Annotated in this window: 78 protein-coding genes, 2 pseudogenes and 1 riboswitch (1 of these 81 running past the window's edge); of the genes and pseudogenes, 46 read left to right on the forward strand and 34 right to left on the reverse strand. The window is 70.9% G+C overall.

All coding sequences use genetic code 11. The features are described 5' to 3' along the window. Both ACJ6WD_RS25895 and ACJ6WD_RS25900 read left to right on the forward strand, forming a co-directional pair. A protein-coding gene (locus tag ACJ6WD_RS25895) for a helicase-associated domain-containing protein (RefSeq protein ID WP_407616594.1) crosses the window boundary here: on the forward strand, positions 1-2,134 show its 3' portion. Its footprint begins 428 nt before the window's first position; only the last 2,134 of its 2,562 coding nucleotides appear in the window; its start codon lies off the left edge, out of view; it ends in the stop codon at positions 2,132-2,134. 137 nt (positions 2,135-2,271) lie between these two features. Beyond that, positions 2,272-3,954 (forward strand): DNA repair helicase XPB, encoded by a 1,683-nt coding sequence (locus ACJ6WD_RS25900; RefSeq protein ID WP_233658590.1) that lies wholly within the window; start codon positions 2,272-2,274, stop codon positions 3,952-3,954. Between the two features lie 51 nt (positions 3,955-4,005). Here the strand turns inward: ACJ6WD_RS25900 and ACJ6WD_RS25905 are convergent, their stop codons facing one another. After that, positions 4,006-5,304: a glycosyltransferase 87 family protein gene (locus ACJ6WD_RS25905; RefSeq protein ID WP_233658591.1), complete on the reverse strand. Its 1,299-nt coding sequence runs from the start codon at positions 5,302-5,304 to the stop codon at positions 4,006-4,008. A gap of 317 nt (positions 5,305-5,621) precedes the next feature. Beyond that, positions 5,622-5,831 carry a hypothetical protein gene (locus ACJ6WD_RS25910; RefSeq protein WP_038521042.1) on the reverse strand — a complete coding sequence of 70 codons (210 nt, stop codon included), beginning with the start codon at positions 5,829-5,831 and terminating at the stop codon, positions 5,622-5,624. Between the two features lie 378 nt (positions 5,832-6,209). Here ACJ6WD_RS25910 and ACJ6WD_RS25915 point away from each other — a divergent pair, with 378 nt between their 5' ends. After that, positions 6,210-8,306 (forward strand): HelD family protein, encoded by a 2,097-nt coding sequence (locus tag ACJ6WD_RS25915; RefSeq protein ID WP_407616595.1) that lies wholly within the window; start codon positions 6,210-6,212, stop codon positions 8,304-8,306. 113 nt (positions 8,307-8,419) lie between these two features. Here ACJ6WD_RS25915 and ACJ6WD_RS25920 read toward each other — a convergent pair whose 3' ends face one another. Both ACJ6WD_RS25920 and ACJ6WD_RS25925 read right to left on the reverse strand, forming a co-directional pair. Then, positions 8,420-10,696 (reverse strand): FG-GAP repeat domain-containing protein, encoded by a 2,277-nt coding sequence (locus ACJ6WD_RS25920; RefSeq protein WP_407616596.1) that lies wholly within the window; start codon positions 10,694-10,696, stop codon positions 8,420-8,422. 236 nt (positions 10,697-10,932) lie between these two features. Next, positions 10,933-11,655, reverse strand: coding sequence for a copper homeostasis protein CutC (locus ACJ6WD_RS25925; RefSeq protein WP_407616597.1), 723 nt, complete (start codon positions 11,653-11,655; stop codon positions 10,933-10,935). A gap of 329 nt (positions 11,656-11,984) precedes the next feature. Between ACJ6WD_RS25925 and ACJ6WD_RS25930 the strand changes: the two genes are divergently transcribed. From ACJ6WD_RS25930 to ACJ6WD_RS25950, 5 genes are all read left to right on the forward strand, one after another. Next, positions 11,985-12,464, forward strand: coding sequence for a hypothetical protein (locus ACJ6WD_RS25930; RefSeq protein WP_331249875.1), 480 nt, complete (start codon positions 11,985-11,987; stop codon positions 12,462-12,464). After that, a complete protein-coding gene (locus tag ACJ6WD_RS25935; RefSeq protein WP_407616598.1) occupies positions 12,461-13,204 on the forward strand; it encodes a hypothetical protein in 744 nt (247 codons plus the stop codon). The genes ACJ6WD_RS25930 and ACJ6WD_RS25935 overlap by 4 nt, the downstream gene beginning before the upstream one ends. A 25-nt stretch (positions 13,205-13,229) precedes the next feature. After that, complete coding sequence (locus ACJ6WD_RS25940; protein WP_233658598.1) at positions 13,230-14,096, forward strand: transporter substrate-binding domain-containing protein; 867 nt, start codon at positions 13,230-13,232, stop codon at positions 14,094-14,096. A 19-nt stretch (positions 14,097-14,115) separates the two neighbouring features. Continuing rightward, positions 14,116-14,826, forward strand: a complete 711-nt coding sequence (locus ACJ6WD_RS25945; RefSeq protein ID WP_376444566.1) for a hypothetical protein — start codon at positions 14,116-14,118, stop codon at positions 14,824-14,826. A gap of 178 nt (positions 14,827-15,004) precedes the next feature. Next, on the forward strand, positions 15,005-16,291 hold the full coding sequence (locus tag ACJ6WD_RS25950; RefSeq protein ID WP_233658600.1) for a Cmx/CmrA family chloramphenicol efflux MFS transporter: 1,287 nt from the start codon (positions 15,005-15,007) through the stop codon (positions 16,289-16,291). A gap of 234 nt (positions 16,292-16,525) precedes the next feature. Here the strand turns inward: ACJ6WD_RS25950 and ACJ6WD_RS25955 are convergent, their stop codons facing one another. Both ACJ6WD_RS25955 and ACJ6WD_RS25960 read right to left on the reverse strand, forming a co-directional pair. Further along, positions 16,526-16,807 carry a DUF4031 domain-containing protein gene (locus ACJ6WD_RS25955; protein WP_233658601.1) on the reverse strand — a complete coding sequence of 94 codons (282 nt, stop codon included), beginning with the start codon at positions 16,805-16,807 and terminating at the stop codon, positions 16,526-16,528. 1 nt (position 16,808) lies between these two features. Beyond that, positions 16,809-17,171 carry a hypothetical protein gene (locus ACJ6WD_RS25960; protein WP_037637098.1) on the reverse strand — a complete coding sequence of 121 codons (363 nt, stop codon included), beginning with the start codon at positions 17,169-17,171 and terminating at the stop codon, positions 16,809-16,811. A gap of 130 nt (positions 17,172-17,301) precedes the next feature. Here ACJ6WD_RS25960 and ACJ6WD_RS25965 point away from each other — a divergent pair, with 130 nt between their 5' ends. The 3 genes from ACJ6WD_RS25965 to ACJ6WD_RS25975 all read left to right on the forward strand — a co-directional run bounded on the left by ACJ6WD_RS25965 (position 17,302) and on the right by ACJ6WD_RS25975 (position 21,312). Continuing rightward, positions 17,302-18,222: a MurR/RpiR family transcriptional regulator gene (locus ACJ6WD_RS25965; protein ID WP_078487528.1), complete on the forward strand. Its 921-nt coding sequence runs from the start codon at positions 17,302-17,304 to the stop codon at positions 18,220-18,222. A 358-nt stretch (positions 18,223-18,580) separates the two neighbouring features. After that, positions 18,581-19,534, forward strand: coding sequence for an N-acetylmuramic acid 6-phosphate etherase (murQ, locus tag ACJ6WD_RS25970; protein WP_407616599.1), 954 nt, complete (start codon positions 18,581-18,583; stop codon positions 19,532-19,534). Positions 19,535-19,569: 35 nt separating this feature from the next. Further along, complete coding sequence (locus tag ACJ6WD_RS25975; protein ID WP_407616600.1) at positions 19,570-21,312, forward strand: PTS transporter subunit EIIC; 1,743 nt, start codon at positions 19,570-19,572, stop codon at positions 21,310-21,312. A 521-nt stretch (positions 21,313-21,833) separates the two neighbouring features. Here the strand turns inward: ACJ6WD_RS25975 and ACJ6WD_RS25980 are convergent. After that, positions 21,834-22,814, reverse strand: coding sequence for a DUF998 domain-containing protein (locus ACJ6WD_RS25980; RefSeq protein WP_376444574.1), 981 nt, complete (start codon positions 22,812-22,814; stop codon positions 21,834-21,836). A gap of 594 nt (positions 22,815-23,408) precedes the next feature. On the opposite strand from ACJ6WD_RS25980, the gene ACJ6WD_RS25985 reads away from it, so the two are divergent. After that, complete coding sequence (locus ACJ6WD_RS25985; protein WP_407616601.1) at positions 23,409-23,786, forward strand: hypothetical protein; 378 nt, start codon at positions 23,409-23,411, stop codon at positions 23,784-23,786. A gap of 133 nt (positions 23,787-23,919) precedes the next feature. Further along, a complete protein-coding gene (locus tag ACJ6WD_RS25990) occupies positions 23,920-25,149 on the forward strand; it encodes a hypothetical protein (RefSeq protein ID WP_407616602.1) in 1,230 nt (409 codons plus the stop codon). Positions 25,150-25,264: 115 nt separating this feature from the next. Here the strand turns inward: ACJ6WD_RS25990 and groL are convergent, their stop codons facing one another. The 4 genes from groL to thrC form a co-directional block, all read right to left on the reverse strand. Further along, a complete protein-coding gene (gene groL, locus ACJ6WD_RS25995; protein WP_020929769.1) occupies positions 25,265-26,890 on the reverse strand; it encodes a chaperonin GroEL in 1,626 nt (541 codons plus the stop codon). 411 nt (positions 26,891-27,301) lie between these two features. Next, entirely contained in the window at positions 27,302-27,505 is a 204-nt protein-coding gene (locus ACJ6WD_RS26000) for a cold-shock protein (RefSeq protein ID WP_003949956.1), read from the reverse strand. Positions 27,506-27,985: 480 nt separating this feature from the next. Then, the gene (locus ACJ6WD_RS26005) at positions 27,986-28,264 is read right to left on the reverse strand and encodes a MoaD/ThiS family protein (RefSeq protein ID WP_043265631.1); all 279 of its coding nucleotides are present in this window, start codon (positions 28,262-28,264) and stop codon (positions 27,986-27,988) included. Positions 28,265-28,319: 55 nt separating this feature from the next. Beyond that, positions 28,320-29,597: a threonine synthase gene (thrC, locus tag ACJ6WD_RS26010; protein WP_407616603.1), complete on the reverse strand. Its 1,278-nt coding sequence runs from the start codon at positions 29,595-29,597 to the stop codon at positions 28,320-28,322. A gap of 17 nt (positions 29,598-29,614) precedes the next feature. Next, a riboswitch (SAM riboswitch) is annotated at positions 29,615-29,772 on the reverse strand. Between the two features lie 175 nt (positions 29,773-29,947). Here thrC and ACJ6WD_RS26015 point away from each other — a divergent pair. From ACJ6WD_RS26015 to ACJ6WD_RS26030, 4 genes are all read left to right on the forward strand, one after another. Continuing rightward, positions 29,948-30,922 (forward strand): glucosyl-3-phosphoglycerate synthase, encoded by a 975-nt coding sequence (locus ACJ6WD_RS26015; RefSeq protein WP_407616604.1) that lies wholly within the window; start codon positions 29,948-29,950, stop codon positions 30,920-30,922. A 48-nt stretch (positions 30,923-30,970) separates the two neighbouring features. Then, positions 30,971-32,467: a trehalose-6-phosphate synthase gene (locus ACJ6WD_RS26020; RefSeq protein ID WP_407616605.1), complete on the forward strand. Its 1,497-nt coding sequence runs from the start codon at positions 30,971-30,973 to the stop codon at positions 32,465-32,467. Positions 32,468-32,528: 61 nt separating this feature from the next. Next, on the forward strand, positions 32,529-33,569 hold the full coding sequence (locus ACJ6WD_RS26025; RefSeq protein ID WP_407616606.1) for a cytochrome c oxidase assembly protein: 1,041 nt from the start codon (positions 32,529-32,531) through the stop codon (positions 33,567-33,569). 103 nt (positions 33,570-33,672) lie between these two features. Then, a complete protein-coding gene (locus ACJ6WD_RS26030) occupies positions 33,673-34,359 on the forward strand; it encodes a hypothetical protein (RefSeq protein WP_233658609.1) in 687 nt (228 codons plus the stop codon). A gap of 25 nt (positions 34,360-34,384) precedes the next feature. On the opposite strand, the gene otsB is transcribed toward ACJ6WD_RS26030, so the two are convergent. The 3 genes from otsB to ACJ6WD_RS26045 form a co-directional block, all read right to left on the reverse strand. Beyond that, complete coding sequence (otsB, locus tag ACJ6WD_RS26035) at positions 34,385-35,362, reverse strand: trehalose-phosphatase (protein WP_233658610.1); 978 nt, start codon at positions 35,360-35,362, stop codon at positions 34,385-34,387. 117 nt (positions 35,363-35,479) lie between these two features. Next, positions 35,480-35,731, reverse strand: coding sequence for a DUF3263 domain-containing protein (locus ACJ6WD_RS26040; RefSeq protein ID WP_016572191.1), 252 nt, complete (start codon positions 35,729-35,731; stop codon positions 35,480-35,482). A 97-nt stretch (positions 35,732-35,828) separates the two neighbouring features. Then, positions 35,829-37,049 carry an extracellular solute-binding protein gene (locus tag ACJ6WD_RS26045; protein WP_233658611.1) on the reverse strand — a complete coding sequence of 407 codons (1,221 nt, stop codon included), beginning with the start codon at positions 37,047-37,049 and terminating at the stop codon, positions 35,829-35,831. 371 nt (positions 37,050-37,420) lie between these two features. Here ACJ6WD_RS26045 and ACJ6WD_RS26050 point away from each other — a divergent pair, with 371 nt between their 5' ends. The 3 genes from ACJ6WD_RS26050 to ACJ6WD_RS26060 all read left to right on the forward strand — a co-directional run bounded on the left by ACJ6WD_RS26050 (position 37,421) and on the right by ACJ6WD_RS26060 (position 40,736). Next, on the forward strand, positions 37,421-38,353 hold the full coding sequence (locus ACJ6WD_RS26050; RefSeq protein ID WP_407616607.1) for an ROK family protein: 933 nt from the start codon (positions 37,421-37,423) through the stop codon (positions 38,351-38,353). Then, positions 38,353-39,597, forward strand: a complete 1,245-nt coding sequence (gene nagA / locus ACJ6WD_RS26055) for an N-acetylglucosamine-6-phosphate deacetylase (protein ID WP_407616608.1) — start codon at positions 38,353-38,355, stop codon at positions 39,595-39,597. Before ACJ6WD_RS26050 ends, nagA begins: the two co-directional genes overlap by 1 nt. A gap of 209 nt (positions 39,598-39,806) precedes the next feature. After that, complete coding sequence (locus tag ACJ6WD_RS26060) at positions 39,807-40,736, forward strand: 1-phosphofructokinase family hexose kinase (RefSeq protein WP_233658614.1); 930 nt, start codon at positions 39,807-39,809, stop codon at positions 40,734-40,736. 35 nt (positions 40,737-40,771) lie between these two features. Here ACJ6WD_RS26060 and ACJ6WD_RS26065 read toward each other — a convergent pair whose 3' ends face one another. Next, positions 40,772-41,668 carry a CBM35 domain-containing protein gene (locus ACJ6WD_RS26065; RefSeq protein WP_016572196.1) on the reverse strand — a complete coding sequence of 299 codons (897 nt, stop codon included), beginning with the start codon at positions 41,666-41,668 and terminating at the stop codon, positions 40,772-40,774. 258 nt (positions 41,669-41,926) lie between these two features. Further along, entirely contained in the window at positions 41,927-43,618 is a 1,692-nt protein-coding gene (gene cdgB, locus ACJ6WD_RS26070) for a diguanylate cyclase CdgB (protein WP_233658615.1), read from the reverse strand. A gap of 365 nt (positions 43,619-43,983) precedes the next feature. Between cdgB and ACJ6WD_RS26075 the strand changes: the two genes are divergently transcribed. Then, entirely contained in the window at positions 43,984-44,598 is a 615-nt protein-coding gene (locus ACJ6WD_RS26075; RefSeq protein WP_407616609.1) for a flavin reductase family protein, read from the forward strand. Between the two features lie 37 nt (positions 44,599-44,635). Here the strand turns inward: ACJ6WD_RS26075 and arfB are convergent, their stop codons facing one another. Further along, positions 44,636-45,064, reverse strand: a complete 429-nt coding sequence (gene arfB, locus ACJ6WD_RS26080; protein WP_376441980.1) for an alternative ribosome rescue aminoacyl-tRNA hydrolase ArfB — start codon at positions 45,062-45,064, stop codon at positions 44,636-44,638. Between the two features lie 275 nt (positions 45,065-45,339). Here arfB and ACJ6WD_RS26085 point away from each other — a divergent pair, with 275 nt between their 5' ends. Further along, positions 45,340-45,915 carry a TerD family protein gene (locus ACJ6WD_RS26085; protein WP_233658617.1) on the forward strand — a complete coding sequence of 192 codons (576 nt, stop codon included), beginning with the start codon at positions 45,340-45,342 and terminating at the stop codon, positions 45,913-45,915. 93 nt (positions 45,916-46,008) lie between these two features. Here ACJ6WD_RS26085 and ACJ6WD_RS26090 read toward each other — a convergent pair whose 3' ends face one another. Further along, the gene (locus ACJ6WD_RS26090; RefSeq protein WP_016572201.1) at positions 46,009-46,296 is read right to left on the reverse strand and encodes a helix-turn-helix domain-containing protein; all 288 of its coding nucleotides are present in this window, start codon (positions 46,294-46,296) and stop codon (positions 46,009-46,011) included. Between the two features lie 141 nt (positions 46,297-46,437). Here ACJ6WD_RS26090 and map point away from each other — a divergent pair, with 141 nt between their 5' ends. After that, positions 46,438-47,205: a type I methionyl aminopeptidase gene (gene map / locus ACJ6WD_RS26095; protein ID WP_233658618.1), complete on the forward strand. Its 768-nt coding sequence runs from the start codon at positions 46,438-46,440 to the stop codon at positions 47,203-47,205. Between the two features lie 54 nt (positions 47,206-47,259). On the opposite strand, the gene ACJ6WD_RS26100 is transcribed toward map, so the two are convergent. Beyond that, the gene (locus tag ACJ6WD_RS26100; RefSeq protein WP_407616610.1) at positions 47,260-48,591 is read right to left on the reverse strand and encodes an SGNH/GDSL hydrolase family protein; all 1,332 of its coding nucleotides are present in this window, start codon (positions 48,589-48,591) and stop codon (positions 47,260-47,262) included. A 193-nt stretch (positions 48,592-48,784) separates the two neighbouring features. On the opposite strand from ACJ6WD_RS26100, the gene ACJ6WD_RS26105 reads away from it, so the two are divergent. After that, entirely contained in the window at positions 48,785-49,282 is a 498-nt protein-coding gene (locus ACJ6WD_RS26105) for a hypothetical protein (RefSeq protein ID WP_233658620.1), read from the forward strand. A gap of 12 nt (positions 49,283-49,294) precedes the next feature. On the opposite strand, the gene ACJ6WD_RS26110 is transcribed toward ACJ6WD_RS26105, so the two are convergent. Further along, positions 49,295-49,939: a pentapeptide repeat-containing protein gene (locus ACJ6WD_RS26110; RefSeq protein WP_233658678.1), complete on the reverse strand. Its 645-nt coding sequence runs from the start codon at positions 49,937-49,939 to the stop codon at positions 49,295-49,297. 470 nt (positions 49,940-50,409) lie between these two features. On the opposite strand from ACJ6WD_RS26110, the gene ACJ6WD_RS26115 reads away from it, so the two are divergent. Further along, on the forward strand, positions 50,410-51,423 hold the full coding sequence (locus ACJ6WD_RS26115; protein WP_407616611.1) for a zinc-binding dehydrogenase: 1,014 nt from the start codon (positions 50,410-50,412) through the stop codon (positions 51,421-51,423). A 68-nt stretch (positions 51,424-51,491) separates the two neighbouring features. On the opposite strand, the gene ACJ6WD_RS26120 is transcribed toward ACJ6WD_RS26115, so the two are convergent. The 5 genes from ACJ6WD_RS26120 to ACJ6WD_RS26140 all read right to left on the reverse strand — a co-directional run bounded on the left by ACJ6WD_RS26120 (position 51,492) and on the right by ACJ6WD_RS26140 (position 58,661). Then, the gene (locus tag ACJ6WD_RS26120; protein WP_267952808.1) at positions 51,492-51,731 is read right to left on the reverse strand and encodes a hypothetical protein; all 240 of its coding nucleotides are present in this window, start codon (positions 51,729-51,731) and stop codon (positions 51,492-51,494) included. Positions 51,732-52,160: 429 nt separating this feature from the next. Next, entirely contained in the window at positions 52,161-53,264 is a 1,104-nt protein-coding gene (locus ACJ6WD_RS26125) for an aminopeptidase P family protein (protein ID WP_233658679.1), read from the reverse strand. Positions 53,265-53,782: 518 nt separating this feature from the next. After that, on the reverse strand, positions 53,783-56,881 hold the full coding sequence (locus ACJ6WD_RS26130) for an NACHT domain-containing protein (protein ID WP_407616612.1): 3,099 nt from the start codon (positions 56,879-56,881) through the stop codon (positions 53,783-53,785). Positions 56,882-57,019: 138 nt separating this feature from the next. Then, positions 57,020-58,153, reverse strand: coding sequence for a hypothetical protein (locus tag ACJ6WD_RS26135; protein WP_407616613.1), 1,134 nt, complete (start codon positions 58,151-58,153; stop codon positions 57,020-57,022). Positions 58,154-58,157: 4 nt separating this feature from the next. Then, complete coding sequence (locus ACJ6WD_RS26140; protein ID WP_407616614.1) at positions 58,158-58,661, reverse strand: DUF4365 domain-containing protein; 504 nt, start codon at positions 58,659-58,661, stop codon at positions 58,158-58,160. 565 nt (positions 58,662-59,226) lie between these two features. Here ACJ6WD_RS26140 and ACJ6WD_RS26145 point away from each other — a divergent pair. The 3 genes from ACJ6WD_RS26145 to ACJ6WD_RS26155 all read left to right on the forward strand — a co-directional run bounded on the left by ACJ6WD_RS26145 (position 59,227) and on the right by ACJ6WD_RS26155 (position 61,280). Then, entirely contained in the window at positions 59,227-60,540 is a 1,314-nt protein-coding gene (locus ACJ6WD_RS26145) for a helix-turn-helix domain-containing protein (RefSeq protein WP_407616615.1), read from the forward strand. Between the two features lie 157 nt (positions 60,541-60,697). Further along, positions 60,698-61,081: a DUF6415 family natural product biosynthesis protein gene (locus tag ACJ6WD_RS26150; protein ID WP_407616616.1), complete on the forward strand. Its 384-nt coding sequence runs from the start codon at positions 60,698-60,700 to the stop codon at positions 61,079-61,081. Between the two features lies 1 nt (position 61,082). Further along, entirely contained in the window at positions 61,083-61,280 is a 198-nt protein-coding gene (locus ACJ6WD_RS26155; protein ID WP_407616617.1) for a hypothetical protein, read from the forward strand. A 529-nt stretch (positions 61,281-61,809) separates the two neighbouring features. Here the strand turns inward: ACJ6WD_RS26155 and ACJ6WD_RS26160 are convergent. From ACJ6WD_RS26160 to ACJ6WD_RS26170, 3 genes and pseudogenes are all read right to left on the reverse strand, one after another. Further along, positions 61,810-62,574: a DUF2637 domain-containing protein gene (locus tag ACJ6WD_RS26160; RefSeq protein WP_407616631.1), complete on the reverse strand. Its 765-nt coding sequence runs from the start codon at positions 62,572-62,574 to the stop codon at positions 61,810-61,812. A 224-nt stretch (positions 62,575-62,798) separates the two neighbouring features. After that, a pseudogene (locus ACJ6WD_RS26165) lies at positions 62,799-64,036 on the reverse strand (DUF3631 domain-containing protein). A 233-nt stretch (positions 64,037-64,269) separates the two neighbouring features. After that, positions 64,270-64,500 carry a hypothetical protein gene (locus tag ACJ6WD_RS26170; RefSeq protein ID WP_407616618.1) on the reverse strand — a complete coding sequence of 77 codons (231 nt, stop codon included), beginning with the start codon at positions 64,498-64,500 and terminating at the stop codon, positions 64,270-64,272. A 196-nt stretch (positions 64,501-64,696) separates the two neighbouring features. Here ACJ6WD_RS26170 and ACJ6WD_RS26175 point away from each other — a divergent pair, with 196 nt between their 5' ends. The 3 genes from ACJ6WD_RS26175 to ACJ6WD_RS26185 all read left to right on the forward strand — a co-directional run bounded on the left by ACJ6WD_RS26175 (position 64,697) and on the right by ACJ6WD_RS26185 (position 70,675). Continuing rightward, positions 64,697-65,275 carry a transcriptional regulator gene (locus ACJ6WD_RS26175; protein WP_407616619.1) on the forward strand — a complete coding sequence of 193 codons (579 nt, stop codon included), beginning with the start codon at positions 64,697-64,699 and terminating at the stop codon, positions 65,273-65,275. Further along, positions 65,272-66,945 (forward strand): tyrosine-type recombinase/integrase, encoded by a 1,674-nt coding sequence (locus ACJ6WD_RS26180; protein WP_407616620.1) that lies wholly within the window; start codon positions 65,272-65,274, stop codon positions 66,943-66,945. The genes ACJ6WD_RS26175 and ACJ6WD_RS26180 overlap by 4 nt, the downstream gene beginning before the upstream one ends. A 1,126-nt stretch (positions 66,946-68,071) precedes the next feature. After that, entirely contained in the window at positions 68,072-70,675 is a 2,604-nt protein-coding gene (locus ACJ6WD_RS26185) for an ATP-binding protein (RefSeq protein ID WP_407616621.1), read from the forward strand. Positions 70,676-71,062: 387 nt separating this feature from the next. Here the strand turns inward: ACJ6WD_RS26185 and ACJ6WD_RS26190 are convergent, their stop codons facing one another. Together ACJ6WD_RS26190 and ACJ6WD_RS26195 are read right to left on the reverse strand one after the other, a co-directional pair. Then, on the reverse strand, positions 71,063-71,467 hold the full coding sequence (locus ACJ6WD_RS26190; RefSeq protein ID WP_407616622.1) for a hypothetical protein: 405 nt from the start codon (positions 71,465-71,467) through the stop codon (positions 71,063-71,065). A gap of 471 nt (positions 71,468-71,938) precedes the next feature. Next, entirely contained in the window at positions 71,939-72,346 is a 408-nt protein-coding gene (locus ACJ6WD_RS26195) for an NUDIX hydrolase (RefSeq protein WP_275467720.1), read from the reverse strand. Between the two features lie 109 nt (positions 72,347-72,455). Between ACJ6WD_RS26195 and ACJ6WD_RS26200 the strand changes: the two genes are divergently transcribed. The 11 genes and pseudogenes from ACJ6WD_RS26200 (at position 72,456) to ACJ6WD_RS26250 (ending at position 79,399) form a co-directional block, all read left to right on the forward strand. Next, positions 72,456-73,244: a GntR family transcriptional regulator gene (locus ACJ6WD_RS26200; RefSeq protein WP_100606018.1), complete on the forward strand. Its 789-nt coding sequence runs from the start codon at positions 72,456-72,458 to the stop codon at positions 73,242-73,244. A 184-nt stretch (positions 73,245-73,428) separates the two neighbouring features. Further along, complete coding sequence (locus tag ACJ6WD_RS26205; protein ID WP_407616623.1) at positions 73,429-73,785, forward strand: hypothetical protein; 357 nt, start codon at positions 73,429-73,431, stop codon at positions 73,783-73,785. A 5-nt stretch (positions 73,786-73,790) separates the two neighbouring features. After that, positions 73,791-75,167 (forward strand): FtsK/SpoIIIE domain-containing protein, encoded by a 1,377-nt coding sequence (locus ACJ6WD_RS26210; protein WP_407616624.1) that lies wholly within the window; start codon positions 73,791-73,793, stop codon positions 75,165-75,167. An 82-nt stretch (positions 75,168-75,249) separates the two neighbouring features. After that, a complete protein-coding gene (locus tag ACJ6WD_RS26215) occupies positions 75,250-75,435 on the forward strand; it encodes a hypothetical protein (RefSeq protein WP_376170692.1) in 186 nt (61 codons plus the stop codon). Between the two features lie 4 nt (positions 75,436-75,439). Next, positions 75,440-76,075, forward strand: coding sequence for a DUF2637 domain-containing protein (locus ACJ6WD_RS26220; protein ID WP_407616625.1), 636 nt, complete (start codon positions 75,440-75,442; stop codon positions 76,073-76,075). Positions 76,076-76,089: 14 nt separating this feature from the next. Beyond that, positions 76,090-76,275, forward strand: coding sequence for a hypothetical protein (locus ACJ6WD_RS26225; protein WP_407616626.1), 186 nt, complete (start codon positions 76,090-76,092; stop codon positions 76,273-76,275). Beyond that, positions 76,275-76,465: pseudogene (locus ACJ6WD_RS26230) on the forward strand (mobile element transfer protein). The gene ACJ6WD_RS26225 and the pseudogene ACJ6WD_RS26230 overlap by 1 nt, the downstream one beginning before the upstream one ends. 11 nt (positions 76,466-76,476) lie before the next feature. Further along, the gene (locus tag ACJ6WD_RS26235; protein ID WP_100606025.1) at positions 76,477-76,671 is read left to right on the forward strand and encodes a hypothetical protein; all 195 of its coding nucleotides are present in this window, start codon (positions 76,477-76,479) and stop codon (positions 76,669-76,671) included. A 30-nt stretch (positions 76,672-76,701) separates the two neighbouring features. Beyond that, positions 76,702-78,063, forward strand: a complete 1,362-nt coding sequence (locus ACJ6WD_RS26240) for a replication initiator (RefSeq protein ID WP_407616627.1) — start codon at positions 76,702-76,704, stop codon at positions 78,061-78,063. Next, on the forward strand, positions 78,060-78,248 hold the full coding sequence (locus ACJ6WD_RS26245; protein WP_233658733.1) for a helix-turn-helix domain-containing protein: 189 nt from the start codon (positions 78,060-78,062) through the stop codon (positions 78,246-78,248). The genes ACJ6WD_RS26240 and ACJ6WD_RS26245 overlap by 4 nt, the downstream gene beginning before the upstream one ends. Beyond that, positions 78,248-79,399, forward strand: coding sequence for a tyrosine-type recombinase/integrase (locus ACJ6WD_RS26250; protein ID WP_407616628.1), 1,152 nt, complete (start codon positions 78,248-78,250; stop codon positions 79,397-79,399). The genes ACJ6WD_RS26245 and ACJ6WD_RS26250 overlap by 1 nt, the downstream gene beginning before the upstream one ends. 964 nt (positions 79,400-80,363) lie before the next feature. On the opposite strand, the gene ACJ6WD_RS26255 is transcribed toward ACJ6WD_RS26250, so the two are convergent. The 3 genes from ACJ6WD_RS26255 to ACJ6WD_RS26265 form a co-directional block, all read right to left on the reverse strand. Continuing rightward, entirely contained in the window at positions 80,364-80,636 is a 273-nt protein-coding gene (locus ACJ6WD_RS26255; protein WP_016575893.1) for a hypothetical protein, read from the reverse strand. Positions 80,637-80,727: 91 nt separating this feature from the next. Then, positions 80,728-80,988: a hypothetical protein gene (locus tag ACJ6WD_RS26260; RefSeq protein WP_038520978.1), complete on the reverse strand. Its 261-nt coding sequence runs from the start codon at positions 80,986-80,988 to the stop codon at positions 80,728-80,730. A 96-nt stretch (positions 80,989-81,084) separates the two neighbouring features. Next, the gene (locus tag ACJ6WD_RS26265) at positions 81,085-81,618 is read right to left on the reverse strand and encodes a DUF5994 family protein (RefSeq protein ID WP_376171139.1); all 534 of its coding nucleotides are present in this window, start codon (positions 81,616-81,618) and stop codon (positions 81,085-81,087) included. A 279-nt stretch (positions 81,619-81,897) separates the two neighbouring features. Between ACJ6WD_RS26265 and ACJ6WD_RS26270 the strand changes: the two genes are divergently transcribed. Both ACJ6WD_RS26270 and ACJ6WD_RS26275 read left to right on the forward strand, forming a co-directional pair. After that, positions 81,898-82,422, forward strand: a complete 525-nt coding sequence (locus ACJ6WD_RS26270; protein WP_016575890.1) for a DUF5994 family protein — start codon at positions 81,898-81,900, stop codon at positions 82,420-82,422. A gap of 215 nt (positions 82,423-82,637) precedes the next feature. Beyond that, on the forward strand, positions 82,638-83,171 hold the full coding sequence (locus ACJ6WD_RS26275; RefSeq protein ID WP_376441965.1) for an NUDIX hydrolase: 534 nt from the start codon (positions 82,638-82,640) through the stop codon (positions 83,169-83,171). Position 83,172: 1 nt separating this feature from the next. Here ACJ6WD_RS26275 and ACJ6WD_RS26280 read toward each other — a convergent pair whose 3' ends face one another. Further along, complete coding sequence (locus ACJ6WD_RS26280; protein ID WP_376441962.1) at positions 83,173-84,501, reverse strand: hypothetical protein; 1,329 nt, start codon at positions 84,499-84,501, stop codon at positions 83,173-83,175. Positions 84,502-84,758: 257 nt separating this feature from the next. Between ACJ6WD_RS26280 and ACJ6WD_RS26285 the strand changes: the two genes are divergently transcribed. Next, positions 84,759-85,064: a hypothetical protein gene (locus ACJ6WD_RS26285; RefSeq protein WP_233660378.1), complete on the forward strand. Its 306-nt coding sequence runs from the start codon at positions 84,759-84,761 to the stop codon at positions 85,062-85,064. 466 nt (positions 85,065-85,530) lie between these two features. Then, positions 85,531-85,722: a hypothetical protein gene (locus ACJ6WD_RS26290; RefSeq protein ID WP_407616629.1), complete on the forward strand. Its 192-nt coding sequence runs from the start codon at positions 85,531-85,533 to the stop codon at positions 85,720-85,722. Positions 85,723-85,795: the final 73 nt, after the last annotated feature.

The following is an 85,795-nucleotide window of genomic DNA, read 5'->3' on the forward strand; positions in this document are numbered from 1 at the left end:
CACCGTCACCGAGGCCACCGCCGGCATGTCACCGGGCCGGCTCCAGGAGATCCTCGCCGCGGTCGACCTGCCCGCCACCCACGACCCGGTGTCCGCGGTCGCCGCCCTCACCGCCCTCTTCAGCGACCGGGCCAGGATGGCCGCCCTCCTGGACACCGCGCCCGCCGAGGCCGTCGCCGTCCTGGACAAGCTGCTGTGGGGCCCGCCCTACGGCGCGGTCACCGACCGGCCGGCCGCCCACCTGCAATGGCTGCTGGACCGCGGGCTGCTGCTGCCGGCCGGCGCCCGCAACGTCGCCCTGCCCCGGGAGGCCGCGCTGCACCTGCGCGCCGGGCGGGCGCACCGCGTCCCCGAGCCGGCCCCGCCCGCCCTCGCCCCGACCACCGCACGCGATCCACAGCTTGTGGACAACGCCGCCGCGGGCCAGGCGTTCACCGCGCTGGCCACCGTCGAGGAACTCCTCAAGGAGTGGGACCTCGGCGGCCCGCCCGTGCTGCGCGCCGGCGGCCTGAGCGTCCGCGACCTCAAGCGGACCGCGACCGCCCTGGACACCACCGAACAGCTCGCCGCGTTCTGGCTCGAACTCGCCTACGCGGCCGGGTTGATCGCCTCCGACGGCGAGGCCGACGAACGCTACGCCGCCACCCCGGCCGCCGAGGAGTGGCTCCAACTGCCCGACCACGAGCGCTGGGCGGTCCTGGTCGCCGCCTGGCTGCCCGCCACCCGCACCCCGGGCGTGGTCGGCACCGCCGACGCCAAGGGCCGCACCCTGGCCGCCCTCGGCCCGCACCTCGACCGCTCCCCGGCGCCCGAGGTCCGCCACCGCGTGCTGACCCTGCTGGCCACCTTGGCGCCCGGCACGTCCGTCCCGGAGGCGACGCTGCTGTCCCGCCTGCGCTGGGAACGTCCGCTGCGCGCCGCCGCACCGGCCGCCCAACCCCCGGCCGCCACCGCGCCCGCCGCGCCGGACGGCCCGGCCGGCCCCGCCCCCGCCGAGGACCTGCGCTCCCGACTCGCCCAAGGGGCGCTCGCCGAGGCCGAGTTGCTGGGCGTGACGGGGCGCGGCGCCCTCGCCACCCACGGCCGCACCCTGCTCGGCACCGCCCCGCCCGCCGCCGAAGCGGCACCGGCCCCGGAGCCGGGCGCCACCGCGACACCCCTCACCCCCGCCGAGGCGACCACCACCGCGGCCCGCGCCGCCGTCCTGCTCGCCCCGCTGCTGCCCGAACCGCTCGACCACGTCCTGCTCCAGGCCGACCTGACCGCGGTCGCCCCCGGCCCACTGCACCGCCCGCTCGCCGAGGCGCTCGGCGTACTGGCCGACGTCGAGTCCAAGGGCGGCGCCACGGTCTACCGCTTCACCCCGGCGTCGGTGCGCCGGGCCCTGGACAGCGGCCGGTCCGCCGCCGAGCTCCAGGAGTTCCTGACCGCCCACTCCCGCACCCCGGTCCCGCAGCCCCTCGCCTACCTCGTCGACGACGTGGCCCGCAGACACGGCCAGTTGCGGGTCGGCGCGGCCACCGCCTACGTCCGCTGCGACGACGACGCACTGCTCGCCGAGATCCTCGCCGACCGCCGCGCCGCCGCGCTGCGACTGCGCCGGCTCGCCCCGACCGTGCTCGCCGCCCAGTGCGCCCCCGAACACCTCCTCGACGGCCTGCGGGCGATGGGCTACGCCCCGGCCGCCGAATCCGCCGCCGGCGACGTCCTGGTGGCCCGCGCCGACTCCTACCGCACCCCGCCCCGGACGGCCCCGGCCCCGGTCCCGGACGGCCCGCCGCCGCCCGACCGCACCCTGCTGGAGGCGGCCGTCCGCGCCATCCGCGCCGGCGACCTGGCCGCCACCGCCGAACGCAAGCCCGCCGCCGCCCCCACCGGCAGCCCGGCACCGGGCGCGCTGCCCCGCACCACCTCCGCCGAGACCCTGGCCACCATGCAGGCCGCGGTCCTCACCAGCTCGCCCGTCTGGATCGGCTACGTCAACGCGGACGGCGCCGCCAGCCAACGCGTGATCGCCCCCGTCCGCGTCGAGGGCGGCTACGTCACGGCCTACGACCACACCTCCGACGAGGTCCGCACCTACCCCCTGCACCGCATCACCGGCGTCTCGGAACTGGCCGACGACGCGGTCTGACCCACCCGGGAACCACCCGCCGAACGGACCGGGCGGCCTCGTCGGTGCGATGCGGCACACTGGACGTTTGGCACGTCGGGCCGCCGCCCGACGGCCCCGGCCGGCGGTTCAGCCCCGGAATGCGAAAGGCGAGGCGCGTGAACGGACCTCTCATCGTCCAGAGCGACAAGACGCTGCTGCTGGAGGTGGACCACGAACTGGCGGACGCCTGCCGGCGGGCCATCGCGCCGTTCGCCGAGCTGGAGCGGGCGCCGGAGCACATCCACACCTACCGGGTGACCCCGCTGGGGCTGTGGAACGCGCGGGCCGCCGGCCACGACGCCGAGCAGGTCGTGGACGCGCTGGTGCAGTACTCGCGGTACCCGGTGCCGCACGCGCTGCTCGTCGACATCGCCGAGACCATGTCGCGCTACGGCCGGCTGACGCTCACCAAGCACCCCGCGCACGGCCTGGTGCTGTCCACCACCGACCGTCCCGTGCTGGAGGAGATCCTCCGCTCGAAGAAGGTGCAGCCGCTGGTCGGCGCGCGGATCGACCCGGACAGCGTCGTGGTGCACCCCTCCGAGCGCGGGCAGATCAAGCAGACCCTGCTCAAGCTGGGCTGGCCCGCCGAGGACCTGGCCGGCTACGTGGACGGCGAGGCGCATCCGATCGAGCTGGCCGAGGACGGCTGGTCGCTGCGCCCGTACCAGGCGCAGGCCGTGGAGGGCTTCTGGCACGGCGGTTCCGGCGTCGTGGTGCTGCCCTGCGGCGCGGGCAAGACGCTGGTGGGCGCGGGGGCGATGGCGCAGGCCAAGGCGACCACGCTGATCCTCGTCACCAACACCGTCTCGGCCCGGCAGTGGAAGCACGAGCTGGTCAAGCGCACCTCGCTGACCGAGGACGAGATCGGCGAGTACAGCGGGACGAGGAAGGAGATCCGCCCGGTCACCATCGCCACGTACCAGGTGCTGACGACCAAGCGGAAGGGCGTCTACCCGCACCTGGAGCTGTTCGACTCGCGGGACTGGGGCCTGATCGTCTACGACGAGGTGCACCTGCTGCCGGCGCCGGTCTTCAAGTTCACCGCCGACCTCCAGGCGCGCCGCCGGCTGGGGCTCACCGCGACCCTGGTGCGCGAGGACGGGCGGGAGTCGGACGTCTTCTCGCTGATCGGCCCCAAGCGGTTCGACGCGCCGTGGAAGGAGATCGAGGCGCAGGGGTACATCGCGCCGGCCGACTGCGTCGAGGTGCGGGTCGACCTGACCGAGTCGGAGCGGTTGGCGTACGCCACCGCCGAGACGGAGGAGAAGTACCGCTTCTGCGCGACCACCGGCAGCAAGCAGCGGGTGACCGAGGCGCTGGTGCGGCGGCACGCCGGCGAGCAGACGCTGGTCATCGGGCAGTACATCGACCAGCTGGACGAGTTGGGCGAGCACCTCGACGCCCCGGTGATCAAGGGCGAGACGTCCAACGCGCAGCGCGAGAGGCTCTTCGACGCGTTCCGGCAGGGCGAGATCTCGGTGCTGGTGGTGTCGAAGGTCGCGAACTTCTCCGTCGACCTGCCGGAGGCCACGGTCGCCATCCAGGTGTCCGGCACCTTCGGCTCCCGCCAGGAGGAGGCCCAGCGGCTGGGCCGGGTGCTGCGCCCGAAGGCGGACGGTCACGAGGCCCGGTTCTACTCGGTGGTCGCCCGCGACACCGTCGACCAGGACTTCGCCGCGCACCGCCAGCGCTTCCTGGCCGAACAGGGCTACGCGTACCGGATCGTGGACGCGCACGAGCTGCTGACGGCGGGCGACGACGTCGCGGCCGGCGAGGACGATCCCACCCCGGCGTGAGCGCGGGCGGTGGCGGAGGCCGTCGCCACGGCCGGGCTCCGGTGGCGGCCGTCAGCCCGTCGGGGCCTCGGTGGGCCGGCGGGCGTCGGTGCGCGGTGTGGGGACCCGGCGGGCGGCCAGCAGGCCGGGGGCGCCGGGACGGCCCGGGGGCCGCAGCGTCCACCAGGCCAGGGCGGCCAGCAGCGCCAGGCCCAGCATCGGGTAGGGGGAGGCCAGCGGCTGCTGCCACCAGGGGAAGTGCAGGGCCAGGGTGCCGCGGTGGTTGAGCGCCCACATCGAGCGGGCGGCGAAGACGAGGGTGATCGCGGCCACCAGCGCCCAGCGCCGGCGGTCCCGCCGGGCGTGCGCGATCAGCGCGACGAGCAGGGGCACACACCAGACCCAGTGGTGCGACCAGCTGATCGGCGACACCAGCAGCGCGGTGACGGCCGTGGCCAGGACGCCCCAGAGGTCGAGGCCGCGGTTGCGGTGGCAGCGGCGGGCGATCCAGAGCCCCGCCGCGCCGGTGACCACGGCCGCGGCCAGCCACCACAGGCCCGGTTCGGTGGTGCGCAGCAGGCGCGCGACGAGCCCTTGGAGTGACTGGTTGTCGACGATCCACACCTTGCCGACCCGCTGGGTCTCGAACATCCGCCGGGTCCAGAAGTCCACGCTCGCGCCCGGCAGCACCAGCGCGCCGAGCAGCACCGACACCACGAATCCGGCGAGGGCGGTGAAGGCGGCCTTCACCCGCCCGGTGATCAGCAGGTAGACCGCGAAGATCGCCGGGGTCAGCTTGATGCCCGCGGCGAGGCCGATGGCGAAGCCCTTGAAGCGGGCACCGTCCGGACGCGAGAGGTCCCACAGGACCAGGCAGGTCAGGGCGAGGTTGACCTGCCCGAAGACCAGGGTCTGGAAGACCGGTTCGAGCCAGAGGCCGAGGGCGGTGGTGCCGAGGAGCAGCGGCGCGGAGTAGGCGTACCGGCGCAGACCGGCGGCCTTGCAGGAGAGGTGGATCAGCAACGCCAGGAGGGCGGCGTTGGCCATGACGCAGGTGATCTTGAGGGTGGTGAGCGAGATCCAGGTGGTGGGGATGAACAGCAGGGCGGCGAACGGCGGGTACGTCGCCGGCAGCGCCCACTTGGTGACCGTGAAGCCGTAGAGGTCACCGCCGGTCGCGGCGGCCTGGCCCTCGGCGCGGTAGACCTCTATGTCGGACATCGGCAGCTGCACGGCCAGGGAGAGCGCGTACAGCCCGGCGCAGGACAGGACGAGCAGCGCCGCGCCTATCGCCAGTCGGCCCGGGCTGGCGATGCTCTGCGCCCAGGTGCGTCTCCACGTCCACGTCCCCGTCCCGTCGGCGGCAGACACCCGTTGACCCCTCCTCGTCGCCCTGAGCGCGCTCCTTGCGGCGACGCTAGTGGATCGAGACCGACCGTCCGTAACGCTTTCCGGTCAACCGGATGTCCATGCGGAAACGACTCTCACACGCACGAAAGGTGCGCGATCCGGCCGAACCACGCACCAGCGCCGACGAGCGCCGCGCCTGCGGTGCTGCGGAACGACGCTGCGCGGACCTGCTCGGACCCACTCAGAGTTGGTTGTACTCGTACAGAGTTGCCGGAACCGGGGACCGTGCTCGGGCGCGGTCCGGCAGTGCCCGGTGCGCGCTCGCCGCGCGCCCGGCCTCAGCCCTCGGCGTACTCGCCCATCACGACCACGCTGAACGCGGCCGCGGCGAAGACCTTCACCGCGCGGACGGCGTTGCCCAGCAGGTGGCGGTGGTCGTCGGTGGGTGGTGAGCCGGTGGTCGGGTCGGTGCCGAGGGCCGTGGCGCCGTTGGCCGAGCGGCGGGGGAGGGCGTGGACGGAGGCGGTGTGGATCGTTGCGCTGCTCATGCCTCCATCATCGTTTTCACGCGAATGGCGCACATCGCCCCACAGTTCCATCTCTGCGCGCCGCGGCATCGGCCTGTGGGCCCATGCCGACCCCTACGGGAGACCTACGGTTCTCGCGGGGCCGTCCCTCCAAAGGACGGCGTCGCCGCCGGGCCGGACGGGTACCGGGCGATGCCGTGCCGGCCCCGCGCGCCGCCGGCGCCGGAAATTCCGTTGGCGTCCCTGATACGTGCTGACTACAATCGCGCGGTTGCCTGCCTCCCGTCAGGGGAGCGCCGCCGACCGGTCGGAAACCGGCCGGCCCTTCGCATCATGCCGTCGCACGCCGTCGCGCCGTCGCGCCGCAGACCGAGGATTGACCGTCACCGGAGGCAAGCCGTGCCCTCGCACGCCCACCCGACACCCGACCAGCACACCGCACCGCCGGCGCCGCCCGCCGACCCGCTCCAACGGGAGCGCGCGCACCTCGCCGCGTCCCGTTCCGCCCTCCGCGCCATGCGCGAGGACGCCGAGAACCTCAACATCGCGGACGTCACCGCGAACTGGGTCAACGCCGAGGTCCTCCAGGGCGAGATCGACGCCCGCATCAAGGCCCTCGCCGACCTCGCCCACACGCCGCTCTTCTTCGGCCGCCTCGACTACCTCCACGCCCCCGGAATGGACCTCGCCGAGGGCGCCACCGGCGAGAACTTCTACGTCGGCCGCCGGCACGTCCACGACGCCGACGGCGACCCCATGGTCATCGACTGGCGCGCGCCGGTCTCCCAGCCGTTCTACCGGGCCTCCAAGAAGGACCCGCTGGACCTGAAGCTGCGCCGCCGCTTCGGCTACACCGCCGGCGAGCTGACCGCCTACGAGGACGAGCACCTCACCGACCCGGCCGAGGCCGAGACCACCAGCGCCCTGCTCCAGGCGGAGATCGAGCGCCCGCGCGTCGGCCCGATGCGGGACATCGTCGCCACCATCCAGCCCGAACAGGACGAGATCGTCCGGGCCGGCATCGGCGGCACGGTCTGCGTCCAGGGGGCGCCCGGTACGGGCAAGACGGCGGTGGGCCTGCACCGGGTCGCGTACCTGCTGTACGCCCACCGGGAGCGGCTGGCCCGTTCCGGCACCCTGGTCATCGGTCCGAACCGCTCCTTCCTCCAGTACATCGAGCAGGTGCTGCCCGCCCTGGGGGAGTTGGAGGTCAAGCAGGCCACGATCGACGACCTGGTCGGCCACGTGGAGGTGCGCGGCGCGGACGACGCGGCCGCGGCCATGGTCAAGGGCGATGCGCGGATGGCGGAGGTGCTGCGGCGGGCGGTGCGCTCGCACGTGACGATGCCGCAGGAGCCCTGCGTGGTGGTCCGCGGCTCCCGTCGCTGGCGCATCCCGGCGTACGAGCTCGAAGAGATCGTGCGGGAGTTGCAGGACCGCGACATCCGCTACGGCGCGGCCCGGGAGGCGCTGCCGCAGCGGATCGCGCACGCCGTGCTGGTGCGGATGGAGCAGGCGGGCGAGGCGCCCGACGACCGGGTGCAGGACGCGGTGGCCCGCAACGCGGCGGTGAAGGCCGCGGTCAAGGCGATCTGGCCGCCGGTCGACCCGGCGAAGCTGGTGCTGCGGCTGCTGGGCGACGCCGAGTTCCTCGCGGCGCACGCGGACGGGCTGCTCAGCGAGGAGGAACAGAAGACGATCCTGTGGGCGAAGCCGCCGCGCGGCGCGAAGAGCGCCGCATGGTCGTCGGCGGACGCGGTGCTGATCGACGAGGCGATGGACCTGGTGGCGCGGACGCACTCGCTCGGCCACGTGGTGCTGGACGAGGCGCAGGACCTCTCGCCCATGCAGTACCGGGCGGTGGGCCGGCGCTGCACCACCGGGTCGGCGACGGTGCTGGGCGACATCGCCCAGGGCACCACCCCGTGGGCGACCGACACCTGGCAGCAGGCGCTGGCCCATCTGGGCAAGCCCGGTTCGGTCGTCGAGGAACTGACCCAGGGCTTCCGCGTGCCGCGGGAGGTCATCGCCTACGCGTCCCGTCTGCTGCCGGCGATCGCGCCCGACCTGAAGGAGGCCACCTCCATCCGTGAGTCGGCGGGTGACTTCGAGGTCCGTGCGGTGGAGCCCGCGGACCTGGACGCGACCGTGCTGGCGGCCTGCCACGACGCGCTCGCCAAGGAGGGGTCGATCGGCCTGATCGCCGCGGACGCCCGTATTCCGGTGCTGCGCGCGGCCCTTGAGGAGGCCGGCATCAGCGCTCTGTCCCCGGGTGCGGAGACCTCGGCCGACGCCCGCCTGACGCTGGTGCCGGCGACCCTGGCCAAGGGTCTGGAGTACGACTACGTGGTGCTGGACGAGCCGGCGGCGGTGGTGGACGGCGAACCGGACGAGCGCACCGGCCTGCGCCGCCTGTACGTGTGCCTGACCCGGCCGGTCTCCGGCCTGACGATCGTCCACGCGGCGGGGCTGCCGGAGCAGCTCGGGGCCGCCTGACGGTGCGCGGGCGGGGTGCGCCCGGGCCGGCCGGCGACCCGGGCGGCCTGCGCCGCCCCGCCCGCCTCCGCCGACCCCGCCCGCGCCCGGCCCGCACGCCCCAACTCCCTTGCTCAGGACAGCGTCTGGCCCGAGTAGACCGAGAACTCCGTCTTCTCCCGCGGGGCGAACGGCGCCTTCCAGCTGCCGGTGCCGTGGTAGACGTACGAGGCGCCGTCCGGCGACGTGACCAGGAGGTCGGCCTTGCCGTCGGTGTTCGCGTCGCCGATGCCGATCATCTGGGAGTACGCGCCCCAGCCGGCGCCGATCTTCACCGGGCGGTCGAAGGTGCCGTCCCCCTTGCCCAGGTACGACCAGAGCGCCCCGTCCTTGTCGCGCGCGACCACGTCGCCCGCGGGCCCTCCGGCCACGTCGCCGACCGAAGTGATCCGGTCGTAGGCGTTCCAGCCGGCGCCGATCCGCACCCGGGGGGCGAACGGCGCCTGCCAACTGCCCGTGCCCTTGTAGAGCCAGAGCACCCCGGCGGAATCACGGGCCAGCAGGTCGCCACGGCCGTCGCCGGTGACGTCGCCGCCGCCGGTGAGCTGGGTGTAGTCGCCCCAACCGGCGCCGATCCGCACCCGGCGGTCGAAGGTGCCGTCCCCCTTGCCCAGGTACAGCCACAGCACCCCGTCCTTGTCCCGCGCGACCACGTCGCCGTGGGCCGCGCCGGCGACGTTGCCGACGGCCGTGACCTGGTTGTAGACGCCCCAGCCCGGGCCGATCTTCTCCGCGTCGCGGGTCTTCAGCCGCCCGTTCCCCGGGTCGCGGTAGGTGTCGGTGCGCGTCAGGTCGCCCCCGTCCCTGATGAGCAGGTCCGGCGAGCCGTTGTCGGTGTAGTCGTGCGGCGCGGGCTTGCGCGCGACCTGGAAGGTGCCGCTCGCGGCGAGGTCCGGGCCGACGCCGTTGGTGGGCTTGGCGGCCAGCCTCCAGGTGTAGTCGCCGTTGGGGGCGGCGCGGTCGGGGCCGTAGGAGGGGCCGAGCAGGCCGTCCCAGTCCAGTTCGATCCAGGTGGGCTTCCCGGACGTCGACACCTCGGTGTCGATCGGGATCTCGACCTCGCGCTCGACACCGGAGGCGGTGTGGCGCAGGGTGACGGCCACCTCCTGGACGTTGGGGCGGGAGAGCCGCCAGCGCGCCTTCCAGCGGCCCTTGTCCAACTCGGTGACGGCCGGGATCTCGGAGTCGAGCACGGTGACCTTGGTGGGTTCGCCGGTGCTGGCGATCAGCTTGGCGACCGGCTCGGCGAAGGCCCCGATGGAGATCCGGTAGAGACCTTCGCCGTGCTCGGTCGTGCCGCCCATGACCAGCAGGTCGCCGTCGGGTGTGGGGGTGACGGAGGTGGCGTGGTCCATGACCGGGTGGGCGACGTACCCGTCGGCCGGCATCGCGTAGAGCCCCTGGGGAAAGCCGGCCCAGCCCTCGTTGACCGTGCGCTTGGTGCCGTACAGCACCCAGTTGCCGACCAGACCCACCATCGGGTCGTACATGCGGCCGGGCGAGTGGGTCGTCCGCTGCTGGTTGTCGCCGCGCTTCTCCACTTCCAGCTTCATGTCGTCGCGGTTGTTGTTCTCGTGCCCCATGACGGCCACATGGGTGCCGGACAGTGCGACGCGCGAGAAGTCGGCGCCCAGGGTGTGGTGCGTGACCTTGGCCGAGGCCAGGTCGACCACGACGTACTCGCTGAACAGTGAGCCGATGACGTCGTCGGGCTCGTACCGCAACACGACGGCGCCCGGTTCGCCCGCCACCGCCTTGATGTCCCGGGCCGCGAAGCGCAGGCCGGTGACGGCCCGGTCGGTCACCTTTCCGTCCACGTTCTCCAGGATGTGGGCTTCGCGGGTCTTTCCGGTGTCCTTCAGCGCGATCACCGACGTGCCGACGGCGCCCGCGTACGTGTAGCCGTACGGCGTGAGGTCGATGACGGTGGACGTCCCCGTGGCCATGTCGCGCAGCGTGATCTTCTGGGAGCTGGGCAGGTACGGCGCGTCGCCCAGCGCCACGACGTCGGACGCGGCGCCGTGCATCACGGAGTCCCTGAACAAGCCGTCGTCGGTGGCGAGTTCGCTCGTCCCGCCGTCCGCGTAGCGCGTCCACGACATGGTCTTGTCGGTCGCGACGGAGAGGAATCCGGTGCGTCCCGCGCTCACGATCTCGGAGCCGGGAGCGATCTTCAGCTTCTGCGCGGGGGCGGCGGTGGCCCCGGCGGCGGCCGGGGTGGCGGCGGCGGGCGCGACGAGCGGGCCGGCGGTGACCGCGAGGGCCAGTGCGACGGCTCCGGTCAGCAGTCGTCGCGAACGGGCGGAGCGGCCCGGCGTCCGCGGCGGCCGGGATATGACGGAACGGGTCATCTGCCCTCCAGGCAATGGTTCGTGCAGGCCGGAGGGTGCCGAGAGGAAGCGAATCCCCCCAAGCCGATGGAATTCACTCCCTCTTGCCCATTCACGCAAATCCTAACAAGGGCAGGTCTGACCGGTTTCGACCGGTTGGGCGAGGGCCGAGCGGCCGGCCACCGGACGGGCCGCCAGGCCGCCCGACCTGGCGACGCCCGGTAACAGCCCGGCACCACCCCTCGCTTGACGCCCCCTCAGACCCGCGACACCACCGGCGCGTCCAGAGCGGCCCGCCATTCCCGCACGGCCGTCGCGTCGACCGGTGCGGCCCATCCGCCGGGCCGGGCGGCGCCGCCGATGTGGAACGCGTCGAGCCCGGCCGCCCGCAGCTCCGCCAGGTGGTCCAGGCGGAGCCCGCCGCCCACCAGGATCCGCGGCGCGTAGCCGGGCTCGCGCGCCGCCCTGTGCGCCTGTTCGGCGACGAGCGTCCCCAGCCCCGCGTCCACGCCCTCAGCGGCGCCGGCGGTCAGGTACGTGTCGAGGCCGCCCGTGCCGGCGAGGTCCGCCAGGTCCCTGCGGAGCGCGGCCCGGTCGGCGGCCCGGTCGAGGGCCCGGTGGAACGTCCACCGGCAGCCGCCGATCACCTCGACCAGCGCCCGCACGGCCGCCAGGTCCGACCGGCCCGCCGGCGTCAGGAACCCCAGGACGAACTCGTCGGCGCCCTCCGCCCGCAGCGCCGCGGCCGTGGCGCACAGCGCGTCCACGTCGCCCGCCGCGAAGCCGTCGGCGGCGCGCAGCATCACCCGCAGCGGGATGTCGACGGCCGCCCGGATCGCGGCGAACGTGGCGCGCGGCGGCGTCAGCCCGTCCGCGGCCATGTCCGCGACGAGTTCCAGGCGGTCGGCACCGCCGGCCTGCGCGGCCACCGCGTCCTCGGGACCGAGCGCGATCACCTCCAGGAGCGCGCGCTGATTCATACGACCCAACCTTCCGATGGCGAACGACGTGGCCAGAGCGTGCGGGGCGGGCGGCCGGGGCGACGCCGCACGCGCGTGCCGCGGCCCGTCACCCCGCCCCCACTCCCACACAGGTCTAGTCCAATACCCAGCCTAAGCGCTCGCCGACCACGGCGCCGTCATCCGGTCCGCGACGCGGCCGAAATCCACCCGTGGCCCCTGCCGTACCGCCACCCCGAAACCACCCGATGACGCGAGTGTGGATCAGCCCTCACATGGGTAACACGCCTTTCTCATAAGGGCGTTGCGCCAGCACCTCGCTCGCCCCGGCCACGAGCACGGAGAACCGAATGTCCGACCTTGCCACCGTATCCGCAGAAATAGCCCCCTATCTCGCCTTAGCGGCCAACAGCCTGGGCACCTCCGTCCTCACCGCCGCCCAGGACCGACTCGCCGACCGCACCGTGACCGCCGGCGAGGGCTTCTTCCGCCGCCTGCTGCACCGCCGCGACGACTCCCTGGGCGACGGGGCCGCCGACCGCCCGCACCTCGACACCGACCGCGCCGACGCCCTCGACCGACTGCTGGCCACCCTCGACGACCACGACCGCCGGCTGCTCGCCGACGCCCTCACCGCCTGGCTCCGCTCCCCCGCCGGCGACCGCGACGCCGCCGGCTTCCGGCACCACGTCGACCGGCTCACCGCGCCCACCGGCGCGCGGATCGTCCACAACACCCCCACCGCGACCGGTCAGGGCTCCATCGCCGCCGGCGAGATCCACGGCAACATCACCATGGGAGGCAGCCCCCAGTCCCGGGACGACGCATGACGCCCCCGAGACCCTCCCCTCCGGACCCGGGGCACCTCCACAACGAGGCCACCGCACACGGCAACCACGCCATCGCCGCCGGCAACATCCGCAACGTCTTCATCCGCTGGGCCCTGCAACACCCCAGCGCCCGCTGGCTGCCCCTGCTCCTGGCCTGCGCCGCCCTGATCATCGCCGGCACGACCTGGCCCGACGGCCCGGCCTCCCAGTACGCCCTGTGGGGCACCCTGATCACCGTCTCCCTCGCCACCGCGACCGGCCGCGTCCTCGTCCAGCGCCCCGCCGACGCCCGCATCGTCGCCGCGCTGTCCCTCGTCTCCGTCCTGACCACCGTCGGCGGCTACCTGGCCTTCCGCAACGTCGTCACCCACGGCGAGGTCGACGTGACGGGGAAGGTCACCACCCGCGGCGGGCAGCCGCTCGACGCCACCACCCACCGCAGCATCACCCTCAGCCTGGACGCCCCCGCCCTCCGGGAGAGCCGCAACGCCCTCCGCCTCACCCTGGCCGTCGACGACCACGACCAGGCCGGCCCGACCTGCGTCCCGGACTCCTACGTCACCGCCTCACTGCTCACCTCCGGCGTTCCCACCCAGGCACAGCGCGTCAACCCGGGCGGCACTGCCGACTTCTCCCTGGGCGCGCAGGCCAGCACCGTGCGGATCGACGTCACGCTGACCACGGGCCGCGGCTGCCGGATGGCCGTGCGACCCACGCGGGCCACGCTGTACGACCAGTGAGCCACCGCACACGAAACGGGGACCCATGACCGCTCGCGCCACCTCACTCGCGGCCCTGCTCACGCTCGCCGGGCTCGCCGCCACCGCCACCGCCTGCGGCACCGCCGAACCGCCGTCCCTGCTCGCCTCCGGGAAGGTCCTGGTGGGCGTGAAGAGCGACCAGCCCGGCACCGGCTACACCCTCGACGGCTACAACCCCTCCGGCTTCGACATCACCCTCGCCCGCCACGTGCTCGCCTCCCTCCACGTGGAACCGGACTTCGGAGCCGTCCCCTCCGAGGACCGGATGACCGTCCTCACCGAGAAGAAGAAGGACCTCATCGTCGCGACCTTCTCCATCACCCCGGACCGCATGGCGAAACTCGACTTCGCGGGCCCCTACGCCAACACCTTCCAAGGCGTCCTGGTCCGCAAGGCCGACCACCGCATCGCCAAGCCCTCCGACGTCATCGGCAAGCGCGTCTGCACCTGGCCCGGCACCACCTCGTACAACTCCTTCAACGGCCCGGAGGGCAAAGGCATCCGCGTCTACCAGTCGCAGACCGCCCAGGGCTGCATCGCGGACCTGAGACGGAACGACGCCGACGCCGTCTCCACCGACCAGATGATCCTCTACGGCTTCGCCAAGAAGTACCCCGACCTGAAGGTCGTCCCCAACATCACCTACGGCCCCGTCAACCAGTACGGCATCGCCATGGCCAAGGGCCACCGCGCCGACTGCCTGAAGATCCGCGACGCGCTGAAGGAGTACGTCACCAGCAGCGACTGGAGCCAGGACTTCGCCAACTCCCTCCCGGCCATCCCCGCCACGGACCCCGACTGGGAGGGCAACTACAAGCCCCGCCCCACGAACATCGACGCCCTCTCCTGCCGCGACAAGCCCAGCTTCTGAAGCGGGCACAATGACCGCCATGACCGACCCCCGCCCCGACCTGGCCGCCCGCTGGGCCGCCACCGTGGCCCAGGCCCGCGGCCCCCACACACCCCACCCCGCACCCGCGAAAGCCCCCGACCCCGCCCCGTACGCGGCCAACCTGCTGCGCCGCTGGGCCGAACCGCAGCGCCGCTACCACACCACCGACCACCTCACCGCGGTCCTCGACCGGATCGACGAACTCGCCCCGCACGCCGACGACGTGCCCGCCGTCCAGTTGGCAGCCTGGTTCCACGACGCCGTGTACCGGCCGGACCGCTCCGAGAACGAGGAACGCAGCGCCGCCCTCGCCGAGCGCGCCCTGCCCGAACTCGGCATCGACCCGGCCCGCACCTCCGAGGTCGCCCGGCTCGTCCGCCTGACCGTCACCCACGACCCGGCCCCCGACGACCGCAACGGCGCCGTCCTGTGCGACGCCGACCTGGCCGTCCTGGCCGGCTCCCCCGACGCCTACGCCGCCTACGCCGCCGCGGTCCGCGCCGAGTACGCCTTCGTCCCCGACCCGGACTTCCGAACCGGCCGCGCCACCGTCCTGCGCCAACTCCTCGCCCTCCCCCACCTGTTCAGGACCCCCCACGGCCACGACCGCTGGGAGCGCCCGGCCCGCCACAACCTGTCGACCGAACTGGCCCTCCTGGAGAGCGGCGCCGGCAACGCCGACGGCGCGCACCACGACACCAGCGACTGACCCCGACCGGGCACCGGCGGCCGCACCACCGACCCACCCGCCCCACCCGCCGCGCCCGGCCCGAGCCCGCGACGACCGGGCGCCCCGCCCCGGACGGCACCGCCGACGCCGCTCCCACGTGGCGAACACCACCCTCCGCACGGGAATGCCGCCCCCCGCTCCCCCGTTGTCACCTGTCATGCCAGCACCAGCCGCCTCCCCTGCCCGTGCCCGCCTCCCACTCGCCGTCTACGTCCTCGGCCTGTCCGTATTCGCCCTGGGCACCAGCGAGTTCATGCTGTCCGGCATCCTCCAGCCGCTCGCCCGCGACCTCGGGGTGTCCATCCCGCAGGCCGGACTGCTGGTCTCCGCCTTCGCCATCGGCATGGTGGTCGGCGCTCCCGTACTGGCCGCCGCAACGCTCCGCCTCCCCCGCCGCACCACCCTCATCGCGCTGCTCGCGATCTTCGGCCTCGGCCAGGCCGCGGGCGCCCTGGCCCCCTCCTACTCCGTCCTCTTCGCCTCCCGCGTCATCAGCGCACTGGCCTGCGCCGGCTTCTGGGCGGTGGGCGCGGCCGTGGCCGTCTCCCTCGTCCCGGTCAACGCCCGAGCCCGCGCCATGGCCGTCATGGTCGGCGGGCTGAGCATCGCCAACATCGCCGGCGTGCCGGCCGGTGCGCTGCTCGGCCAGCACGCCGGCTGGCGCTCCGCCTTCTGGGCCGTGGCGGGGCTCTCCGTGGTCGGCCTCGTCGGCGTCGTCGCCCTCGTACCGCGCACGAAGGTGCCGACCGGCGACGACCGCCCCCAGCTCCGCCGCGAGCTGACCATCTACAAGGACAAGCAGGTCTGGCTGGCACTGATCGCCACCGCCATGAACGGCGCCGCGGTCTTCGCCCTCTTCTCGTACCTCTCGCCGCTGCTGACCGACACCGCCGGACTCGCCGAGAGCTGGGTCCCGACGGTGCTGGCGCTGTTCGGCGTCGGTGCGCTGATCGGTACGTTCATCGGCGGCCGGATAGCCGACGCCCACCTCTTCGGCACCCTCTTCGGCGGCATCGCCGCCTCCACCGCCGTCCTCACCCTCCTGGCGCTGACCGCGCACAGCCCGGTCGCCGCCGTGGCCCTCTCCCTCATGCTCGGCGTCACGGCCTTCACCACCGCCCCGGCCCTCAACGCCCGGATGTTCAACGTGGCGAACGCGGCACCGACCCTCGCCGGCGCCACCACCACCGCCGCCTTCAACATCGGCAACACCCTCGGCCCCTGGCTGGGCGGCCTGGCCATCAGCGCCGGCTGGGGCTACCCGTCCGTCGCCTGGACCGGCGCGGCCCTCGCCGCCGTCGCCGTCCTCACCACCGCCCTCGCCTTCCGCCTCCACCGCGCCTCGGCCCACTCCCGCGTGGTCGCCTCCTCGGCCCCCGCGGCCGACTCCCCGGCCGACACGGCATCCGCCCTCCACTCCCCGCAATCCGCGGACCGTCACTGACCGCCGCCCCCTCGCCCCGACCGGCGCACCCGGACCCGTTCCGGCCCTGCACCCGGCCCGTTCCCCCGCGCCCCGCCTGGGGGGGGCGGGGGTCGGCTCGCGCCGGCCGCCGCCTCCCCCAGGGCCGCACCCCGTAGCCGGACGCCACCCGTCAACGGACTCCGACACTGGCACTGGCAAGGGCACCCACGCCGGCACCGGCACCGGCACCCACACCGACCGCAGGGTCCGCCCTCAAGGCGTGGGTCGCTCACCCCTACGGTGCTTCGGCCGCCGCAGCCCCGCCTCCGTGAGCCGACGCACCAGCTCCTTGGAACCGATCTCCACCGCCCCGGCCCGCACGGCATCGTCATACCGCTCGGCCGGCCAGTCGTAGTGATCGCGCTCGAAGGCGCGGCTGGGCGCGCCCAACGCGGCCGCGAAGCGGTGCAGTTCCTCGAACGACCGGTCGCTGACCACGTGCGACCACATCCGACCATGCCCGGGCCAATGGGGCGGGTCTATGTAGATCGCCACCTCAGCCCTCCGCCGGCCCGCGCAACCGCCCGACCGGGGCGACGGCGACCGCCGTCTTCGGGCACACCCAGTGCGGATCCGGCCCCAACTCCGGCTCCACGTCGAGCGCGTGCGGATCTCCGGTCTCCGTGCACACCGGGCACAACGGCCAGCGGCCATACCGCTCCAGCAACGCGTCCTGCACGTCCTGCGCTATCAGCCCCGCGACGAACGCGGCGCCGTCAGGCCACTGCTCCACCCACCATCGACGGTGCGTGACCGCGTCCTCGACCAGCGAGACGATCTCGGCGTCCGCTACGTCGTCCGCCATCAGGTCGGCGAGCACCAGTGCCCGCGCGGCGTGCAATGCCTGTTCCAGCTCCATGACCTCATTCTCGCGCGAAGCCGCCGACCGGCCGAAGTTATCCACAGGTAGCCGGGACGCCGTCCACGGCCCGTCCACAGGCTTCACGGAGGGTATTGACGCACCACCGCGCTGAAAATACCTTTCAGACATGAGTAGCGGAGTGAAGGAAACTTTCAGCCGGCCGGCCCCGGCACCACCGGCGCCCGCGGCCCTGGCCGCCAAGGTCCGCACGCTCGCGCCGACGATGACCCGCTCCATGCAGCGGGTTGCGGAGACCGTGGCGAGCGACCCGGCGGGCTGCGCCGCCCTCACCGTCACCGGCCTGGCCGAACGCACCGGCACCAGCGAAGCCACCGTCGTCCGCACCTCCCGCCTGCTCGGCTATCCGGGCTACCGCGACCTGCGCCTCGCCCTCGCCGCCCTCGCCGCACAGCAGGCCACCGGCAGCGCCCCGGCCGTCACCGCCGACATAGCGGTCGACGACTCGCTGGTCGACGTCGTCACCAAGCTCGCCCAGGAAGAGCAGCAGTGCCTCGCCGACACCGCCGCCGCACTGGACGTCACCCAGTTGGAAGCAGCCGTCGCCGCCCTCGCCGCCGCCCGCCGCATCGACGTCTACGGCATCGGCGCCTCCAACCTCGTCGCCCAGGACCTGGTGCAGAAACTGCTGCGCATCGGCCTGATCGCCCACGCCCACTCCGACCCGCACCTCGCCGTGACCAACGCCGTGCAGATGCGCGGCCGGGACGTCGCCATCGCGATCACCCATTCGGGTCGCACGACGGACGTCATAGAGCCACTGCGGGTCGCCTTCGACCACGGCGCGACGACGATCGCGATCACCGGCCGCCCGGACGGCGAGATCGCCGCCTACGCCGACCACATCCTGACGACCTCCACGGCCCGCGAGAGCGAGCTGCGCCCCGCGGCGATGTCCTCCCGCACCAGTCAACTCCTCGTCGTCGACTGCCTCTTCATAGGCGTCGCCCAGCGCACCTACGAAACCGCCGCCCCCGCCCTGTCCGCCTCCTACGAAGCCCTCGCCCACCGCCACAACCCCCGGCACTGACGGGCCACGGGCCGCGCCCCCTGGGCACACCGCACCCCACCTGGGTCCACCGCGCCAGGCCCGAACACCGACGGACACCGCACCCCTGCGTCCACCGCCAAGGGCAGCCACCACCGCACCGCCGCACCACGAAGCGGCACAGACGACCTCCGCGGCACCCGCACCCCACCCCGCCCCACGGCGACGCAACCGCACCCAGCACGACACCACCACCAGCACCTCGCCACCCCACCACTCACCGAGACCCCGGCCCACCGCCCCATCGGCCGACCGACGCTCAGCCGGAACCCGGCACCACGCGCCCCGACCGGCAGCGGCGACCACACGCCACCCCCCGCACCTCAAGGAGCCCCGCCCCATGCCACCCACCGACCCCAACTACACGGTGCTCCGGAGGCAGTTGGCCTCCCTGACCACCGAGGAACACCGCCCCGACCTCGCCGACATCGACCGCCGCCCCACCCTCGACGTCGCCCGCCTGATGAACGACGAGGACGCCACCGTCCCCGCCGCCGTCGCCGAACGCCTCCCCGAGATCGCCGCGGCCATCGACGCCGTCGCCGCCCGCATGGCCCGAGGCGGCCGCCTGGTCTACGCCGGCGCCGGCACGGCCGGCCGACTCGGCGTCCTGGACGCCAGCGAGTGCCCACCGACTTTCAACACCGACCCCTCCGAAGTGCTCGGCCTGATCGCGGGCGGCCCGTCCGCGATGGTCACCGCCGTCGAGGGCGCCGAGGACAGCAAGGAGTTGGCCGCGGCCGACCTGACCGCGCTCGCCGTCGCCGACCGGGACGTCGTCGTCGGCATCTCCGCCTCCGGCCGCACTCCGTACGCCGTCGGCGCGGTCGAGCACGCCCGCGCCATCGGCGCCCTGACCATCGGCCTGTCCTGCAACGCCGATTCCGCCCTCGCCGCGGCCGCCGAGCACGGCATCGAGATCATCGTCGGCCCCGAGCTGATCACCGGCTCCACCCGCCTCAAAGCGGGCACCGCCCAGAAGCTCGTCCTCAACATGATCTCGACGCTCACCATGATCCGCCTGGGCAAGACCTACGGGAACCTGATGGTCGACGTCCGGGCCTCCAACGACAAGCTGCGGGCCCGCTCGCGCCGCATCGTCGCGCTCGCCACCGGCGCCTCCGACCTGGAGATCGAGGCCGCCCTGACCGAGACCGGCGGCGAGGTGAAGCACGCCATCCTCGTCCTGCTCGGCGGCGTGGACGGGCACGAGGCCGCCCGCCTCCTCGCCGCCTCCAAAGGCCACCTCCGCGCCGCCCTCCAGTCCGCCACCGCCCACGCCAGCACGACCTGACCCACCGTCAGTCACTCGACAGCAAGGCGCCCCACATGACCGAAGACAAGAACCGCGCCACCGCCGCCGCGCTGCTCCCCCTCGTCGGCGGCGCCGACAACGTCACCTCCGTCGCCCACTGCATGACCCGGCTCCGCCTGGGCGTCCGCGACCGCACCCTCGTGCAGGACGACGCCCTCAAGGCACTCCCCGCCGTCCTGGGCGTGGTGAAGGACGACACGTACCAGATCGTCCTGGGCCCGGGCGTCGTCGCCCGGGTCACCCCGGAGTTCGAACGCCTACTGTCCGAGGCCGACGCCGCCCCCGAAACCACCCATCGAAGTAACTCTCCGCAGGAACAAATCACTCTCCGTAATCGTTGCCGTAAAAAGGAAGAAAGCGGCCCCCCAGCGGCGGCCCCCGCACCACCCACCCCCACCCCGACAGCCGCCCCCGCACCACCCAACTACACCAACAGCGCCACCAGTTCCCCTAGCGCCACCGACCTAGCCGCCCAAGGCTCCGCCCTCAAGGCCCGCCAAAAGGCCCGCAACGCCACCCCGGTGAAACTCTTCCTCCGCCGGATCGCCAACATCTTCGTCCCGCTCATCCCCGCCCTGATCGGCTGCGGCATCATCGCCGGCCTGAACGGCCTGCTCACCAACGCAGGTTGGCTGCCCGCCCTCGCCCCGGCCCTGACCGCCATCGCCTCCGGCTTCATGTCCCTGATCGCGGTCTTCGTCGGCTACAACACCGCGAAGGAGTTCGGCGGCACCCCGGTCCTGGGCGGCGCGGTAGCCGCGGTGATCGTCTTTCCGGGCGTCGCCAACGTCACCGCCTTCGGCCAGAAGCTCGCCCCCGGCCAAGGCGGCGTCCTGGGCGCCCTCGGCGCCGCCCTCCTCGCCGCCCAACTGGAGAAGCAACTCCGCAGGCGCGTCCCCGAGTCCCTGGACGTGCTCCTCACCCCCACCCTCACCGTCCTCCTCACCGGCCTGGTCACCGTCTTCGGCCTGATGTACGTCGCGGGTGAGGTCTCCACCGCCATCGGCACGGCCGCCGACTGGCTGCTCGCCCACGGCGGCGCCGTCGCCGGGTTCCTCCTCGGCGCTCTCTTCCTCCCCCTCGTCATGCTGGGCCTGCACCAGGCCCTCATCCCCATCCACACCACCCTGATCGAACAGCAGGGCTACACGACCCTCCTCCCGATCCTCGCCATGGCCGGCGCGGGCCAGGTCGGCGCCGCCATGGCCGTCTACGTCCGTCTCCGCCGCAACCACTCGATCCGCGCGACGATCCGTTCCGCCCTCCCCGCCGGCTTCCTCGGCGTCGGCGAGCCCCTGATCTACGGCGTCTCGCTCCCCCTCGGCCGACCGTTCATCACCGCCTGCCTCGGCGGCGCGTTCGGCGGTGGCTTCGTCGGCCTCTTCAACCAACTCGGCGACGCCGTCGGCTCCACCGCCATCGGCCCCTCCGGTTGGGCCCTCTTCCCCCTGGTCAAGGGCAACCAGTCGTTCGGCACGACGCTCGCCGTCTACACCCTCGGCCTACTCATCGGCTACGCGGTCGGCTTCGCCGCCACCTACTTCTTCGGCCTCAGCCGTCAGCAACGAACAGACCTCAACCGACAACACCCCGACCCCGCCGCACCCGACACCGCGGCCACCTCACCCGGAGCCGACGCCGACGCGCCCAAGACCGGAACCAAAAGGGCCCGACCCCAGGCCCAAACGGACACCGCCGCGGCCCGAGCACACACACACCCGACGGACACCACACCGGCCGACGCCACACCGGCCTGACGTCGGCCGTCGTCGGCCGACGACGGGCGACGACGGGCGACGACGGGCGACGGGCGCGCGCGCCAGGGGACAACTACCAAGGAAGCCCAACCCGGCGACCTCCGCCGCCCCATCCCCCATCGGGGACGTCTCCTCATCGGGGACGTCTACGCACCCCGCGCGTGAACGCCCCCGATGCGTCACCAATGGGTCCCCGATGCGTCCCTTGAGCCATCAGGGACGCATCGATGGCTCACGGAAGTCGAGCCGTGCGGACGGTTCCGCTCCCACAGCCCCACCTCGGCCCGCCCCCGCACACGCACCGACCGCACCGACCGCACCGACCGCACCGACCGCACCGACCGCACCGCAAACGAGCCCAGCGGCTCCCGGGCCCCCGGGCCCCCACAGCCCCGCCCAAGCGCCCTCAGGCAGCCCTCAACCGAAGCCCTTCACACCGGAACCACACCGAGGCAGCCCACCCACGCCAAACCCACCCCCACTCCCCCGCCCACCCCCACTCCCACTCCCACCCCCACGAATCAGCCACTCCCCCCAGAACCAGCCGCTCCCCCGGCATCAGCCACGCCCCCGGAGCCAGCTCCGCCCGCGGAACCGCCCGCTCCCCCGGATTCAGCCGCCCCGCCGGAGTCAGCCCCGCGCCCAGCACCCCCAGCGCCACCAGCTCCCCCAGCCCCATCCCCGTCGCCGGAGTCAACCGCCTGCGCCCGTCCCGCGGGTTCGGTGCGCCAGACGCGGCGGAGGCCCTCCACGTAGCGCTCCCAGGGGCCGTCCCAGTGGCCGGCCCAGCGTCGTCGGCGGCGGGCCGAGCGGCCCAATTCCCAGGCCAGGAGGGCGAACCAGACGCCCACCAGCACCAGGTGGACGCGTTGCGGGATGCCGTGCCAGCCGGGGTGGCCGATGAGCGGGCCGACGGTCAGGATCGCGGCGGGCATGGCCACGGCCAGGACGCGCGGGCCCCAGCGGCGGACGAGCGGCATCGGGGGACGTTGCACGGCGGCGGCCCGGCTGAGGGTCGCCATCGAGGCGAAGAGGAAGAAGTGGGCGAAGGCGCTGGTGGCGGTGTGCCAGGGGTGGACCGGCACGCAGCCGCGTTCCACCGAGGGGGCGCAGGCCATGGGCAGGACCACGTCGGCCAGTGAGGAGAGGCCGAGGCCGACCAGGGCGAGCCAGCCGGTGCGGGCCCAGCGGCCGTGGCCGGCGGGCGTGCTGCGGGCCAGGAGGGCGCCGGCGATGACCACGAGTGCGCAGCCGCTCTCCAGCCCGCCGAAGAGGTGGCGCAGCGGCTGGTCGGCGGCGTAGAGCTCGCTGACGTAGGAGTGGCGTGGGTCGAGGCCGGTGCGGAGGCGGAATTCCAGTAGCCACCAGTTGTAGAGCAGGGCGGCGACGGCGAAGAGGAAGGCCGCCGTCGCCTCGCGGCCGGCGTAGCGGGTGGTGGGGGCGACCACGGGCTCGTAGACGGTGCGGGCACCGGTCCGCGTGGGGTTCGGGACGTTCGGCACGGGCGGGTCCTGTTCCGGTGGGGGGCGGGGGCCTGGGGCGTGTCCGATGGGTCGGGGCCGGGGCCGGGGCCGCGGCGCCTGGCGCGGCACCTCGCAGCGTTGCCGAAACGTCCCAATAGCTCCGCTATCGCGCTATCGGACCGCTCCGGCGCCTTGCGATGCACCGCACGCGACGCCGCGGCCCATCCGGCCCTGACCCATCGGACACGCCCTAGTGCGAAGGGTCTCCCCGGCGAGGCCCGCTCCGTTGGCGCGCCGGGTGCAGGCGCGCCGAGTTGTCACCCGACAGGCGGAGCCAATCCCCTGAACGCGTGATCCGGCCAATTGCGGCATCGGGTTTGAAGGGTCGTGCGGTGGCCGGACGATCGCGGTTCGGCCGGTTGCCGCCGGTTCTTGGTCATCGGGTCGTGCGTTCGCGTGAGCAATGCGTCATTGCCGATCGGTCGGTGATCATGCTTCCGCATAGCGGTGATCGTGTCTGTCCACATGTGGGCTGGTGCGGAGGGTGACGGACCGGCTGTCATTGCCTCGCCGGGATCACCGACGCTCCGCAACGGGGCGCCCCGGCAGGTGACCCAGGGGGGAACGGCAGTGATGGCCGAGTCGTGCAGCACCGTCCGTGAGCGCGCGGGGAGCGGCTCGGTCGTCCCCCGCGAGGACGGCGACGGCGCCCCGCCGCAGGGCCTGCGGTGGGCGGGCCGGGGCGACGGCGGCCACGCGGTCCGCACGGCGCACCACGGCGGCACCGGCGTCGCGCGGGGTCCGGTCGTCCGGGCCGGCGCGGAACGGGCCCGTCCGGGCTCCCCAGGGACGGTCGGCGGCCACGGCCATGGCGCCGGCGACGGTTCCGCTCTCTCCGTCGGCCCGACCGTCAGTGGGGTGGACGTCCCCGCCCGCGTCCCCGCCCGCGCCGCCGCCGCGGTCCGGGACGGCAGGCCCGTCGCCACCCCGAACTCCGGTTCCTCCGGCTGAGCTTCCTCTCCTCGCGCTCTCCCCCCGCGGTCACCGGCGGGTGCGGCCGACGCACGGCCGTCACGGTCCGCGTCGTCGCACCCGCGAAGTGCCCCGTCCGCACCGGCTCTCCCCGTACGAAGGGAACACGTTCATGAACGACCTCACCGAAGAGCAAGCCGCCGAGGCATTACAGGCCGCGGCCGCGGTCCTGCTCACCACCGGCGCCAAGACCGCCGCCGCGGCGGCCCCGGCCCCCGACGAGACCTGGCCGTTGCCCGGCGGCACGGCCTGGGTCTACTACGGCGAGGGCAACCAGGGCCTGGTCCGTCCGGTCCTGATGGCCGACGGCTTCAACACCGGCCCCAGCGACCTCGACCTGTCCTGGGAGCACCTCAACCGGCGCGGCTACCCGCTGTTGGACGAGCTCCGCCGTCGGCGCCGGGACGTCGTCCTCATCGGCTACGACGAGCGCAGCGCCTCCCTCCTGGACAACGCCCGGGTCGCCACGGCCGCCGTCCATCGGGCGCTCGCCGAGCGTCTGGGCGGTGAGCGGCTCGTCGTCGGCGGCTTCAGCATGGGCGGTCTGGTCACGCGTTACGCCTTGGCCCGGTTGGAGACCGAGCGCATCGACCACCAGACGGGGGTGTACTTCTCCTGGGACAGTCCGCACACCGGCGCCTGGATCCCGCTCGCGCTCCAGGCGTTCGCGCACTACATCAGGAAGTTGGACGACCGGTTCTCCCGTCAGATCAACAGTCCGGCCGCCCAGCAGTTGCTGTGGCGCCACCTCTCCCACTGGGAGGACAAGCCGGGGCCCAGCCCGTTGCGCACGGACTTCCTCGACCGGCTTGGGGAGGTGGGCAATTGGCCCCAGTTGCCGCGTCTGCTCGCGCTGGCCAACGGGCCGGGGAACGGCTGCGGCAACGGCATCCGGCCGGGCGTCAAGGCCGTCGTCGGCAAGGGCCTCGCCGTCTCGGGGACGGATCTGCGCACCCAGTCCGAGGGCGACGAGCGGCTGGTGGCGAAGCTCCGGGTGGTGACCGTGCCCACCCGGGAGGTCCGCACGAGCGGGCTGCCGGACATCGACGGTGCGCCCGGCGGCACCCTGGAGGGCTTCGGCGTCCTCGCCGACGCGCTCAACAAGCTGGCGCCCGTCCTGGGCTTCGCGGTGGTGAACCCGATCCGTGAGCACTGCTTCGTCCCGGCGGTGAGTGCGGTGGCCGTCCGGGAGCCGAGCAGCCACGGCGACCTCTATCTGCCGATCGACGAACTGGCGCCGGAGGAGAGCGCGTTGGACGATTTCGTGCTCGCCTCGCGCAACGAGCAGCACACCCTGATCACGGAAGAGCTCTCCGGCTGGCTGCTGGATCGCCTGCCGTAGTGGTGGGCGCCGCGGGGCGCCGGTTCGTGGACGAAACGCCGCCGGGGCGGCACCCCCTGGGAGAGGGGGTGCCGCCCCGGCGCACGAAGCGGGACGTCGATCAACCAGAGGTCGATCAGAAGTCCATGTCACCGCCCGGCATGCCGCCCGGAGCGCCCGCGGCAGCGGCCTTCTCCGGCTTGTCGGCGATGACGGCCTCGGTGGTGAGGAACAGCGCGGCGATCGACGCGGCGTTCTGGAGCGCGGAGCGCGTCACCTTGGCCGGGTCGAGGATGCCCTCGGCGATCATGTCGACGTACTCGCCGGTGGCGGCGTTCAGACCGTGGCCGACGGCCAGGTTGCGCACCTTCTCCACGACGACGCCGCCTTCGAGACCACCGTTGACGGCGATCTGCTTGAGCGGGGCCTCCAGGGCGAGCTTCACGGCGTTGGCGCCGGTCGCCTCGTCACCCTCGAGCTCCAGCTTCTCGAAGACCGAGGAGGCCTGCAGCAGGGCCACGCCACCGCCGGCGACGATGCCCTCCTCGACGGCCGCCTTCGCGTTGCGAACGGCGTCCTCGATGCGGTGCTTGCGCTCCTTGAGCTCGACCTCGGTCGCGGCACCGGCCTTGATGACGGCCACGCCGCCGGCCAGCTTCGCGAGGCGCTCCTGGAGCTTCTCGCGGTCGTAGTCCGAGTCGCTGTTCTCGATCTCGGCGCGGATCTGGTTGACCCGGCCCTGGACCTGCTCGCTGTCGCCGGCACCGTCGACGATGGTGGTCTCGTCCTTGGTGATGACGACCTTGCGGGCGCGGCCGAGCAGGTCGAGACCGGCGTTCTCCAGCTTGAGGCCGACCTCCTCGGAGATGACGGTGCCACCGGTGAGGATGGCGATGTCGCCGAGCATGGCCTTGCGGCGGTCACCGAAGCCGGGCGCCTTGACCGCGACGGACTTGAAGGTGCCGCGGATCTTGTTGACGACCAGGGTCGACAGGGCCTCGCCCTCGACGTCCTCGGCGATGATCAGCAGCGGCTTGCCGGACTGCATGACCTTCTCCAGGAGAGGCAGCAGGTCCTTCACGTTGCCGATCTTGGAGTTGACGATGAGGATGTAGGGGTCCTCGAGCGCCGCCTCCATGCGCTCCATGTCGGTCGCGAAGTACGCCGAGATGTAGCCCTTGTCGAAGCGCATGCCCTCGGTGAGTTCCAGCTCCAGACCGAAGGTCTGGGACTCCTCGACGGTGATGACGCCTTCCTTGCCGACCTTGTCCATGGCCTCGGCGATGAGCTCGCCGATCTGCGGGTCGGCGGCGGAGATGGAGGCGGTGGAGGCGATCTGCTCCTTGGTCTCGATCTCCTTGGCCTGGTCGAGCAGCGCACCGGAGACGGCCTCGACGGCCTTCTCGATGCCGCGCTTCAGGGCCATCGGGTTGGCGCCGGCGGCGACGTTGCGCAGGCCCTCGCGGACCAGCGCCTGGGCCAGGACGGTCGCGGTCGTCGTGCCGTCACCGGCGACGTCGTCCGTCTTCTTCGCGACCTCCTTGACCAGCTCGGCGCCGATCTTCTCGTACGGGTCCTCCAGCTCGATCTCCTTGGCGATGGAGACACCATCGTTGGTGATCGTGGGGGCGCCCCACTTCTTTTCAAGGACGACGTTGCGGCCCTTGGGGCCGAGGGTGACCTTGACGGCGTCGGCGAGCTGGTTCATACCGCGCTCAAGGCCGCGCCGCGCCTCCTCGTCGAACGCGATGATCTTGGCCATGTGAAGTGGTCCCTCCGGACTGATGGGGTACCCCCCGCTTCCAACCGGGTTGAGAGCTGGGGGAGGAAACCTCGGACCGTGCTGGCGCCCGCGACGGACGGCCTGCATGCCGTGTGGTTCCTTGCCCCACCTGGCGTGCCGACCTCACCGACCCGATCCATTTTCAGCACTCTCACGGGGAGAGTGCTAACGCAATGATTAGCACTCGCACCAGTCGAGTGCAAGCGCTTGACCGGGGGACCCCCCGTCCGTGAGACGATCGGCGGCCCCGTCGGGACCGCTTCCTACCCGCCCGCGCGCGCCCGCGTACCACTCCCTCGGGACGCCGGTGACCTCCGGGAACAGCAGAAGGCTCGCAACCCCGTGCCGGGGGCTGCGAGCCTTCTTCCAACGATGCAGTCGGCCGCCGCCTCAGGCGGCGACCCGGACCATATCCGCCTGTGGCCCCTTCTGGCCCTGCGAGATCTCGAACTCGACTCGCTGACCCTCCTCAAGGGTGCGGTACCCGTCCATCTGGATCGCGCTGTAGTGGACGAAAACATCCGCACCACCGTCGACCGCGATGAAGCCGTACCCCTTCTCCGCGTTGAACCACTTGACGGTGCCCTGAGCCATGCCTAACTCCCCTATTACTGGCCCTTGCGCAGGACCGCACTCCGCGGACCCGGGTCAGACCTCACCCCCCGAAATGGTCCGCGGGGTGTGCGCCGGAACGCGTCGACCGCCGCTGAATGTATCTGGACCAATGCCCAGCGCAACAGGTCAATCGGACGAGAATTCTGGCGTCGGGGAAACGGCCGTATGCGCTCAAATCCCGTTATCCCAGGCGAAGTCGGGCCGGGTATATGCCACACGGGCGACAAATCGCGCACACAACTTGCGCACAAGTCACTGCGATCTCATATGCGTTCGGCATGCGCTTCGGCATGCACGCGGAGATAACCGGAGGGGGATCACCCCAATGGTATCCCCTTTCACAACACGGAATTGCCCCGTCCGTTTCGTACGGACGGGGCAATTTCCGGTCACTACCGGCAAAGAGTTGGCGCAAATTCGCTCGGCGCTTGTGCGCCGACGGCGACGGGCGCCGCGGCGTCAGCAGCCGCCGGCGACCGCCGGGATGATCGAGACGCCGGCGCCGTCCGGCGTCGGGGTCTCCAGGCCCTGCTCGAAGCGGACGTCGTCGTCGTTGACGTAGACGTTCACGAAGCGGCGCAGCTTGCCCGCGTCGTCGAGCACCCGGGCCGCGATGCCCTGGTGGTTCTTCTCCAGGTCGGCGATCACCTCGGAGAGGGTCGCGCCCTCGGCGGCCACCTCGGCCTCGCCTCCGGTGTACGTGCGCAGGATGGTGGGGATGCGGACCTTGACGCTCATGGTTCTGCCTTCCAGGGAAGTACGGGGGTGCGGGAGGGACGGGCGGAGGGCCGGCTCAGCCGGCCAGGCCGGCCTCGCGGAACGCGTCCAGGTCCGGCCGGATGGTGGCGGTGGGCCCGGCGGCGACGGCGTCGAGGGTCTTCAGGCCGTCACCGGTGTTCAGCACGACGGTGGTCAGCGACGGGTCCAGGAGGCCGTTCTCGATCAGCTTCCTGGTCACGCCGACGGTCACGCCGCCCGCGGTCTCCGCGAAGATCCCTTCGGTCCGGGCCAGCAGCTTGATCGCGTCCACGATCTGCGGGTCGGTGACGTCCTCGACGGCCCCGCCGGTGCGGCGCGCGATGTCGAGCACGTACGGGCCGTCGGCGGGGTTGCCGATCGCCAGCGACTTGGCGATGGTGTTCGGCTTCTGCGGCTTGACGACCTCGTGGCCGGCCTTGAAGGCCGCGGAGACCGGCGAGCAGCCCTCGGCCTGGGCGCCGAAGATCTTGTACGGCTTGTCCTCGACCAGACCGAGGGCGATCAGCTCCTTCAGCCCCTTGTCGATCTTGGTGAGCTGGGAGCCGGACGCGATCGGGATGACCAGCTGGTCCGGGAGCTGCCAGCCGAGCTGCTCGCAGATCTCGTAGGCCAGCGTCTTGGAGCCCTCGCCGTAGTAGGGGCGCAGGTTGACGTTGACGAAGCCCCAGCCCTCGCCCAGCGGGTCGCCGATGAGCTCGGAGCAGAAGCGGTTCACGTCGTCGTAGTTGCCCTCGATGGCGACCAGGTCGCCGCCGTAGACCGCGGCCATCACGACCTTGCCGGGCTCCAGGTCGTGCGGGATGAAGACGCAGGACTTGAAGCCGGCGCGGCGCGCCGCGGCGCCGACCGCACCGGCCAGGTTGCCGGTGGAGGAGCAGGACAGGGTGGTGAAGCCGAAGGCGCGGGCGGCCTCGACGGCGATCGCGACGACCCGGTCCTTGAAGGAGTGGGTGGGGTTGCCGGAGTCGTCCTTGACGTACAGGGCGCCGGTGACGCCGAGCTCGGCGGCGAGTCGGTCGGCCTTGACGAGCTTGGTGAAGCCGGGGTTGAGGTTGGGCTTGTCGGCCACGTCGGCGGGGACGGGCAGCAGCGGGGCGTAGCGCCAGATGTTGGCGGGACCGGCCTCGATCCGCTTCCTCAGCTCTTCGGGGTCGCTGGCGGGCAGCTCGTAGGCGACTTCCAGCGGGCCGAAACACTCCTGGCACGCGAAGATCGGGCCGAGCGGGAAGCGCTGTCCGCACTCGCGACAGGAGAGTGCGACGGCGGGACCGAGGGCGACGGAGGGAGCGGATTCGGTGACTTGCACAGCCATGGAGGCGAGGCCCTTTCTCCTCATCTTCCTCACGACGCATCTCGTCGTGAGACGGATTTGGCACCTTCCCTAGCCGGGAGCCTCGCGCGCGCACCGTGTGGTCGTGCGGCGGAGACCGGCTGGAGGGTTGCCGGGGCTTCAACGGGCCGTATCCCTCTGCCCCTCTGGATGAGCGGTATGGCGCTGGGATGGAACCCAGGCGTTTGTGGCGCGGTGACCCCGACATGCGACGGTCATCCGCGTTGTTCAAGACTGTAACCGAAGGCACTCACCGTTGAGATAGTCGTCCGGTCCGCGAGATGGATCACATAACGGGTTCCCGTTCGGGGCCACCGAGGAGAGTCGTAGACGTGCTGGAAGAAGTGGAGCGCTGGCTGGCGGCTCGCTCCTGGTCCGCCGCGGACCGCCCGCTGGAGCGTCTGGTGGAGGCCAAGCGGCAGACGGGTCGGACGGTCAGCGTGGTGCTGCCCGCGCTCGACGAGGAGGCGACGGTCGGCGCGATCGTGGCGGCGATCCGTGCCGACCTGATGACCGGGGAGGTGCCGCTGGTCGACGAGCTGGTGGTGCTGGACTCGGGCTCCACCGACCGCACCGCCGAGGTCGCCGCGGCGGCCGGTGCGCGGGTCGTGCACCGGGATGCCGTGCTGCCGCGGATCCCTGCGCTGCCCGGCAAGGGCGAGGTGCTGTGGCGTTCGCTGTTGGTGACCGGTGGCGACATCGTCTGTTTCGTCGACGCCGACCTGCGGGAGTTCTCGTCCACCTTCGTCTCGGGGATCGTCGGGCCGCTGCTGACCGATCCGGAGGTCGAGTTCGTCAAGGCGATGTACGACCGGCCGCTGGAGACGGGTGCGGGCCGCGCCGCGGCGGGGGCCGGCGGCGAGCAGGGCGGTCGGGTCACCGAGCTGGTCGCCCGGCCGCTGCTGAACCTCCACTGGCCGCAGCTGGCCGGGTTCGTGCAGCCGCTGGGCGGGGAGTACGCGGCCCGTCGCTCGCTACTGGAGCGGCTGCCGTTCCCGGTCGGTTACGGGGTGGAGCTGGGGCTGCTGGTGGACGCGCTGCACACGGTGGGGCTGGATGCGCTGGCCCAGGTGGACGTGGGGGTGCGCAGGCACCGGCATCAGGACGGCCAGGCGCTCGGCCGGATGGCCGCCGCCATCTACCGCACCGCCCAACTCCGTTTGGCGCGGGGGCATTTGGTGCGGCCCCGGCTGACCCAGTTCGAGCGCGGGGAGGACGGCTTCGTGCCGCGGACGACGGTGGTGGACACCGAGGAGCGGCCGCCGATGGCCGGAATACCGGAGTACGCGGAACGGCGGGCGGCCTGAGGGGCGGTCGTACGTTTGCGCGGATCGGTGACGGGTTAATGTCGCGACATGGTCTCCGAGACGGTCACCGAGCGCAGTGCGGTCCAGTCAGGTGCCGAGGTCCTCGTCGCGTCGAACCGCGGGCCCGTGTCGTACGCCCTGCAAGAGGGCGGTGAGCTGAGCGCCAAGCGGGGCGGCGGGGGGCTGGTGTCGGGGCTCTCGGCCATCGGGCCCGAGGCGGGTGCGGTGTGGGTGTGCGCGGCGCTCGGGGACGGCGACCGGGAGGCGGTGCGGCGGTCCGGGGGGCTGCTGGACACCGCGGACACCGGCGGGCAGCGCGTGCGGATGTTGGACATCCCGGCGGAGGTGCACGCCGCGGCCTACAACGGCGTCGCCAACTCGGTGCTGTGGTTCGTCCACCACATGCTCTACCAGACGCCGGTGGAGCCGGTCTTCGACGCGGACTTCCGGGAGCAGTGGGCGGCGTACGAGGCGTACAACGCGGCGTTCGCCGGGGCGCTGGCGGAGGCGGCGGGCCCGGGCGCGGCGGTGCTGGTGCAGGACTACCACCTGGCGCTGGTGCCGGGGATGCTGCGCGAGGTGCGGCCGGACGTGCGGATCGCGCACTTCTCGCACACGCCGTGGGCGCCGCCGGAGTACTTCGCGCTGCTGCCCGACGACGTCCAGCGGCAGCTGCTGTTGGGGATCCTCGGCGCCGATCGGGCGAACTTCCTGACCGAGCGGTGGGCGCGGGCGTTCGCGGCGTGCTGCGAGCGGGCGCTGGGGCCGGACTGCACGGCGCACTGGCCGCGGCACGAGCCGCCGAGCGTCGTCGCGGGCCCGGCGGCGCACCGGACCCGGATCGGGGTGCACGGGCTGGGGGCGGACGCGGAGTTCCTGCGGGAGCGGTCGCGGCGGCCCGACGTCGAGGAGCGGATGGCGGGGCTGCGCGAGCAGATCGGCGGTGCCGGGCGGAAGACCGTCGTGCGGGTGGACCGCACGGAGCTGTCCAAGAACATCGTGCGCGGGCTGTTGGCCTTCCGGCGGCTGCTGGCCGACCGGCCGGAGTGGCGCGAGCAGGTGGTGCACCTGGCGTTCGCCTATCCGTCGCGGCAGGACCTGGCCGTCTACCGCGACTACACCGCGCGGGTCGGTGCGCTCGCCGAGGAGATCAACGCGGAGTACGGCACGGCCACCTGGCAGCCGGTGGTGCTGCACGTCAGGGACGATTTCGCGCGGTCGTTGGCGGCGTACAGGCTGGCCGACGTGGCGCTGGTCAATCCGATCCGGGACGGGATGAACCTGGTCGCCAAGGAGGTGCCGGTGGTCTCCGACGCCGGGTGCGCGCTGGTGCTGTCCCGGGAGGCCGGGGCGTGGGTGGAGCTGGGGGCGGACGCGCTGACGGTCAACCCCTACGACGTGGGGCAGACCGCCGAGGCGCTGCACGCCGCGCTGACCATGCCGGTCGAGGAGCGGGCCGCGCGCACCGCCCGGCTGGCGGCGGCGGCGACGGCGCTGCCGCCCGAGCGGTGGTTCCTGGAGCAGTTGCGGGCCCTGGAGGAGTGACCGGCCCGGTGCGGGTGCCCCGCCGGTAGATCGTTAGCGGGCGGGGCTAGCGTGGTGGGCCGTGACAGTGACTACGCATGCGCCGACGGCGGTGGCGTCCGGTCTGCCGGAGCTGACCGCCGGGCGGCTGCTCGACAGCTGGCGGCTCGACCCCTACGCGCTGGTGCTGATTCTGGTCCTGGGCGGGCTGTACGCCTGGGGCGTGGTGCGGTTGGCGCGGCGCGGGCAGCGGTGGCCGGTGGCCCGGTCGGTGGCGTTCGCGGGCCTGGGGCTGGGTGCGGTCGCGGTGGCGACCATGTCGGGGCTGGCGGTCTACGACCACGAGCTGTTCTGGCCGGCCGCGGTGCAGAACATCGTGTTGGACCTGATCGCGCCGCTGGGGCTGGCGCTGGGCGACCCGTTGTCGTTGGCGCTGAAGGTGCTGCCGCCCGAGCGGCGGACGGCCCGCTGGTTGCGGGCGCGGCTCTCCGGCCGGCTCCTGCGGTTCCTGACGTTCCCGCTGGTCAGCACGGTGCTGGTGCTCTCCTCCGAGTTGGCGATCTACTTCACGCCGTACTTTCCGACGGCGCTGCGGCACGGTCCGCTGCACGAGCTGATGTACCTGCAACTGCTGGTCGTGGGCAGCCTCTTCGTGTTGCCGATGCTCAGCCGCGAGGAGTTGCTGCCGTCCTGGTGCAGCCATCCGGTGCGGGCCCTGCTGGTCCTGTTGGACGGGTTGGTGGACGCGGTGCCCGGCATCGTGGTGATGACCAGCGGGACGCTGATCGCGGGGGGTTGGTACGCGTCCCAGCACCGGCCGTGGGATCCGAGCCTGCAGCAGGACCAGATGATCGGCGGCGGGTTGATGCTGACGATCGCCGAACTGGTCGGACTGCCCTTCATGATCGCGGTGTTCGCGGAGTGGGTGCGCGACGAGCGGCGCAGGACGCGGGCCCTGGACGCCCGGCTGGACCGGGAGTTGGCGGTCGCCGCACCGGCACCGGCAGCCACCGCGGCCGCCGCGGCCCCCGCAGCACCGGCCGTCGCGCAGCCGGAGGTGACCAGGCCCTGGTGGGAGACCGATCAGGGGGAGGTCGGCGAGCGGTTCAGGCGGGGACGCTAGGCGCCGGCCGCGCGGTGGTGCGGCCGCCCCTCGTGTGCTCCCGGTGCGCCCCCGCGCTCCGGTGCGGGGGCTGCGGCGGTCCCGGGCGGGGTAGTCCTCTGCCATGCCCCTCAACGCTCGGTCACGTTCCGCACGGTGGGCCGCGGTCGCGGCCGCCACCGTCCTGGCGACCACGGTCGCCGGCTGCTCCTCGGGGAAGGGCGGCGCCGACCCGAAGGGTGGTGCGTCGCGCTCCGGGACGGCGTCCCCTTCCGCGTCCGCCCCGTCCGGGGCGATACCCGTCGGCCCCGGGCCCCAGTCGGCGTACACGGTGCAGCGCCAGCCCGCCCCCGGTTCCTGCCACTTCCGCTACACCGCGGACAAACAGCCGCTGCCCGACCCGAAGTGCACCCCGGGCGCGACCAACCCCAAGGTCACCCCGCAGACGCTGGGGACCACGATCTGCCGGAGCGGCTACACCAAGGGCATCCGGCCGCCGGTGAGCATCACCGGCCGCGAGAAGACCGCCAACGCCGCGTCGTACGGCTACACCGGCCCGCTGCACGACGCCGAGTACGACCACCTCATCAGCCTCCAGTTGGGCGGCGACCCCAACGACCCGCGCAACATCTGGGTCGAGCCGCCGTCCCCGGGACACCGGCCGGGTGCCGGTCCCAACAACCCCAAGGACGGCGTGGAGAACAAGCTCAAGGCCGCCGTCTGCGCCGGCAAGACGGATCTGGCGAAGGCGCAGCAGGCCATCGCGCACGACTGGACGACGGCGCTGTCCACGTTGGGCCTCAAGGAGTAGCCCGGCCGTCACCGGCCGGGCCCGGCTATCCCTCCTGCGGCTCCTGCGTCCCGTGCGTCGCCTCCGGCTCGGGTGTGCCGGGCGGGGGCGGCGGCGGGTGCTCGATCCGGTCGGCGAGGGCGTTGAGCAGGGCGACCAGGCCCTTCGGCCCGTCGACGACCAGGTCGGCGCGGTCGGCGAGTTCGGTGACCTCGCTGCTGCCGCTGCACACCAGGACGCCGCCGGTGCCCTCGGAGCGCAGCTTCTCGACGGCGGCGAAGGCGGCCAGGTCGCCGAGGTCGTCGCCGGCGTAGAGGACGGCGGCGGCCCCGGTCTCCTCGACCCACTCGGCGAGCGCGACGCCCTTGTCCATGCCGGGCGGGCGCAGTTCCAGCACCAGTCGGCCCGGTTCGACGATCAGGCCGTGGCGCTCGGCGAGCGCGGTGAGCGGTTCCCGCAGCTGCTCGAAGGCGCCCTGCGGGTCGGCGGCGCGTCGGGTGTGCACGGCGATGGCGCGGCCGCCCTTGCGCTCGATGGCGGTCTCCACCCAGGTGCCGTGCCAGACCCCGGAGCGGTCCAGTACGCCGGGGAGTTCGGCCTGTATGGCGGCGATGCCCGGGTGCGGGGCGGGGGCGTGCAGGGCGCCGGTGGCGGCGTCCCAGCGTTCGGCGCCGTAGTGGCCGAGGACGACGAGGTGGGGCAGGCCCGGGGCCGCGTCGAGGCCGCCGAGGCGGACCGCGACGCCGGCCGGGCGGCCGGTGATCACCGCGAGTGCGCGCAGGTGCGGGGCGAGTCGGGCCAGGGCCGCGCGGGCGCCGGGGTGGGCCCGGGCCTTGGTGGGGTCGGGGACGATGTCGGCGAGCGTGCCGTCGAAGTCGAGGGCGACGACGGCGCGTTCGGGGTGGGCCAGCAGGGCGGCGAGGCCCTCCTGGCCGGCGGCGGTGTCCGGATGCGGGACGGCGGGCGGGGCCGGCACGGGGTCCGGCGCCGGTTCGGGAGGTGGTGCGGCGTTCGGGGTGCCCATGTCGCCGACCCTACCGGCGGGACACGGGCGCACGCCGGGTGTACGGGCGCATCCAACAGGCGGGCCGGCGCGCAAGCGCCGTCATCGGGGGGCGGAGGTCGGGTGACGGGCGGGCGGTCAGCGCCGTGCGCGGCGCGCGTCCCGCACTCGGCGCAGCCGGTTGACGGTCACCGGGTCGTGCGCGAGGGCGCGGGGGTCGTCGAGGAGTGCGTTGAGGAGTTGGTAGTAGCGGGTCGGGGAGATGCCGAGCCGTTCGCGGATGGCGCGTTCCTTGGCGCCGGGGCCGGGCCAGGGGCGGCGTTCGACGGCGAGCACCGCCTCGTCGCGGGCGGAGAGCCCGTGCGCGGTGTCGTCGGTGTCGTCCGTCATGCCGCTCCGCCGTCCGTCGTCTCGTTCCCACGATAAGCCCACCGCCGGGGGCGTTGCCGGGGCGGGCCCGGGGTGTGCGCCGGGCCCGCGGGCGGCGCTATTCGGCGGTGTTGTCGGCGGTGTCCGCGAGGTTCTGGATGTCGGTGAGGGTCGCGGAGGGGTTGCCGTGCGGGCCGACGGTGGCGCCCATCCGGGACTTGATGGTCTTGGAGACCAGCGGCCAGGACGTCTTGTCGGACGGGTAGAAGTGGGCGTTGGGCAGTTGGGTGAGGAAGCCGTGCAGCTTGCTGAACTTGTCGTCGGCGAGCATCGCCTGGGAGGCGGAGCTGGTGACCGGCAGCAGGTTGTAGTCGGCGGAGAACTTCAGGACGTTCTTCTGGCTGTAGACGAAGTTCAGGAACGTGCCGACCTCGGTGCGGTGGCCGTTCTGCTTGAACGCCATCATCCAGTCGGCGACGCCCATGGTGGCCTTGGCCTTGCCGGTGGCGCCGGGGAGTTCGACGGTGCCGTAGTCGACGCCCTTGGCCTCGGCCTGCTTCATCAGGGTGGGGTGGCCGTTGAGCATGCCGACGTCGCCGTCGGCGAAGGCGGCGAAGGCGTCCTCGCGGTTGAGCTTCGCGGGGTCGACGCCGGTCAGGTCCTTGCCGACGAGGTTCTTCTGGAGCCACTCGAAGGTCTTGACGTTCTCGGGCGCGTTGAGGGTGTACTTGCCGATGTTGTCGGTGTAGTCGCCGCCGCCGGCGAGCAGCCACTCCAGCGTCTCGGCCTGGGTCTCCTCCGGGCCGAGCGGCAGCGCGAAGGGGATCTTCACGCCGTGCGCCTTGAGGGCCTGGGCGTCGCTGACGATGTCGGCCCAGTTCTGCGGCGGGGAGGTGATGCCGGCCGCGGCGAACAGCTTCTTGTTGTAGAAGAGGCGGCGGGTGCTGGCCCCGAAGGGCATGCCGTACTGCTTGCGCTGGTATTCGCCGGCCTCCGCGAGGGAGGGCGTGAAGTCGGCCTGGACGGGGATGGAGAGCAGGTCGTCGGCGCCGTAGAGCTTGCCGCGGGCGGCGTAGTCGGCGTAGGCGCCGACCTGGGCCATGTCGGGGGCCTTGCCGGCGTTGACCAGGTCCTCGACCTTCTTGTCGACGACGGTCCAGTTGTAGACCTTGACGTCGACCTTGATGCCCGGGTTCTGCTCCTGGAAGTCGCGGACCAGGTCGTCCCAGTAGTGCTGGGAGCTGTTGGCCTTGCTGTCGCCGTAGTCGGCGGCGATCAGCGTGAGGGCGACGTCGTTGCCCCCGGAGTCGCTGCCGCAGCCGGTGAGAGTCACTGTCATGGTGGCGGCCAGTCCCGCCGCTGCCAGGCTCACGTACCGCCGTCGCACCGCTGTTACCGCCCCTTTGTCCCGAAAATTCTGTGCTTGCGGGTGTTCCCTCCGTCGTCGTGGGGATCGCCCGCGATCGACGCAGAACAGCGAGTCTCACCCACTGTCCCCCACAAGGTCTACACCACCTTCCCCGCGGTTCCCCTATCGGCCTGCCTCTCGTGCAGGTCAGGGGCGTTGCGAGGGGGCCGGCCGGGTCGGCTACCGGCGCGTACGCGCGGCCCCGGTACGCGGGCGGCGGCGCCGGCACGCGGCCGGCGCGTGGCGATCAGCACGGTGAGTGGACTAGACCTTTATTGGCCCGTCGCGCGACACTGTCCCCCGTGAAACACGTCATCGCCCTTGATGTGGGCGGCACCGGAATGAAGGCCGCCCTCGCCGGGGCGGACGGCACCCTCCTGTACGAGGCGCGGCGCCCCACCGGGCGCGACCGCGGACCCGAGGCGGTCGTCGAGACGATCCTCGACTTCGCCGCCGAACTGCGCGACATCGGTCGCGAGCGGCTCGGCAGCACCGCACTGGCCGCCGGCGTCGCCGTCCCCGGCATCGTCGACGAGGACACCGGCACCGCCGTCTACGCCGCCAACCTCGGCTGGCGCGACGTCCCGCTGCGGACCCTGCTCTCGGCACGGCTCGACGGGGTACCGGTCGCGCTCGGCCACGACGTCCGCACCGGCGGGCTGGCCGAGGGGCGGATCGGCGCGGGTCGGGACGCCGACCGGTTCCTGTTCGTGCCGCTGGGCACCGGCATCGCCGGCGCCATCGGCATTGCCGGCCGCATCGAGGCCGGTGCCCACGGCAGCGCCGGAGAAATCGGCCACATCGTCGTGCGGCCGGACGGTCCGGAGTGCGGCTGCGGACAGCGCGGTTGCCTGGAGGCGCTGGCCTCGGCCGCCGCGGTGGGCCGCGACTGGGCGGCGGTCTGCGGCGATCCGCGGGCCGGCGCCGCCGACTGCGCCAAGGCCGTGGAGTCCGGCGATCCGCGCGCCCGGGAGGTCTGGCAGGGCGCCGTGGACGCGCTCGCCGATGGCCTGGTCACCGGGCTGACCCTACTCGACCCGCGGATGCTGATCATCGGCGGCGGACTGGCGGAGGCCGGCGACACGCTGTTCGCACCGCTGCGGGAGGCGGTCCGCCGGCGCGTTACCTTCCAGCAGCTCCCCTCGATCGTCCCGGCGGCCCTCGGGGACGCCGCCGGCTGCCTGGGCGCAGGACTGCTCGCCTGGGATCTTCTCTCCACGGAGGTAACCGCCTGATGGCACAGCAACAGTCCGCGGGACGCCCCTCGGACGCCGGGCGCACCGTCCTGGCCGGCGCCCGGATCGCCCGGCCCTCCGGCGTCACCGACAACGGCCGGCTCACGATCGAGGGCACCCGGATCGCCGCGGTCCGCAGCCGGGACAGGGACCGCGGCCGGGCGCCGGACACCGCGGACGCCCAGGACCGCGTCGAAGACCCGGCGAGCGTCGTCGACCTGACCGGGTATCTGATCGTCCCCGGTTTCATCGACATGCACGTGCACGGCGGTGGCGGTGGCTCCTTCTCCTCCGCCGACCCCGAGGAGTGCCTGACGGTCATCGACACCCACCGCCGGCGCGGCACCACCTCGATGGTGGCCTCCACCGTCACCGGCGACCTGGCCGACCTGGCCCGGCAGGCCGGCGTGCTGGCCGAGTTGGTGCAGCAGGGCGACCTGGCCGGCATCCACTTCGAGGGCCCGTTCATCTCCCCGCACCGCTGCGGCGCCCACCAGCCCGAGTTGCTGCGCGACCCCGACCCCGCCGAGGTCCGCCGGCTCGTCGACGCCGCCCGCGGCACCGCCGCGATGATGACCGTCGCGCCCGAACTGCCCGGCGGCCTGGACTCCGTGCGGCTGCTCGCCGACGCCGGGGTGATCGCCGCGATCGGTCACACCGACTCCACCTACGACGCCACCCGGCAGGCCATCGACGCCGGCGCCACCGTCGCCACCCACCTCTTCAACGCGATGCCGGCGCTCGGCCACCGCACCCCCGGCCCGGTCGCCGCGCTCCTGGAGGACGAGCGGATCACCGTCGAGCTGATCAACGACGGCACCCATCTGCACCCGGCGGTCCTCCAGATGGCGTTCCGCGAGGCCGGCGCCGAACGGGTCGCGTTCATCACCGACGCGATGGGCGCGGCCGGGATGAACGACGGGATGTACCCGCTCGGGCCCATGCGGGTCGAGGTCAAGGACGGTGTCGCCCGGATCAGCGACGGCCCCACCGCCGGCTCCATCGCCGGCTCCACCCTCACCCTGGACCGGGCCTTCAAGCGGGCCGTCACCCTCGACGGCCTCACCGTCGAGCAGGCCGTGCAGGCCCTCTCCGCGAACCCGGCCCGACTGCTGGGCATCGCCGACCGCACCGGCTCGCTGGAGCCCGGCAAGGACGCCGACCTGGTCGTCCTGGACGCCGGGTACGACGTCGTGGGCGTCCTGCGACAGGGTGCCTGGCTGCTGCGCCCGCCGGGCGTCTGACCACCCGGCGGGGATCTCCGGCCGCCACCGGTCGGCACCCCGGTCCGGCCGCCCCACCGGCGGCCGGGCCCCGCGGGGTGGCCGACCCGGGTCTGGGCCTACGGGCGTCCGCGATGGCATGATCGCTCGCGCACTTGTCCGTATGCCACCGCGGAACGCGGTGCCTTGACCCACGGCCGTCCGGCCGGCCTCCTCCTGGAGGGGAGACCATGATCCTCACGGTCACGCTGAACGCCGCCCTGGACATCACCTACCGCGTCCCCCGGCTCCGCCCGCACAGCACCCACCGCGTCACCGAGGTCACCGAACGCCCCGGCGGCAAGGGCCTGAACGTCGCCCGGGTACTGGCCGCGCTCGGCCACCGCACGGTCGCCACCGGCTTCGCGGGCGGCGGCACCGGCGAGGCGCTGCGCGCGCTGCTCGCCCAGGAGACGCTCGTCACCGACGCCCTGGTCCCGGTCGGCGGCGTCACCCGCCGCACCGTCGCCGTCGTGGACGCCGGCACCGGCGACACCACCCAGCTCAACGAGCCCGGCCCGACCGTCTCCCCCGCCGAATGGGCCGCCTTCCTCGGCACGTACCGCGAACTGCTGGGCGAGGCACGGGCGGTGGCGCTCTGCGGCAGCCTGCCGCCTGGCGTCCCGGTGGACGTCTACGCCCGGCTCACCCGCGCCGCCCGCACGGCCGGCGTCCCGGTCCTGCTGGACACCAGCGGCGAACCGCTGCGCCGCGGCCTGGCCGCCCGCCCCGACCTCGCCAAGCCCAACGCCGACGAACTGGCCGCCCTCACCGGCAGCACCGAGCCGCTGCGCGCCGCCCGCGACGCCCGGCGCCGCGGCGCCCACGCGGTGGCCGCCTCGCTCGGCGCGGACGGGATGCTCGCGGTGACCGCCGACGGCGCCTGGCAGGCCACCCCGCCCCGCCGGTACGCCGGCAACCCCACCGGGGCCGGTGACTCGGCGGTGGCCGGCCTGCTGTCCGGACTGGTCGAGGAGCTGCCCTGGCCGGACCGGCTGAGCCGGGCGGTGGCGCTCTCCGCGGCGACCGTACGGGCCACCGCCGCCGGCGAGTTCGACGCCGCGACCTACGAAGAGCTACTGCCCCACGTGGTGGTGACGGACCGTCTTACGGCGGCCTGATCGCCCCTCGGGGCGCGGCCGGCGCGGCCCCGCCGTCAGGGCTGGGCGAGCCAGACCTGGTCGAGGTTGACCTCGCACTGGTTGCCGTTCTCGCACGACAACTTGATGGTGTTGGTGCCCTTGTTGAGCTGGATGTACGACCAGGACTTGGTCCAGCCCTTGTCCCAGGCGCCTTCGGGGGCGCCGGCGAAGTTCTTGAGGTTTATCGGCCGGCTCAGTGCCTGGCCGTTGATGTTGAGCGTGAGGTTGGCGTCCTTGCCGGGCACGCCGTAACCGACCCAGAGCTTGTACTTGCCGGCCGCGTCGACGTCGAGCGTCCAGGTGGCGGAAGCGCCCTGGTTGTTCAGGTTGGTGACGTACGAGCCGCTGGCGGTGCGGGCGCCGGGGATGTCCTTGGCGGTGGTGGCGCCGCCGTCGAGGCGCAGCGTGCCCGCGTCGTCCTTGGGGAGCTTGGCCGCGGGGGGCTTGCTGGAGGGCTGGTCACTGGGCTGGACCGAGTCCGCGGCCGTGGGGCCGGGGTCGGCGCCGGCGTCGTTCTTGCTGCTGTCGGAGTTGGTCAGCATGGCCGCGCCGATGCCTATGCAGACCACCGCCACCACGGCGACCGCGCCGATCAGCAGGCCGTTGCGGCCCTTGCGGGGCTCCGGGGCCTGCGGGACCGGGCGGGTGCCGCCGGCGCTGCCGCCCGGCAGCGTCTCGGGGGCGGCGTAGTGCGCGTTCTGCCGACCGTACGGCGGCTGGGCCGGCTGGTTGCCGTACTGCCGCTGGCCGACCGTGCGCACCTGGTTGTACGAGGTCCGCGGGACGCCCGGCTGCCGTGCGGCGCCGACACTCGACGTGCCCGACCCGCCCTCGCCGCCCTCCGAGCGGTACAGGTGGGCGAAGGGGTCGTCGTTCTCCGGCGTGTCCGCGCCGTTGTTGCCGGCCGTCATTCCGTGTCACTCCCAAGCGGTCTCTACGCGCCAGTGCGCGTCCGTACGCGTTCGCGGGGCTGCGTGCGAACTGCCTCTTCCGGGCCACTCGACGCCACCGCGCCGCATCGGCGCAGCCTACCCCGAAGGGGCCCGGCCACGCCGGTCCCCGAGGTTCACAAGATCACTACGGATCGATGAACGGGCGGTGCCCAGGCAGGACACCGCCGATGTGAGATGCGCGGCACCGGACCGGGGTCCGGCGCCGCCGCGGACGGCTCAGCCGGCCGCGCGCCGGTTGCCCTTCGAGCGGCGCTTCTCGACGTACATCCGCTGGTCGGCCGATTCCAGCACCTCTTCGGCGGTCATTCCGCAGCTCGCCCAGCCGATGCCGAAACTGGCGCCGACCCGGACGGCCCGGCCCTCGACCCGGATGGGCGGGATGATCGCGTTCCGCAGCCGGACCGCGAGGTCCTGGGCGTCGGCGGTGCCCAGCCCGTCGGCGAGCACCACGAACTCGTCGCCGCCGAGCCGGGCGACGGTGTCGCCGTCCCGCACGCCGCTGGTCAGCCGGCGGGCGACCTCGATCAGCACCGCGTCGCCGGTGTTGTGCCCGAAGCGGTCGTTGATCGACTTGAAGCCGTCCAGGTCGCAGAAGAGCACCGCGAGCCCCTTGGCGCCGTCGTCCTCGGCCCCCTCGGCGGGCGCCGAGAGGTGAACGTGGTGGTCGAAGGGCAGGCCGCCGCCGGGCGCCGGCCGGGGCTTCTCGCCCTCGAAGCCGGCGAGTCCGTCGAACGGCTCCGCGCCGTCCGCCCCGAAGCCGTGCGGGGCGCGCGGATCGGCGCCGGCGCCCGAGGAGGCGTAGGCGTCGGCGAGCGCGCTCGGCGGGCGGGAGCAGAGCCGGGCGGAGAGCCGGGCCCGCAGCTCGGCACTGTTGGGCAGGCCGGTCAGCGAGTCGTGGCTGGCCCGGTGGGCGAGCTGGAGCTCGTGCCGCTTGCGCTCCTCGATGTCCTCGACGTGGGTGAGCAGGAAGCGCGGGCCGTCGGCGGTGTCGGCCACCACCGAGTTGCGCAGCGAGACCCACACGTAGGTGCCGTCCCGGCGCAGCAGCCGCAGTTCGGCCCGGCCGCCCTCCGCGGAGGTCCGCAGCAGCGTGCCGATGTCCTCGGGGTGGCAGATGTCGGAGAACGACAGCCGGCGCATCCCGGAGGCCGGGCGGCCCAGCAGCCGGCACAGCGCGTCGTTGGTGCGCAGCAGCCGGCCGTGCTGGTCACCGCCCATCTCGGCGACGGCCATCCCGCTCGGCGCGTACTCGAACGCCTGCCGGAAGCTCTCCTCGCTCGCCCGCAGCGCCTGCTGCTCGCGCTCCAGGCGGACCAGCGCCCGCTGCATGTTGGCCCGCAGCCGGGCGTTGCTGATGGCGATGGCGGACTGGAACGCGTACATCTGGAGCGCCTCCTGGCCCCAGGGGCCGGGGCGCCGGCCGTTGCGCGGTCGGTCCACGGAGAGCACGCCGAGGAGTTCGCCCTTGCCGCCGGCCGCGGTGTACATGGGCGCGAAGAGGCGGTCCATCGGGTGCCACTCGTCGGGGAAGCGCGGTGCGGGCCCGGCGGTGTGCCACTGCGGCACGTCGTCGTCGTCCAGCACCCAGCCCTCGGTGTACGGGATGAAGCACAGCTCGCCCCAGCGTTCGCCCATGGCCAGCCGGCGCTCCCACGAGGCGCGCGAGCCCACCCGTCCGGCCATCAGCGCCTCCGCGCCCGCGCTGCCGGCCACCGCGGCGACCACGAGGTCGCCGTCCTGCCGCACGAGGTTGACCGCGGCGAGCTCGTAGCCGAGCCCGACGATCGCGCCGTCGGCGACGGACTGCAAGGTGTCCGCGAGGCTGCGCGCGGTGTTCAGTTCGGCGACCACTCGGTGCAGCTGCCGCAGGGTCGCAAGACGGACATAGGGCTCCGACTCGGTCTCCATCGCTCGCTCTCCCTGAGACCTCGACAGCAACTCCACCGATTTCTTTGTCGTCCGATTCCACGCTCACTGAATCACAGTGAGCTGTTCACTCGGTACACAGGGTCAACAATTAGCGGCCCATGTGACTCAAGTCACAATCAGTGACGGGCGGTTACGGACCGCCGACCAGGCACTCGTCCGCACGGCCGAACGCCGGCAGGACGGTGCCTGAAAACTTCCTGAACGCAAATTCCAGCCATTTACGGCGACAGGTACGGACCATTGCCGCACCGTGTACCGGTCACGGCCTCCGCCGCGGGACCTAGGACGCGGGTGGTCCCGGGGCCCGATGCGTGCCGGGACCGGACGACGTTAGCGTTCGTGGCGTGTTCACGAAGACTCCTGCCACCGCCCCGGCCGCCGACCCCACCGCCTCCGCCACGCCCGCCGTCACCCTCGCCTCCGTGCCGGGTGACGGGCCGATCGCGCATGCTGTTGGGGTGAGTGACGACGAGTTCCGTGCCGCGCTGTCCCGTCTCGCCGCCGGGGTGGTGCTGGTCACCGCCCACGACGAGGACGCCGGACCGCGCGGTGAGGACGTCGGCATGACCGCCACGGCGTTCCTCTCCGTGTCCCTCGACCCACCCTTGGTGATGGTGAGCGTTCGCAACGACTCCCGGATGGACGACCTGCTCGCGCAACAGCCGCTGTGGGCGGTTTCGGTGCTGTCGGGCGACCAACGGCACGTAGCGGCACGATTCGCGATGAAGGGCCGGATCAGCGACCGACTGCTCTTCCAGGACATCCCCTCCGTACGGGGCGAAGCATCCGGTGCGCCGCTCGTCGGGGGCGCGCTGGCGGCGCTGGAGTGCCGGACCGAGCAGCGGGTGGTGGCCGGCGACCACACCCTCGTGATCGGCCGCGTGCTGGCCTCGACCACCTCGGACGAGCAGGACGGGCCGCTGACGTACTTCCGGGGGAAGTACCGGCAGCTGGGGTGAGCCGGGGCCGGGCGCACGGCCGGGCCGGGGCAGGGGGTCAGCCCCAATCGCGCCCGGTGCGGCCCCGCTTGGTCTCGCCGCGCTGCTTCTTCTCGCGCAGCCGCCGCTCGTTGATGCCGCGCGGGATGCGGGACTTCTTGCGCGGCTTGGGCGGCGGTGCGGTGGCCTCGGCGAGCAGCGCCGCGAGCCGGACGGTCGCGGCCTCGCGGTTGCGCCACTGGGAACGGTGCTCGGAGGCCCGGACGGTGACGACGCCGTCGACCAGCCGGCCGGCCAGCCGCTCCAGGGCGCGCTCCTGCCACACCGGGGGCAGCGCCTTCGTCCGCGCCAGGTCGAAGCGCAACTCGACCTGGCTGTCGCTGGTGTTGACGTGCTGGCCGCCCGGGCCGGAGGAGCGCGAGAACCGCCAGACCAGCTCGGCCTCCGGGAGGACGACCGCACCGCGGATGACGTGGGGTCCGGACATGCCCCCCATGATCCCGCGCCCACGGCCGCCCGTCACCTCCGTTTCCCCGCCCGGAACGGCCCGTCGCCTTCGCGACCGCGCCCGGACGGGCATCAGGATTCGGCAAAGAAAGTAAAGCGGGTTGGAACCACCCGGCGGCCCGGCCACGTTGAGGTGGATGACGGCGGCTCCGCTCCCGGGCGGGACCGCCGTGGTATCACCGACCCACACCGCGGCCACACCGGCGGCACCACCGACCTCAGGTCGGCGCGACTCGACGAGGAAAGGGACTTCCCATGGCTGTAAGCCTGTCCAAGGGCGGCAACGTCTCGCTCACCAAGGAGGCCCCGGGCCTGACCGCCGTCACGGTCGGCCTCGGCTGGGACGTCCGCACCACCACCGGCACCGACTTCGACCTCGACGCCAGCGCCATCGCGGTCAACGCGACCGGCAAGGTCCACTCCGACCAGCACTTCATCTTCTTCAACAACAAGTCGACGCCGGACCAGACCATCGTCCACACCGGCGACAACACCACCGGTCAGGGCGAGGGCGACGACGAGTCGATCAACGTCAACCTCAGCGGGCTGCCGGCCGAGATCGACAAGATCGTCTTCCCGGTCTCGATCTACGACGCCGAGAACCGCAGCCAGAACTTCGGCCAGGTGCGGAACGCCTTCATCCGCATCATCAACCAGGCCGGCGGCGCCGAGATCGCGCGCTACGACCTGAGCGAGGACGCCGCCACCGAGACCGCCATGGTCTTCGGCGAGCTGTACCGCAACGGCGCGGAGTGGAAGTTCCGCGCGGTGGGCCAGGGTTACGCCTCCGGCCTGCGCGGCATCGCCCAGGACTTCGGCGTCAGCGTCTGAGTCACGGCACCGCCCGCGGCGCGACACCGCCGGACGCACACCGGCAGCGAGGGCCGGCTCCCGAGGAGGGGGCCGGCCCTCGGCGCGTCCGCGCTACGCCGCCGCGCCGCCGGACGCGCCGGCGGCGGGCTGCGCCGCGGGCGGCGCGGCCAGCGCGGCCACCTCGTCCAGCGACAGTCCGAGCGTTCCGACCAGCGCGGCGACCGTGAAGAACGCCGGGGTCGGCGCCCGACCGGTCTCGATCTTCCGCAGCGTCTCCGCGGACAGTCCGGCCGCCGCGGCGACCTCGACCATGCTCCGCTCGCCGCGCGCCGCGCGCAGCAGCGCGCCCAGCCGCTCACCGCGCTCGCGTTCCCAGGGGGTCAGTGGAGTTCGCACCATGCCCGTGATACTAATACCGGTAAATAAATACCGGTAAACAAATACCGGCCGGGTTGGTGGAGCACCGCCCGCGCGCCGGTGACGACGTGCCGCCCGCACCCCGCGCACCGCGCCGGCCGGCGGCGGATCGGAGGGACCTCAATGGTGGAGCTCAAGACGGACACGGCCCTGGACGGGATGCGGGTCGCCGGCCGGGTGGTCGCGGACGCGCTGGCCGCCGCCCGGAGCGCGGCCGCCCCCGGCGTGCGCCTGACCGACCTGGACGAGGCGGCCCACGCCGTGTTGCGCGAGGCCGGCGCCACCTCCCCCTTCCTCGGCTACCGCCCCTCCTTCGCCCCCACCCCCTTCCCCGCGGTGCTCTGCACGTCCGTCAACGACGCGATCGTGCACGGCATCCCGAACGGCTACCGGCTGCGCGACGGCGACCTGGTGAGCATCGACTGCGGCGCGGTCGTCGACGGCTGGGCCGGCGACGCGGCCACCAGCTTCACCGTCGGCACCGCACGCCCCGCGGACCGCGACCTGATGGACACCACCCGGCGGGCCCTGGAAGCGGGCATCGCGGCCGCCGTGGCCGGCGCCCGCATCGGCGACATCGCGCACGCCATCGGCAGCATCGGCCGCGCGGCCGGCTACGGCATCCCCGAGGACTTCGGCGGCCACGGCATCGGCCGGGCGATGCACGAGGACCCGCCGGTGCCCAACGACGGGCGGCCGGGCCGCGGCCTCGTGCTCCGCCCCGGCCTGGTCATCGCCATCGAGCCGATGTTCCTGGCCGGCGGCAGCAACCACTACGCCACCGACCCCGACGGCTGGACCCTGCGCACCAGCGACGGCAGCCGCGCGGCCCACTTCGAGCACACCGTCGCGGTGACGGACGAGGGGCCGCGCGTCCTGACCCTGCCGTAGCCGGCGCGGGACGGACGGGGCGGGCCCGCGGGGGCGCCGCCCGTCCGCCGCGGCTCAGAGCGCGTCGAGGTCGAGGGCCCCGGCCATCGCGCGGTAACCGGCGTCGCTCGGGTGCAGATGGTCCCCGCTGTCGTACGCCGCGGCCAACCGCGTCCGGTCCGCGGGGTCGGCCACCACCCGGTCCAGGTCGACCACCCCGTCGAACGCGCCGGAGGTGCGCAGCCAGCGGTTGAGCGCCACCCGTGTGGCCTCGCCGCGTTCGGTGTAGTAGGCCGCCCCCTTGAACGGCGTCAGCGTCGCCCCGATCACCTTGACGCCCCTGCGGTGCGCCTGCCGGATCAACTCCCGCTGGGCAGAGATGAGTTGCCGCACCGACACCTCGGGGGTCGGTGCGCCGGCACGGGCCGCCGGCCCGTTCATCCCGATGTCGTTGATGCCCTCCAGCAGGATCACGGTGCCCACGTGCGGTGCGTTCAACGCGTCCTTCGGGAAGCGGGCCACCGCCTTCTCGCCGAAGTCGGCGGTGGTCCGGGTCAGTTGGTTGCCGCTGATGCCCGCGTTGAGGACGCTGCGCGGCCGCCCCGCGGCGACGCACCGCTCGGCCAGGACGTCCGGATAGCGGTGGTCGGCGTCGACCGTGGAGCCGTAGCCGTCGGTTATGGAGTCCCCGAAGGTGACGACGGCGTCCCGCCGGGCACCCGCACCGCCGGCCACCTCGACGCCCGAGAGGTAGTACCAGGACGTCGTGGTCGCGGTGAACGCCGTCGCGGCGACGTCGGCCCGGTGGTCACCGGTCGCGCGGTAGCTGGTGGCGGTCGCCTTCGCGTGGAAGGTGGTGGGGCCGGTCGGCGCGGCGAAGTACAGCGTCACGGTGACCGACTCCAGGGGACGCACCGGGAGCCCCGCCGCGTCGCTGAACAGCTCGCCACCGGCCCCGACGGTCGCCGACGCCCGGTGTCCGAAGGTGAGTTGGCGCACCGAGCCGGACCGCACCGCGGCGCCCCGGTCGGTCCGTGCGACGGTCGCCCCGGCGACCTTCAGCGGCGCCGTGCCGTAGCGGTTCGACAGCGTGATCCGGACCTGCTCGCCGCCCGTGCTGAGCCGGACGACCTGCCGGACGGTCTGCCGCGCGAACCCGCCGCCGGACCAGTTCTTCCCGAACACCTCGGTCGGCCGCTGCGGCGCGGCGGCCCACCCGCCGCGCCACGACCCGCCGTCCGGTGCGGCGGCCGTGCGCGGCGCGCCGTCCGCCCCGTGCGCCGCGTCCGCCGCGTGGGCCGTGCCGGCCACGCCCACCGGGCCCGTCGCCGCCGGCCCTGCCGGCAGCACCGACAACGCTCCCAGCAGGGCCGCCGTCACCAGCGCGACCTTCGAACGTCTCACCAAGGAACCAGACACGATCACTACCCACCCTCTGGCTGTCCGCCGTTGCGTATGACCGCTGTGCCGTCGTGCGTGAGCGCCGTGCGTGAGCGCCGTGCCGTTGCGCGTGACCGCGCCCTGACCGGCCGCCGCGTACGGCCGGCCGTCGGGCCCATCCGCCGCGCCGGCGGATCGGGGCGCGTGACACCATCAAGAGGTGATCGACCTCGGCTACTCCCTCTCCCGTCGCTTCCCGGATCCTCCGCAGACCGACTACCGGACCGCGGACGTGCACGCGCTGCGCCACGACCTCTTCTGCGGCGACGTCTACCTCGCGGACACCGACTCCGACCGCGAGCTGTCCACCGCCTGGGGCTGGGTGCCGGTGCTCGACTTCGCCTGGGCGCTGTGCGACATCATCGAGCAGCTCGACACCGACCCCCGCGGGAGCCGCTCGGCCCGCCCCGTCCACGCCGAGCTGGACTTCACCGAATCCACCGACCGGATGCTCTTCGAGCGGCGCTTCGGCTGGGTCGACATCGTCGCCGACTGGATGCCCGTTGAGGAAGCCCCCCTCACCTTCAACCACGCCGCGCTGCGCCGTGAGGCCCGCGACTTCCTGCACGACCTGATCGCCGACCTCGCCGACATGCACGAGGGGCTCGCCGACAACCCGGCCGTCTGGGCGCTCCAGGCCCGCTTCCCCCGCGCCTGACCCCCGCCCGGCTCACTCCACCCGCACACCCAACTGGGCCGCGAACGCCGGTGCCAGGTCCATCAGTTGGGCCGTGCTGATCACCGCGCCGCCGAGGCAGTCGATCCCCCGCGCGATGTCCAGCCGGGCCACCCCGCGCAGGTCGACGTCGGTCATCCGCGCCGCGGAGAAGTCCACCCGGGTCAGGGTGCAGTCGTCGAACGAGACCCGCTCCAGCACCGCACCCCCGAAGTCCGCCTCCACCAGCACGCACCCCTCGAAGGCGACGTCCCGCAGCTTGGCCCGGCGCAGATTGGCAAAGTCGATCTTCCCGCCGCGCACCACCACCCGCTCCAGCACCGCCCCGTGGAGCTGGAGCCCGCCGAGCCGGCCGTCCACCACCTCCACGTCGCGCAACGACGCCTGGGACAGGTCGGTGCCCACCCCGCGCACGCCGCTCCACACGCTGTCGATGATCCGCGCCCGGCTCAGCACCGTCTCGTCCAGCGCGCACCGGCGCACCGCGCAGTCCATGAACCGGGCGCCGCGCGCCGACTGCCCCGCGCAGTCCACGTCGGTGAACTCCAGCCCGTCGTAGTCCCCTTCGGGCTCCCACGCGCCGCCGTCGTACGCCCGCAGCTCCGGCAACCGGACCTCCGGCCGCCGTACCGCCCGCACCCTCTCCTCGCCGCGCCCTGCCACGCGCCACCGCCTCCGTCCGTCCGGCCCCAGGGCCGGTGCCTCGCTCTGCCGCGGGCCGGCGCGGCCCGCATCCGGCAGACCGCTCCACACCCACCTCCCATGCTGGACCACACCACTGACAATCCGCGCCGACCTGCGTGAACCCTCGCCCCGCGGCCGCATGCCACATCCCGGACGCCCTCGTCCGTCCCGCAGACGAGCACCCGCCGCCCCGCGGACGCCACCGCCCGCCCCCGCTCGGCCTGCCGCGGCTGCACGCCCACCACACCGGCGACACCGTCACCGCGCCCCGGCCACCCCACCCTTGACCTCAACCCAACTTGAGGTACGAGAGTGACGGCAGTTGACCACCCGCCCGACGGCAGCGCTCGCCCTCACTCACGACCGCTGCCGCCCGCCCACCCACTCGCCACCCACCACCCACCCCACAAGGAGACGACCCCGCCATGCGCGCAATACGGCTGCACACCTTCGGCCCCGCGGAAAACCTCGTCCACGAGACCGTCGACGACCCCTCGCCGGGCCCCGGCGAGGTCCGCATCGCCGTGGCCGCCGCCGGCGTCCACCTCTTGGACACCGCCCTGCGCGCGGGCCAGGAGGGCGGCCCCGCCCCGCTTCCCACGCTCCCCACCGTGCCGGGGCGGGAGGTGGCCGGCACCGTGGACGCCGTCGGCGCGGGCACCGACCCCAGCTGGCTCGGCCGGCCGGTCGTCGCCCACCTCGGCATGGTCCCGGGCGGCTACGCCGAACGGGCCGTCACCGCCGCCGACCGGCTGCACGCCATCCCGGACGGCCTGGACCCGGCCCAGGCCGTCGCCATGATCGGCACCGGCCGCACCACCATGGGCATCCTGCTCTGCGCCGGCCTCACCGCCGACGACCTCGCGATCGTCCCGGCGGCCGCCGGCGGCATCGGCTCGCTGCTCGTCCAGTACGCCCGCAACGTCGGCGCCACGGTCATCGGCCTGGCCGGCGGCCCGACCAAGGTGGCCCACGTCCGCGCACTGGGCGCCGACCTGGCCGTCGACTACACCGTCGCCGAATGGCCGCACCACGTCCGGGAGTTCCTCACCGAACGCGGCGCGGCCGGGGCCACCGTCGTCTTCGACTCGGTCGGCGGCGCCCCGGGCCGCGCGGCGGTGGACCTCCTCGCCCGCGGCGGCCGCCACCTGGTCTTCGGCTGGTCCTCCGGCGGCCCCCTCACCGGCGGTCCGCTGGAGTTCACGGACGCCGAACGCGCGGCGCGCGGCATCACCTCGGAATCCGTCCTCGGCCCGACGATGCTGGCCCGGGTCGGCGGCCTCGATCCGCTCCGCACCCTGGAGACCGCCGCCCTGGCCGAGGCCGCCGCCGGCCGCCTCGTCCCCACCGTGCAGCGCTTCCCCCTCGCCGAGGCGGCGGCCGCCCACCGCGCCCTGGAAACCCGCGGCACGATGGGCAAGGTCGTCCTGGTGCCGTAGCCCGGCCGCGCCGACCGGCCGCCCGGCCGGTCAGGCGCCCCGCCCGCGGCGGCCCGGGCGCGCCGGCGTCACCCCCGGTCCGGCCGCCGCCGCCCGGACACCAACGCCCCGCCCACCAGCGCCAGGGCAGCGCCCGCCCCGCCGACCACGACCACCGGGTCGCCGTCCTTCGCCCGCTCCGCGGCCACGCCGCCGCCGGCACCCGCCACCACCGTCACCCGCCCCTCCGCGTGGGCGGGCACCCCGCCCACCACCGCGACGGTCACCGCGCCCAGCACGGCGGCGGCACTCACGGCCAGCGAACTCACCACCCCGCACCGCGCGGCGGCCCCCGCCGCCCCCCGGAGCCGGACGACGACCGGACCACGGCCCCCCGACCCTCCGACGCTCGGCGGAAACATGCGCGACCACACCATCCGACTCACTCCCTCCCTCACTCCATCACTCCCGTTCCGGTCCGTCGCGGCCGGCGGCACCGCCCTACCACGACCGGTGGCGCCGGGCCACGCCGGTCCGCGTCCACCGAGCCGGACCCGCGACGCCCCGCGCCGTCCACGGCGGCCGTCCGACCCGACACCCTCACGCTACGCACCGGACCACCCGCCCGCGTCGGCCCAACGGCCACCCTCACCCCGGCAAAAAGGAGGAGCCCCGCACCACCCCCCACCGGACCGACGGCCCCCCGCCCGGGGACCAAAGTCACTCCCGCGCCGGCCCTCCCCCAGCTCCCACTCCCGCTACGCCACCACCGCCAGCTCCCGCGCGGTCACGTTCAACCGCCGCCCGCCGCTCTCCGTGCAGACCACGATGTCCTCGATCCGCACTCCGAACCGCCCCGGCAGGTAGATCCCCGGCTCGATCGAGAAGCACATCCCCGGCACCAGCGGCAGGTGCTCGCCCTCGACCAGGTAGGGCGGCTCGTGCGTGGTGACCCCGATGCCGTGCCCCGTCCGGTGGATGAAGTACTCGCCGTAGCCCGCCGACTTGATCACCCGTCGGGCCACCCGGTCCACGTCCTGGCACGCGATCCCGGGCCGCACCGCCTCGAACGCCGCCTGCTGGGCCTCGCGCACGACCTCGTGCACCGTCCGCTCCTCCGCGCCCGGCTCCCCCACGTGCACGGTCCGCGAGATGTCCGAGCCGTACCCGTCCTTCAACCCGCCGAAGTCCAGCACCACCATGTCGCCGTCCTGGATGACCCGCTCACCCGCCTCGTGGTGCGGGTTGGCCCCGTTGGGCCCGGAACCGACGACCGTGAAGTCCACCTGACTGTGCCCGTGTTCGGTCAGCAACCGCGCCAGGTCCCCGGCCACGTCGCACTCCCGCCGCCCGGCGAACCGCACCCCCAGCACGTCCTGGTACGCGGCGTCCGCCGCCGCCCCCGCCGCCGCCAGCCGCTCCACCTCGTACGCGTCCTTGACCGCCCGCAGCATCGGCAGCACCTCGGTCAAAGCCGCGTACCCACCCCCCGGCACCGACCGCTGCAAGCCGAGCAGGTGCAGCGCCCACATCCCGTCCGACACCCCGTAACGCCCCTGCGGCGCAAGCCACTTGCCCAGCTCGACGTACGGGTCCGCCCCATCGGTCCACCCCGCGACCGTCAACGCACCGGCCCCCGCCGCCCGCTCCGCGTCCGGCCGCTCCAGTACGGGCACCAGCAGCCGCGGCGCCCGCCCCGGCTCGATCACCAGGGCCGTCAGCCGCTCGGTGACGGCCGTCGGCCGGTACCCGCACAGCCACACCAGATCCGGCCCCGGCGTGACGATCAGCCCGGCCAGCCCGGCCTCCGCGGCGGCCCGCCCCGCCCGCACCATCCGCCGCTCGTACTCATCCCGCCCCATCGAAGTCACCATGCCGCGAATCTACGCCGCCCCCTCCCCCGAACCCCCCGAAAACCCACCTCTCCCAGCCGCCAGACCCACCCACACAACGCCACCACACCTGCGCCCCACAAACGCCAGAAGCCCCAGGCCACGACCGGCCTGGGGCTTCTGCGCTGTTCAGAACAAGAGCCCCCTGTCGGATTCGAACCGACGACCTTCGCTTTACAAGTGGAGTTGAATACCTGATCGGATGTGGTGGGCCATGCCGGGTGGTGCTGTCCTTGCAGGTCAGCGCCACCCGGCCTGACGCTGGGTCCGGCTCTTGGCGCCTTATGTTCCGCAATCCGCTCACGCACCGTTCACGCACGAGGCACCACTCAGGCACCGCGAGAAGATCTGCTCCCAGCGCCCCTCTGGCAGCCCCACTCCCAGGCGGCTGAACAGACACTCTCTTGTGCACGGCCTACTTTGGCTTCACCGGGTGAGGCATTCGCTGTGTACGGCCCGTCCCTTTCGGGGCCGAGGCTGCCACGCTGTCAGCTGATGCACGTGGCCACCCCTGGAATGCCGAGGGTGGTGACGCGCTTACCGTCGGGAGTGTGGCAGTCGGAGAGAGAGACATGCCTAAGGCTTTCGAACCGCGTCAAGGCGTGACGATCGTGGGGCACGACGCAATTGTGCAGATGCAGTTGCGTCAACGAGGGTGGGGCACTCTTGAGTGTCGTGAGCCAGTCGTTCAAGTCATGGTTGTAGAAGTACAGGCTCGCAAGACCGGTCATTCCCGCAAGCTCCTCAAAACCTAGCCCCGAGCACTTGTCCATCCCGACCAGGTGCAATGCACTCAGGCCGGGGAGGGTGGTCAGCGGGCTCAGGTCGTTCTTCGCCTCGATCTGGGAGAGGCTGAGGAACTTCAGCTTGGGCATCAGATGCAAGGTGTTCAGGTCCAGGTCCTCAGGGAGAGGAAGTGCCAGCCAGCCCAGTTCCGTGAGGTCCGTGAGAGCTGATGCCCCTCTCACCGGCCCATTGCCGAACAGCAGGAGTTCCTTGAGACCAGGATGGACCCGCAGGACGGACAGGTCGGCACCTTGGCGGAGCTTGCTCACCCACAACCACTGCAGGGGTGGAAACTCGGCGAGAAGCCCGAGTCCATGTACGGGGTGATCTATTCGGACGTCTGTCAGCGAACGCAACCGACTTGCCGTGTGCAGCTGGCCGGAATGAGTGAGACCCACCCGGCGTTCCGCCAGCGGTAGCCGTGACAGAACATCGTCGGCGTAGGTATCGGCGTCGAAGTAGTCCCACGCGCTGATGAGTTCACGGACAACGTCATTGCGCTCGTCGCCCACGTATGCCGTTAGCAGTTCCAGACACTCCTCACCGCCGATCAGTGCCACGGTCCGTACCGTCTGTGCCGCGGCCTTCTCGGTCAGCTGCCCCAATGACCGCGGCAACCACCGCAGCAGGCTGGTCCCCACCGCTGCCAACGCGGGCGGATCAGTCTTCCGCCTTGCTGGAAGCAGCTTGGTCATGGCCTGGTCCAGGCGGTCCGCGAGCTCGTCGGACACGGAAGGTAGCGTCTCCTGACAGGCTGCCGCCAGCAGCCGTAGCGTGCGCGCGTGCCGGGGCTCCTCCTCGGCGCGGTCGAGAATGCCGCCGAGCAGTTCTTCCCGTTGACGGGTGTTGGCATGGCCCGCCACCATGATGATCGTCTCCCGCCACAGATCCAGATGTGCTCGGCCGACCAGGTTGCCGATGCGGTCCTCCTCTGTGGCCTCCTTAGCGGCGAGGTATTCCTGGAAGGTTCGGTGTACGAAGTCCATGCGGCCCTGGGCGGGGGACCGGAGGATCCCGGAGCGGTGTCGTAACTGCTCCAGGACCTCGTCGCCATCCAGAACGTCCAGGTGGCGCATCGCCCTCAGCTTTGATGCGACGTATCCGGCCGCCCTCTCCAGGCCAATCTCGCTGCGGTTGTTGTCCGACAGCCGCCACGCGAGGTCTCTCAGGATGATGAGTTTGTCGCCGAGGCTGAGATTGCTGTCCGCCGCACTCGGCACATTCCGATCCGCGTCCCGGTCATGGACCAGGGTGTGCAGGGCATTCCGATACAGCTCCATACGGTCCCGCGGCAGTTGGCGGCCCCTGTTCAGGTGCATCGCGCACAGCATGGCCGCCAACAACGGTGTACCAGCCAGCGATTGGAGATGAGCCTTGTCTTTGAGGCTGGTGAGCAGGGACTGCTCATACCGGGGAAGATCATCTACCGAGCAGGGCAGTTCGCCGCCCAGTTCCCGTACGGCCTGGTGCCACTGCCGTACGAATGCCGCCAGGTCCGGTGGCGTCATCCGGTCGAGGTGGAGGGCTTTGAAGTCCTCACGCCTCAGCCAGTCCGCGCCGGCCGCAGCGGGGCGTGAGGTGACGACCACCCGTATGCCGTCGTACTGCCCCAGCAGCTTGCGCAGCCAGTCCCGTACCGCTCGGCGTTCCCGGTCAAGCAGCTCGTCCACGCCGTCGATCAGGAGTAGTGCCTTGCCGCCGTCGAGCTGGCGCTCCACCCACCCTCTGGGCATGACCCCGGTAATAGGCCCGGCGATTCCGTCGAGCATCGCCTCCGGGTTGGGCGGCGTGCGGCCGCTGTACTCACGCAGTTTGATGAAGATGGGCGTGAGTCCGTTCCAGTCTGCCAGCTCACCCTTGAAAGCCCCACGCGCCGCCATGATGGCCAGCCAGCGCAGCAAGGTCGTTTTGCCCGAGCCGGCCTCGCCGCGCAGCAGCGCCCTGGACGCACCGCTCAACGCGGCCTCGACCCGCTTGCCAGAGCTCTCTACTCCGGATTCTTCCCAATAGCTCATGTCAGGCCTGATCGGTGGCAAGGAGCGGGTGATGCTTCGGCGTTTCCCATCAACCCCGGTGGTTCGTGGGCTGACGTACGCGACGGACAGCCGTACGCGGGGTGCGGCCGCCCGGTCAGACGTGCTCCGGAACAGCTCCACTTCGTCCAGGTCCCTGCTGACCAGTTCCAGGTATGTACGACGGAATGCCGTGTCGTGGTCCGTGCCATCCGGCGCGAACAGTGAGCGGTCCGGCAGGCGTTCCAGGATTCGCGCCACCTCGCTACCCAACGTTGCCGTCCGCGCCAGCAACTCCCCTGCTGCCCGCTCCTCGAAGACCGGCAGACTACGCACGATACGGACGTAGTATTCGACGCACTCCGCGAAGAGCACCTCATACAACCGGGTTTCCGCCTCGTTCAGGCCGACCGGCGCGCTCACGGAGCCGGTGATGTGGCGGATGAGCTCGGCCGGGTGGGCGTTCGCCGCGAGAAGTGCTTCATCTGAAAGGTCCGCCCGCGTGAAGGTATCGGACACGGCATCGATCACGGCCTGGCGACCGCCCTCCTCCAACCGTTGGAAAGCGTGCTTCAGAAACGGCTCCAGCCGGTCGAACACCGCATTGGTGATCTGCTCGAACTGCTGCCTGACCTCGCGCTGGAAGCGTACGCCGGGCACCCGTACCCGGACTAGTTCCTCCATCGGCAGCAAACGCTCCTGCTCCCGTTGCTTGCCGCTCAGCCACAACCGCCCCGCCGCATTCGCCACGGTCGTCCCCAGCCGTAACGCCGCCGTCTCCGCAAGCATTGGCACCCCTCCTTCACGCGAACCCAGGCATTGTGGCACCAGACAACGACGAAAGGTGCCCCTATGGGTTTCATTAAGCTGCTGTCGTGATCAGTGATTCGTAGAAGGTGTCGGCGAAGTCGCCCGCTGTCCAGGTCTTCACTCGTTCGTGCCCAGCGACGGGTCTGGGCCGAAGTCACTGACTTCCATGGTGGCGTGCCCGCCTGGTGGGCTGCTGAGTACGCCCCGGACGCGCACCGGGACGCCTAGGTCATGGCAGCGGACCGCTTGGTGGTAATTCCTGTCAGGGAGGTCGATCCAGACCGTCCTGCGGCGCCGTTTAATTAGCGTTTCAATGCCTACACGGCCTGTCTCGTCCTCTGGACGTCGGCTGAGGTCGGTGATGACGCCGTAGATGACGTGCTCGTGGGTGTAGAGCTGGGTCTTCAGGTGGTCTGAGACACGGTTCACAATGTTGATTGCGGCCGCGTTGAACTCGACGCGAGGCGAGGAACCGGGCGGTGGTGCGGCCACTTGAGACCAATTGAAGGTGATATCCAGAGCATCGACGGAGTCGGACTTGACCACTTTGCTGAGCGCCTGGCACAGCTCGTACGAGACGCCCTCGCCGACCGAGTCGGCGATCTCGCTGGGCGTGGGTGCCCTTTCGGCGCCGGCCATCTCCTCCAGCACACCGAGGGCGCGGGACATGGTGGCGGTGACACGCCGGTCGAAGAGCGTCTCCTCGACTTGGATGTCGATGTGCTCCTGCTGGGGTGCGTACACATCTTCTGGAGAACGGGCCTGGCTGATGATGGGAACGATGTACGAGCCGCGGCGAGTCTGGCCCAGTCGAACCTCGCGGGCCTGATCGCGGGCCCGAGTGGGGAAGTTACGGAAGTGACCCTGACGACGGATCGCCGCCGCTGCCGAAGCCACGCGCAGGCGCCTGGCGGAGAGGAACAGCTCGTACCCAGCCTCTAGCGGAATGGAGCCGTCGCTCAGGGACGGGTGAGAGGCCCTGAGGTCGGTGACATCGTGGTAGACGGTCGCGATGGCGGAGTGCACGGCGTGCACCGTCCGAGATTCGATCCGGGCCAGGTCCTCCACGAGGATGCGGGTCCGCTTGTCGAAGTCTGGGGCGCCGGGTTTCATCGGGACCAGAACGACTTCTTCGGCTGGTCCGGGCAGGCTCCACAGTTCGGCGAGGGCCCCGCCGGACACAGGGGACCAGCCGGTGACCTTGAGGTAGCTGCGGATCTCCTTGGGAGCGAAGTCGAGCTTGCTGTGCATCACGTCAGTTCACCCCCCAACCAGCGGCGTTGGTCATTCGGCGCGCCGCGTCGAACATGGTGCCCATGGCCTTCACCGTGAGCGACTGGTGTTCGGGCAAATGGATTGCCGTGGTGACAGTGCTATTAGCCTCGGCCATATCCTGAAGGGAGGCCCAGTAGCCGTGGCAGGCCAGAACGATCGATTCCGGCTGGTGGGTCACCCAGCGGCCGATGTCCGGCGGGACGATCAGCAACGCGAGGTGGCCGGGGGCAGAGCGTTCTGGGTCGCGTAATTTGTTGTACGTTTCCACGTCGAGCGCAAAGCTGTAGCCGCCGCGGACGGCACGCGGGCTCTGCGTGCACTTGAGCTGGATGTCCACCATCAGACCGCGCGAGCGAAGAGTAACGTCGACGCCATCCTTGTCGACATTCCAATCGCAGATCGTGTAGCCACCCTGCGTGGCGAGCGCGTGCACGTAAGCACGGCTGACTTGCTCTTTCTGCCAGCTCGTCGCCTCTGCCGCCACTGGCGCCCCTCCCCATCGCGTGATCGTGAGGATAAGGGGACGAGACCGAGGGGGGAATAGTGCCTGCGGAACGTGCATGTTAGTGCCGACTAGGACCTGAGGGTTGTACATGAGCCACCCCTTGAATCGAACGCATGACCCTATTTCTTTTCTATCAGCGAGGTCTGACAGTGGACTTCACTGCAGCTGACTGCCCGACGCTGACGGGATGGGACGCAGTACCGTCGGTTTCGGTGAGGACTTCCAGGCGCCTCATGGAGTAGTCCCACAACAGGGCTACTGATCCGTTGGCTCGCTACCGGCGGTAAGGGGGCTGGTGTGACGCTAGCCGCGGAATCACTGCCGAAGGCGGCCGCTCGAGAGCATCGTTGTCGTCTGGCCGCTGGTTCAGCTCACCATTGGCGGCTGACGTACTGGTGGGGCGTGATCACCTCTCGGGCCACGGCGGTACGCCGCGCCGGAGTTGGCCTACTCTCGCTGCCTTGTCCTCTACAGCCGTGCCCCTTCCGCCAGTACCGTTGCATGCTCACTCGATGCGGATACGGGACCTCGGGGGGCGTGCCCAATGGCGGGGAGCGAACTGACACTCGGTAAGACGATCGCCAAGGCGCGCAGACGCAAGGGATGGCCCCAGCGGGACCTGGCTGCGATGATCGACCGGTCGGAGAGTTGGGTGTCTCAGGTCGAGCGGGACGTAATCCCGGTCAACAGCCTGGACGCCCTGCGTCAGGTCTCTGATGCCTTGGACATTCCCCTGGCCGATCTTCTCGCTGTCGCGCCTCCAGGGCCAGCGTCGACATCGACCCGGCGTCGGCCCACCTCGGCTAGGGTTGATCGCAATCTTGGTCCAGAGGAGGGGGACGACCCCGTGCGACGCCGCGAACTTCTGGCCGCTGCGGCGGTGGTCTTCACCACCCCCCTGGCCGGTGCCTCTCCAGCCGAGGCCAGCACCCTCGCGCCCTTGGAAGACCACCTGCTCTACGGCACTGCCACCGTGTCGAAGCGCGGTGAGGTGTCACCGGCCGGCGTCGCTGCCGAAGTGAGGGCGTCCCGAGAGGAATTCCGAGCCGCCCGCTACGACACGCTGGCCCGGAACCTGCCCGGCAGGATCGCGCAAGCTCAGGGCCTGGAGCCGGCGGAGCTGTCGGCCACCGCCGTCGCCGACCTCTACAACATCGCCACTCGGCTGTGCATCAAGCTCGGCGAGGACGGTCTGGTGGCGATCACTGCGGACCGTGCGCTGGCCTCTGCGCGGATCGGCGGCGATGCCCTGACGACCGCTGAGGCGCACCGGATGGTGTCCAGTGCCTGGCGCCGCCAAGGCCACCTCGCACGCGCCACCGATATCGCCGTCAGGGCCGCGCAGGACGTGCGGGCGGATCGCAGCACTCCCGAGGCCGCCCGGCTGTCCGCGGGTGTCTCGCTGCTGGCCACTGCCGCGTACACGGCGGCCAAGATGGGCGATCGGCCCACCGCGCACGGGCTGATCGGCGAGGCCGCCGAAGCCGCCGAGATCGGCCGGACGAGCCCCGAGGCCCGCACGGACACCGGTACCCAGCAGGTGCTGCTGCACCAGCTGTCGGTCCACTACCTGCTCGGTGATGCCGGGCAGGCGATCGATCTGGCCAGGACCATCAACCCTGCGGCCCTGCCGACCGCCGAGCGGCAGGGGCGCTTCTTCACTGACGTGGCCCGGTGCTTTGACCAGTGGGGCAAGCCCGAGCAGTGCTACCGGGCGCTGCTGGCGGCCGAACGGGCCGCACCTCAGGAGATCCGGCGCGGGTCGGTCAAGAACCTGGCCAGCGGCCTGCTCCGGCATGACCGGACCCTCCCGGGTGTGCGGGCGTTCGCCGGCCGCGCGGGCGTGGCCGTCAACTGACCCACCTGCAAAGGGATTACTACCTCGCAACCCGGTTGCGGATCTGCCTGTTGCTCCGGCGGTTGACTCGTACTCAGCCGCCAGGGGCCGTGTAAGGCCGGCCTCTCCTCGCCCCTGGCGGCGGTGACTACCACCACCGTCTTCGAGGAGTTGCACCATGGATGCCACCCGTGCCGATCAGCAGCCGCTGCCGGGTCAGTTGAGCCCGACGGGCACCGATGGCATCGACCAGATCCAGGCGGACATCGCCGCAGCTCTGCGCTCCACCATCGTTCTTCCTCCCTATGACGAGGTCCTCGGCTTGATCGACACCCTCAAGGGGCATCTCGGCCCGTTGATCGAGCAGGCCGAAGAGCACGTCCAGGAGCACCGGCCGGGCGAGGTCGCCTGGTACCGGGAACACGCCCAGGTCGACAACGCCCAGTTCCAGCTGGGGGCCGGGCCTGGCGATGGGCTGGTGTCGGCCGCGCGTCGCCTTCAGTCGCTGGCCCGCTCCGTTCAGCAGTTGCTCCGCCAGATCCACCACGAGCAGGGGGCGTGAGGTGACGTGGTCCGAGCACGGAGCCAGGGGCCGCCACCGCAGCGGGGAGCCGCGGCTGGACGTCTGGCTGGGGCGCCTGTGGCTGCTGGGTGCGTCGACCACCCTCACGCTCCTGGCCGTCACCGTGCAGCAGGACGCGGACCGCACCCTGACAGCCCCGGTCTCTGCACCCGACACCGACCCGGCGCCGCCTGTCTAGGCGCCCACAGACTTCCCACCGGAACCCCGGTGGGAGAACCGAAGAGAAAGGAACATGCGATGAACGACCTGATCGTCTCGAAGCGCTCCGTGCAGGCCGCCCGCAGCCAGGACCGGCTGAGCGACGGCGGCGGCACCGGCAAGGGCGACGGCAACGACTGATCGGAGCCGTAAATGACCGCCATCTCCTCGGCGGTCCGGAGCCTCGGCGGGGACTTCCCCGCCGAGGCGTTCGGCCGCACCTATCGCCTCTGGCCGCGCGTCGGCGACTTCTCGGACCTATTCACCTGGGACGGCCTCAACCAGATCATCGCCCGGCACCGCCTCGAACCCCCACGGCTGCGGCTCTTCAACGACGGCAACCAGATCCCGCAACACAGCTACACCGTCCACTGCTGGGACGAGGGGAGTTCGAGTTCGTCATTTGCGTCATGCATGTGGGCTCCTGCGAGTGGTGGTGCGTGTGAGGGCCCGCCCCTCTCGTGTTGCTGTGCGGGAGAGGCGGGCAGGGGTGACGTGGGATATGGGGTTCAGCCGGTACCTGCGGCGGCCTGGTCGAGTTCGGCCTGCAGCAGGTTCTTGACGTCATCCAGGCGGCTGCGGGAGATGCCGAATCCCTTGTCGCGGATCGCCTTTTCGATGTTGCGGCGCGAGACGCGCCCGGCCCGGCCGAGGGGGGCTGTGCGGCCGATGTCGATGGCCTCTTCCAGAGAGAGGCTTGGCTGGTTGCCTCCGGGCCTGGCGTGCTGGTGCGCGGCTTCCGCCACGTGCTCGGTGGCCGGTTCATCCACGGTCTTGGGATTCGTAGCGGGGAGCGGTGCTGTGGCGCTGGCCGTGTTTCCCCTGGTGTGTGTCTGGCTGTTGTTGTGGCGGTGGCCCTCGATGTCGGGGGCGGTCGGGCGCCGGGCGACGAGAAGGTAGAAGTGAACGGCTCCGGCCAGGGCGAGTGGGGCGATGGCGGAGATGACGCCGACGGTGATGTCGTCGAGGGCAAGTCCTGTGTGGCGGGCCTGCTCGTTGAGGCGGATGGCATGCAGGACGTTGGCCCAGATGCTTGTGGCGGTCGCGATGCCGACCAGCGCCGAGACGTAGAGGCGGGCGGACAGAGGCGCTTCCCGCAGGGTGAGCAAGGCACCGATCCCGATGGCGATGAACCCGTCGATGACGAGCGGGAAGGCATAGGTGAGCGCCGGGTGGATGTGGCTGGCGGCGGCCATCTGACGCAGGGCGTCGTAGGAGAGCGCGAAGGCCGCCACGGCCAGTAGCGCCACACCTATGCGGATCGCGGCGGCCAGCGGCACCGGGGAAGCGGATGGGGCGGTGTGCGATGCAGGCAAGCGTGGTGCTCCAGAATGCGGGGGCTGACGTGGCCGTGGTCTGGGGGACTCGTCGCGACTCGTTGCACGCCTGGTCAGAACAGGTACGGGTGCAGCGGTGATGTCGAGTCGACTCGTTGTCGGTCTCCGACTCGTCCCTGCGCTGACCTGCGTGGAGACGAGTCGCGACGAGTCGTGCCGGGTCAGGCGCCGGTCGTGGAATCCGGCGTGGACTCGGGGCAGTAGCGCGCCCAGGAGTCGGCGAACTGCAGTCGAGTGAAGCCCTTGGCCTGGACGCCGCCGTGGAAGCGACGGGTGGCCGAGCTGATCCCGTACTCCTTGAGCAGGATCTGCAGGCCGCGAGGGGTGAGGCCGTTGGCGGTGTGCTCCGGCCAGGGCGTCTCGTCGTCCTGGTTGAGGATGTCGAGGAGACGGCTGGTGCGGATAGCCGGTGGATTCCCTTCGGTGGCGAAGGCCCGGCGGATGTCGGCCAGAAGGCGGATGCCCAGGCTGCTGCTGTCCTGGTCGTGCTCGGCCTCGTGCTTGGCCATGACCCGGCAGGCGGTGCGGGCGAGGTCGGGCCACTGGCCTCCCGCGAGGTCGGCGACGCACACCAGCGGCTGCCAGGTATCAGCCGCGCGGTCTTCGACCGGCATGACCGGTGTCAGCTCCATCGCCTCGGCGTGGAGCGGTGCCAACCATGCGGCGAGCCGGTCGCGGAGTGCGTGGAGGGCCGGGGTGTCGCGGAAGGTGCGGAAATCCGCCACCTTCTCGCCCGGCCTGCGGCGGCGCATGCGGATGACGATCGACCTGTCCATGATCGTGTCGGGCAGGTCGCCGATGCCCGCGAGGGCTGCCATCGCGAAGGTGGGAAACTTCGCGACCTCATGGTTGGGGCCGGAGGGTCGGGCGGTTGCGCTGGTGTCCCGCGTTGAGCAGGCCGCGCATCTCTTCGTTCTTCTCCGCGACCTTCACGGAGCCGAAGAGCGTGTCGGCCTCGTCGACCAACAGAGTCGGTGGGGTATCGGTGATCGACCGGAACACCGCTGCGGCCGAGGCGTTGACCGTGATCAGCGGGTCATGGACGGTCTCGGTGATCACGTCCAGGAGCCGCGACTTGCCGCACCGCTTGGCCGGGCCGACGATGGCCAGCCGCGGAGCGTGCTGCCACGCGGTCTGCAGGTGGGTCGCCGCCACCCACAGGGTGACCGCCGTGAAGGCTTCCTCGCTCGGCAGCACGACGTACCGACGAATCTGCTCCCGCAACTCCGTCAGCACCTGCTCTCCCTCAGAGACCGGGGGCGGGGTCGGGTATGACGGTGGGCGGCTCTTCCGGTGACGGCAGAGAATGGGCGTTCGGCTGGCCGGGGACGGCAACAGGCGGCCATACCGGCTTGTCGGAGTCGGGGTCGGAATAGGGCTCGGCTCCCGCGTGTTCCACGGGGCAGCTCCTCGTCTGGCGGTGGCAGGCTTGCACGCCCTTACCGCCGGGTTGGTTCTTGACGGGCCGTTCGGGGTTGCTGGGGCCTCCGGCGTTGCACCGCCGGGGGCCCCGTCCCGTCTCGCGGGCACCAGGCCATCGCGAGGGAACACGGACCGTACGGCCACACCCGCCAACAGTCCAGCGATTCTGTGTCAGCTCAACGCAGAACCGCCTGCTACGCTGCCGCCCCTTCACGCCGCCAGTCCGAGCAGATCCAGAAGATCCGCGGTGACGACCCGGTAGGCATTGCCGAGCCGCAGGACCTTGCACGGGTAGTCACCCCGCTTCGCCAGGTCGTAGCCCTTGCTCCGGCCGAGCCCCAAGGCGCGATTACTGGTCTCCAGGTCAACGGCGACAGGAAGCGCAAGCAGATCTTCCCAGCTCATCCCGTTCATTCGTCCGGCAGCGGCGTTTTCGCGCATGCGGCATCCCTTTCGGTACAGCCCTCGGCGAACGTGGCCCTCACGTCCGGCTCCAGGCGTCTACCAATCAGGATCCACAAGCTAATGTGTCAATGTGACACAACATGATCGCGATGATGAAGAGGACGGCTTCCCTGAGTGGGAGCACCGGATCAAGACCAACGTGGCTGGCGAAGTCCGGCGGAGAAGGAAGGAGATGGGATGGAGCGCTCAGGATCTGGCCGACCGGTGCGAGAGCCTCGGGCATCCCATCCCGCGCAACGTGATCGCCAACATGGAATCCGGACGCCGGGCCAGCCTCCCGCTGGTGGACGTCATGGTCCTGGCCGCCGCCCTGGAGACCTACCCGGGCTGCCTGATCTTTCCGGTCGGATACGTCGACCGGGCCCAGGAACTCCCGTTCCAGGACCTCGTACCCACTTGGGACGCCCTGCGGCGCTTCACCGGCGAGCAGGACGTGCCCGGGCACGACGCGGGCCTGGTGCCTGACTTCAAGGCTCACGCCAAGCTCGTCAGCACCGCCCTGGCCGCCCTCGAAGAGGAGGAACGGGCGAGGTTCACAGCCGAAGCGGCAACCAGCCACGCGCAGCAGGAAGAAGCCGAACGCAGACGGGCCAAGTTCGCCGACCAGGCCCTGTCTGCCAAGTACCACCTCCGGTATCTCCGCCGGGACCTCCGCGGCGACGGAGCCACCCCACCTGACCTGCCATCCGCACTGGCCGACGTCGACCCGTCCGAGGGCGACTCCCACACCACATTGGAGGAACGCCTTTGAAGGGCTCCACGCACCGCCGTTGCTACTGCCGCGATCCCCAGACCGGCAAGCCGCTCGGCAAGAACTGCCCCAAGCTCACCAGCCGCAAGCACGGCTCGTACTCCATACGCCAGGAACTCCCGCCTCGCGAGGACGGCACCCGGCGCTCCTTCAGCCGCGCCGGCTACGAGTCCCTCAAAGCCGCACAGGCCGACCTCGACCACATACGCGCCCTGCTCGGGCTCTCCGACGCCGACGAACCCGAGGGCATGGCCCAGATCGCCGAGCTGCTGGAGAAGGTGGCGGACGAGAAGGCGCCCCTGCCGAACGTCGAAGAGACCCGGCGGCGCCTCAGCCACGGCCTGGACCTGACCAGCCGCCTCACTGTCGGCGACTGGCTGGACATGTGGCTGGCGGGCAAGAAGAGGCGACCGAGCGCCATCAGCCGCGATGAGGGCAACATCCGCCTCCACCTCAAACCGCGGATCGGGCACCTCCGCCTGGACCGTCTTCGCGTCAGCCACCTGTCGGAGATGTTCGAGGCCATCGCCGAGGCCAACGTCGGCATCACCGAGGGAAATGCCACCCGCTGCAGGGCGATTGAGGACCTGGCCGAGATTCCCTGGAAGGGTCGCGTCCACCGCGCCCGCCGCCAGGTGTTGAAGGCTGCCATCGCTGAGATGGATCCCTTCCGCCGCGTCGCCACTCCAGCCACGCGTCAGCGCATCCGCTCCACGCTGCGAGCCGCGTTGAACGCTGCGATCGCCCAGCAGCTGATTACCTTCAACCCGGCCTCCCACGTCGAGTTGGAGGCCGGCAAGCGCCCCAAGGCTCTGGTGTGGACAGAGGAGCGCATCCTCCACTGGAAGCGCACCGGCGAGAAGCCCTCGCCCGTGATGGTCTGGACGCCGGAGCACACCGGCCTCTTCCTCGACCACGTCGCCGAGGACCGTCTCTACGCGCTGTGGCACCTGATCGTCTTCCGTGGACTGCGGCGAGGCGAGGCGTGCGGGCAGAGGTGGACCGACACGCACCTCGACGACGGCCGCATCACCGTCGCCAAGCAACTCGTCGTGAGCGGCTGGGAGGTGTACGAGGACGACCCCAAGACCGACGCGGGCGCTCGGACGATCGCGCTCGACTCAGACCCGGTCCGGGCCCTCAAGCGGCACCGCATCCAGCAGGACAAGGACCGCGAGGAGTGGGGAAGCGCCTGGGCGGAGACCGGACGCGTCTTCACCAAGGAGAACGGCGAGATACTCCACCCCGCCAACGTCACCCGCCGCTTCATCGAGCTGTGCGAGGAGATCGGCCTCCAGCCGATCCGGCTCCACGACCTGCGCCATGGGGCGGCGACTCTCGCCCACGCGGCCGGGGCCGACTTGAAGGACATCCAGGAAATGCTCGGCCACTCCTCGATCGCCATCACGGCGGACACCTACACGAGCTTGCTGCCCGAGACCGACCGGGCAATCGCCGAAGCCGCCGCCCGCCTCGTCCCCCGCGCACGCCCGACGACGCCGACCACCACGACCGAGGTGGACGTCGAAGCGAACGAAGCACCCGGAACCGACCCCGAAGCCGTGGCGGACGGTGCCGGAGAATCCGCGGCTGAGCGCGGCTCTGGTGCCCCATCCGCTCACGCACCGCGCACGCAAACGGCCCCGGACGCGGAGTCCGAGGCCGAATAAGACGCCTCCCTGGGGAGAAATCCCAGGTCAGCGCGGTGTGCTCAGAGCCCCCTGTCGGATTCGAACCGACGACCTTCGCTTTACAAGTTCGCTTCGAAGAGTAGAGATGGCGCCTTGTCCGGCGGGAGGACAGCTGCCGCTGCACCCCTGGGTCCGTCGCTGTTCGCAGCCGTTGATGTCAACGACGGATGTCAGCCTGAACGGTCCGCGTAGCTGCTGCGGCCTACCTGCACCACAGTACGAGCAGCGGGCGGGCGACGGCATAGGCTGTCCAGTGCTACCCGTCGCGGCCTCAGCCAACGACAGTCAGCCAAGACGGCGGGTGCGACGACCGATCAGGCGCGCGTATGCCTCGCTGCACCCACCACTAGCCTCAACCACTCTGTCAGGTACTTCCCGTCGGCCAGAGTAAGCCACGACGGCTGGCCCATGGCGTCGGACCGCAGTGCCTTTCTCCTGGTCGCCAAGTGCAACAGGGCCGATCCGCCTCTTGTAGCTAGGCGTTGTAAGAGCCTTCCGCAGGAGGCTGGGACTGGAAGACGAGGTGGCGCCCTCGGCTGAGTGCGCTTCCCAGGGGGGATGGTGCCCGTGGGACAGTGCGGGTTCGCTAGGGCGGGCGCGGCGCATCCCTTCCGGTAACCGAGCCAGAAAACGTCTCCGTCCTCCTTGGAACTCCTGTAGAACTCATACGTAGTTGGTGTTCAACAGCAAGGAGGGGGAGGCCAGTGTCCTCAAGGGCTAAACGTGTGGTGGCAGTAGTCCTGGCGGGGATGATCGCCACTGCAACCGGGATCGTGACGAACGTGGCGACAAACAGCTCGTCAGGTGCGTGGTGGACGGCTCTCATCGTGCTGGTCTTGGCCGGTGCAGTGCCTCAGATCTACCTGAACGGTGAAGCCTCGTCCGATGAGCAGCCCCCGGTTGTTCGAGCTACAGGGGCCGGCGCAGTCGCGGTCGGGGGCTCCTCGCACGGGCGCATCTCCACCAAGGTCATTGGTGACACTGGTGCCGCAGGAGAAGTCGCTGGCCAGGGAATCACCGCAGCCGGAGCAGGTGCTGTCGCGGTGGGAAAAGAAGCGCGGGGCCCGGTTGAGACGGATGTCGCCTGCGGCTCAGGTGAGGTGTCATGAAGCTGGAGCGGACAGGCGTTGAGGCGAGTGGTGAAGCTGCAGTGGCCGTGGGAGGCAACGCCACCGGGCCGATCCTGACGAATTCGTCGGTCCACATCACACTCACGAGCAATTCGGAAGAGCGCATCCCCACGGCGCGCCCTCGAATCTTGCCGCCTGAGGTGTCTGATTTTACGGGTCGTGAATCTGACATCGAGGCCATTGAACGTGACGCTTTCGAGAGCTTGGAAAGACCGCATTCGATGACTGCGGTCGTATCGGGAAAACCCGGGGTTGGGAAGACCTGCCTTGCCGTGCACATCGCTCATCGAGTGGGCAGAACCTACGCGGACGGGGAACTGTACGCCGATCTTCGCGGCGTCGACGAGCGACCAGCGGCACCTGAGGAGGTCATGGCTCGTTTTATGCAGGCACTGGGGGTTCCAGAAGAGGAGATCCCTGGTGACCCGCATGCCCGTTTGGACGCCTACCGGCGAACGGTCACTGGTCGCTCCCTGTTGATCATTCTCGATAACGTTGCTGACGAAAAGCAGGTCCGCCCCCTTCTCCCACCTGGGGCTGGGTCTCTGGTGGTGGTGACAAGCAGGAATAAATTGCTGGGTCTGGAGTCTGTAAGCCGCTTTGATCTGGAGACTTTCCCTGCCGCGACTTCAATGGATTTTATCCGGAAAGTGGTCGGCCACGAGGTCGTGGACAGGGAGCCTGAGGAGGCGAAGAGTGTCGCGCAGTTGTGCGGGCATCTCCCCCTCGCCTTGCGCATCGCAGCGAATCGTCTGCATGCCACACGAAACATGAGAGTGTCCGATCTTTCTCTAGAGCTGCGCGACGAACGAGACCGACTTGAGGCACTAGAGGTCGGCGACCTAGCTGTGCGCGCAGCTTTCAACCTCTCGTACCGCAAGTTGGGTAAGGGGTGCAGGAATGCGTTTAAAAGACTTTCTCACGTACCGGGAGGGGATTTCGGTCCGGGAATTTGCTCGACCTTGACCGGTTCTGACAATAGGCAGGCCGCCAAAGCTCTGCGGAAGCTTGCCGAGGCAAACCTTATTGAACATTCAGAAGTTGCTGGAAGATTCAGGTTTCACGACCTCCTAAAAGTCTTCTCGCGCGAGCAGATGGAAAAGGATCCTGCCGATCAGATTCAAGGCGACAGGCATCGCATGCTTGCCTGGCTTCGAAACTCGGCGCTGAAAGTTCAGTTCAACTTGGATGGAGTGTTTCAGGTTGAAGTCCCAAAGGGAAATAGCGCCGAAATAGATTCGATCGAGAGCGCAGCGAAGTGGGTGGAACACGAGTTCGCTAACGCAGTAGCGGCACTGTCTATTTCCGAGTCGCACGAGTCCCCCAATAATACAGTCGCTTTCGCTATGGCCCTCTCAGGGATCTGTGAGACGGCAGGCCACTGGAGCGAGTGGGAGACTGTCAACAGTGTGGGGCTTAGATCTTCGCAGAAGATTGATGAACATGGGATCGAGATTGTATTTTTAACGGCACGAGCTAACCTGGCTCGATACCGTAGAGAATTCTCGAACGCTCTTGCATGCGCTGAAGAAGTCTATGCTGTTGCGTCGAATTCCGGGCACCCGGTCCTAGTTGCCGGTGCTACCAATCTTCTGGGTTGCCTCAAGATGGATCTCGGCCTGTCGGATGAGGCCATTCCCCTTCTGCGAGAAAGCTTGATGATCTACGAGGAGCTCGATCTTAAACATGAGGTCGGGAAGGTCCTTTACAATCTCGGTACGATTCATCGGGCTGCTGGAGAAATGAGTGAGGCAATCGATTATTTTGAGCGCGACCTGGATGTTTGCCTTCACACTGCAGATGAATCGGGCGCGGCGGAGACTCTGAACACGCTAGCCCTCGCGCATGCCGAGATGGGTCGCCTGAGGAAGGCCGAGGAGCTTCAGCGAGCAGCTCTGGAGAAATTTTCCAAAATTGGCAACCCTCATAAAATTAGCATGGTAACCAATGATCTCGCTATTACTCTGCGACGTCGCGGCCAACACGAAGAGGCCTTGGCGCTCCATCTGCAGGATATAGAGATCTGCCGCACCGCGCTGAGTGTTTCAGGTGAAGCGCTCGCACGCAGTAACGCTGCAGAAGTCCTGAACCGCCTCGGGAGGACCGGTGAGGCGGCCGAGTATTCGATGGTCGCTCAGGCTATGTTTGCCCACCTTGGCGATGAGCAAAGGTTGGCCACGGCCGCAATTTCTCATATCCCTATTCTCTTCCAAGGAGGTAAGGGCGGTGAGGCAATGAAAGCTGCCACCGCGGCGATCGAAGTGTTAGCGCGTTTCGGTGACATGAAGAGCGTTGCAGCCACTCATCAGGTGCTGGCTCAAGAATACGGGAAAATGAAGGAATGGGAAAAGGTGCTGCAGCACTCACGGGAGTCGCTGGAAATCGGCAGAAACGTCTTGACTCCCTATGGGCGCGCGATTAGCTGTGGCCTGGCTCTTCAAGCTGCTTCCAAGCTCAGGCGGGATGAAGAATTTACACGATTTGGAAATATTCTCCGAGAGGCATTTAAGTCTGATCCCGGTATTCGTGACAATTTCATCGAGTCCTTTGGGGGCGAAGTTCAATTGCCCGACCTGTGAGGTCTATGCACCTAACTCATGTCAATACCACGCCGGTCCGCCCCTACGAAGACTGAGCGCCTCTCCCACTACGTTGCACACCGACGCGCACCTCACCTCGGAACGCCTGCTTCGTCTGCCACGCGATGTGTTCCGCAGCACCCGGTGCACCTCCGGCTGTGGCCCTGCTAACGGCTAGTACATTGGCGACCTGGGCCAGGGAGCGCCGACCGCCCCAGCCGCGACATACGCCTCTATGCGCTCAATTGGCTGCTGCGCTCGCGCGCGGCACGGCGGCCGGGCCGGGGAGCGGGGCGAAGACAGGAGCGCACCGGCCCGGCGGAGAGCCGGGCCCCGCGCGCGGCGAGCGCATGCGAGCCGCCTTGAACCCGTAGAGAAGGTTGTTACTCAGTAGGGCGTGGGGGCTTTCGGGCGTGGCGTGAACTTCTCGGCGCAAGCTGGGAGTTCGGTCGCCTCGCGGTGGGCCAGGCCGACGAAGAGCACGGGCCGGGCGGTCCACTGGATGTGGGTGTCGCGGTGGCTGACGGTGATCTCGTAGGGCGTGGTGTAGGCGAGGGTCTCGATGGCGTTCACGTAACCGCCGGCCAGCCAGCTCCGGGCGCATGCGGCCGCCTCGGATTCGAGTGCCGAGGTGATCTTGCGGAGTGCGACGCGGATCCAGCGGACGGCTTGGACGGCGTTGTCGGCCTGGCAGGAGGCGAGGAGGACGGGGGCCTCACCGGTCGCCGGGCTCTGGGTCCAGCACTCGCACCAGTAACCGGGGCGAAGGGCAGGCATGGCTGCGGGGGGCATTTGGTGCTCCCTGCGGGGCTCGCTGACAGCGTGTAGCGGGTGGCTTCCTCGAAGATCGTGAGGAGGTAGGAGTCGCCCCGGGCGAGGGTGAAGAGTGCGTACTCGTGGGCGGCGTGATCACTGAGCCACCGGCGGATCGGTCGGGCGGCTTCGGCGTCGAGCTGGTCCGCGATGTCGATGGCTCGGCTGCGGAGCCACCGCAGTGCCAGGCGTGGAGTGGTCACCGAGCCTGAGCCGAGCAGAACGGAACCGCCGTCGGGAAATGAGTGGGCAACGGCTTCGCATCGGTAGCCGGCAGCAGCATCGACCGCTTGATCGCGGGCAATGTCGCGCAGCGCCCATCCGCCGCCGACACTGACACCTTCCTCCAGCGAAGTTGGGCGTTCGCCTCCAACAGCTAGGCGACTGCTCGTATACTCGTGCATACGAGTTCCTTTGCGCTGGTGGGTCGCTATGGGTAGTGGGTTCGAGCTAGATGAGTTTCACGCCGTCGTGCGCTCGCACGGCGGGTGGCGAAGTCGCGTCAAGGGCGTCCAGGACGCGAATCGCGTACGCCTCGTCGGCGAGTTCCGTGACTTCCTCGCGGGTTGCCCAGCGCAGGGCGCGGGTTTCCTCGCCGGTCGTGAGGGTGCCGTCGATCTCTTCGCAGCGGAAGACCATCGAGACGATCAAGCCGGTCATGTTCTTGTAGATGCCGGTCAGAGTCGCCGGAAGGGCGATCTTGATGCCGGTCTCTTCCAGGACTTCGCGCTGGAGCGCTTCGGGGATGGTCTCGCCTGGTTCAAGCACGCCGCCAGGCGGTTCCCACTGGCCGTTGTCCCGGCGCTGGATGAGCAGGGCCCGGCCCCGGTCGTCGACGATGACTCCGGCGACGCTCACGGAGTGCGGACGCTCGGCGCTCACGGAACTTCCATCCCCTTCGGCTGGCTAGGCTTCCCACCGTAGCAACAAGTGTCAGCCGCTCGTCTAGATACCTAAAGGAGTCAAAATGCCCGCTCAGGGTACTGCCCTGCTCGGCGCACTGGACCCCACCAGTGACCGTGCGGTGTTCCGGCAGATCGCCGATCAGCTCCGTGAGGCGATCGACAAGGGCCGGTTCAAGGAGGGCGACAAGCTCCCGTCCGAGACTGAGCTGGTCGAGCACTACGGCGTATCGCGGATGACCGTCCGCAACTCGTTGTCCGTCCTCCAGGGCGAGGGCCTGGTGGTCTCGGAGCATGGCAAGGGTGTCTTCGTCCGGCCGCGTCCGCCGGTCCGGCGGCTGGCCTCGGACCGCTTCGCCCGGCGGCATCGGGAGCAGGGCAAGTCCGCGTTCACCGTGGAGGCCGAAGCCGCGGGCAGCCGGCCGGAGGTGGACAGCCTGGAGGTGAAGGAGGAGCGCCCCTCGCAGGACATCGCCACGCGCCTGGGTGGGCCGCGCCGTGTGCTGGCTCGTCGCCGCCGCTACCTGCTCGACGGCCGACCGGTCGAGTTCGCCACCTCGTACATCCCGCTCGACCTGGCGACCGGCACTCCGATCGCCGAGCCGAACCCCGGCCCCGGCGGCATCTACGCCCGGCTGGAAGAGCTGGGGCACCGCCTCGACCACTTCGACGAGGAGATCCGCGCCCGGATGCCCTCGCCCCAGGAGGTCAAGACGCTCCGTCTGGCTTCCGGAGTACCGGTGATCCACCTGATCCGGACCGCGCACGACAGCGAAGGACGCGCGGTCGAGGTCTGCGACACGGTGATGGCCGCTGACGCCTACGTCCTGAACTACCAGCTCCCCGCCACCTGATGACGGGGCGGATGGAACGCGATGCGCTTCCGCCCTCCCCTCCGTCGACTCGTACACACGAGACAGCCAACATGTATAGACGAGTAGCTGTCTCTATGTCATAGTGATGCGCGCGCCCCCGGATTGCGGGGGCGACGGCGACAGCTTGTCTAGATGACTAGCTGTCATGGAGGAGGAGAAGGCATTGCGTTCCATCCGCGTGGAGACCTCGGCGGCCACGATCCTGCTGACCGAGGCTCCGGAGAAGAAGCTGAAGGACCGGCGGACCGGCGAGGTCGCCACCGACGCCAACACCGGTGACGTGCTGTGGACGGTCGGGGTCGTCTACATCGAGGGCGGCGAGTCGGCGCTCCTCAAGGTCACCGTGCCGGAGAACGGGCTGACCGAGGGCCTGACGGTCGGCGCGCCTGTCTCGCTGGCCGGGCTGGTGGCTCGACCGTGGGAGTCCACGTTCAACGGCCAGGAGCGCCACGGCATCGCCTTCCGCGCCACCGCCGTGATGCCCGGCGAGTTCCCCGTGTCGACTGCGGCGGCGGCCTGATCGCCATGTCCGATCTGCTGACGTTGCTGGAGGTGGGTGCTCCGGTCGCCGCACTCGGTGGCGGGGGCGCCTACCTCCGGGCGAAGCATCCGGCCGCCTTCTGGTGCACGGCCGGCCTGCCGCTCTCCACCGCCCGCCTGCTCGGCACGTACGGCTCGACCATGGAGTCGTGCGGGCTGACCGTCCAACCGTCCCGGCTCCGCGCCCTGCTCGTCCAGGCGACGACTCGGCGCGAGGTACGGCCGGTTCCGCCGCGCCGGGGCCTGAACCGCCCGACCTCGACAGGCATGCGGCTCCGGCTACGGCTGGCTCCGGGCCAGGAACCGGCCGACGTGGCGGCCTCCGCTGAACGCCTGCGGCATGCCTGGGGCGTTCACGCGGTATACGTCACCGAGGTCAAGCCGGGCGTCGTCGAACTGCGACTCGTCGGCTTCGACGTGCTCCGCAAGGTCCGGATGCCGCGCAAGGTCGAGGGCGGGTTGCTGAGGGTCCCGGTGGCGCTGCGGGAGGACGCGACCGCGTACGTCCGCGACTACCGCGCCGTCCCGCACCAACTCACCCTGGGTGCCACGCTGTCGGGCAAGTCGATGTTCCTGCGCCACCTGGTCGCCGGGCTCGCTCCGCAGCCGATCGCACTGGTCGGGATCGACTGCAAGCGGGGCGTGGAGCTGGCTCCGTTCGCCCCGCGGTTGTCCGCGCTGGCCACGGATCCCGGGCAGGTGGCTGAACTGCTGCCCGTGCTGGTGCGGTTGATGGAGGACCGATACGACCTGATCAAGGCACGGCAGGGCATCGCCCCGGACGCCCCCGACGAGGAGATCACCTCCGATATCTGGGGCCTGCCGGAGTCCGAACGCCCGGTGCCGGTGGTGGTCGTCGTCGACGAGGTGGCCGAGCTGTTCATGGTCGCCACCCGCAAGGACGAGGAACGGCGGGACGAGATGGTCACCCAGCTCATCCGCCTCGCCCAACTCGGCCGCGCCGCCGGCATCTACCTCGAAGTGTGCGGCCAGCGCTTCGGCGCCGAGCTGGGCAAGGGCGCCACCATGCTCCGCGCCCAGCTCACCGGCCGCGTCTGCCACAGGGTCAACGACGAAGCCTCGGCGAAGATGGCGCTCGGGGACATCGCCCCTGAGGCGGTCATCGCCGCCTGCGGCATCGCGCCCGAACGCCCTGGCCTGGCCGTCGCCGGGGACACCTCCGGCGGCTGGTCCCGCATCCGCACCCCGTACTTGTCGCTCGCCGACGCCGCCGCCGTCTGCACCGCCTCGGCCGACCTGGTCCCGGACGTTCCGGCGCTCGATCGCTTCCGGCCCGTCGTGCCGGCCGGCCCTTGTGACTCGGCGATTCCGCTGGTCAAACCGCTGCCGGCGACCGGCTGACCCACACCCTCAACGGTCGGCGCGACCGCTTCGCGCCAGCTCCCTACCCACTCCATGCCTGAAACCGGAAGGAGGTCCACCCATGCGCGATCAGACACGCGAATCCATCCGCCGCATCGAGAAGGCCGTACGGGCCGGCGACTACGCAACCGCGCTGGCGGACGCCCGTCGCCTGTACCGGAATGCCACCACCGAAGCCGAACGCGCCGAGCTGCTGGCCGTTCTCGGCCCGCGGGCAGTCCCGCCCACCACACCGACAAGGGGGTAGGTCAGTGCCTGCGTACCTCGCCCGCGTGGACGCGGTGCTCGTCCAGGCCGTCATCGCCGCCGCACTGTCCTTCGCCCACCTCCACGACATCGCCGTGGCAGCCGGGCAGGACGGTTGGAAGGCATGGGCCTACCCGGTGTCGGTGGACCTGCTCCTCATGGCGGCCTGGCGGCGGCTGCGGTCCGGGACGGACAAGCGGAGCGGGTGGTGCTGGTTCGTCATCGCGTTGACGGCCTCACTCGGCGCCAACGTGGCCACCGCCGGCCTCCTCGACCTGCACGCCGTCCCCGCCTGGCTCCGCATTCTCGTCGCCGGCTGGCCAGCGGTCGCCTTCCTCGGCGGATCGCTGCTCGCGCACTCCACCCCACAGCAGACAACGGCCGGGAAGGCGCCCGAACGGAAACCGGAAGAGTTCAACGCCTCCTCACCCGTACCGCCGCCCACCGAGCCGGCCACGCCGACCAGCCCCGCCCCCTCGGCCCCGCCCGCCCCGGCTGTCCCGGCCGCCCTGGTCGACCACGCCCGCCAGGTCGCCGTAGACCACCGCGCCCGTACCGGCGCCCCCATCGACACCACGACCCTGCGCGCCCGCCTCGGCATCCCCGCCCAGCTCGCCGAAGCCGTCGCCGCCCGACTGTGACAGGAGAACGCCCCATGCGCCCGTCCACCCTGCACGCCTTACAACGCGCCGCCGAACTCACCCGTGCCGGCCGCTTCGTTGAGGCCATGGCCACCGCCGAGCCCGTCATCCTCGCCGCCGATCCGGACGAGAGCCAAGAGATCGCGCGGTGGCTCACCGAGCACGCCGACGACTTCGTCCGTAAGCCGGAGGAGCGCTGATGGTCGCCAACCGTCGCTTCCGCAACGTCGCCCGCATCGGCCCCGTCCAGGTCGGGACCGCCTACGACATCGGGGCCGGGAGAAGCACACCGCCGCGTGCACCGCCCCGCGCTGCGGCTTCTCCGCCGACTACGACAGCCGTGCCGCCGCCGAGCTGGCGGCCCGCACCCACCGTTGCCCCGTCCGCTGAAAGGCCCGCCCGTGACCGTCACCCTGCCCCTGGTCCTCGTCCTCGGCGTCGTCGCCTGGGCCGCGATCAAGTTCCTCGGCATCCGCATGTGGGCGGCCGTCGCCATCGCCCTCTTCGGCTTCTGGCTCGCCCACACCTTCCTCGCCCCCGCCGTGGAGTCCGGCACCCGCACCGGAGTCCACATCGTCAACGGCACACACATCTAGACGACTAGCCAACCAAGGAGAAATCGCCCGATGCCCGCCCGCACCACGCCGCCGATCACGCACCTGGCCGCGCTGGCCTCACTGGGCACCATGCCCGCCCTGCTCCGGCAACTTCGGGGCCTGGGCGGGTGCGGCCAACCCATCCGTCTCGACGGCCACCGCACCGAGATCCACCCCACCACCGGCCAGATCCTCTCCGAGCTGCACGCCACCGACCTGCCCGCCGGCCACTTCCTGGTTCGCTGCAACAACCGCCGCACCACCCGGTGCGCGGCCTGCGCCGAGACCTACCGCCGCGACACCTACCAACTGATCACCGCTGGCCTCCGCGGCGGCAAGGGCACCCCTGAGCAAGTGGCCGCCCACCCCCGCGTGCTCGCCACCTTCACCGCCCCCTCCTTCGGCCCCGTCCACAACCGCCCTACGGGAGAAGGCGGAACGGCCCGCCCCTGCCGCTGCGGCACCCGCCACCCCGACGACGCCCCCGCGCTGGGCACCGCGCTCAACTCCGAGACGTACGACTACGAGTCAGCAGTGCTGTGGAACGCCCACGCCGGCGCCCTGTGGCGGCGCTTCTCCATCTACCTCCGCCGAGAGATCGCCAAGCGAGCCGGCCTCACCCAACGGGCCTTCCGCCACCACGCCCGCGTCTCCTTCGCCAAGGTCGCCGAGTACCAAAAACGCGGCGCGGTGCACTTCCACTCCGTCATCCGTCTCGACGGCCCCGCCGGCAGCAACACCCCACCCCCAACCTGGGCCACAACCGACCTCCTCACCGACGCCATCCAGGCCGCCACCACCAAGACCACCACACCCGGCCCGACCATCGACGGCAGACCCCACACCTTCACCTTCGGCAAACAACTCGACATCCGCCCCATCCGCTCCGCCGACCTCGACGGCGGTACCGAACTAACTGAACGCGCGGTCGCCGCCTACATCGCCAAGTACTCCACCAAGGGCGCCGAAACAGCCACCGGCACCCTCGACCGCCCGCTCAAGTTCCTCGCCGAACTCGCCCAACTCGACATCAACGACCACGCCCGCCGCATGATCCGCACCGCCTGGACCCTCGGCGGACGCCGCGACCTCGAAGACCTCCGCCTACGCGCCTGGGCCCACATGCTCGGCTTCCGCGGCCACTTCTCCACCAAGACCCGCCACTACTCCACCACCCTCGGCGCCCTCCGCACCGCCCGCGCCGAATGGCAACGCCTCCAGGCCCAGCCCAACCCCCCGGAGCCGACCTCCACCGCCACCGACGAAACCACCCTCGTCCTCTCCCACTGGACCTTCGCCGGAACCGGCTTCACCCCCGGCGAATCCTGGCTCGCCGCCACCATCCACCGCGAACCCACCCACCCCGAAGCCGAAGGAGACAACCAGCCATGACCACCGCCACCGGACAACTGCTCACCGTGCCGGAGGTCATGGCACGGCTGAAGTACGGACGCTCCAAGGTCTACGACCTCATTCGCTCCAACCGACTCACCTCGATCACCGAAGGCCGCTCCCGCCGTATCCCCGAGAACGCCCTGGAGGACTACATCCGCGACCGGATCGAGGAGGCCGCCTGATGCCCCCACAACGCAAGCGGAATCCGAACGGGGCCGGCACCATCACCCAGCGCAAGGACGGCCGCTACCAGGCCGCTGTGTACGTCCTCCAACCCGACGGCACCCGCGCCCGCAAGTACGCCTACGGCAAGACCTGGACCGAATGCGACACCAAGCGCCGCGAACTCCTCGCCAAGGTCGACGAAGGAATCCCCGTGCCCACCCGCTCCGCCAAGCTCGCCGAATGGCTGCCGTACTGGCTCGACAACGTCATCAAGCCGAATCGGAAGCGCAGCACGTACAGCAAGTACGCCATGCACATGCGGCTTTACCTCGTTCCCCTACTGGGGACGAAGCGGCTGGAGACCCTCGGCCCCCGTCACGTCCGGGTGTTCCTCGCTGATGTCACTCGCAAGTCCTCCCCCGCCACGGCCAAGGAAGCTCACCGCGTGCTCCGTACGGCCCTGACCGCCGCCACCCGCGAGGAGTTGGTAACCCGCAACGTCGCCTCGCTCGTCGAAGCCCCCAAGGTCGTCAGCCGCGAGACGACGCCCTGGACGCTCGACGAGACGTTGACGTTCCTCGAAGAAGCCCGCCGCGATCCGCTCTACGCGGCCTTCACGCTCGCCATCGCGATGGGTCTGCGGCGCGGTGAGGTCCTGGGCCTGCGGTGGTCGGACGTGGACCTGGACGACCGGGTGATCCGCGTCAGCAACCAGGTGCAACGCATCGGCGGCGAGCTGTACCAGGACACCACCAAGACCGGGAAGATCCGCCCCGTGCCGCTGCCTCTGATCTGTCTGGCCGCACTCCGCTGGCACCGGCTCCGCCAGAGCCACGAGGCAGCGAAGCAGGGCGCCGAGCTGGATGCGGCCGGGCTCGTGTTCACCACCCGCTCCGGCCGCCCGATCGAGCCCCGGAACCTCAACCGCTCGTTCTCCCGCCTCACGGCCTCGGCCGGCCTCCGTCCCATCCGTCTGCACGACACCCGTCACGGCTGCGCCACCCTGCTCACGGCGGCCGGCGTGCCCCCGCGCGTCCTGATGGAGATCCTCGGCCACAGCCAGATCAGCATGACCATGGACGTGTACACCCACGTCGCCCAGGACACACAGCGGGAAGCCATCAGCAACATGGACCGGCTACTGAAACGACGGATCGACCGGGACTGACCGCCCCCGTCGATGTCACCCGTGGATGTCAGAAGCCCCAGGCCACGACCGGCCTGGGGCTTCTGCGCTGTTCAGAACAAGAGCCCCCTGTCGGATTCGAACCGACGACCTTCGCTTTACAAGTGGGGTCGAATCCTTGATCGAGGGTGTTCGCGCCTGCCGGGTGGTGCTGTTCTTGCAGGTCAGCACCACCCGGCCTGATCCTGGGTGCGGCTCTCGGCGCTTCATGTTCCGCTGTCCGCTCACGCATCGCTCACGCACGACGGGCGGCTGGCCAGGCATGTCGCGCACCGCGGCCTATGAGCGGGCGTCACAGGTTTGGCAGCGACGGATGGCCACGCGGTCAGTGTTGCCTTGTGTGGCCCGCAACGGCTCGGACTCCGATATGCGGGACCACGTGTGGGGGTCGGGGCTGGCCACCCAGCCGAACTTCGGAGGAGAGATCTCGCTATCGGAAAGGTGGTCGCAGCCCGGAAGGTGGGCGTTCCCAGCGGGCGACACAATGATGGCGCTGGACGCCTCCACACGTCCGATCGTCCGTGGCGATACATGCCCGCGTGCCATGCGAGGGGCGGAGCCGTCGGACAGGCAGGCGCACCCCGCCCCGATCATGAGGTCACAGCGTTCGCAGCGTTTGTCAGTCAAAAGGTCGTCGTCCTTCCCAAGCCGGATGTCCAGCTCGCCGTCTACGTCCGGTGGCATGGGGACCGTTGATGTCCGACCACCATGGCATTCGCTCTTCGCCCTGGTCTGGCGATTGGCGTAGGTGCCCGGTGTCTGCGCCTGCGATACCCGCTCGGCCCGGCAAGACGTGCGGCGCGACCAAGTCAGGACGCATGACGCGGATCAACCCTGGGCTCTGAGCGTGGACATCAGGCGGCTTTCGCGACCTCAATGTTTGCCCGACCGATACAAACACCGCACTTGGGGCGGCTGGGTTCCCGGAGGCGGCCTTCGCGTCGCGTCAGCCCCGTTCCTCCTCTTCGGCTTCCAGGAGCCGGATTCCCTGGTGCGTCAGCGTGACCATCACGGGGGTGTTCCCTTGCGCCCAATCGACGGTGACCAGCCCCTCGCCCACCAGGTATGCGCAGGCGGCGGCCAGATCCTGCTCGGGGATCTGAAGGTCGTCGCGCAGCTTCGCCCCGGTGACGCCAAGGAATCGATTGCCTTCCGTCGTCTCGTACAGGGCCTTCATGATCGCCTCGCGGTAGTGCTTCCGCTCGTGCAGTGTTGCCATGATTGCCGCTCACTCGCGCCGGGCACCGCGTCGGTGCCTGTGGGGCAGGCGCGGCAGTACGCCTGCCTCGCCGCCCTTGCGGGCCCTCGCTTCAGATTTCGTCCGTCTGCGTGCGGGCGTCCCCGGAGGATCGACTGGATACCAGCCAGGGTTGCGCCAGCTCCGGTGTGTGAATGGTGTCGATGGTGAAGTGGAGGCGGGTTCCGCCGGAGTCGTCGACGGGGTAGCTGCGCTGCTCGGTGGCGGCAAAGCGACGACGGAGGACGTCTGCGACCTGACGGGCGGCTTCGGGGGACGCGGCGACGATCCGTACGTCGGCGCGCCCGGCTGAGGGGAGTTCCGGTGGCTTCATGGTGACCTCGCTCGCGTGGGACGGACAGGACGACGTGTCGGTGGGTGTGATGCCGCGGCGTCACACCCACCGCCCCCGGTCAGGAAAAGGTCGATGTCATGCACGGCCCCCGTTTGCCGAGACGGCTCCGCCGTCGGTCTCCCAGTCTTCTTCCCGCCACAGAGTCTCTTGTGCGTCACGGGTGGTGTGCTCGCTCGCCATGAGGGCGCTGGCGGTCAGCAGGCCACCAGGGGTGGCTGCGGCGGACATCAGCCGGGCGGCGGCAGCCGGATCGGTCTCCGGCGGGATCACCAGCAGGTCCCAGCGGCCCGCGGTGTAGGAGAGGAGTATCGCCTTGTTCGGATCCTGCTCTTCGGCGAACCAGCCCACATGCACTGTGTGCCCGTTCACCGGCACCTTGCGGGGCACCACGGGCCAGCAGGTCGGGTTTACCGTGACATGGGTGATCCGGTCCCAGCGCGTGTCCAGCACCTTCGTCAGTGCGGGAAGTTCGCGGAAGAGATCGCGGGAGCGAGGCCACCAGGCACCGTCCAGAAGCCCCGGAGGCGATCCTGCCGGAGTGAAGGAGAGGCGGGAGGGTGGCGAAGGTTCGCGCTCGCTGATGATGATGCGGTCGATGGTCGCGGTCATGGCGCGGACCTGTCCCCGGGGCTCGTCGTCGAATGTCCCGGTGCTGTCGCTCGCCGGAAACGACATCGGCGTGGGAGCCGGTGTGCGAAGTACTCCCGGTCTCTTCACTCTACTCCGGCCGCCAGTCCGTGAAGACGCGTGTGACCAGGAAATTTCCAGGCGAACGCGAATCCGTTTCCGTCGCCGCGCGGCGCCCGCGCCCCGGCGCTCGGAGTACGGTGAAGTGACAAGGTCACCTCGCCGGGCGGACCCACCGCCCGGGAAGGCGGGCGAACACACATGGCCGAGTCAGACACCCCTCGCGTCCCGCAGCTTCTGCCGGACGCGGTCCACCACGCCGTCAGGCCCGGGACTGCCCTCTTGAGGCTGGTGACCACGCAAACCCGCGAGCAGGTTCTCGACGGCGCGTGGTGGCCGCGGTCCCGCGACATCGGCGCCGAGCTGCCCAGCCTGATCGCCGCGCTGACCGAGCACCTCGGCCCCGTCCTGCGGGTCGGCCTCGACGCCGGCGCCTGGGAAGCACTACCGACCCGCCTGACCATCGACGACCGGGTCGTGCACATCGACTCCTTCCCGGTCGGCGACGACACCGTCCTCATCACCCGAGGCGACCAGGACTACTTCTCCCTGCTCGTGGTCCCGCCGCACGCGACACCTGAAGCCGCCCGCTCCGCGATGGCCAGGGCCGTCCAGGCCGGCAACGTCACCCAGGCCGAGCAGATCCTCATCGACACCGGAACTCGTCGGGCATACCCGGTTCCCGCGGAAGGGCCTCGGGTGGGCCGCGCACCCGGTAAGCGGTGAGGAAGCCGTCGGGACTTCGGCGCCCCTTCGACGAGAGCGATTCGGATCGCCCCGAAGGCGCGGCCGGGGCCACCGTCGTTTTCGACTCGGTCGGCGGCGCCCCGGGCCCCGGACCTCAACTGGTCTTGTCTACCGGTCGTGCGCACACCTTCGGCAGGGGGCGCCCGAGCCGTGTCTGAGATGCTGGACGCCACCTGGCGAGAGAGGCGGCGTTCATGCAGTGGAAGACCCATGGCGAGCGGCAGATCTACACGAATCCTTGGGTGAACCTGTGCCTGGTGGACGTCCAGCAGCCTGACGGGCGCCGTTGGGAGCACCACGTCGTCCGACTCCGGCACTTGGCTGTGGCCGCTGTGGTCAACGAGCGTCGTGAGGTGCTGATGATGTGGCGTCACCGCTTCATCACCGATGCGTGGGCATGGGAGTTGCCCATGGGTCTCATAGAGGAAGACGAGACGCCGGAGCAGGCCGCGTCGCGTGAGGTCCTGGAGGAGACTGGCTGGCGCCCAGGGCCGATGAAGCCGCTGATCTACGCGGAGCCTGCCAACGGGATCACCGACTCGCAGCACTACGTCTTCCGTGCTGACAGCGCGACGTACGTCGGGCCTCCGACGGAGAAGAACGAATCCGACCGGATCGAGTGGGTCCCGCTCGCCGACGTGCGCGCCATGATCGACCGCCGGGAGATCGTCAGTAGCGGGTCACTGGTCGGCCTGCTGTACGTCCTCATGGACGAGGCGATCCGCTGAATCAGGCGGGCAGCACTTCCCGCAGGCGCGCTTCGAAGGCGTCGGTGGCGGTCTCGCCGCGGTACGGAGTCAGCTGCCCGTAGAACTCCCTCAGGTGGCCGGCCAGCCGTTCGGAAGCAACCGCCGACGCCGGCTCCAGGGCCTGCGTGGCGGTGTGGCATGCCTGGTCGAGCTTGCCGAGCTGGAGCTGTGTACGGGCCAACCAGAACGCGTGGAAGGCCCGTCCGCGCTGGTTGGTTCCGTGCTCTCTGCGTATGGCGTCCGCGATCAAGGGTTCTGCGGCTGCTGCTTCGCCGAGTTGGCCGTGGGCAATGCCGGTGTCCACGATGAGCTTGGGTTCGTCGAAGTAGGTCACCCAGGAAGGGTCTGGGTCGTCGGTGCGGATCCGCTCGAACTGTCGGTGCGCCTCGGCGAGCGCTGCGTGGGTGGCGGTCCGGCTCCCGAGTGAGGCATGCGCGAACGCCTCCCGCATGGCCAGCATCGAATGAACGCGTGCGGTCGCTCCGTTGTCGGCGCGGGCCGCGTCCTGGGCGGCCTGGACGAACGCCAAGGCGTCCGCGGGCTTGTCCTGGTAGGTCGCCTGCAAGCTCATGCAGGCCAGCACGTTGGCCATGAACGGACGGTCGTCGACTTCCTTGGCCAGTTGCAGGGCCTGCGTGAAATAGGCGCGGGCCTGGTGGTACTGGCGGGCGTCGAAGTGGGTCCAGCCGGTGAGCCGGGCGAGTTCGGCCGCGACTCCGTACAAGTCGTTCTTGAGGGGCCTCGATTTGCTCTCGCCCAAGAGTCCTACGACGTAACGGAGTTGTCCGACCACCGCTGGTCGCAGTGTCTCACCGCCGTGTTGGTCGTCGCGCCGCCAGTAGTCCTCGATCGATGCCCGTAGCGCTTTCAGGGTGGATGGGCTCGGGTCGGGTGCCGAAGTGAGGGCAAGGATGCTGTCCACGTCGACCCCGGGAAGGTCCACGGGCTTGGGCTGCTCCGGCAGCAGCGACGGGGGTTCGGTTGCCGGCTCCCGCTCGGTCACGGTGAGGGCTGGAGGTGTCTCCCATGACCGCCGGGCCAGCCCCAGCATGTGGCCAGGGATGCGCAAGCCGTCCGCGATGCGTTCGACCACGTCCATGTGCTGCAAGCGGCGTTCCCCGGCGATCACTTCGCCTACGCGGCTCGGAGTGAGATCGCACAGGCGGGCGATCATCGATGGGTAGATGCCAGCCTGCTTCTTCACCAGCCGGAACACCCTGCTGAAGTCGCGGACCCGGCAGGCGTCGATCATCTCGGGATCGGTGAGCAGCCTGGCGGGAAGTTCGCGTGGCTGGGCTGACTTCGGCATGCGGCTGGCTCCCGCGGTTGAAGCTACGCGATGTCGCTCGTTCTCTGCGGCTGGTGATGTTACCCAAGTTGGGTAATCAGCTGGACCTTTGGCGGTCATGCCTGCGTCGCGATGCTGCTGTGCATCGGTACCGGGCGGCGGCGACGTCTCCCGGCCTCAACAGCCCCTTGCCCGGGAGGGCCAAGATGACAAGGACCAGTACCAGAACCCCAGCCGTCCTCTACGTCTGCGCAACCCGTAGCGGCCAGCCCCATGGCTTGGCTGAGCAGCGGGCCGTCGAGGAAGGCCACAGCTTCGCTGAGAAGCACGGTTTGCAGATCAAGGCGGAGATCTCCGACCCGTACGGGGAGCCGAACCCCTGCCTGCGCTCGGGGTGGCGGCTGGTGAGGGAGATGGCGGAGCGCGGTGAGGTCGACGTCGTCCTGACGCGCTGGCCGACCGCACTGTCCTCAGAGTCGGAGCTGCGGTATCCGGAGCTGGATCACCTGGGTCGCCACGGTGCGCAGCTGCTCTTCACCTGGGCGCCGTTGAGCGCCATGGCTGGTAGCGGAGCGGTGCGGTGAGCGGCCGGCATGCGAGGGAGAAGCCGTCCCGTCCTGGGCTCGCCGTGGCTTTGTTGGGGGCCTTGGGCCTGATGCCACCGGCCCTCCTGATCGGCGGGGCAGCGAGGGCTGACAGCGCGCCGGCGCCGGTCGCCCGGCCGGACCTCGACTTTCAGACGGCCTCTGCTGTGCAGCAGGGCACCGCGGTCGTCCGTTCGGTATCCGGGTGGGCCCATGAGTAGGCGCCCGAAGCGCGGCGTGCCATCGGAACTTCTGCCCCTCGGGGACGGGCCAACGGACGCTGACGAATCGGCGGTGAGGAGGCTGGTAGCTCGCTCGGCGCAGGACCGTGACGACTGCCGGTTCCTGCTCGACGCCTTGGGGCTGTTGCAGTCGGCGCTGGTGGATCGGGGGCTGCCGGAGCGCGAGACCTCCGTACGAGATCGCATCGAGGGGCATGGGGCCTCTGAAATCGAGGAGTTCAAGAGTGCCTGAGTTTGCGGCCCGGAAGCCATCGGTGGTGCCCTATGTCCTGTCCTGGTCGGACGAACGTGTCGTTCCCGAAGGCGCGTTGACCGTCAAGTGGGACGTGGCCGGCCCGAAGCTTGGCTACAAGGAAGAGCGAGTGACAGACCGCGTGGGGCGGGACCAGGTGCTCTGGGCGCGGATGACGAACTGAGCTTGTTCCGCTTTGACGGACACCATCGGTGTGGTGGTCAGGCTGCGAGTGCGGTCTCGTATTCGGCGGGACT

Origin of the sequence: Streptomyces sp. VTCC 41912, assembly GCF_045799175.1 — a bacterium.
In the GTDB taxonomy this organism is placed as follows: Bacteria; Actinomycetota; Actinomycetes; order Streptomycetales; family Streptomycetaceae; genus Streptomyces; species Streptomyces albulus_C.

Coding starts and splice junctions, on each gene's coding strand:
- ACJ6WD_RS25910 (WP_038521042.1), bottom strand. CDS start 5,831: ATGAGCAGCGCAACGATCCACACCGCCTCCGTCCACGCCCTCCCCCGC.
- ACJ6WD_RS25920 (WP_407616596.1), bottom strand. CDS start 10,696: ATGACCCGTTCCGTCATATCCCGGCCGCCGCGGACGCCGGGCCGCTCC.
- ACJ6WD_RS25925 (WP_407616597.1), bottom strand. CDS start 11,655: ATGAATCAGCGCGCGCTCCTGGAGGTGATCGCGCTCGGTCCCGAGGAC.
- ACJ6WD_RS25930 (WP_331249875.1), top strand. CDS start 11,985: ATGTCCGACCTTGCCACCGTATCCGCAGAAATAGCCCCCTATCTCGCC.
- ACJ6WD_RS25935 (WP_407616598.1), top strand. CDS start 12,461: ATGACGCCCCCGAGACCCTCCCCTCCGGACCCGGGGCACCTCCACAAC.
- ACJ6WD_RS25940 (WP_233658598.1), top strand. CDS start 13,230: ATGACCGCTCGCGCCACCTCACTCGCGGCCCTGCTCACGCTCGCCGGG.
- ACJ6WD_RS25945 (WP_376444566.1), top strand. CDS start 14,116: ATGACCGACCCCCGCCCCGACCTGGCCGCCCGCTGGGCCGCCACCGTG.
- ACJ6WD_RS25950 (WP_233658600.1), top strand. CDS start 15,005: ATGCCAGCACCAGCCGCCTCCCCTGCCCGTGCCCGCCTCCCACTCGCC.
- ACJ6WD_RS25960 (WP_037637098.1), bottom strand. CDS start 17,171: ATGGAGCTGGAACAGGCATTGCACGCCGCGCGGGCACTGGTGCTCGCC.
- ACJ6WD_RS25965 (WP_078487528.1), top strand. CDS start 17,302: ATGAGTAGCGGAGTGAAGGAAACTTTCAGCCGGCCGGCCCCGGCACCA.
- murQ (WP_407616599.1), top strand. CDS start 18,581: ATGCCACCCACCGACCCCAACTACACGGTGCTCCGGAGGCAGTTGGCC.
- ACJ6WD_RS25975 (WP_407616600.1), top strand. CDS start 19,570: ATGACCGAAGACAAGAACCGCGCCACCGCCGCCGCGCTGCTCCCCCTC.
- ACJ6WD_RS25985 (WP_407616601.1), top strand. CDS start 23,409: ATGGCCGAGTCGTGCAGCACCGTCCGTGAGCGCGCGGGGAGCGGCTCG.
- ACJ6WD_RS25990 (WP_407616602.1), top strand. CDS start 23,920: ATGAACGACCTCACCGAAGAGCAAGCCGCCGAGGCATTACAGGCCGCG.
- groL (WP_020929769.1), bottom strand. CDS start 26,890: ATGGCCAAGATCATCGCGTTCGACGAGGAGGCGCGGCGCGGCCTTGAG.
- ACJ6WD_RS26000 (WP_003949956.1), bottom strand. CDS start 27,505: ATGGCTCAGGGCACCGTCAAGTGGTTCAACGCGGAGAAGGGGTACGGC.
- ACJ6WD_RS26005 (WP_043265631.1), bottom strand. CDS start 28,264: ATGAGCGTCAAGGTCCGCATCCCCACCATCCTGCGCACGTACACCGGA.
- thrC (WP_407616603.1), bottom strand. CDS start 29,597: ATGGCTGTGCAAGTCACCGAATCCGCTCCCTCCGTCGCCCTCGGTCCC.
- ACJ6WD_RS26020 (WP_407616605.1), top strand. CDS start 30,971: ATGGTCTCCGAGACGGTCACCGAGCGCAGTGCGGTCCAGTCAGGTGCC.
- ACJ6WD_RS26030 (WP_233658609.1), top strand. CDS start 33,673: ATGCCCCTCAACGCTCGGTCACGTTCCGCACGGTGGGCCGCGGTCGCG.
- otsB (WP_233658610.1), bottom strand. CDS start 35,362: ATGGGCACCCCGAACGCCGCACCACCTCCCGAACCGGCGCCGGACCCC.
- ACJ6WD_RS26040 (WP_016572191.1), bottom strand. CDS start 35,731: ATGACGGACGACACCGACGACACCGCGCACGGGCTCTCCGCCCGCGAC.
- ACJ6WD_RS26045 (WP_233658611.1), bottom strand. CDS start 37,049: ATGACAGTGACTCTCACCGGCTGCGGCAGCGACTCCGGGGGCAACGAC.
- nagA (WP_407616608.1), top strand. CDS start 38,353: ATGGCACAGCAACAGTCCGCGGGACGCCCCTCGGACGCCGGGCGCACC.
- ACJ6WD_RS26060 (WP_233658614.1), top strand. CDS start 39,807: ATGATCCTCACGGTCACGCTGAACGCCGCCCTGGACATCACCTACCGC.
- ACJ6WD_RS26065 (WP_016572196.1), bottom strand. CDS start 41,668: ATGACGGCCGGCAACAACGGCGCGGACACGCCGGAGAACGACGACCCC.
- cdgB (WP_233658615.1), bottom strand. CDS start 43,618: ATGGAGACCGAGTCGGAGCCCTATGTCCGTCTTGCGACCCTGCGGCAG.
- arfB (WP_376441980.1), bottom strand. CDS start 45,064: ATGTCCGGACCCCACGTCATCCGCGGTGCGGTCGTCCTCCCGGAGGCC.
- ACJ6WD_RS26085 (WP_233658617.1), top strand. CDS start 45,340: ATGGCTGTAAGCCTGTCCAAGGGCGGCAACGTCTCGCTCACCAAGGAG.
- ACJ6WD_RS26090 (WP_016572201.1), bottom strand. CDS start 46,296: ATGGTGCGAACTCCACTGACCCCCTGGGAACGCGAGCGCGGTGAGCGG.
- map (WP_233658618.1), top strand. CDS start 46,438: ATGGTGGAGCTCAAGACGGACACGGCCCTGGACGGGATGCGGGTCGCC.
- ACJ6WD_RS26115 (WP_407616611.1), top strand. CDS start 50,410: ATGCGCGCAATACGGCTGCACACCTTCGGCCCCGCGGAAAACCTCGTC.
- ACJ6WD_RS26125 (WP_233658679.1), bottom strand. CDS start 53,264: ATGGGGCGGGATGAGTACGAGCGGCGGATGGTGCGGGCGGGGCGGGCC.
- ACJ6WD_RS26130 (WP_407616612.1), bottom strand. CDS start 56,881: ATGCTTGCGGAGACGGCGGCGTTACGGCTGGGGACGACCGTGGCGAAT.
- ACJ6WD_RS26135 (WP_407616613.1), bottom strand. CDS start 58,153: ATGCACAGCAAGCTCGACTTCGCTCCCAAGGAGATCCGCAGCTACCTC.
- ACJ6WD_RS26145 (WP_407616615.1), top strand. CDS start 59,227: ATGGCGGGGAGCGAACTGACACTCGGTAAGACGATCGCCAAGGCGCGC.
- ACJ6WD_RS26150 (WP_407616616.1), top strand. CDS start 60,698: ATGGATGCCACCCGTGCCGATCAGCAGCCGCTGCCGGGTCAGTTGAGC.
- ACJ6WD_RS26170 (WP_407616618.1), bottom strand. CDS start 64,500: ATGCGCGAAAACGCCGCTGCCGGACGAATGAACGGGATGAGCTGGGAA.
- ACJ6WD_RS26175 (WP_407616619.1), top strand. CDS start 64,697: ATGGGATGGAGCGCTCAGGATCTGGCCGACCGGTGCGAGAGCCTCGGG.
- ACJ6WD_RS26185 (WP_407616621.1), top strand. CDS start 68,072: ATGAAGCTGGAGCGGACAGGCGTTGAGGCGAGTGGTGAAGCTGCAGTG.
- ACJ6WD_RS26190 (WP_407616622.1), bottom strand. CDS start 71,467: ATGCCCCCCGCAGCCATGCCTGCCCTTCGCCCCGGTTACTGGTGCGAG.
- ACJ6WD_RS26200 (WP_100606018.1), top strand. CDS start 72,456: ATGCCCGCTCAGGGTACTGCCCTGCTCGGCGCACTGGACCCCACCAGT.
- ACJ6WD_RS26210 (WP_407616624.1), top strand. CDS start 73,791: ATGTCCGATCTGCTGACGTTGCTGGAGGTGGGTGCTCCGGTCGCCGCA.
- ACJ6WD_RS26215 (WP_376170692.1), top strand. CDS start 75,250: ATGCGCGATCAGACACGCGAATCCATCCGCCGCATCGAGAAGGCCGTA.
- ACJ6WD_RS26225 (WP_407616626.1), top strand. CDS start 76,090: ATGCGCCCGTCCACCCTGCACGCCTTACAACGCGCCGCCGAACTCACC.
- ACJ6WD_RS26240 (WP_407616627.1), top strand. CDS start 76,702: ATGCCCGCCCGCACCACGCCGCCGATCACGCACCTGGCCGCGCTGGCC.
- ACJ6WD_RS26245 (WP_233658733.1), top strand. CDS start 78,060: ATGACCACCGCCACCGGACAACTGCTCACCGTGCCGGAGGTCATGGCA.
- ACJ6WD_RS26250 (WP_407616628.1), top strand. CDS start 78,248: ATGCCCCCACAACGCAAGCGGAATCCGAACGGGGCCGGCACCATCACC.
- ACJ6WD_RS26255 (WP_016575893.1), bottom strand. CDS start 80,636: ATGGCAACACTGCACGAGCGGAAGCACTACCGCGAGGCGATCATGAAG.
- ACJ6WD_RS26260 (WP_038520978.1), bottom strand. CDS start 80,988: ATGAAGCCACCGGAACTCCCCTCAGCCGGGCGCGCCGACGTACGGATC.
- ACJ6WD_RS26265 (WP_376171139.1), bottom strand. CDS start 81,618: ATGACCGCGACCATCGACCGCATCATCATCAGCGAGCGCGAACCTTCG.
- ACJ6WD_RS26270 (WP_016575890.1), top strand. CDS start 81,898: ATGGCCGAGTCAGACACCCCTCGCGTCCCGCAGCTTCTGCCGGACGCG.
- ACJ6WD_RS26275 (WP_376441965.1), top strand. CDS start 82,638: ATGCAGTGGAAGACCCATGGCGAGCGGCAGATCTACACGAATCCTTGG.
- ACJ6WD_RS26280 (WP_376441962.1), bottom strand. CDS start 84,501: ATGCCGAAGTCAGCCCAGCCACGCGAACTTCCCGCCAGGCTGCTCACC.